At 64.9% G+C, this 109,607-nt stretch carries 114 protein-coding genes (2 of these 114 cut by a window edge); 59 read left to right on the top strand and 55 right to left on the bottom strand.

The window, feature by feature from the left end:
* From IB235_RS02855 to IB235_RS02845, 3 genes are all read left to right on the top strand, one after another.
* A protein-coding gene (locus IB235_RS02855; protein WP_192335911.1) for a bifunctional sulfate adenylyltransferase/adenylylsulfate kinase crosses the window boundary here: on the top strand, positions 1 to 949 show its 3' portion. The gene continues 761 nt to the left of window position 1, outside the view; the window shows 949 of its 1,710 coding nt (coding positions 762-1,710); its start codon lies off the left edge, out of view; its stop codon occupies positions 947 to 949.
* Between the two features lie 64 nt (positions 950 to 1,013).
* Positions 1,014 to 1,793 carry a hypothetical protein gene (locus IB235_RS02850; protein WP_192335425.1) on the top strand — a complete coding sequence of 260 codons (780 nt, stop codon included), beginning with the start codon at positions 1,014 to 1,016 and terminating at the stop codon, positions 1,791 to 1,793.
* Positions 1,790 to 2,599, top strand: coding sequence for a glycosyltransferase family 2 protein (locus IB235_RS02845; protein WP_192335423.1), 810 nt, complete (start codon positions 1,790 to 1,792; stop codon positions 2,597 to 2,599). The genes IB235_RS02850 and IB235_RS02845 overlap by 4 nt, the downstream gene beginning before the upstream one ends.
* A gap of 2 nt (positions 2,600 to 2,601) precedes the next feature.
* Here the strand turns inward: IB235_RS02845 and IB235_RS02840 are convergent, their stop codons facing one another.
* A complete protein-coding gene (locus tag IB235_RS02840) occupies positions 2,602 to 2,808 on the bottom strand; it encodes a molybdopterin-binding protein (protein ID WP_155038094.1) in 207 nt (68 codons plus the stop codon).
* A 156-nt stretch (positions 2,809 to 2,964) separates the two neighbouring features.
* Here IB235_RS02840 and IB235_RS02835 point away from each other — a divergent pair, with 156 nt between their 5' ends.
* Positions 2,965 to 3,447 carry a hypothetical protein gene (locus IB235_RS02835; protein WP_192335421.1) on the top strand — a complete coding sequence of 161 codons (483 nt, stop codon included), beginning with the start codon at positions 2,965 to 2,967 and terminating at the stop codon, positions 3,445 to 3,447.
* A 57-nt stretch (positions 3,448 to 3,504) separates the two neighbouring features.
* On the opposite strand, the gene IB235_RS02830 is transcribed toward IB235_RS02835, so the two are convergent.
* Together IB235_RS02830 and IB235_RS02825 are read right to left on the bottom strand one after the other, a co-directional pair.
* Positions 3,505 to 3,732: a DUF1150 family protein gene (locus IB235_RS02830; protein WP_192335419.1), complete on the bottom strand. Its 228-nt coding sequence runs from the start codon at positions 3,730 to 3,732 to the stop codon at positions 3,505 to 3,507.
* A gap of 13 nt (positions 3,733 to 3,745) precedes the next feature.
* The gene (locus IB235_RS02825) at positions 3,746 to 4,156 is read right to left on the bottom strand and encodes an Hsp20 family protein (RefSeq protein WP_155038091.1); all 411 of its coding nucleotides are present in this window, start codon (positions 4,154 to 4,156) and stop codon (positions 3,746 to 3,748) included.
* A 168-nt stretch (positions 4,157 to 4,324) separates the two neighbouring features.
* Here IB235_RS02825 and IB235_RS02820 point away from each other — a divergent pair, with 168 nt between their 5' ends.
* From IB235_RS02820 to IB235_RS02785, 8 genes are all read left to right on the top strand, one after another.
* Positions 4,325 to 4,543, top strand: a complete 219-nt coding sequence (locus IB235_RS02820) for a YdcH family protein (protein WP_155038090.1) — start codon at positions 4,325 to 4,327, stop codon at positions 4,541 to 4,543.
* 73 nt (positions 4,544 to 4,616) lie between these two features.
* The gene (gene purE, locus IB235_RS02815; RefSeq protein WP_155038089.1) at positions 4,617 to 5,102 is read left to right on the top strand and encodes a 5-(carboxyamino)imidazole ribonucleotide mutase; all 486 of its coding nucleotides are present in this window, start codon (positions 4,617 to 4,619) and stop codon (positions 5,100 to 5,102) included.
* Entirely contained in the window at positions 5,095 to 6,138 is a 1,044-nt protein-coding gene (locus IB235_RS02810) for a 5-(carboxyamino)imidazole ribonucleotide synthase (RefSeq protein ID WP_192335416.1), read from the top strand. Before purE ends, IB235_RS02810 begins: the two co-directional genes overlap by 8 nt.
* A gap of 242 nt (positions 6,139 to 6,380) precedes the next feature.
* A complete protein-coding gene (locus IB235_RS02805; protein ID WP_155038087.1) occupies positions 6,381 to 6,881 on the top strand; it encodes a YbjN domain-containing protein in 501 nt (166 codons plus the stop codon).
* A gap of 46 nt (positions 6,882 to 6,927) precedes the next feature.
* Complete coding sequence (gene proC, locus IB235_RS02800; protein ID WP_192335414.1) at positions 6,928 to 7,734, top strand: pyrroline-5-carboxylate reductase; 807 nt, start codon at positions 6,928 to 6,930, stop codon at positions 7,732 to 7,734.
* Positions 7,731 to 8,084: a tRNA-binding protein gene (locus IB235_RS02795; RefSeq protein WP_155038085.1), complete on the top strand. Its 354-nt coding sequence runs from the start codon at positions 7,731 to 7,733 to the stop codon at positions 8,082 to 8,084. Before proC ends, IB235_RS02795 begins: the two co-directional genes overlap by 4 nt.
* Entirely contained in the window at positions 8,084 to 9,034 is a 951-nt protein-coding gene (locus IB235_RS02790; RefSeq protein WP_192335412.1) for a D-glycerate dehydrogenase, read from the top strand. Before IB235_RS02795 ends, IB235_RS02790 begins: the two co-directional genes overlap by 1 nt.
* Positions 9,035 to 9,054: 20 nt before the next feature.
* Positions 9,055 to 10,260: a glycerate kinase gene (locus tag IB235_RS02785; RefSeq protein ID WP_370576815.1), complete on the top strand. Its 1,206-nt coding sequence runs from the start codon at positions 9,055 to 9,057 to the stop codon at positions 10,258 to 10,260.
* 3 nt (positions 10,261 to 10,263) lie between these two features.
* Here IB235_RS02785 and IB235_RS02780 read toward each other — a convergent pair whose 3' ends face one another.
* Positions 10,264 to 11,376: an alkylphosphonate utilization protein gene (locus tag IB235_RS02780; RefSeq protein WP_192335408.1), complete on the bottom strand. Its 1,113-nt coding sequence runs from the start codon at positions 11,374 to 11,376 to the stop codon at positions 10,264 to 10,266.
* 66 nt (positions 11,377 to 11,442) lie between these two features.
* The gene (locus IB235_RS02775; protein WP_192335406.1) at positions 11,443 to 12,123 is read right to left on the bottom strand and encodes a DUF1045 domain-containing protein; all 681 of its coding nucleotides are present in this window, start codon (positions 12,121 to 12,123) and stop codon (positions 11,443 to 11,445) included.
* Between the two features lie 99 nt (positions 12,124 to 12,222).
* Between IB235_RS02775 and IB235_RS02770 the strand changes: the two genes are divergently transcribed.
* Positions 12,223 to 13,302, top strand: a complete 1,080-nt coding sequence (locus IB235_RS02770; protein WP_155038080.1) for a DUF475 domain-containing protein — start codon at positions 12,223 to 12,225, stop codon at positions 13,300 to 13,302.
* A 98-nt stretch (positions 13,303 to 13,400) separates the two neighbouring features.
* Here IB235_RS02770 and IB235_RS02765 read toward each other — a convergent pair whose 3' ends face one another.
* The 4 genes from IB235_RS02765 to cobS all read right to left on the bottom strand — a co-directional run bounded on the left by IB235_RS02765 (position 13,401) and on the right by cobS (position 19,510).
* Positions 13,401 to 15,215 (bottom strand): aminopeptidase P family protein, encoded by a 1,815-nt coding sequence (locus tag IB235_RS02765; RefSeq protein ID WP_192335404.1) that lies wholly within the window; start codon positions 15,213 to 15,215, stop codon positions 13,401 to 13,403.
* Between the two features lie 21 nt (positions 15,216 to 15,236).
* Positions 15,237 to 16,505 (bottom strand): exopolysaccharide biosynthesis GT4 family glycosyltransferase EpsE, encoded by a 1,269-nt coding sequence (gene epsE / locus IB235_RS02760; protein WP_192335402.1) that lies wholly within the window; start codon positions 16,503 to 16,505, stop codon positions 15,237 to 15,239.
* Between the two features lie 88 nt (positions 16,506 to 16,593).
* A complete protein-coding gene (gene cobT, locus IB235_RS02755) occupies positions 16,594 to 18,462 on the bottom strand; it encodes a cobaltochelatase subunit CobT (RefSeq protein WP_155038077.1) in 1,869 nt (622 codons plus the stop codon).
* A gap of 73 nt (positions 18,463 to 18,535) precedes the next feature.
* Positions 18,536 to 19,510 (bottom strand): cobaltochelatase subunit CobS, encoded by a 975-nt coding sequence (gene cobS / locus IB235_RS02750; RefSeq protein WP_155038076.1) that lies wholly within the window; start codon positions 19,508 to 19,510, stop codon positions 18,536 to 18,538.
* A 149-nt stretch (positions 19,511 to 19,659) separates the two neighbouring features.
* Here cobS and IB235_RS02745 point away from each other — a divergent pair, with 149 nt between their 5' ends.
* The 3 genes from IB235_RS02745 to IB235_RS02735 all read left to right on the top strand — a co-directional run bounded on the left by IB235_RS02745 (position 19,660) and on the right by IB235_RS02735 (position 21,631).
* Positions 19,660 to 20,190 (top strand): sigma-70 family RNA polymerase sigma factor, encoded by a 531-nt coding sequence (locus tag IB235_RS02745; protein WP_155038075.1) that lies wholly within the window; start codon positions 19,660 to 19,662, stop codon positions 20,188 to 20,190.
* The gene (locus IB235_RS02740; protein WP_192335400.1) at positions 20,187 to 20,549 is read left to right on the top strand and encodes a hypothetical protein; all 363 of its coding nucleotides are present in this window, start codon (positions 20,187 to 20,189) and stop codon (positions 20,547 to 20,549) included. Before IB235_RS02745 ends, IB235_RS02740 begins: the two co-directional genes overlap by 4 nt.
* A gap of 116 nt (positions 20,550 to 20,665) precedes the next feature.
* The gene (locus tag IB235_RS02735; RefSeq protein ID WP_192335398.1) at positions 20,666 to 21,631 is read left to right on the top strand and encodes a DUF808 domain-containing protein; all 966 of its coding nucleotides are present in this window, start codon (positions 20,666 to 20,668) and stop codon (positions 21,629 to 21,631) included.
* Here the strand turns inward: IB235_RS02735 and IB235_RS02730 are convergent.
* Positions 21,628 to 23,322 carry a chloride channel protein gene (locus IB235_RS02730; RefSeq protein WP_225612024.1) on the bottom strand — a complete coding sequence of 565 codons (1,695 nt, stop codon included), beginning with the start codon at positions 23,320 to 23,322 and terminating at the stop codon, positions 21,628 to 21,630. The two genes, IB235_RS02735 and IB235_RS02730, sit on opposite strands and share 4 nt — an antisense overlap.
* 132 nt (positions 23,323 to 23,454) lie before the next feature.
* Here IB235_RS02730 and IB235_RS02725 point away from each other — a divergent pair, with 132 nt between their 5' ends.
* From IB235_RS02725 to IB235_RS02695, 7 genes are all read left to right on the top strand, one after another.
* Positions 23,455 to 24,834, top strand: a complete 1,380-nt coding sequence (locus IB235_RS02725; protein WP_192335396.1) for an FAD-binding oxidoreductase — start codon at positions 23,455 to 23,457, stop codon at positions 24,832 to 24,834.
* Positions 24,835 to 24,946: 112 nt separating this feature from the next.
* Positions 24,947 to 25,735, top strand: a complete 789-nt coding sequence (locus IB235_RS02720; RefSeq protein ID WP_155038071.1) for a GH25 family lysozyme — start codon at positions 24,947 to 24,949, stop codon at positions 25,733 to 25,735.
* Complete coding sequence (locus IB235_RS02715) at positions 25,702 to 26,367, top strand: type II CAAX prenyl endopeptidase Rce1 family protein (protein WP_192335394.1); 666 nt, start codon at positions 25,702 to 25,704, stop codon at positions 26,365 to 26,367. The genes IB235_RS02720 and IB235_RS02715 overlap by 34 nt, the downstream gene beginning before the upstream one ends.
* Before the next feature lie 60 nt (positions 26,368 to 26,427).
* A complete protein-coding gene (gene aspS, locus IB235_RS02710; RefSeq protein ID WP_192335392.1) occupies positions 26,428 to 28,203 on the top strand; it encodes an aspartate--tRNA ligase in 1,776 nt (591 codons plus the stop codon).
* A 158-nt stretch (positions 28,204 to 28,361) separates the two neighbouring features.
* Positions 28,362 to 29,729 carry a DUF1800 family protein gene (locus tag IB235_RS02705; RefSeq protein ID WP_192335391.1) on the top strand — a complete coding sequence of 456 codons (1,368 nt, stop codon included), beginning with the start codon at positions 28,362 to 28,364 and terminating at the stop codon, positions 29,727 to 29,729.
* An 8-nt stretch (positions 29,730 to 29,737) separates the two neighbouring features.
* Positions 29,738 to 30,919: a DUF1501 domain-containing protein gene (locus IB235_RS02700; RefSeq protein ID WP_192335390.1), complete on the top strand. Its 1,182-nt coding sequence runs from the start codon at positions 29,738 to 29,740 to the stop codon at positions 30,917 to 30,919.
* Positions 30,920 to 30,941: 22 nt separating this feature from the next.
* On the top strand, positions 30,942 to 31,637 hold the full coding sequence (locus IB235_RS02695) for a GNAT family N-acetyltransferase (RefSeq protein ID WP_192335389.1): 696 nt from the start codon (positions 30,942 to 30,944) through the stop codon (positions 31,635 to 31,637).
* On the opposite strand, the gene IB235_RS02690 is transcribed toward IB235_RS02695, so the two are convergent.
* A complete protein-coding gene (locus tag IB235_RS02690) occupies positions 31,625 to 32,356 on the bottom strand; it encodes a response regulator (protein ID WP_192335388.1) in 732 nt (243 codons plus the stop codon). The genes IB235_RS02695 and IB235_RS02690 overlap by 13 nt on opposite strands.
* A gap of 196 nt (positions 32,357 to 32,552) precedes the next feature.
* Here IB235_RS02690 and IB235_RS02685 point away from each other — a divergent pair, with 196 nt between their 5' ends.
* The gene (locus IB235_RS02685) at positions 32,553 to 32,813 is read left to right on the top strand and encodes a DUF1467 family protein (RefSeq protein WP_155038064.1); all 261 of its coding nucleotides are present in this window, start codon (positions 32,553 to 32,555) and stop codon (positions 32,811 to 32,813) included.
* Here IB235_RS02685 and IB235_RS02680 read toward each other — a convergent pair.
* Both IB235_RS02680 and IB235_RS02675 read right to left on the bottom strand, forming a co-directional pair.
* Complete coding sequence (locus tag IB235_RS02680; RefSeq protein ID WP_155038063.1) at positions 32,810 to 33,493, bottom strand: EI24 domain-containing protein; 684 nt, start codon at positions 33,491 to 33,493, stop codon at positions 32,810 to 32,812. The two genes, IB235_RS02685 and IB235_RS02680, sit on opposite strands and share 4 nt — an antisense overlap.
* Positions 33,493 to 34,059: a nitroreductase gene (locus IB235_RS02675; protein ID WP_192335387.1), complete on the bottom strand. Its 567-nt coding sequence runs from the start codon at positions 34,057 to 34,059 to the stop codon at positions 33,493 to 33,495. The genes IB235_RS02680 and IB235_RS02675 overlap by 1 nt, the downstream gene beginning before the upstream one ends.
* Positions 34,060 to 34,181: 122 nt before the next feature.
* Here IB235_RS02675 and IB235_RS02670 point away from each other — a divergent pair, with 122 nt between their 5' ends.
* Positions 34,182 to 34,430, top strand: coding sequence for a DUF167 domain-containing protein (locus IB235_RS02670; protein ID WP_192335909.1), 249 nt, complete (start codon positions 34,182 to 34,184; stop codon positions 34,428 to 34,430).
* Here the strand turns inward: IB235_RS02670 and IB235_RS02665 are convergent.
* Entirely contained in the window at positions 34,427 to 34,681 is a 255-nt protein-coding gene (locus tag IB235_RS02665; RefSeq protein WP_155038061.1) for a hypothetical protein, read from the bottom strand. The two genes, IB235_RS02670 and IB235_RS02665, sit on opposite strands and share 4 nt — an antisense overlap.
* A gap of 147 nt (positions 34,682 to 34,828) precedes the next feature.
* On the opposite strand from IB235_RS02665, the gene IB235_RS02660 reads away from it, so the two are divergent.
* Together IB235_RS02660 and IB235_RS02655 are read left to right on the top strand one after the other, a co-directional pair.
* On the top strand, positions 34,829 to 35,566 hold the full coding sequence (locus IB235_RS02660) for a M48 family metalloprotease (protein WP_192335386.1): 738 nt from the start codon (positions 34,829 to 34,831) through the stop codon (positions 35,564 to 35,566).
* Between the two features lie 253 nt (positions 35,567 to 35,819).
* Positions 35,820 to 36,149: a hypothetical protein gene (locus tag IB235_RS02655; RefSeq protein ID WP_192335384.1), complete on the top strand. Its 330-nt coding sequence runs from the start codon at positions 35,820 to 35,822 to the stop codon at positions 36,147 to 36,149.
* A 3-nt stretch (positions 36,150 to 36,152) separates the two neighbouring features.
* Here IB235_RS02655 and ilvN read toward each other — a convergent pair whose 3' ends face one another.
* From ilvN to IB235_RS02640, 3 genes are all read right to left on the bottom strand, one after another.
* Positions 36,153 to 36,713 carry an acetolactate synthase small subunit gene (ilvN, locus tag IB235_RS02650; RefSeq protein WP_155038058.1) on the bottom strand — a complete coding sequence of 187 codons (561 nt, stop codon included), beginning with the start codon at positions 36,711 to 36,713 and terminating at the stop codon, positions 36,153 to 36,155.
* 25 nt (positions 36,714 to 36,738) lie between these two features.
* Entirely contained in the window at positions 36,739 to 38,496 is a 1,758-nt protein-coding gene (locus IB235_RS02645; RefSeq protein ID WP_192335382.1) for an acetolactate synthase 3 large subunit, read from the bottom strand.
* 160 nt (positions 38,497 to 38,656) lie between these two features.
* Positions 38,657 to 39,490, bottom strand: coding sequence for an arginyltransferase (locus IB235_RS02640; protein ID WP_155038056.1), 834 nt, complete (start codon positions 39,488 to 39,490; stop codon positions 38,657 to 38,659).
* 273 nt (positions 39,491 to 39,763) lie between these two features.
* Here IB235_RS02640 and IB235_RS02635 point away from each other — a divergent pair, with 273 nt between their 5' ends.
* Positions 39,764 to 42,577, top strand: coding sequence for a glutamine-synthetase adenylyltransferase (locus IB235_RS02635; protein ID WP_192335380.1), 2,814 nt, complete (start codon positions 39,764 to 39,766; stop codon positions 42,575 to 42,577).
* On the opposite strand, the gene IB235_RS02630 is transcribed toward IB235_RS02635, so the two are convergent.
* Both IB235_RS02630 and carA read right to left on the bottom strand, forming a co-directional pair.
* A complete protein-coding gene (locus IB235_RS02630) occupies positions 42,574 to 44,610 on the bottom strand; it encodes a glycosyltransferase (protein WP_192335378.1) in 2,037 nt (678 codons plus the stop codon). The genes IB235_RS02635 and IB235_RS02630 overlap by 4 nt on opposite strands.
* A gap of 78 nt (positions 44,611 to 44,688) precedes the next feature.
* Positions 44,689 to 45,834, bottom strand: coding sequence for a glutamine-hydrolyzing carbamoyl-phosphate synthase small subunit (carA, locus tag IB235_RS02625; protein WP_192335376.1), 1,146 nt, complete (start codon positions 45,832 to 45,834; stop codon positions 44,689 to 44,691).
* 162 nt (positions 45,835 to 45,996) lie between these two features.
* On the opposite strand from carA, the gene IB235_RS02620 reads away from it, so the two are divergent.
* Positions 45,997 to 46,461 carry a GatB/YqeY domain-containing protein gene (locus IB235_RS02620; protein WP_155038052.1) on the top strand — a complete coding sequence of 155 codons (465 nt, stop codon included), beginning with the start codon at positions 45,997 to 45,999 and terminating at the stop codon, positions 46,459 to 46,461.
* Between the two features lie 184 nt (positions 46,462 to 46,645).
* On the opposite strand, the gene IB235_RS02615 is transcribed toward IB235_RS02620, so the two are convergent.
* From IB235_RS02615 to IB235_RS02600, 4 genes are all read right to left on the bottom strand, one after another.
* A complete protein-coding gene (locus IB235_RS02615; protein ID WP_192335374.1) occupies positions 46,646 to 47,788 on the bottom strand; it encodes an alpha-D-ribose 1-methylphosphonate 5-triphosphate diphosphatase in 1,143 nt (380 codons plus the stop codon).
* An 80-nt stretch (positions 47,789 to 47,868) separates the two neighbouring features.
* Entirely contained in the window at positions 47,869 to 48,549 is a 681-nt protein-coding gene (locus IB235_RS02610) for an NAD-dependent deacylase (RefSeq protein ID WP_155038050.1), read from the bottom strand.
* A 7-nt stretch (positions 48,550 to 48,556) separates the two neighbouring features.
* Positions 48,557 to 48,862: a hypothetical protein gene (locus IB235_RS02605; protein WP_155038049.1), complete on the bottom strand. Its 306-nt coding sequence runs from the start codon at positions 48,860 to 48,862 to the stop codon at positions 48,557 to 48,559.
* Positions 48,863 to 49,018: 156 nt separating this feature from the next.
* On the bottom strand, positions 49,019 to 49,252 hold the full coding sequence (locus IB235_RS02600; RefSeq protein ID WP_225612023.1) for a heavy-metal-associated domain-containing protein: 234 nt from the start codon (positions 49,250 to 49,252) through the stop codon (positions 49,019 to 49,021).
* Between the two features lie 33 nt (positions 49,253 to 49,285).
* On the opposite strand from IB235_RS02600, the gene IB235_RS02595 reads away from it, so the two are divergent.
* Complete coding sequence (locus IB235_RS02595; protein ID WP_155038048.1) at positions 49,286 to 50,194, top strand: DMT family transporter; 909 nt, start codon at positions 49,286 to 49,288, stop codon at positions 50,192 to 50,194.
* Positions 50,195 to 50,245: 51 nt separating this feature from the next.
* Positions 50,246 to 52,045, top strand: coding sequence for a translation elongation factor 4 (gene lepA, locus IB235_RS02590; RefSeq protein WP_155038047.1), 1,800 nt, complete (start codon positions 50,246 to 50,248; stop codon positions 52,043 to 52,045).
* 121 nt (positions 52,046 to 52,166) lie between these two features.
* Here lepA and IB235_RS02585 read toward each other — a convergent pair whose 3' ends face one another.
* A complete protein-coding gene (locus tag IB235_RS02585) occupies positions 52,167 to 52,535 on the bottom strand; it encodes a hypothetical protein (protein WP_192335372.1) in 369 nt (122 codons plus the stop codon).
* 130 nt (positions 52,536 to 52,665) lie between these two features.
* The gene (locus IB235_RS02580; protein ID WP_155038045.1) at positions 52,666 to 52,842 is read right to left on the bottom strand and encodes an entericidin A/B family lipoprotein; all 177 of its coding nucleotides are present in this window, start codon (positions 52,840 to 52,842) and stop codon (positions 52,666 to 52,668) included.
* 232 nt (positions 52,843 to 53,074) lie between these two features.
* Between IB235_RS02580 and IB235_RS02575 the strand changes: the two genes are divergently transcribed.
* Positions 53,075 to 53,374: a hypothetical protein gene (locus IB235_RS02575; protein ID WP_155038044.1), complete on the top strand. Its 300-nt coding sequence runs from the start codon at positions 53,075 to 53,077 to the stop codon at positions 53,372 to 53,374.
* On the opposite strand, the gene IB235_RS02570 is transcribed toward IB235_RS02575, so the two are convergent.
* Positions 53,371 to 54,138 (bottom strand): alpha/beta fold hydrolase, encoded by a 768-nt coding sequence (locus tag IB235_RS02570; RefSeq protein WP_192335908.1) that lies wholly within the window; start codon positions 54,136 to 54,138, stop codon positions 53,371 to 53,373. The genes IB235_RS02575 and IB235_RS02570 overlap by 4 nt on opposite strands.
* A 75-nt stretch (positions 54,139 to 54,213) precedes the next feature.
* Here IB235_RS02570 and IB235_RS02565 point away from each other — a divergent pair, with 75 nt between their 5' ends.
* On the top strand, positions 54,214 to 54,594 hold the full coding sequence (locus IB235_RS02565; protein ID WP_155038042.1) for a hypothetical protein: 381 nt from the start codon (positions 54,214 to 54,216) through the stop codon (positions 54,592 to 54,594).
* Between the two features lie 18 nt (positions 54,595 to 54,612).
* Here the strand turns inward: IB235_RS02565 and glyA are convergent, their stop codons facing one another.
* Positions 54,613 to 55,896 carry a serine hydroxymethyltransferase gene (glyA, locus tag IB235_RS02560; protein ID WP_192335370.1) on the bottom strand — a complete coding sequence of 428 codons (1,284 nt, stop codon included), beginning with the start codon at positions 55,894 to 55,896 and terminating at the stop codon, positions 54,613 to 54,615.
* A gap of 143 nt (positions 55,897 to 56,039) precedes the next feature.
* Between glyA and IB235_RS02555 the strand changes: the two genes are divergently transcribed.
* The gene (locus IB235_RS02555; protein ID WP_192335368.1) at positions 56,040 to 56,789 is read left to right on the top strand and encodes an NAD kinase; all 750 of its coding nucleotides are present in this window, start codon (positions 56,040 to 56,042) and stop codon (positions 56,787 to 56,789) included.
* Positions 56,790 to 56,821: 32 nt separating this feature from the next.
* Positions 56,822 to 58,417 (top strand): peptide chain release factor 3, encoded by a 1,596-nt coding sequence (locus IB235_RS02550; protein WP_192335366.1) that lies wholly within the window; start codon positions 56,822 to 56,824, stop codon positions 58,415 to 58,417.
* 333 nt (positions 58,418 to 58,750) lie between these two features.
* Here IB235_RS02550 and IB235_RS02545 read toward each other — a convergent pair whose 3' ends face one another.
* Positions 58,751 to 59,173 (bottom strand): OsmC family protein, encoded by a 423-nt coding sequence (locus tag IB235_RS02545; RefSeq protein ID WP_155038038.1) that lies wholly within the window; start codon positions 59,171 to 59,173, stop codon positions 58,751 to 58,753.
* Positions 59,174 to 59,335: 162 nt separating this feature from the next.
* Here IB235_RS02545 and IB235_RS02540 point away from each other — a divergent pair, with 162 nt between their 5' ends.
* On the top strand, positions 59,336 to 59,704 hold the full coding sequence (locus tag IB235_RS02540; protein ID WP_155038037.1) for a DUF305 domain-containing protein: 369 nt from the start codon (positions 59,336 to 59,338) through the stop codon (positions 59,702 to 59,704).
* A gap of 55 nt (positions 59,705 to 59,759) precedes the next feature.
* On the opposite strand, the gene IB235_RS02535 is transcribed toward IB235_RS02540, so the two are convergent.
* On the bottom strand, positions 59,760 to 60,896 hold the full coding sequence (locus IB235_RS02535) for a deoxyguanosinetriphosphate triphosphohydrolase (protein ID WP_155038036.1): 1,137 nt from the start codon (positions 60,894 to 60,896) through the stop codon (positions 59,760 to 59,762).
* 75 nt (positions 60,897 to 60,971) lie between these two features.
* Between IB235_RS02535 and IB235_RS02530 the strand changes: the two genes are divergently transcribed.
* The gene (locus IB235_RS02530) at positions 60,972 to 61,307 is read left to right on the top strand and encodes an iron-sulfur cluster assembly accessory protein (RefSeq protein ID WP_155038035.1); all 336 of its coding nucleotides are present in this window, start codon (positions 60,972 to 60,974) and stop codon (positions 61,305 to 61,307) included.
* Between the two features lie 38 nt (positions 61,308 to 61,345).
* Complete coding sequence (gene xth / locus IB235_RS02525) at positions 61,346 to 62,131, top strand: exodeoxyribonuclease III (RefSeq protein WP_192335364.1); 786 nt, start codon at positions 61,346 to 61,348, stop codon at positions 62,129 to 62,131.
* A 3-nt stretch (positions 62,132 to 62,134) separates the two neighbouring features.
* Here xth and IB235_RS02520 read toward each other — a convergent pair whose 3' ends face one another.
* Genes IB235_RS02520 through IB235_RS02515 form a run of 3 tightly spaced genes read right to left on the bottom strand, consistent with a single transcriptional unit; the run spans position 62,135 to position 64,475 of the window.
* On the bottom strand, positions 62,135 to 62,488 hold the full coding sequence (locus tag IB235_RS02520; protein WP_155038033.1) for a hypothetical protein: 354 nt from the start codon (positions 62,486 to 62,488) through the stop codon (positions 62,135 to 62,137).
* Complete coding sequence (locus tag IB235_RS25520) at positions 62,488 to 62,616, bottom strand: hypothetical protein (RefSeq protein ID WP_255524281.1); 129 nt, start codon at positions 62,614 to 62,616, stop codon at positions 62,488 to 62,490. Before IB235_RS25520 ends, IB235_RS02520 begins: the two co-directional genes overlap by 1 nt.
* 2 nt (positions 62,617 to 62,618) lie before the next feature.
* Positions 62,619 to 64,475: an extracellular solute-binding protein gene (locus tag IB235_RS02515; RefSeq protein ID WP_155038032.1), complete on the bottom strand. Its 1,857-nt coding sequence runs from the start codon at positions 64,473 to 64,475 to the stop codon at positions 62,619 to 62,621.
* A gap of 280 nt (positions 64,476 to 64,755) precedes the next feature.
* Here IB235_RS02515 and IB235_RS02510 point away from each other — a divergent pair, with 280 nt between their 5' ends.
* Complete coding sequence (locus IB235_RS02510) at positions 64,756 to 65,538, top strand: 3-hydroxybutyrate dehydrogenase (RefSeq protein ID WP_192335363.1); 783 nt, start codon at positions 64,756 to 64,758, stop codon at positions 65,536 to 65,538.
* On the opposite strand, the gene IB235_RS02505 is transcribed toward IB235_RS02510, so the two are convergent.
* Positions 65,535 to 66,014: a dihydrofolate reductase gene (locus IB235_RS02505; protein ID WP_192335361.1), complete on the bottom strand. Its 480-nt coding sequence runs from the start codon at positions 66,012 to 66,014 to the stop codon at positions 65,535 to 65,537. The genes IB235_RS02510 and IB235_RS02505 overlap by 4 nt on opposite strands.
* Positions 66,014 to 66,829 (bottom strand): thymidylate synthase, encoded by an 816-nt coding sequence (locus IB235_RS02500; protein WP_192335359.1) that lies wholly within the window; start codon positions 66,827 to 66,829, stop codon positions 66,014 to 66,016. The genes IB235_RS02505 and IB235_RS02500 overlap by 1 nt, the downstream gene beginning before the upstream one ends.
* 131 nt (positions 66,830 to 66,960) lie before the next feature.
* Here IB235_RS02500 and IB235_RS02495 point away from each other — a divergent pair, with 131 nt between their 5' ends.
* Complete coding sequence (locus IB235_RS02495; protein WP_155038028.1) at positions 66,961 to 67,317, top strand: hypothetical protein; 357 nt, start codon at positions 66,961 to 66,963, stop codon at positions 67,315 to 67,317.
* 2 nt (positions 67,318 to 67,319) lie between these two features.
* On the opposite strand, the gene IB235_RS02490 is transcribed toward IB235_RS02495, so the two are convergent.
* From IB235_RS02490 to IB235_RS02465, 6 genes are all read right to left on the bottom strand, one after another.
* Positions 67,320 to 68,225 carry an SMP-30/gluconolactonase/LRE family protein gene (locus IB235_RS02490; RefSeq protein WP_192335357.1) on the bottom strand — a complete coding sequence of 302 codons (906 nt, stop codon included), beginning with the start codon at positions 68,223 to 68,225 and terminating at the stop codon, positions 67,320 to 67,322.
* The gene (locus IB235_RS02485) at positions 68,222 to 69,172 is read right to left on the bottom strand and encodes an ABC transporter permease (protein ID WP_192335355.1); all 951 of its coding nucleotides are present in this window, start codon (positions 69,170 to 69,172) and stop codon (positions 68,222 to 68,224) included. Before IB235_RS02485 ends, IB235_RS02490 begins: the two co-directional genes overlap by 4 nt.
* Positions 69,169 to 70,095: an ABC transporter permease gene (locus IB235_RS02480; RefSeq protein WP_370576813.1), complete on the bottom strand. Its 927-nt coding sequence runs from the start codon at positions 70,093 to 70,095 to the stop codon at positions 69,169 to 69,171. The genes IB235_RS02485 and IB235_RS02480 overlap by 4 nt, the downstream gene beginning before the upstream one ends.
* Positions 70,092 to 71,540: a sugar ABC transporter ATP-binding protein gene (locus tag IB235_RS02475; protein WP_192335353.1), complete on the bottom strand. Its 1,449-nt coding sequence runs from the start codon at positions 71,538 to 71,540 to the stop codon at positions 70,092 to 70,094. The genes IB235_RS02480 and IB235_RS02475 overlap by 4 nt, the downstream gene beginning before the upstream one ends.
* Complete coding sequence (locus IB235_RS02470; protein ID WP_192335351.1) at positions 71,540 to 72,553, bottom strand: ABC transporter substrate-binding protein; 1,014 nt, start codon at positions 72,551 to 72,553, stop codon at positions 71,540 to 71,542. Before IB235_RS02470 ends, IB235_RS02475 begins: the two co-directional genes overlap by 1 nt.
* 99 nt (positions 72,554 to 72,652) lie before the next feature.
* On the bottom strand, positions 72,653 to 73,636 hold the full coding sequence (locus tag IB235_RS02465) for a GntR family transcriptional regulator (protein WP_192335349.1): 984 nt from the start codon (positions 73,634 to 73,636) through the stop codon (positions 72,653 to 72,655).
* 56 nt (positions 73,637 to 73,692) lie between these two features.
* On the opposite strand from IB235_RS02465, the gene IB235_RS02460 reads away from it, so the two are divergent.
* From IB235_RS02460 to IB235_RS02410, 11 genes are all read left to right on the top strand, one after another.
* Complete coding sequence (locus IB235_RS02460) at positions 73,693 to 74,748, top strand: Ldh family oxidoreductase (protein WP_192335348.1); 1,056 nt, start codon at positions 73,693 to 73,695, stop codon at positions 74,746 to 74,748.
* 130 nt (positions 74,749 to 74,878) lie between these two features.
* On the top strand, positions 74,879 to 75,589 hold the full coding sequence (locus IB235_RS02455; RefSeq protein ID WP_192335346.1) for a FadR/GntR family transcriptional regulator: 711 nt from the start codon (positions 74,879 to 74,881) through the stop codon (positions 75,587 to 75,589).
* Positions 75,590 to 75,631: 42 nt separating this feature from the next.
* Complete coding sequence (locus IB235_RS02450; RefSeq protein WP_155038020.1) at positions 75,632 to 76,606, top strand: sialic acid TRAP transporter substrate-binding protein SiaP; 975 nt, start codon at positions 75,632 to 75,634, stop codon at positions 76,604 to 76,606.
* A 69-nt stretch (positions 76,607 to 76,675) separates the two neighbouring features.
* The gene (locus IB235_RS02445; RefSeq protein WP_192335344.1) at positions 76,676 to 77,248 is read left to right on the top strand and encodes a TRAP transporter small permease; all 573 of its coding nucleotides are present in this window, start codon (positions 76,676 to 76,678) and stop codon (positions 77,246 to 77,248) included.
* 3 nt (positions 77,249 to 77,251) lie between these two features.
* Positions 77,252 to 78,658, top strand: a complete 1,407-nt coding sequence (locus tag IB235_RS02440; protein ID WP_155038018.1) for a TRAP transporter large permease — start codon at positions 77,252 to 77,254, stop codon at positions 78,656 to 78,658.
* 10 nt (positions 78,659 to 78,668) lie between these two features.
* Positions 78,669 to 79,736 carry an L-idonate 5-dehydrogenase gene (locus IB235_RS02435; RefSeq protein WP_192335342.1) on the top strand — a complete coding sequence of 356 codons (1,068 nt, stop codon included), beginning with the start codon at positions 78,669 to 78,671 and terminating at the stop codon, positions 79,734 to 79,736.
* A complete protein-coding gene (gene uxuA / locus IB235_RS02430; RefSeq protein WP_192335340.1) occupies positions 79,733 to 80,932 on the top strand; it encodes a mannonate dehydratase in 1,200 nt (399 codons plus the stop codon). The genes IB235_RS02435 and uxuA overlap by 4 nt, the downstream gene beginning before the upstream one ends.
* Positions 80,929 to 82,350 carry a mannitol dehydrogenase family protein gene (locus IB235_RS02425; protein WP_192335338.1) on the top strand — a complete coding sequence of 474 codons (1,422 nt, stop codon included), beginning with the start codon at positions 80,929 to 80,931 and terminating at the stop codon, positions 82,348 to 82,350. Before uxuA ends, IB235_RS02425 begins: the two co-directional genes overlap by 4 nt.
* Positions 82,350 to 83,360 (top strand): zinc-binding alcohol dehydrogenase family protein, encoded by a 1,011-nt coding sequence (locus IB235_RS02420; RefSeq protein WP_192335336.1) that lies wholly within the window; start codon positions 82,350 to 82,352, stop codon positions 83,358 to 83,360. The genes IB235_RS02425 and IB235_RS02420 overlap by 1 nt, the downstream gene beginning before the upstream one ends.
* Before the next feature lie 12 nt (positions 83,361 to 83,372).
* Entirely contained in the window at positions 83,373 to 84,902 is a 1,530-nt protein-coding gene (locus tag IB235_RS02415; RefSeq protein WP_192335334.1) for a UxaA family hydrolase, read from the top strand.
* Between the two features lie 91 nt (positions 84,903 to 84,993).
* The gene (locus tag IB235_RS02410) at positions 84,994 to 85,392 is read left to right on the top strand and encodes an energy transducer TonB (protein ID WP_192335332.1); all 399 of its coding nucleotides are present in this window, start codon (positions 84,994 to 84,996) and stop codon (positions 85,390 to 85,392) included.
* 59 nt (positions 85,393 to 85,451) lie between these two features.
* Here IB235_RS02410 and IB235_RS02405 read toward each other — a convergent pair whose 3' ends face one another.
* Positions 85,452 to 86,816, bottom strand: a complete 1,365-nt coding sequence (locus IB235_RS02405) for a dicarboxylate/amino acid:cation symporter (protein ID WP_192335330.1) — start codon at positions 86,814 to 86,816, stop codon at positions 85,452 to 85,454.
* Positions 86,817 to 87,023: 207 nt separating this feature from the next.
* Between IB235_RS02405 and IB235_RS02400 the strand changes: the two genes are divergently transcribed.
* The 3 genes from IB235_RS02400 (at position 87,024) to IB235_RS02390 (ending at position 92,436) form a co-directional block, all read left to right on the top strand.
* A complete protein-coding gene (locus IB235_RS02400; RefSeq protein WP_225612022.1) occupies positions 87,024 to 88,715 on the top strand; it encodes a sensor histidine kinase in 1,692 nt (563 codons plus the stop codon).
* Complete coding sequence (locus tag IB235_RS02395; protein ID WP_192335328.1) at positions 88,712 to 90,049, top strand: sigma-54 dependent transcriptional regulator; 1,338 nt, start codon at positions 88,712 to 88,714, stop codon at positions 90,047 to 90,049. The genes IB235_RS02400 and IB235_RS02395 overlap by 4 nt, the downstream gene beginning before the upstream one ends.
* Positions 90,050 to 90,132: 83 nt before the next feature.
* The gene (locus IB235_RS02390; RefSeq protein WP_192335326.1) at positions 90,133 to 92,436 is read left to right on the top strand and encodes a Tex family protein; all 2,304 of its coding nucleotides are present in this window, start codon (positions 90,133 to 90,135) and stop codon (positions 92,434 to 92,436) included.
* Here IB235_RS02390 and pdxY read toward each other — a convergent pair.
* The 8 genes from pdxY to otnK form a co-directional block, all read right to left on the bottom strand.
* Complete coding sequence (pdxY, locus tag IB235_RS02385) at positions 92,433 to 93,269, bottom strand: pyridoxal kinase (protein WP_192335324.1); 837 nt, start codon at positions 93,267 to 93,269, stop codon at positions 92,433 to 92,435. The genes IB235_RS02390 and pdxY overlap by 4 nt on opposite strands.
* Positions 93,266 to 93,946, bottom strand: coding sequence for an MOSC domain-containing protein (locus IB235_RS02380; RefSeq protein ID WP_192335322.1), 681 nt, complete (start codon positions 93,944 to 93,946; stop codon positions 93,266 to 93,268). Before IB235_RS02380 ends, pdxY begins: the two co-directional genes overlap by 4 nt.
* 75 nt (positions 93,947 to 94,021) lie before the next feature.
* Positions 94,022 to 94,993: a class 1b ribonucleoside-diphosphate reductase subunit beta gene (gene nrdF / locus IB235_RS02375; protein ID WP_155038006.1), complete on the bottom strand. Its 972-nt coding sequence runs from the start codon at positions 94,991 to 94,993 to the stop codon at positions 94,022 to 94,024.
* A 76-nt stretch (positions 94,994 to 95,069) separates the two neighbouring features.
* Positions 95,070 to 97,196 carry a class 1b ribonucleoside-diphosphate reductase subunit alpha gene (gene nrdE, locus IB235_RS02370; protein ID WP_192335320.1) on the bottom strand — a complete coding sequence of 709 codons (2,127 nt, stop codon included), beginning with the start codon at positions 97,194 to 97,196 and terminating at the stop codon, positions 95,070 to 95,072.
* A complete protein-coding gene (gene nrdI, locus IB235_RS02365) occupies positions 97,178 to 97,594 on the bottom strand; it encodes a class Ib ribonucleoside-diphosphate reductase assembly flavoprotein NrdI (protein WP_192335318.1) in 417 nt (138 codons plus the stop codon). The genes nrdE and nrdI overlap by 19 nt, the downstream gene beginning before the upstream one ends.
* Before the next feature lie 6 nt (positions 97,595 to 97,600).
* Entirely contained in the window at positions 97,601 to 97,822 is a 222-nt protein-coding gene (nrdH, locus tag IB235_RS02360) for a glutaredoxin-like protein NrdH (RefSeq protein ID WP_155038003.1), read from the bottom strand.
* Between the two features lie 381 nt (positions 97,823 to 98,203).
* Positions 98,204 to 98,842: a 3-oxo-tetronate 4-phosphate decarboxylase gene (gene otnC / locus IB235_RS02355; protein ID WP_155038002.1), complete on the bottom strand. Its 639-nt coding sequence runs from the start codon at positions 98,840 to 98,842 to the stop codon at positions 98,204 to 98,206.
* Positions 98,835 to 100,100, bottom strand: a complete 1,266-nt coding sequence (gene otnK / locus IB235_RS02350; protein WP_192335316.1) for a 3-oxo-tetronate kinase — start codon at positions 100,098 to 100,100, stop codon at positions 98,835 to 98,837. Before otnK ends, otnC begins: the two co-directional genes overlap by 8 nt.
* Before the next feature lie 241 nt (positions 100,101 to 100,341).
* Between otnK and IB235_RS02345 the strand changes: the two genes are divergently transcribed.
* Positions 100,342 to 100,767: a VOC family protein gene (locus IB235_RS02345; RefSeq protein WP_155038000.1), complete on the top strand. Its 426-nt coding sequence runs from the start codon at positions 100,342 to 100,344 to the stop codon at positions 100,765 to 100,767.
* Between the two features lie 45 nt (positions 100,768 to 100,812).
* On the opposite strand, the gene IB235_RS02340 is transcribed toward IB235_RS02345, so the two are convergent.
* Together IB235_RS02340 and IB235_RS02335 are read right to left on the bottom strand one after the other, a co-directional pair.
* A complete protein-coding gene (locus IB235_RS02340) occupies positions 100,813 to 101,334 on the bottom strand; it encodes a MarR family winged helix-turn-helix transcriptional regulator (protein ID WP_192335314.1) in 522 nt (173 codons plus the stop codon).
* 99 nt (positions 101,335 to 101,433) lie between these two features.
* On the bottom strand, positions 101,434 to 101,682 hold the full coding sequence (locus IB235_RS02335; protein ID WP_370576830.1) for a succinate dehydrogenase assembly factor 2: 249 nt from the start codon (positions 101,680 to 101,682) through the stop codon (positions 101,434 to 101,436).
* A gap of 104 nt (positions 101,683 to 101,786) precedes the next feature.
* Between IB235_RS02335 and IB235_RS02330 the strand changes: the two genes are divergently transcribed.
* Entirely contained in the window at positions 101,787 to 102,989 is a 1,203-nt protein-coding gene (locus IB235_RS02330; protein WP_192335312.1) for a pyridoxal phosphate-dependent aminotransferase, read from the top strand.
* A gap of 4 nt (positions 102,990 to 102,993) precedes the next feature.
* On the opposite strand, the gene IB235_RS02325 is transcribed toward IB235_RS02330, so the two are convergent.
* The gene (locus tag IB235_RS02325; protein ID WP_192335310.1) at positions 102,994 to 103,254 is read right to left on the bottom strand and encodes a hypothetical protein; all 261 of its coding nucleotides are present in this window, start codon (positions 103,252 to 103,254) and stop codon (positions 102,994 to 102,996) included.
* 102 nt (positions 103,255 to 103,356) lie between these two features.
* Here IB235_RS02325 and IB235_RS02320 point away from each other — a divergent pair, with 102 nt between their 5' ends.
* Positions 103,357 to 104,241, top strand: coding sequence for a LysR substrate-binding domain-containing protein (locus IB235_RS02320; RefSeq protein ID WP_155037996.1), 885 nt, complete (start codon positions 103,357 to 103,359; stop codon positions 104,239 to 104,241).
* 39 nt (positions 104,242 to 104,280) lie between these two features.
* On the opposite strand, the gene aspA is transcribed toward IB235_RS02320, so the two are convergent.
* Positions 104,281 to 105,687 (bottom strand): aspartate ammonia-lyase, encoded by a 1,407-nt coding sequence (gene aspA / locus IB235_RS02315; protein WP_155037995.1) that lies wholly within the window; start codon positions 105,685 to 105,687, stop codon positions 104,281 to 104,283.
* Between the two features lie 163 nt (positions 105,688 to 105,850).
* Positions 105,851 to 106,747, bottom strand: a complete 897-nt coding sequence (locus tag IB235_RS02310; protein WP_155037994.1) for a LysR family transcriptional regulator — start codon at positions 106,745 to 106,747, stop codon at positions 105,851 to 105,853.
* 111 nt (positions 106,748 to 106,858) lie between these two features.
* On the opposite strand from IB235_RS02310, the gene IB235_RS02305 reads away from it, so the two are divergent.
* On the top strand, positions 106,859 to 107,863 hold the full coding sequence (locus IB235_RS02305) for an Ldh family oxidoreductase (protein WP_192335308.1): 1,005 nt from the start codon (positions 106,859 to 106,861) through the stop codon (positions 107,861 to 107,863).
* Here IB235_RS02305 and IB235_RS02300 read toward each other — a convergent pair.
* Positions 107,860 to 108,324, bottom strand: a complete 465-nt coding sequence (locus IB235_RS02300; protein WP_155037992.1) for an Lrp/AsnC family transcriptional regulator — start codon at positions 108,322 to 108,324, stop codon at positions 107,860 to 107,862. The two genes, IB235_RS02305 and IB235_RS02300, sit on opposite strands and share 4 nt — an antisense overlap.
* Positions 108,325 to 108,434: 110 nt before the next feature.
* Here IB235_RS02300 and putA point away from each other — a divergent pair, with 110 nt between their 5' ends.
* A protein-coding gene (gene putA / locus IB235_RS02295; protein WP_192335306.1) for a bifunctional proline dehydrogenase/L-glutamate gamma-semialdehyde dehydrogenase PutA crosses the window boundary here: on the top strand, positions 108,435 to 109,607 show its 5' end (the start). It continues 2,181 nt past the right edge of the window; only the first 1,173 of its 3,354 coding nucleotides appear in the window; the start codon lies at positions 108,435 to 108,437; its stop codon lies off the right edge, out of view.

Genomic DNA, 109,607 nt, shown 5'->3' with positions numbered 1-109,607 from the left:
GAGCCTGCTGAACCTTGCCATGCGCATGGCCGGCCCGCGCGAGGCGGTCTGGCACGGCATCATCCGGCGCAATCACGGGCTGACGCACATGATCGTCGGACGCGACCATGCCGGGCCGGGCAAGAACAGCAAGGGGCAGGATTTCTATGGCCCCTATGCGGCGCAGGAATTGTTCCGCCAGCATCAGGATGAGATCGGCGTCGAGATGGTCGATTTCCAGCACATGGTCTATGTGCAGGAACGCGCCCAGTATCATCCCGAATCCGAGGTCTCGGCGGCTGAGACGGTGTTGACCATTTCCGGCACCGAGTTGCGCCGCCGCCTGCGCGAGGGGTTGGACATTCCCGAATGGTTCAGCTTTCCCGAGGTGGTCGAACAGCTGCGCCGCACCTCTCCGGCCCGCTCGCGGCAGGGCTTTACGGTGTTCTTCACCGGGCTGTCGGGGTCGGGAAAGTCGACCATCGCCAATGCGCTGCTGGTCAAGCTGATGGAACTGGGCGGGCGGCCGGTCACGCTGCTGGACGGTGATGTGGTGCGCAAGCACCTGTCGAGCGAGCTGGGCTTTTCCAAGGAACATCGCGACATCAACATCAAGCGCATCGGCTATGTCGCGTCCGAGATCACCAAGAATGGTGGCATCGCCATCTGCGCCCCGATCGCGCCCTATGCCGCCACCCGCCGCGCCGTGCGCGACATGATCGAGGATCACGGAGCCTTTATCGAGGTGCATGTGGCGACCTCGGTCGAGGAATGCGAAAGGCGGGACCGCAAGGGGCTGTATGCCTTGGCGCGGGCGGGCAAGATCGCGGAATTCACCGGGATCTCGGACCCTTACGAAGTGCCCGAAGCCCCGGAATTGCGCATCCAGACCGAAGGCTATGATGTCGATTACGCCGCCCAGCAGGTGCTGCTGAAGCTGGAACAGATGGGGCTGATCGGGGCTGATTAGGGTGCCGACGTTGACCGGGGCACGGGCTTCGCCTATCGCGGGGGAAAGAGCCAAAGGTGTGCAGATGACCGAACCCGTCCTGATCCTGACCATGAAATGGGGCACGATCTATGGCGCCGAGGATGTGAACCGCCTGTACCGGCAGGTGAAGCGTCATCTGGCCCGACCGCATCGCTTCATCTGCTTCACCGACGACGCCAAAGGCATCGATCCGGGGGTCGAGGCGCTGGCCTTGCCCGAACTGGGCCTGCCGCCGGGGCATGGCGATACCCGCTGGAGGAAGCTCGCGCTGTTCCGCCATGATCTGGGCGGCTTCACCGGGATGACGGCGCTGTTTCTGGATCTGGATCTGGTGGTTGTCGATGACCTGCAGCCCTTCTTCGACCTGCCGGGCGAGTTTTTCATCATCCGCGACGACGACCTGTTCCGCTCGAAGCCGCTGCGCAAGATCAACCCCGAACGCGACCGCTTCCTGAACTCGGTCGGCAATTCCTCGGTCTTCCGCTACGAAGTCGGGGCGCATCGCTATATTCTGGATACCTATCTGGACGATCCCAAGGCCGCGACCAGCAATTATGAGATCAGCCAACAGTTCCAATCCGCGCAACTGGCCGAGCAGGAGAACCTGCATTACTGGCCCCGCGGCTGGTGCGTCAGCTTCAAGAACGATTGCGTGCCGTGGAACGTGCTAAGCTATTTCAGCGATCCGACCCTGCCCGAAGGGGCCAAGATCGTGCTGTTCGCGGGCGCGCCCAAGATGGAGGACGTCTTTGCCGGGCGCGGCCATAAATGGTACCGCCGCATCGGCAAGATCGACTGGCTGCGCAAGGCCTGGCAGGGATGATCGCCGACGCGTTCCGGCGCTGGAAGCAATCCCGCCGCATTCGTGCCGCCGAGGCCGAGATCGCCGCCCGCCAGATCACGCCACGCCCGCATGGGCTGGGGGCGGAGCTGGTGGTCAGCCTGACCAGCTATCATGCGCGTTTCGCCAGCCTGCATCTGGTGCTGCAATCGCTGATGCGCCAGACGGTGCGCCCCGACCGGGTGATCCTGTGGCTTGATGAGGGCGATCAGCACCGCCTGACCCCGGAAATCCGTGCCTCGGGCGTCGAATGGCAGATTTGCCCGAACTGGCGCAGCTACAAGAAGATCGTGCCTGCGCTGCTGGAGGCACCGGGGGCCTATATCGTCACCGCCGATGACGATGTCTATTATCCCGCCGACTGGCTGGAAAAGCTGGTCGCTCATGCGGATGCGGGCGTCGTCTGCCATCGCGCGCATCGGGTGATGCTGGGGTCGGACGGCATGCCGCGCAGCTATGGCGACTGGCAAAGGAATATCGCCGCACCGGATGCATCCGCGCTGATCTTTCCGACCGGTGTTGGGGGCGTGCTCTATGCGCCGGGTGTGTTCCACCCAGATGTGACGAATGCGGCGCTGTTTCAGCAGCTCGCGCCCTCGGCCGATGATGTCTGGCTGTATTTCATGCACCGTCTGGCGGGATCGCAGCCCGCCAAGATCGGCGGGCGCTTCCGCATCACCGAATGGCCGGGCACGCAGGCGCAGAACCTGCGTGGCGGCAATCTGGTGGGCGATGGCAATGACCGGGCCGTGCAGGCGATGGTCGCCCGCTACGGTTTTCCCGGCTAGGTTTACTTCACCCCGATCATCACGTCCGAGGCCTTGATCACCGCCGAGGCCTTGCCGCCAACCTCCAGCCCCAGTTCGGCGGCGGATTCGTTGGTGATCGAGGCGGTGACGGTCTTGCCGCCGATATCCAGCTTGATGTGGCTGGTGACGGCGCCCTTGGTGATCTCGACGATGGTGCCGTCAAGGATATTGCGCGCGCTGATTTTCATGGGGTCCTCCGGGTACAACTTTGCGCAGTCTGGACGGGCGAATTGGTCGAAGCAAACGGATTTCCTCTGTTTTGTTCACGCAATTGTCAACGTCACGGGAACCGCTTTCCCCTGCTGTCGTTGTCACGCAGCAACGTCATCGTCTGGGGGATGAAAATGCCGACCAAGATCTTCGATGGAATTGTTTCTTGCCGCAGAATTTCGGCGCTGGGCGGGATTGTCGCCATCGCGCTGCTGGCGGGCTGCGCCTCGACCGAGGAAAAGACCGTCGCAAATCCTGACCACCTGACCGTGAACATCGCCGATGGCAACCTGACCGGCGTCTACAACCCGGCCAGCTTCAACGCCGAGACCGTCAAGCAGTCGCTGGGCCTGAATTGCAACGGGGGCAAGGTCGCGACCTATAGCGAGGCACCGGGAGATGACGGGCTTATGGCCTTTACCGCGACCTGCGACGGCGGGACCAAGCAGGCGACCGGGACCGTCACCTATCAGCGCAAGGCGACCACGCCTGCGACGCCGACCGAGGCGGCCTCGGCCGAAGTCGCTGCGGCTGCGGCGGCGACGGATCGGGCCGGGACCACGCCGATGACGCTGCTGGAAATGCGCCGCCCGGAAGGCGGTCGCTCGCTGCCGTAAAGCGAAACGCGCCGCCCTTCGGTCGGAAGGACGGCGCGCTATTGCTGGGGCGGGGGGTCAGTGGACGCTGACCGGCTCCAACTCATTCTGGCGGGCCAGCATGAAGGCCATGCTGCGGTCCTTGACCAGTGCCAGACGTTCCCCGTCGACGCCATGGACAGCGTAAAGCGCCTCGGCGCCCTCAACCTGTTCGCGCACCTCGTCGGGCAGGGAGGCCAGCTCGACACGGCGGATATAGACGGTGTTGCCCGAACTATCCGGGCCGAAATCGAATTTTTCGTTCATTGGCGATCCCCTTTCATTTGCGGCTGATCGGAATGCTTTGCACGATGCTGTCGGGAACCGAGCGGCGCAGGTCGATGTTCAGAAGGCCGTTTTCCAGACCCGCAGACATCACCTCGACCCCGTCGGCCAGCACGAAGCTGCGCTGGAAGGCACGGGCGGCGATGCCGCGATGCAGGAAGACGCGGCCCTCGTCGGGTTCGGCCTGTCGTCCGCGAATCACCAGCTGGCGATCTTCAAGCGTGATGGCCAGATCGTCGTCCGAAAACCCAGCCACGGCCAGAGTGATACGAAAGCCGTTCGGGCCCTGATGTTCGATATTATAGGGCGGATAGCCTTCGGCACCCTTGGCGGCACGCTCGGCCAGACGTTCAAGCTGATCGAATCCCAGCAGGAACGGATGAGCGGCCAGACTGATCTTGGTCATGTTCCCAAGCCCTTTGCATCAAAGCGACTGTCGGCCGGACCCCAGGATGGCGATCCGGCAAGCCTCAATATGTGGGTCGGGTTGCGGCTGTGCAAGGGCGGCCCGCTTGCCCATTAACACTGCGGTTGCGCTGGGTTATAACGGGCGCAGTCCAGCCCGAGGCCCGAAATGAACGCCCAGCACGAGATGTCCCACGAAGAAATCGCCCGCACGCGGCTGGCCGTGCTGAAGCGCGAGCATAGGGACCTGGACGAGGCGATTGCGGCGCTGTCGGATCAGGTGCTGACCCATTCGCTGACGCTCCAGCGGCTGAAAAAGCAGAAGCTGTCGCTGAAGGATCGGATCGCCCGGCTGGAAGATGAGCTGCTGCCCGACATCATCGCCTGACATCATCGTCTGATTGCATCCGGGCCGCGCCCGCATTAGGGCGTGGGAAACGCGCGCGAAAGGGGGCAAGCCTATGGAAAAACCCGTCGGAATCATCATGGGCAGCCAGTCCGACTGGCCCACCATGCGCGAGGCCGCGACCATTCTGGATGAGCTGGGGATTGGCTACGAGACCAAGATCGTCAGCGCCCACCGCACGCCGGACCGGCTGTGGGATTATGGCAAGACCGCCGTGTCGCGGGGCCTTCAGGTCATCATCGCGGGGGCGGGGGGCGCGGCCCATCTGCCCGGCATGATGGCGTCAAAGACCCGCGTGCCGGTGATCGGCGTGCCGGTCCAGACCAAGGCGCTGTCGGGCGTCGATTCGCTGTATTCGATCCTGCAGATGCCCAAGGGCTATCCGGTCGCCACCATGGCCATCGGCGCTGCCGGTGCCGCCAATGCCGGGCTGATGGCCGCGGGCATTCTGGCCATCAACGATCCCGAACTGGCCGCGCGTCTGGATGCGTGGCGCGAGGCGCTGTCGGCCTCGATCCCCGAGGAGCCGAAGGATGACTGAGCTGAAACCGGGTTCCACCATCGGCATTCTTGGCGGTGGGCAGTTGGGCCGGATGCTGTCCGTGGCCGCCAGCCGTCTGGGCTATCGCTGCCATGTCTATGAGCCGGGTGCCGCACCTGCCGCCGATGTCGCCCATGCCGTGACCAATGCCCCTTACGAGGATGAGGCCGCCCTGCGCGCCTTTGCCGAGTCGGTCGATGTCATCACGTATGAGTTTGAAAACGTGCCGACGGCGGCCTTGGACCTGCTGGAATCGATCCGTCCGATCCGTCCGAACCGCCGGACGCTGGCCGTGTCGCAGGACCGGCTGACGGAAAAGGATTTCCTGTCGGGAATCGGGCTGCGCACCGCGCCCTATCGCAATGTGGAAACCGAAGCCGACCTGCCCGCCGCGCTGCAGGATCTGGGCGTGCCCGCGATCCTGAAGACCCGGCGCATGGGCTATGACGGCAAGGGCCAGATCCGCTTCAAGGATCAGGACCAGCGGGAATGGACCGGCGCGCCTTCGGTTCTGGAAGGCTTTGTCGAGTTTTCCGCCGAGGTCAGCGTCATCGTCGCACGCGGCGCGGATGGTCAGGTCTCGGCCTTTGACCCCGGCCTGAACGTCCATCGCGAAGGCATCCTGCGCACCACGACCGTACCTTGCGGTCTGTCGCAATCGCTGCTGACCGATGCGGTGCTGATCGCCGCCCGCATCGTCAATGCGCTGGATTATATCGGCGTCATGGGGGTCGAGCTGTTCGTCACGCGCGAGGGGTTGATCGTCAACGAAATCGCGCCTCGGGTCCATAATTCGGGCCATTGGACGCAGGCGGGCTGCGCCGTCGACCAGTTCGAGCAGCATATCCGCGCCGTGGTCGGCCTGCCGCTGGGCGACGGTCAGCGCTATGCCGATGTCGAGATGGAGAACCTGATCGGCGACGACATGGACCGTCTGCCCGCGCTGCTGTCGCAGGCCCGCACGCAGGTGCATCTGTACGGCAAGGGTGAGGCCCGGCCCGGTCGCAAGATGGGCCATGTGAACCGCATCCTGTAACCGGGGGCGGGCATCTGGATTTTCTGGACGGCGCGGGGGAAACCTCGCGCCGTTTTTGCATCTGCACGGTGATTTTGCGCGACGATGCAGATGCAGCAAAACCGGGGCGGTAACCGAATTTTCGCTTTACACCCTCGTGGATTGGCAACACGATATCTGGTAGGCAGACCTTAGGGAAACGCCGGGTGTAGTTGCGGTCTCCAAAGGCTGGGGATTGGCCACTCTGGAAAGGCAGGGGGAAGATGGCGCAGGTAGACTTCATCCATAGTGACGAGATCCACCCGATCGACATCGTCGAATGTGTCGCCGCCCATCACGAATGGGATTTCGACCGGCTCGCCGAAGATCAGATCGCGATGTCCGTCGAGGGGTTGTGGCGCAATTATTCGGTGACGCTGGCTTGGTCGCCCCGCGAAGAAGTGCTGCGCCTGATCTGCACCTTCGACATGGACCCTCCGGTGGACAAGCTGCCCTCGCTTTATGAGGTGCTGAACCTGACCAATGATCAGGTCTGGGATGGCGGCTTCACCTTCTGGGGGCCGCAGAAGCTGATGGTCTGGCGCTACGGTCTGGTGCTGTCGGGTGATGCCATCGCGGCGCCTGAGCAGATCGACCAGATGATCCGCAACGCCATCGAATCCTGCGAGCGTTTCTATCCCTGCTTCCAGCTGGCCTGCTGGGGCGATGCCACGCCCGAAGCGGCTCTGGACATCGCCATGTCCGAGGCCTACGGACGGGCCTGAGAGCCGCCCCTGAAACCGGTTCGGGCGGCGAAGCAGGGGGAATGCAATGGATATCTCGGCGTTGAACGCCCGCGGGCTGGTGCTGATCGGTTGTGGCCGCATGGGCGGTGCGCTTCTGGACGGTTGGCTGAAGAACGGGCTGCTGGCCAGCGCAGTGCATGTGGTCGATCCCAATCCGCGTGCGGAACTGTCGGATCTGGGTATTTCAGTAAACGGTGAATTGCCGAAGTCGCCGGCGGTGCTGGTCATTGCCGTGAAGCCTCAGATGATGGCGGGCGTGCTGCCGCAACTGGCGGGTTTCGGGGCGGATACGCTGGTGCTGTCGGTGGCCGCGGGCGTGACCATTGCCGCCTATGAGGCCGCCTTCCCGCAATCGCCGATCGTGCGGTCCATGCCCAATACGCCCGCCGCGATCGCGCAGGGGATTTCCGCGATCATCGGCAATTCCCGCGCAGGTGAGGCCGAGATGGGTCTGGCCGAGGCGCTGCTGTCTGCCGTCGGTCGCGTCGTGCGGCTGGACTCCGAGGATCAGATGGATGCGGTGACGGCGCTGTCCGGCTCGGGCCCGGCCTATGTGTTCCACATGATCGAGGCGATGACGGCGGCGGGCGTGGCCGAAGGGCTGGCGCCGGAACTGTCGCTGGCCTTGGCGCGGGCGACTGTCGCCGGGGCCGGGGCCTTGGCCGTGTACGAGGATGCCGATCCGGCCGTATTGCGCGAAAACGTCACCTCTCCCGGCGGGACGACGGCGGCGGGCCTGCGCGAGTTGATGGACGGGGAAACCGGGCTGCCGCCCTTGATGCGGCGCACCATCGCGGCGGCTGCGGCGCGGGGACGGGAGTTGGGCAAATGAGCAAGGCAGCAAGCACCGAGATTGCATGGGATGATTTCGCCGCCGTGGACATCCGCACCGGGCGGATCATCCGCGCCGAGCCTTTCCCCGAGGCGAAGAAGCCCGCGATCAAGCTGTGGCTGGATTTCGGCCCCGAGATCGGCGAGCGCAAATCCTCGGCCCAGATCACCCGGCATTACGACCCCGAGACTCTGATCGGCAAGCAGGTGCTGGCGGTGGTGAATTTCCCGCCGCGCCAGATCGGGCCGTTCCGGTCCGAAGTGCTGGTGCTGGGCCTGCCCGACGAGACCGGCGAGGTCGTCCTGATCACGCCGGACAAGCCGGTGCCGATCGGGGGAAGGATGTATTGATGCGGCTTCTGGTGACGCGCCGCATGACCGATGCGGCGGAACGTGCGCTAAGCGAGCGTTTCGAGGTGGTGTTCCTTGACCGCGAGCAGGGGCTGACCCCGGATGAGGCCGGGCAAGCCATGCGCGATTTCGATGCGGTGATGCCCACCCTGGGCGACCGCTTTGCGGCCTCGGCCTTTGGTGCGGGCCTGCGCTGCAAGCTGATCGCGAATTTCGGCGCGGGCTACAATCATATCGACGTGGCCGCGGCGGCGGATGCCGGGATCGCGGTGTCGAACACCCCCGATGCGGTGACCGAGGCCACGGCAGATATTGCCCTGACCCTGATCCTGATGACCGCGCGGCGCGCGGGCGAGGGGGAACGTCTGCTGCGCCGGGGCGAATGGCGCGGCTGGCAGCCGACGCAATTGCTGGGCCGCCACGTGACCGGCGCGACGGTCGGCATCATCGGCATGGGCCGGATCGGCAAGGCCATCGCCCGGCGCTGCCATTTCGGCTTTGGCATGGAGGTGCTGTTCCACAACCGCTCGCTGGTCTCGGCGCTGGATTTTCCGGCCCGGCAGGTCGAGGGGCTGGACGAGCTGCTGCGCGGCAGCGATTTCGTGGTGATCGCCGTGCCGGGCGGGGCGGGCACCCGCCACCTGATCGGGGCGCGGGAACTGGCGCTGATGGGGCCGGGCGCGACCCTGATCAATATCGCGCGCGGCGATGTCGTCGATGAGGCGGCACTGGTTGCTGCGCTTCAGCGCGGCAGCATCGCGGGCGCGGGTCTGGACGTCTATGAGCGCGAACCGCAGGTCTCGCCTGAGCTTTGCGCGATGGAGAACGTGACCCTGCTGCCGCATCTGGGCACTGCCGCCGAGGAAGTGCGCACCGCCATGGCCATGCGGGCGCTGAACAATCTGGTCGCCCATGCCGAGGGGCGGCCCTTGCCCGACCGGGTCGGCTGATGCGACCCGCTGAGCGGGCCATGGCACTGATCCAAGCGGGGATCAACGCCGCCGATCCTGCCGAGGCCGTGCGCCGCGGCATGGCCGAGGTGCTGGCCGATCCGCCGGAGCAGGGCGGGCGCTGGCAGATCATCGCCTTGGGTAAGGCGGCGCGTGCGATGGCCAAGGCGGCCTTGCAGGCGCTGCCGGGGGGCGATGCGCTGGTCGTCACCAATGCGGGCAATGACGCCGCCCTGCCGGGCGCGCGGGTCATGCGGGCAGGCCATCCCCAGCCCGATGCCCAAGGCGCTGCCGCCGCCGATGAGGTCGAGCGGCTGTTGCAGTCAATGGGTCCGAATGAGCGGGTGCTGGCCCTGATCTCGGGTGGCGGCTCGGCCATGCTGCCCGCGCCCGCTGAGGGGATGACCTTGGCCGACAAGCAGGCGGTCAATGCGCTGCTGCTGGCCTCGGGCGCGGATATTGCGCAGGTGAACCTGATCCGTCAGGGCCTGTCACGGCTAAAGGGCGGCGGCTGGCTGCGGCTGTCGGCGGCACCAGTGGTGGCGCTGATCCTGTCGGATGTGCCGGGGGATGACCTGCGGGTGATCGCCTCGGGTCCGACGGTCGCGCCGGTCGGCACGCGGGCCGATGCGGTGGCCCTGGCCAAGCGGCTGGGCATCTGGGACCGGATGCCGGAGGCTGCGCGGGTGGCCCTGTCGCGCCCGGACGATCCGCGCCCGTTGCTGCAGGCGCGCAATATCCTCGTCGGGTCAAATGCGATTTCCGTGGCGGCGATGGTGACGGCGGGGGCCGATGCGGCAGCGCTTCCGCTGGAGGGCGACGTGCAGGATTGCGCGCAAGCCATCTGGGCACTGGCCCGCGACCTTGCCCCCGGTCAGGCGCTGGCATTCGGTGGTGAAACCACGGTGCGGCTGGTCGGTGATGGCATGGGCGGGCGCAATCAGGAACTGGCCCTGCGCCTTGCCCTGCTGGCCGAGGGCGATCCCGTGCCCTTCGACTGGGCCTTTGCCTCGGTCGGCAGCGACGGGCGCGACGGGCCGGGTGAGGCAGCGGGCGGGCTGGTCGGACCGGATACGGTGGCGAAGGTCCGCACGGCGGGTGTCGATCCGGTTGCGGCGCTTTCCCGCAACGATTCGACCCCCGCATTGCTGGCGGGTGATGCGCTGGTGGTCACCGGGGCGACCGGCACCAATGTCGCCGATCTGGCGGTGCTGGTCCGGGCCTAGCGCCTATTCGGCGGCGATGGCCGGGCCTTCGCTGCCCGGCACGATCCCGGCATCGGCAAAGCGTTGCCTCGCCTCGCCCGAGAGATAGGCAAGGCGACCGGCGCAGATCGTCGCCTCGACCCGGCATGACCGGCGCGAGACCACGGCGACATCCGCGCGGCAGCCGTGATCCAACCGCCCACGGTCGGCCAGCCGCATGATCTCGGCGGGGCGCGAGGAGAGCATGGCCCAGATGCGCGGCAACTCGGCCAGATCCGGCCCGGCCAGCGACAGGGCCAGCGGCACCAGCCGGTCCGGTGCGCCGTCCGAGACGATCACATCGCCCAAGCCCCCGCGCAGCAGGTCGCGCAATCGATCCTCATCGGCGGCGGAAAGCAGCACCGGATCGCCCATGGCGCGGGCGGCGGCGGCGGCGGAATGGGCGGCGGGGCAGGCGGCCAGCCCAGCCCCGATCATGGAATGGGTCTCTCGCATGGCGCCGCCGGTATCGCCGACGCTGCCATAGCGCAGGGCCATGTCGTCAAAGGCTTCTGCCAACCGGCACAGGTGGCGCGGCACCTCGCGCCGCCGCCCGGCGGCATCGTCCAGCATCCGCGACAGATCGGCATGGTCCATGCCCAGCCGCAGCGCCTCATGCGCATAGGTCGGGGCGTCGTGCTGGCGCAGGTCCTGCAATCGGGCAAAGCTGCTTTCGAACCAGGCCAGCTCCACCTTCAGGGTCCGGCACAGCTCGATCAGTTCCGCGGTGCTGTCGGTGCGGTGGCTTTCGATGCTGATCGCCGGATGCAGGTCGGGCAGTCCCGGCCCGATGGCGTCGCGCAGTGTCGCCTGATCCCGCCACGGCGCGTCATGCCCGGCCTGCCAGGACCAGCCGGGGGTCAGCCATGCGGTGGTGATGCCCGCGCTGACGGCGCGGCGGGCGGTCTCGGCCCGGACGGGCTGCGGTCGCAGAAGCAGGTCGATGATCCCCGGCAGGATCAGGTAGCCATCCAGATCGACCGCCGGCAACGGACCCTTGCTGATCCTGCCCCGCGCGATCGCGACCGAGCGCTGCCGCAACTCGCCATCGCGCAGGATGGTCGCACCGACAAGGCGTAGAGAAGGCAGAAGCGGCATGGCATGTCCCGGCCAGTTGGTCCTGCAAATCATGCCCTTTGGTTGTGAAATCCGCGTGACATGCGACTATCCGCGCAGCGGAAACTCGCGGATCATGCGCATCCGGCCGTCGCCTTCCTCGGCCAGCAGCGCCACCGAATGCACCGGCATCGGCTGTGCGATCAGCGGCGCAAAGGTCGGGGCCAGCGCGTCCCGCAGCGCCTCGGCCTCGGGTTTGGGCAGGCCGTTCGACAGGGTCAGGTGGTAGTTGAACTGGTCCAGAACAAAGGGATATCCCCAATGGTCCAGATGCGCGCGGGCGCGTTCCGGCAGCAGCTCGGGCTGCCTGCGGGCATATTCCGCCGGGGTAAGGGGCGCGCGCAGATCGTCCAGACGGGTGACCAGCGCCTGCTCCAGCGCCTGCAGGGCGGGGGTCTGGACGCACGGGCGCAGCATCACGAAGCCCCAGTCGCAGCGCAGCTCCAGTTCCAGCGCAAAGGGCGCAAGCTGATCGCAGACCAGCGCGGTGCGCCGGGCCAGATCTTGGACGTCATGGCCTTCGCGCAGGCGGAACGGAGCCTTCAGCGTCGCGTGAAATCCATAGCGCATCGGAACCGAGGTCAGCGCCTCGGCATCACCCGCCACTTCGACGACATCGGGCCGCGGCGGTGCCATCCCCTGACGCGCGTCCCAGCCCAGCCAGGCGCTTCCCAGATCGCCCAGGGGGCCGTCGGGCAGGTGATAGATCGCAAATCGGGCATGGCTCATCGGGGTTTTTCCTGCGCGGGCTCAGATACGGGACGGGGTTGATCGCTTTCGCCGGCAAGCTTATGGCTGCAAGGGCATGTCCACAATCGAGGACGCCGTATGAAATCCACGATCCGCTACATGACCTGGCCCTTCGTCGTGACGGCCATCGGACTGGCGCTTGCTGCATTGATCGGCTGGCAATATTCGGGCACCGGGACGGGAACGCTGTCCTTCTTCCTGATCGCGGCGGTGCTGGCGGTGCTGGAAATCTCGCTCAGCTTCGACAATGCGATCGTCAACGCCAACAAGCTCAAGCAGATGACGCCGAAATGGCAGCGCCGGTTCCTGACTTGGGGCATCATCATAGCGGTCTTTGGGATGCGGGTGATCTTTCCGCTGCTGGTCGTGGTCATCGCCGCCCGGCTGAACCCGTTCGAGGCGGTGCGCCTTGCCGCCACCCAGCCCGCCGAATATGCCCGCATCATCCACGAGGCGCATCTGCCCATCGCGGGCTTCGGCGGTGCCTTCCTGATGCTGGTGGCGCTGAACTACTTCTTTGACCAAAGCAAGGATGTGGACTGGATCGCCGGGGTGGAAGCCGGCCTGCGCAAGATCGGTGAGATCCGCGGCATGGAGGTCGGCCTCGTCCTCGTCTCGATGATGGTGGTTCTGCATTTCCTGCCGGCGGAAAAGGAACATACCTTCGTCATCGCGGCCATCTGGGGCGTCATCACCTATCTGCTGGTCGATGCGCTGGGGCATATCCTTGACCGTTGGGGTGGCGGCTCGATCGGCACGGGCGACATGGCGCGCGGCGGCTTCGGCGCCTTCCTCTATCTTGAAGTGCTCGATGCCTCATTCAGCTTCGACGGGGTGATCGGGGCCTTTGCCCTGACCCAGAACCTGTTCCTGATCGCCATCGGTCTGGGGATCGGGGCGATGTATGTGCGCTCGATGACGGTGATGCTGGTCGAAAAGGGCACGCTGGCCCAGTTCCGCTACCTTGAACACGGGGCCTTCTGGTCGATCTTCGTGCTGTCGATCATCATGTTCGTCCAGACCCTGCGCCAGATCCCGGAACTCATCACCGGGCTGCTGGGGGCCTGCTTCATCGCGGTGGCCTTCGTGAACTCGCTGTCCTGGCGCCGCCGCCATCCCGACCGCTTCGAGGCCGAGGGCGAAGCCCGGACCGAATGACCAAGGCGCGGCCCTTTCGCGCCGCGCCTTCTCGGTTTCTTCGTTTCTCAAATACCCAGTCAGCAAGGGCCGCCACCGTCGCGGCGGCCCCGATCCGGTCAGGCCCGTGTCAGGGGCTGGGTGGCCGCTTCCAGCCAGCCCAGCACCTCGGGTGCAACCAGCGGCCCGATCAGCTCGCGCACCTGTGCGTGATAGGCGTCCAGCCAGTCGATCTCGGCGGGTGACATCAGTGCCACGTCGATCATCCGCCGGTCGATCGGGCAGAAGGTCAGCGTCTCGAAGCCCAGCATGTCGCGCCCGTCCGGGCTCTCGGCCGGTTCGACCACGATCAGGTTCTCGATGCGGATGCCGTATTCGCCCTCGCGGTAATAGCCGGGCTCGTTCGACAGGATCATGCCGGGCCGCAGCGGAATGTCCGACACGCGAGAGATCCTGACCGGTCCCTCATGCACGGACAGGCCCGCACCGACGCCATGGCCGGTGCCGTGGTCGTAATCCATGCCCTCGGCCCAAAGCGGCGCGCGTGCCAGCGCGTCGATATGCGCACCGGCCAGCCCACGCGGGAAGCGCGCACGGGAAATCGCGATCATGCCTTGCAGCACGCGGGTATAGGGACGGCGGATCGCCGGGTCGAAATCGCCCATCGGCAGCGTGCGGGTGATGTCGGTCGTGCCGTCATTATACTGCCCGCCCGAATCGATCAGCACGACCTCTCCGGGAAGGATGCGGCGGTTGCTGTCCTCGCTCACATGGTAGTGGTTGATCGCGCCATTCGGCCCCGAGCCAAGGATGGTGTCGAAGCTGATATCGATGATGCCGCGCGGCATCCGCAATGCCTCAAGCTTGCGGCAGACGTCGATCTCGGTCAGCGGGTCGCTGTCCAGCGTCGCGGCGCGCCCGTCCAGCCAGCACAGCAGCTCGGCCACGGCGGCACCGTCGCGCAGATGGGCGGCGCGCATGCCCGCGATCTCGGCGTCGTTCTTGCAGGCCTTGGGCAGGATCACCGGATCGGCGGCCTCAAGGATGTCGGTCCCCATGCTCTCGATCAGGCGGAAGACCTGATCGGGTGCGCTGCCCGGATCGACGATGACCGGCCCGCCGATATTGGTCAGCGCCGGCGTCAGCGAGACCAGCGGCAGCACCGTCACCTCATTGCCAAGCGCGGCACGGATTTCCGAGGGGAACTTGGCCGGATCGGTAAAGATCGCGACATGCCCGTCATCCTCGATGATGGCAAAAGACAGCACCACTGGGTTCTTGGGCACATCCGCGCCACGGACGTTCAGCAGCCACGAGATCGAGTCGGGCAGGGTCAGCACAGCGGCCTGCGCCTTGACCTCGCGCAGATGGGCGCTGATCCGTTCGCGCTTCGCCGCGGCCGTTTCGCCGGCAATGTCGTCGGGCCACAGCCGCACCACACCGACCGGAGGCGCAGGCTGATCCTTCCAGATCGCGTCAAGCGGGTTCGTCTCCAGCGGATGCAGCGCGATGCCCGAGCCAGCCAGCCCCTTTTCGATCTCGCGGATCTCGCGGCGGCTTTGCAACCAGGGATCATAGCCGATGCGGCCACCCTCGGGCAGGGCCTCGCGCAGCCATTGCGCCGCCTTGATCTCGGGCCAGTGGACGGGGGTGAAATGCGCCAGATCGATCTCGGACTTGACCTGCACGCGGTAGCGCCCGTCGATGAAGACGCCCGCCTTTTCGGGCGTGACGATGGCGAAACCGGCACTGCCGGTAAAGCCGGTCAGCCAGCCAAGACGTGCGTCATGCGCGCTGACATATTCGCTTTGATGCGCGTCCGTGCGCGGAACAATGAAACCATCAAGCCCGCGCGCGGCCAGCTCGGCCCGCAGGGCGGCCAGTCGCGGCACATGCTGTGCGGGATTGGAATGGCTTTCGAAACTCTGGAACATGGGCACCTCTTGTTCTTGTTCTCAGGTGGTTTTCACCGGCAGCCGCAGTTTCGATGCGGCACCGGGAAGAGTATCGGCAAGGCCAAGCGCCACGGCCTCGGCGCTGCGGCGATGGTGGAAATCGGCGGCGACCCTTGCGCGCGAGGTATGGGCCAGTTCCAGCGCATGGGCGGGATCGCCCAACAGGTCCGCAATCGCGTCGGCCATCAGGTCGGGGCGTTCGGGCGGGACCAGCACCGCATCGCGCCCCGAGGTGATCAATTCGTGATTGCCGCCGACATCGGTGACGACAACCGGCATTTCCATCGCCATCGCCTCCATGATCGCGACGGAAATTCCCTCGTTCAGGCTGGCCAAGGCAAAAACATGGGCATTTTCCAGCCCCTCGCGCACCCGGTCCTCGCTGACCGCGCCCAGCAGGGTGACGGATTCGGCCAGCCCCTTGGCGTCGATCAGGGCCTGCAACTCACGGCGATAGCCGCTGCCGCCCTGTTCGTCCTCGCCCGCGATTTCCAGCTTTGCGTCGATGCCACGGGCATGCAGCAGGGCCACTGTCTCGATCAGCCGGTCATGGCCCTTGACCGCATTCAGGCGACCGCAACTGAAGATGCGCAGCGCCTGACCCGGGGCGGGGGGCTGCCAGGGCGCGCTGCGGCGGATCTGCGACAGATCCACGCCCATCGGCGCGACCCGGATCACCGGCGGAAAGTCGTCCCCGATCTCGCGGCGGGCGACGCCTTCCAGAAGTCTTGAGATGATGGTGGCGAAGCGTGCATGCCGCCATTTCTGGCGCTGGTTCGGGCCATAGCCGTCCAGCGTCGGGCCATGCAGGGTCAGGCTGTAGCTGGGGCCGCCCAGACGTTCGGCCAGCATGGCGACATTGGCGCTGTCGGCGCAGGAATGGACATGAATATGGTCCCAGCCCTGATCGCGCGCCATGCGCTTCAACCGTGCGCCCATCGCCAGCAGGCCCAGCATCCGCAAGCGCTGCTTCGCGCCGCCCTTGGTCTCGGCGCTCAGCGCCGCGCCGATCCCGCGGGCCAGCCCGGCGGGATTGCGCAGTGCCTCAAATCCCGCGCCCAGCATGTCGCGCGGCGGCAGCGGCGTCAGGTAAAGCGTCTCGCGCTGTGCGCCCGCCGCCCAGGAATGCGAGGCGATGGCGCGCGGCGGCGGTCGGGTCGAAATCAGCTCGGCCTGAACGCCAAGCTCGGCCAGCGCCTGCCGCTCTCGCCACAGGAAGATATGGGTCTGGCCCGGAAATTCGGGAATGAAGAAACCAATTCGCAGCAAATCATGCCTCCACCGGCCCGGAATGCGCCGCCCGCCAGCCTTGGTCGCATGAGGCGCGCGCGCAAATCAAGCCGGTCGCGGCACGCCCTCAGGCGCGACGCGCGGCGCTCATGCCAAGGACGCGGGCGCGCTTGCGCGGATCGGCCTCGAACAAAGCGGCCAGTTGCTCGGTGATCGCGCCCGCCAGTTGCTCGGCATCGGTGATGGTGACGGCGCGCTGGTAATAGCGGGTCACGTCATGGCCGATGCCGATGGCCAGCAGTTCGACCTGACGGCGCTTCTCGATCATGGCGATCACGTCGCGCAGGTGCTTTTCCAGATAGTTGGCCGGGTTCACCGACAGCGTGCTGTCATCGACCGGCGCCCCATCCGAGATCACCATCAGGATGCGCCGGGCCTCGGGGCGGCGGGCCAGACGCCGATGCGCCCATTCCAGCGCCTCGCCGTCGATGTTTTCCTTGAGCAGACCTTCCTTCATCATCAGCCCAAGGTTCGGGCGCACCCGCCGCCACGGCGCGTCGGCGGATTTGTAGATGATGTGGCGCAGATCGTTCAGCCGCCCCGGATGGGCCGGGCGGCCATTGCTCAGCCATTGCTCGCGGCTTTGGCCGCCCTTCCACGCGCGGGTGGTGAAGCCAAGGATTTCCACCTTGACCTGCGACCGCTCCAGCGTGCGGGCCAGCACATCGGCACAGATCGCGGCAATGCTGATCGGGCGACCGCGCATCGAGCCGGAATTGTCCAGAAGCAGCGTCACCACGGTATCGCGGAATTCGGTGTCCTTCTCGACCTTGAAGGACAGCGGCATGGTCGGGTTGGCGACGACGCGGGCAAGGCGGCCAGCATCCAGCACGCCCTCTTCCTTGTCGAACTCCCAGCTGCGGCTTTGCTGGGCCTGAAGCCGACGCTGCAGCTTGTTGGCAAGGCGGCTGACAGCCCCGCGCAGGGGCTCCAGCTGCTTGTCCAGATAGGCGCGCAGCCGTTCCAGTTCCTGCGGGTCGGCCAGATCCTCGGCGCGGATTTCCTCATCGAATTCCTGCGCATAGACGCGGTATTCGGGATTGGCGTCGCTGACCGGAGGCGGCAGGTCGGGCGGGCTGTCGGCCTCGGTCATCTCGGCCTCATCGGCCATTTCCTCGTCGGACTGGTCGTCCATGCTGACCTGAGCCTGACGTTCGTCCTGCTGCTGTTCCTGACTGCGTTCGGGGCTGGCCTCGGCCTCATCATCCTCGGACTGGTCGCGCGACTGGTTGTCGCCCGATTCCTCGTCCTGTTCGGCATTGTCCTCGGCTTCGTCCTCTTGCGGCTCGTCGGGGTCCTCGCCCAACTGGTCGCCATAGCCCAGATCGGCGATGACCTTGCGCGCCAGCCGCGCGAAACCGGCCTGATCGGCAAGGGCGGCGGACAGGTCCTGCAAGTCGCCACCGGCCTGTTGTTCGACAAAGGGCCGCCACAGGTCGGCGACATGCTGGGCCGAGGCGGGCAGGGGACGTCCGGTCGCCAACTGGCGCAGGATATAGCCCGCCGCGACCGACAAGGGCGCATCCGCGGGGGATTTGATCTGGCCATAGCCCTTGCGGTCGGCTTCCTGACCCAGCTTGGCGTCGATATTCGACAAGGCGCCGGGCATGTCGCGGGCACCAAGCGCCTCGCAGCGGGCGGTTTCCATGGCCTCATACAGATCGCGGGCCATGGGACCAGCGGGCACGTATTTCGCGTGGGTCGCCGGGTTGTGGTGGCGCAGCTTCATCGCCAGAGCATCCGCCGTGCCCCGCGCCAGCAGCACCTCGTCGCGGGTCAGGCGACGGCTGACCTGCGGCAGGCGCATGGTGTCGCCCGACACGCCCGAAGGATCGGCGCTGAAGGTGACGTTCAGCTCATGCTCTTCGGCCAAGGCGCGGGTCGCCTCGGTCAGAGCCTTCTTGAACGGATCGGCGGGGTTGTCGGATTTTTTCATGTCGTCCCACCAAAAGTGTGCAGACTGTTCGTGAAGAGGCGGGCGGACCCGCCTCTGATCTCGCGTAAGGGGATCAGCCCGCCTTGACCGCTGCGCTTTCCGGCAGTTCCTCGTCGAACAGGCGCTGGTAGAACTCGGCCACGGTCTGGCGTTCGAGTTCGTCGCATTTGTTCAGGAAGGTCAGGCGGAAGGCATAGCCGACATTGTCGCCAAAGATGCGGGCGTTCTGGGCCCACGAAATCACCGTGCGCGGCGACATCACCGTGGACAGATCGCCCTGCATGAAGGCGGTACGGGTCAGGTCGGCCAGCGTCACCATCTGGCTGACGACCTTGCGGCCCTTGTCGGTGTTATAGGCCGGGTTCTTGGCCAGCACGATCGCGGCTTCGGCGTCATGCGACAGGTAGTTCAGCGTCGAGACCAGCGACCAGCGGTCCATCTGGCCTTGGTTGATCTGCTGGGTGCCGTGGTACAGACCGGTCGTATCGCCCAGACCCACGGTGTTCGCGGTGGCGAACAGGCGGAAATAGGGGTTCGGCGTGATGACCTCGTTTTGGTCCAGCAGGGTCAGCTTGCCGTCGGCCTCCAGCACGCGCTGGATCACGAACATCACGTCGGCGCGGCCGGCATCGTATTCGTCGAAGACGATGGCGGTCGGGTTGCGCAGCGCCCAAGGCAGGATGCCTTCATGGAACACGGTCACCTGCTTGCCATCGACCAGCTTGATCGCGTCCTTGCCGATCAGGTCGATCCGGCTGACATGGCTGTCAAGGTTGACGCGGACGCAGGGCCAGTTCAGGCGCGCGGCGACTTGTTCGATATGCGTCGATTTCCCGGTGCCGTGATAGCCTTGGATCATGACGCGGCGGTTATAGGCAAAGCCCGCCAGAATCGCCATGGTGGTGTCGGGATCGAACTTGTAGGTCGGGTCGATCTCGGGGACGCGGCCTGTTCGTTCGGCAAAGCCCTTGACCTTCATGTCGCTGTCGAGGCCGAACACCTCGCGCAGGTCGATTTCTTCGGTGGGTTTCGCGTTCACGTCCAGCATCGGTCAGGCCCTTTTGTCGCAACGGGGACTTGATCGCGCATTCGGCGGTGACGTGCAAGCTCTCGCGCATGGGCGGATCTTCGCCCAGTGGCTTCGTTGACGCAGGCCGGGCAGGTTCCTAAGTTCGCCGCAGCCGGCAATGAAAGGACGTGACCGCCTTGACGGAGCAGCAACGATCCGCACTTCAGGACCTTCTCGGGCGCGTGGCGCAGGGCGACAAGACCGCCTTCGGTGCGCTGTACGATTCCACCTCGGCGCGGCTGCATGCGCTGTGCCTGTCGCTGCTGAAGGACCGCCCCGAGGCCGAGGATGTGTTGCAGCGCGTCTATGTCTCGGTCTGGCGTGAGGCCGGGCAGGGCGCGGCCAAGGGTCCGGTCATGGAATGGCTGGTGACGATGACGCGGGACATGGCGCTGGAGCGGCTGCGGAACCGCGCAGCCCGTGGCCAGATGCGGGCCAATCATCGCCCCGAGATTGCCGCCGTCCACGTCCCGGAACGCAAGGCCACCGCGCCCTGTCTGGCTAAACTGGACGCCGAGCAGGCCGATGCCCTGCGGATGATCTATTTCGAGGGGCTGAGCTATGCCGATCTGGCCTCGGCCATGTCGGTCAGCGTCGAGGAATTGCGGGACTGGCTGCGGCCGGGACTGCTGAACCTGCGCGGGGAGACCGCCGCATGAGCGACGAAAAACCTCCGCTATCGCCCGAGGAACAGGACGAGCTACTGGCCGCGGAACTGGCCCTTGGCCTGATCGAGGGCGATGAGGCGCAAGCGCTGATGGCCCGGCTGGCTACGGATGCGGGCTTTGCCGAGCGTCTGCGCGACTGGCAGAGCCGCACCGCCGGCATTGCCGAGGAACTGACCCCGGTCATGCCTCCGGCCCGCGCCCGTCAGCGCATTCGCGAGGAACTGGGCCTTGCCACCGCACCGCTTAGCGAAACCCTCGACAGCCGCATCCATTGGTGGCAGCGGCCCGGGGCGCTGCTGGCGGTTCTGGTCGCAGTCATCGCCATTCTGGCCGCGATCTGGCTGCTGTAGCGGCTTTCTGCGGCGGGGCGGGTGAACCCGACTTGCGGCAGCGGCGTTCGTGACCCAGAACTGCGCGTCAAAAGGGATCACGGACCCGTGACCCGATCAGGAAGAATGAGGGACATATGACCGGATTGCTGGCGCTGCTGGATGACGTGGCGGGGATTGCCAAGATCGCGGCCGCCTCGGTCGATGATGTGGCGGGGCAGGCGGTCAAGGCCGGGGCCAAGGCTGCGGGCGCGGTGATCGACGATGCGGCGGTGACGCCGAAATATGTCCACGGTTTCGATGCCCGGCGCGAACTGCCGATCGTCATGAAGATCGCGCGAGGGTCACTGTTCAACAAGCTGGTGATCCTCTTGCCGGTGGCGCTGCTGCTGTCGGCCTTTGCGCCATGGCTGATCTCGCCTTTGCTGATGCTGGGCGGAGCCTATCTGTGCTTCGAGGGCGCCGAAAAGGTCCTGCATGCGCTGTCCCATCATCAGGTCAATGAGCCGCATCTGAAGGCCACGCCCGATGGCGCAGGCCTTGAGGAGGAGCGCGTCAAGGGCGCGATCAAGACCGATTTCATCCTGTCGGCGGAAATCATGACCATCGCGCTGGCCGCGATCCCCGATGGCGACCCGATCTGGAAAGAGGCGCTGATTCTGGCCATCGTCGCCGTCGGCATCACCGTCGCCGTTTACGGCTTTGTCGCGCTGATCGTGAAGGCCGACGATTTCGGCCTGCATCTGCATGAACGCGGCGGAGTGCTGGCGCCCTTGGGGCGTGGCATCGTGCGTGTCATGCCGGGCTTCATGAAGGTTCTGACCGTCGTCGGCACTGCCGCGATGATCTGGGTCGGTGGTCAGATCGTCGTCCACGGCCTGCACGAACTGGGCCAGCATCAGCCCTATGAATGGGTCCATCACATGTCCGAGGCCGCGGCCCATGCTTTGCCTGCCGCGCCGGGTCTGGCCGCTTGGGCGACCACGGCATTTTTCGACGGCATCTTTGGGCTGGTTCTGGGCTTCATCGTGATTCCGGTGGCGAGCTACCTGATCTCTCCGGCGATCGGGGCGGTGAAGGGGCTGTTCGGGGCCAACGCCTAACCGTGCTGCTCGGCGGCGACCGCGCCAAGCGCCGCATTCAGCGCCCGCAGGGCATCGACGTGATAGACCGCGCCAAGGATCTCGGGGTCGGGGCCTTCGCCCCGGACCACCGGGCAGAAGGCCGCGCCCGAGTCGTCGAACTGGCGCAGGGCCTGTCCCAGCGTCATCTGATCCGACATCGCCTGCCCTGCCACCACCATGTTGCGCAGCAGGTCGGGCGAGGGGGTCTCTTTGCCGCCCAAGGGCCGCATCACCGCCGTCACCCGCATCTTGCGCGGCAACCAGACCTGCGGCCCCTCGGCGATATGTACCCCGCGCCGCTTCAGCTGGGTCAGGAAGAACGACCGGTCCACCATGCGCGAGGCCAGCGCCGAGGACAGCGATACCGAGGTCATCACCGCGATTCCGGTCTGCCAGTCCCCGGTCATCTCGAAGACGATCATCGCGGTCGAGATCGGCGCGCCCAGCACCGCCGCGCCGACCGCGCCCATGCCCGCCAGCGCATATAGCGTCTCATTCCCCGAGTAATGCGGAAAGATCCCGGTGGCGAGGATGCCAAAGGCCAGTCCCGTCAGTGCCCCCATCACCAGCGCCGGTGAAAACACCCCGCCGCCCATGCGCCCGCCCAAGGTGATCGCCACGGCCAGCGCCTTGACCACGGCAAAGATGATGGCGGTCCAGACATCCAGCCTGCCGGTCAGCGCCGCGGATGTCGCCTCGTAGCCGACGCCGATGATATGGGGATAGGGGATGGCGATCAGGCCCAAAAGCAGCCCGGCGATGGTCGGGCGCAGCCAGCGCGGCCAGCCGGTGTGGGCCATGACGCGATTTGCGATGATCTCGGCGCGAAAGATCGCAGCCATCAGCCCCGCCGCGACCAAGGCGCAGATCAGGCCAAGGATCATGAAGGCGGGCAGTTCGACGTAAAATCCAAGGCCCCCGGCCTCGGGCAGATGGAATTCGGTCACGCCGCCATAGCGCAGGCGATTGATGACCGTCCCCGCCACCGCGGAAATCGCGATCGGGGCAAAGGCGCGGATGGCGAAATTGCGCAGCACCACCTCATGCGCGAACAGCGCCCCGGCGATGGGCGCGTTGAAGCTGGCCGCGACCGCACCGGCGACGGCGCAGCCTAGCAGCTCGCGCCCGGTGACCGGGCTGGCCTTGATCCGGTCGGCCACCAGTGTCGAGATGACGCCCGCCAGATGCACCACCGGCCCCTCACGCCCCGATGACCCGCCGGTGCCCAGCGTGATGACCGAGGCCGCGGCCGAGGCCAGCCCCTCGCGGATCTCGACCCTTCCGCCTTGCAGCGCCGCGCCCTCGATCACGTCGGCCACGGTGCGGACCCGTCCGTCCGGGGTGTAGCGGTCAAGGATCAGGCCGACCACCAGCCCGCCCACGACCGGCACGACCATCACCCACCACCACGGCAGATGCCCCGCGACCGAGGCCATGGTCAGGTCATCCGTGCCATAGACCAGCCGCTGAAGCGCCCCGATCGCCAGCCGGAAGGTCAGCGCCGCCAGCCCGGCGCAGATGCCGATCAGCAGCGCGATCACCCAGAATTCGACCTGACCCGGCCCGCGCGTGACCAGCACCTGCCAGCCACGCGTCAGATGTTGGCGCAGATGCCGCAGGCCTTGCCGACCCCAGCCCTTCGGTTGATCCTTGGCGTCGTGCTTCATCATCCCCGACCCTGATCTTGCCGAATGGAAACACGGGCCGCGGGCCCCGGTCCATTGTCGTGGCGACATTTTCCGGCCTCGCTTGCCCTTTGCGCAACAGCGCGATTAATTCGGCCCGACCGTAGGAGGACACCCATGCAGATCGATATTCAGGCCGCCGAGTCACTGAGCCAGCTTCTGGGCGCGCGCTTTTCCCAATCGCAAGCCGACCGCGAGTTGCATGGCGCATCCGAGACGTTTCACCGCGCGCCGCCGCCCGATGCGGTGGTCTGGCCGATCTCGACCGAGGAAGTCTCGGCGATCATGCGCATCTGCCACGAACACCGCGTACCGGTGATCGGCTGGGGCACGGGCACCTCGCTTGAGGGGCATGCTTTGGCGACCCAAGGCGGCATCGTCATGGACCTGATGAAGATGGACCGCGTGCTGGAGGTGCGGGCGGGCGATCTGCAGGCCTCCGTTCAGCCCGGCGTCACCCGCGAGGCACTGAATACCGAATTGCGCGCGACCGGCCTGTTCTTCCCGGTCGATCCGGGCGCGAACGCGAGCCTTGGCGGCATGGCCGCGACGCGGGCCAGCGGCACGGCGGCGGTGCGCTACGGCACCATGCGCGACAACGTGCTGGCGCTGGAAGTGGTCCTGGCCGATGGCACGGTGATCCGCACCGGCACGCGGGCGGCGAAATCCAGTGCGGGCTATGACCTGACCGCGCTGTTCGTCGGCAGCGAGGGCACGCTTGGCATCATTACCGAACTGACCCTGCGCCTGCATGGCCAGCCCGAGGAGGTCGCGAGCGCCGTCTGCGCCTTTGCCACGCTGGAGGAAGCCGTCGAATGCGTGACCGCGACGATCCAGTCGGGCATCCCGATGGCGCGGATCGAGTTCGTCGATGGCGATGCGGCGCGGGCCTTCAACCAGTTTTCCGGCGGTCATCTGCGCGATCAGCCGCATCTGATGGTGGAATTCCACGGCTCGCCGGCCTCGGTGCAGGACGATGCCCGGAAATTTGGTGAGCTTGCCGCCGATTTCGGCGGGCAGGGTTTCGACTGGGCGACGACGCCCGAGGACCGCGCCGCCCTGTGGAAAATGCGCCACGGTGCCTATCGCGCCTGTCTTGCGCTGCGCCCCGGCGCGACGGCAGTAGTGACTGATGTCTGCGTGCCGATGTCCTATCTGGCCGAGGCCGTGGCCGCCGCCGCTGCCGACATCAAGGCCGAAGGTTTGATCGGTCCGATGGTCGGCCATGTCGGTGACGGCAATTTCCACTCGCAATTGCTGGTGATGCCGGGGGATGAGGCGGAACTGGCCGCCGCCAAGCGTGTCGCCACCCGCATGGCCGAACGCGCCATCGCGGTCGGCGGCACCATCACCGGCGAGCATGGCGTGGGCATCGGCAAGCGCCCCCTGATGCGCGCCCAGCATGGCGAGGCGATCGGGGCCATGGCCGCGATCAAGGCGGCGCTTGATCCGCTGAACATCATGAACCCCGGCAAGCTGATCCCTGATGCAAATTGACCTAAATTCAACCCTGACGTTTTCGTGACTGTCACGCCATCGTGACAGAAACCTGCACCTTTGCGATAAAGGCCCGAAGCGCCGGACACACGGGCATGGGCAAGGGGCAGTCATGAAACTTCTGGGCAGAATACTGGGCATCTTATTGGTCGTCTCATTGGCGGCCTGTGGCGGCGGTGGGCGGCGGGCGCCGCATGCCGTCGTCTCGGGCGCGGGGGCGGGGCCGCAATTCGGGGATTCCGCGCCGCATGCATGGGTCGGGGGCCATCCCTATGACCACATGGTGCATGGCATCGACATCTCGCGCTATCAGGGCGACATCAACTGGGCGGCGGTGCGCGGCTCGGGGATCAGCTTTGCCTTTATCAAGGCGACCGAGGGCGGCGACCATGCCGACCCGAATTTCCGCCGCTACTGGTATGAGGCCGGACAGGCCCGCATTCCGCGCGGCGCGTATCACTATTTCTACTTCTGCCGCTCTGGCGCGCAGCAGGCGGCGTGGTTCATCGCCAATGTCCCGCGCGAACGTGGCGCGATGCCGCCGGTCATCGATCTGGAATGGACGGCATCCAAGACCTGTCCGCGCCGTCCGCCAAGCGGCGAAGTGCTGCGCGAGGCCAAGATCTTCAAGGACATCCTGCATCGCCATTACGGGCAGCGGCCGATCATCTACACCACGGTCGATTTCTACCGCGACAACAACCTTGGCAGCTGGCCCGAGGAATTCTGGCTGCGCTCGGTCGCGGGCCATCCCCGCATCGTCTATCCCGGCCAGCGCTACAGCTTCTGGCAATATACCGGGACGGGCCGGGTGCCGGGCATCGGCGGCAATGTCGATTTGAACGTCTTTGACGGCAGCCCGGCGCAATGGCGCGTCTGGCTGGGCCGGAGGCTGCAATAAACCGCCGCCTGCTATGGCTTGAATTCGTGGCGCTCTATATCGGGGCGCCACTTGTCATTGCGCTGTTCATGCCCGGCCACATGCTGTTCGAGGCGCTGGGCGTCTTCTGCCTTGCGGGGCTGGCGCTGCTGTGGCGGACCGGGGGCTTTGACTGGCGCGGCCTGATCCGCGGCTGGTCGCGCCTGCCATGGGCCGAGATCGCCGGCATGGCGGTCGTGACCTTTGGCCTTGGCGTCGCTATCCTGTGGTTCTCGCGCCCCGGCGCGCTGTTCAACATGCTGCTGAACCGGCCCGGTTTCCTGCCGGTGGTCTGGGTCTTTTACCCGTTCCTGTCGGCACTGCCGCAAGAGCTGATCTTTCGTCCGCTGTTCTTTCACCGCTACGGCGCGCTGCTGCCGCATGGCCGGGGGGCGCTGGCGCTGAACGCGACGATCTTTTCATTCGCCCATCTGATGTACTGGTCGTGGATCGTCGCCATCCTGACCTTTGTCGGCGGCTGGTTCTTTGCCCGCGCCTATCTGCGCCACGGCTTTCCGGCGGCATGGTTGCTGCACGCGGTAGCCGGAAACGTGCTGTTCACGGTGGGAATGGGGGCCTATTTCTACTCGGGCAATGTCGTGCGACCCTTCTAGAACTTGACTTCCCCGGCCTGTCGCGCTTGATGCGTGCGCTGAAACCAAGGGGAAAACAAGATGAGCGTCTATCGCAGCCATACCTGCGGCGAGCTGACCGCCGCGAATGCCGGGTCCGAAATCCGTCTGTCCGGCTGGGTCCACAGGGTCCGGGATCACGGCGGCGTGCTGTTCATCGACCTGCGCGACCATTACGGCATCACTCAGGTCATCGCCGACAGCGACAGCCCGGCCTTTGCCGCGCTGGAAAAGCTGCGCGCCGAGACCGTGATCCGCATCGACGGCCGCGTGAAGCTGCGTGACGCCTCGCTGATCAACCCGAAGCTTCCCACCGGCGAAATCGAGGTCTATGCGACCGCGACCGAGGTGCTGGGCCCGTCCGACGACCTGCCGCTGCCGGTCTTTGGCGATCAGGACTACCCCGAGGAAACCCGTCTGGCGTACCGCTTCCTCGATCTGCGCCGCGACAGCCTGCACAACAACATCATGCTGCGCTCGAAGGTCATCCGCTCGATCCGCAACCGCATGTGGGATCAGGACTTCACCGAGTTCCAGACCCCGATCATCACCGCGTCCAGCCCCGAAGGCGCGCGCGACTTCCTCGTGCCGTCGCGCCTGCATCCGGGCAAGTTCTACGCGCTGCCGCAGGCCCCCCAGCAGTTCAAGCAGCTGATCATGGTCGCGGGTTTCGACAAGTACTTCCAGATCGCGCCCTGCTTCCGTGACGAAGACCCGCGCGCCGACCGCTCGCCGACGGATTTCTACCAGCTTGACCTTGAGATGTCCTTCATCGAGCAGGAGGATGTCTTCAACACCGTCCAGCCGGTCATTCAGGGCCTGTTCGAGGAATTCGGCAAGGGCCGCCCGGTCGATGCCGAATGGCCGCGCATTCCTTACGCGGAATCGCTGCTGAAATACGGCAGCGACAAGCCCGACCTGCGCAACCCGATCGAGATGCAGATCGTGTCCGAGCATTTCCGCGATTCCGGCTTCGCGATCTTTGCGAAACTGCTGGAGCAGGACGGGACCGAGGTTCGCGCCATTCCCGCGCCGACCGGCGGTAGCCGCAAATTCGCCGACCGCATGAACGCGTTTGCCCAGCAACAGGGCCTGCCGGGCATGGGCTATATCTTCTGGCGCAAGGCCGAGGATGGCTCGACCGAGGCTGCCGGTCCCATCGCCAAGGCGCTGGGTGCGGAAAAGACCGAAGCGATCCGTGTGCAGCTGGGCCTGGGCGAGGGCGACGCCGCCTTCTTCCTGGGCGGCAAGCCCGAGAACTTCGAGGCGGTCGCCGGTCGTGCCCGCAACGAGATCGGTCGCGAGCTGGGCCTGACGCAGGAAAACCAGTTCAAATTCGCCTGGATCGTCGATTTCCCGATGTATGAGAAATCCGACGACGGCAAGATCGACTTCAGCCACAACCCCTTCTCGATGCCGCAAGGCGGGATGGAGGCGCTGAATGGCGACCCGCTGCAGGTGCTGGGCTACCAGTATGACCTCGCCTGCAACGGTTATGAGCTGATCTCGGGCGCGATCCGCAACCACAAGCCGGAAATCATGTTCAAGGCCTTCGAGCTGGCCGGCTACGGCCATGACGAGGTCGAGAAGCGTTTCGGCGGCATGGTCAAGGCGTTCCGGTATGGCGCACCGCCCCACGGTGGCTGTGCGGCTGGCATCGACCGGATCGTGATGCTGCTGGCGGATGAACAGAACATCCGCGAGGTCATCATGTTCCCGATGAACCAGCGCGCCGAAGACCTGATGATGGGCGCGCCGTCCGAGCCCACCAACGAACAAATGCGCGAATTGCGCCTGCGCAGCCTGCCGAAAGAGTAAATTCCGGCAACTGCCTGAAAACCTGTCGAAAGCCTTCGGGCTTTCGGCGATTTCCCGCGCCATTGCGCCGGCCTGCCAAAAGCGTGAACTGACCTTTCCGCCCCACCGTGGCATAAGCTTGAGGGAATTGAGCTTATCTTGAAGTGACGGTCGCCCGCATGAATGTCGATTTTCCCCAGCTTGCAGCCATCCGGCTGGGCTTCGGCCTGTCACCGCTGATGCCGCCGCCACAGGATCCGGCCGAACTTTTGGCGGGTCTTGGTCTGGCCGCGCCTGAACCGGGTTCGATGACCAGCGAGCAGGCGCGCGAAATGACCAAGCTTCGCACTCGTCTGCGCAGGGCGAGGTATGATAGCGAAGCTGCTGAAAAGGAATACAGCGTCCAGAATAAGCTGATGGGCCGCCAACTGGCGCGCGACCTGCAGGGCCGCATCGCACGGGCCGTCGATGACCCTTTCGGCTTCGGTGAGCGATTGGTGCAGTTCTGGTCAGATCACTTCACTGCAGTGCCGACCGGTCTGGCCAATAACCCGCTTGGCTCTGCCTATGTCAACGAGGCGATCCGCCCGCATATCGGTGGCCGCTTCGAGGATATGTTCTTTGCCGCCGACACGCATCCGATGATGCTGGTCTACCTGAACCAGAATACCAGCCGCGGGCCGAATTCCATGGCGGCGCAGCGCCAGCCCGACAAGGCGCTTGGCCTGAATGAGAACCTTGCCCGCGAGGCGATGGAACTGCACTCGCTGGGCGTTGGTGCGCCCTATACGCAGGCCGATGTACGCCAGCTGGCCGAGTTGCTGACCGGCCTCAGCTACAACCTGCAGAAGGGCTTCGAATACCTGCCCCAGATCGCAGAGCCGGGCGCCGAGACGGTGTTGGGCGTCAGCTATGGCGGCGAGAATAAGGCGACCCTGCGCGACATTCGTCTGGCCTTGCGCGACATCGCTCGCCGCCCCGAGACGGCGCAGCATGTCTCGCGCAAGCTGGCGATACATTTCGTTTCGGACAGCCCCTCGGCCGATCTGGTCGATCAGATGGCCGCGAAATGGCGCGAGACCGACGGCCATCTGCCACAGGTTTACCGCGTCATGATGACCCATCCTGAACTGGAGGCCACCTTCCGCCAGAAGGTGCGACAGCCCTTCGACTATATGGTCGCCGCGCTGCGCGCGCTTGGCGTCACCGGCAAGCAGGTGATGGCGCTGGATTTTCCTCAGCTTCCAGCGATACTGTTCCAGCCGCTGGCCGGGATGGGGCAGCGCTGGATGCGTCCTGTCGGTCCCGATGGCTGGCCCGAGGCCCCCGAGGCCTGGATCGCGCCACAGTTGCTGGCGGCAAGGATCTCTTGGGCGCTGCAGACCCCGCGCAAATTCGTCAAGCCGCTGCCTGATCCGCGCGACATGCTGCAAACCGCACTTGGCGGCACGCAGTCGCCCGAGCTGGACTGGGCCGTGCCCAAGGCCGAGAACCGCGCCGAGGGCGTGGCGCTGATCCTCGCCTCCAGCGATTTCAACCGCCGATAGGAGCAACCATGACCCTTCTGAACCGGCGCCTGTTCCTGAAATCCGCGGCTCTGATCGGCTGTTCGGCGGCGGCGCATCCGCTGACCAGCACCATCACCTTTGCGGCGCTGCCAGCCGACAGCCGGCTGGTCGTCATCATCCTGCGCGGCGCCATGGACGGGCTGGACGCGATCCAGCCTTACGGCGACCCGATGTTGGCGAAATTGCGCAGCAAGATCTCGACCGGGCCGGACAATGGCGCGATGGATCTGGACGGGTTCTATGCGCTGCACCCGCGACTGGCCCCGCTGATGCCCTTGTGGCAAAAGGGCGAGCTGGCCTTTGCCCATGCCGTTTCGACGCCCTACCGCGACAAGCGCAGCCATTTCGACGGGCAGGACCTGCTTGAGGCCGGGTCGGGCAACGACCTGCCGATCGACTGGCGCGCGGGTGGCTGGCTGAACCGGCTGCTGCAGGCGATGCCAGGGGCGCGGGCCGAAACCGCCTATGCCGTCGGCGTCGAGCCGATGCGCATCCTCAGTGGCGAGGCCGCGCATCTGGGCTGGGCGCCGCGCGCCGCGCTGACCATGTCGCCGCAAGCGCAATCGCTGCTGGACCATGTCTATCATGAGGACGCGCTGTTTCGCGAATCGGCCCGCGATGCCTTCCGCATCGCGTCCGAGACCTCGCAATCCGAGATGGGCAAGGGACCGACAGCGGATGCAGCGGCTCTGGGGGCCTTTGCCGCCTCGCGGCTGAATGCGGAATCGCGGATCGCAGCGTTTTCGCTGGCAGGCTGGGACAGCCATGCCAACCAGACCGCGGTGCTGGGTCGGGCGCTGGACAATCTGGCGGCTGCCATCCTTGCGCTGCGCGACGGTCTGGGCGCGAACTGGGGCAGCACCACCGTGCTGGCCATGACCGAGTTCGGTCGCACCGTGCGCGAAAATGGCTCGGGCGGGACCGATCACGGCACCGGCGGTGCGCTGCTGATGGCGGGCGGTGCGATCAAGGGGCGGCGCGCTTATGGCGACTGGCCCGGACTGGGCGAGGGGCAGCTTTACGCCGATCGCGACCTGATGCCGACGCGCGACATCCGCGCTTATGCCGCTTGGGCGCTGCGCGGCCAGTTCGGTATCGAACAGGACATGCTGGAGCGGGTCATCTTTCCGGGCCTTGATCTTGGCCGCGATCCGGGGATTCTGGCCTGACCTCAAGCTGTCAGGAACTGGAATGACCGAGCGACCGACCGGCCCAATTGTTCAGGGTTTCACCACGCCACCCGCACCGGGCCCGGCCCTGCCGGGGCGCTATGTCACGCTGGAGCCGCTGGACCCCGCGCTTCATGCCGAGGACCTGTTCCTGGCCAATCAGGGGCAGGACTGGGTATGGGATTACCTGCCCTACGGCCCCTTCGCGGATCTGACCACCTATCGCGACTGGCAGGCCGAGGTTGCGGGCAAGCCTGATCCCTATTTCTTTGCCCTGCGCGATAACGCGACCGGCAAGATCGGCGGCGTCGCCTCGTACCTGCGCATCGACCGTGGCAATGGCGTGATCGAGATCGGGCATATCCAGATTGCCCCCGTCCTGCAGCGCAGCGCTGCCGCCAGCGAGGCGATCCTGCTGATGATCCGCTGGGCGTTCGAGGCGGGCTATCGCCGGGTCGAATGGAAATGCAATGCGCTGAACGCCCCCTCGATGGTCGCGGCAAGGCGCTACGGTTTCACCTATGAGGGCACGTTCCGCCAGCACCTGATCGTCAAGGGGCAGAACCGCGACAGTGCGTGGTTCTCGATCCTCGACCGGGAATGGCCGGCGCTGCGGGATGCCTATGATCAATGGCTGGCGCCCGAGAATTTCGCGCCGGATGGCGGCCAGATCACGCGGCTGTCGGAATTGACCGGGGCGGCGCTTCAGCAGCGCTGAACGGCGGTCAGGCGGTCCTGCACCATGCTGCTGATCCGGGCCATGTCCATTGCCAGTGCCGTGCCGCCGTCGCGATTGCGCGCCAGGGCCGTCGCCGCATCCTCAAGCGGCCGGTCATGGGCCGAGCGCGCCACCCCGGCCAGAAACCGGGCGATATATTCGATGGCGGCGATGTCATCGGCCAGATCCAGCACCTCGGCGACATGGGCCAGATCGTCGCGCAGCGCGGCCTGATCGGGAATGATCACGTCATCGGGGACGGCACGCAGCCCGGTGGGACGCGCCTCGGGTGGCAGGGCGGCAAGGATCGCGTGCTGGAACTGGCCAAGGCTTTCGATCGGCTTGGCCAGAAAGCCGTCCGCCCCGGCAGCCAGCGCCGCATCGCGGTTTTCGGGATTGCCGGAAATTCCAAGGATCACCGGCACGCGTGGCCAGGCCCGAGAAATGGTGCGGATCACCTCGGCCCCGTCGCCATCGGGCAGGCCCATGTCGATGATGATCGCGCCGGGTCGATAGGTCTGCAGATGCCGCAGCGCTGCGCGGATGGTATCGGCGCGGCGGATGCGCGCCCCGGATCGCAGGCACAACAGCCGCACCGCTTCGGACGCGAAACGGGAATCCTCGACCACCAGCACGGTCAGTCCGGCCAAGGGGCGCTGGGGCAGGGTGGCGCGCCACGCGGGATATTCGTCAAGATTCCTCGTCAGATCGTCTGTCATCATCAGAATCCTTCAAATGAATGGCTTCGTTGAATCAAATTCGCCCGATTCCCCTAAGAACCGGTTAACGGCGATATGTCTGAGGCCGATTCCGCTTTTCCGTGTGCGGTCCGCAGCCTAAAACTGCGGCAGCAGGACGGGAGGGGAAGATGCAGGCAGTCATTCACGGAACAGAACGCGAGCGGGGGCAGGCTCAATGAACCTGACCGGAGGCATCGTCCTTTATGCCGTGCTGTGGTTTCTGGTGCTGTTCGTGCTGCTGCCGATCGGCCAGCAAAGTCAGGCCGATGTCGGTCGGGTGACCCCCGGCACGCCCGCAGGCGCCCCGCATGAGCCGAAGCTGAAGAAGAAGATGATCTGGGCCACGTTGATCGCGGCCCTGATCTGGGCGGGGATTGCCTGGGTCATCCTTGGCGGCGTCATCACCCGTTCGGATATCGAGGGCTGGACCAGCTAGCGCCGCGTGCTGAGGTGATAAAGGTGGGTGAAGCCCGCCGCCGCCAGCACCGGGACCAGCACGTTCACGAAGGGGATCGTCACCAGCAGCGTCAGCAACACGCCCAGCGTGGTTGACTGGCGCAGCATCCGCTGGCGCAGCGCATTGGCTTGCGGGGCGTGCAGGTGGCGACGCGCCGCCATCTGAAAGAACTCGCGCCCCAGCAGCCAACCGTTCGCCAGATAGAACAGGATGCTGGCAAAGGGACCGATAAAGGGCGTCAGCACCAGCGTCAGCAAGGTGACCCCGATCACCGCGCCCATCACCGCCAGCGATTCCCACAGCCCGTCCATGAAATTGACGGGCAGGCCCTTGATGCCGGGGTAATGGGTTTCCTCGACCGCGTCGGCGACGCGCTCGGCGAACAGCCCGGCAAAGCCTGCGGTCACCGGGGCCATCAGAAAGATCGACATGATCGGGAACAGCAGCAGCGTGCCCCATGAAAGGGCTGGGCCAAGCGTGACTTCCCCGATCCAGGGCAGGCTGAGGGTCTCGGGTGCAAAGAGGCGAACCGCCCAGAAGGCGGCGGCCTGCAGCGCCACGAACAGGACCAGCGTCAGCGCAACGCCCAGCACCACGACGCCAAAGATGCGCGGGCGCAGCAGATCGCCCCATGCGCGGGTCAGGGCCGTCAGGACCATCACAGGAACACCGTCTTGGACGCGATGTCGGGGCGGGGACGATCCGGGGGCGGATTGCCGCGCTGACCGATATGGATCAGGCCGACGATACGCTCACCGGGGGCAATGCCCAGATGCGTTTGAGCAAATTCCGGTTGGGTCGCCGGGCCAGTCAGCCAGGCCGCGCCGTAGCCTGCCGCCAGTGCCGCGTTCAGCAGCTCAAGACAGACTGCGCCCGCAGACAGGAACTGTTCCCATTCCGGGATCTTGGGGCTGTCCACGGGGGTCGAGATCACGGCGACGATCACCGGCGAGGCAAAGGCCGAACGCGCCTTTTCCACCGCCGTCTCATCGCCGCCGTTTGCGGCCACGAAATCGGCCAGAACCGGGGCCAGTCGGTCCAGCGTCGCCCGCTCCAGCACGGCAAAGCGCCACGGCTCCAGCTTGCCATGATCGGGGACGCGCGCGGCCAGCTCCAGCAGGTCCATCAGTTCGGCGCGGGCGGGCGGCGGGCCGCTGAGCAGTTTCGGGGGATGCGAGCGGCGGTGGCGCAGGAAAGACAGCGTCGCGGGATCGGTATGTTGCAAGGCGGGCCTCGAAGGTCGTGGCACCTGACGGGCAGGCGCGGGTTTCCGGCGTGGTGACGCGCGGTGGCGGGATGGGCGCAGATGGCCATATAAGGCGGAAAATGACCAGAGCAACGGACGCCATGACCGACCTCAGCCACCTTGCCATCCCCGGTACCGAGATCGCGGTGCGGGTGACGCCCAAGGCCTCGCGCAATGCTGTGACCGTGGACGGCGACACCATCCGCGTCCATGTCACCACCGTCCCCGAGGACGGCAAGGCCAATGCCGCCGTGGTCAAGCTGTTGGCCAAGGCACTGGGCGTGGCCAAGTCGCGGCTGGTCCTGACGCGCGGGGCGACCTCGCGCGACAAGGTGTTCCGGGTCGATTAGCGCCGTTCCAGCCGGTAGTTGCCTTCGGGCAGGTTCAGGGCGGCGCGCAGCTCTTCGAGCTGCTCGATGGTGAAGACGATCTGGGCCAGCTCGCCGGTGTCGGGATCGTATTGCTCGACGATGATGCGGTCGTCGAAGCTTTGGATCACGACATCCTCGTTCAAGGGCCGTGCCCCCAGAGGCGAACCTTCGGGCAGCTCGTCGACAAGCGTGATGACCGTGGCGTCGAATTCATGTTCGATGGTGAACATTGCGGGCCTTTCTGGGCGGTTACACTGCAACATTCGCGTGAGTTTCGCGTCTCGGCAAGGGCGGGGGTTGGCGCGGATGCGCAAGGCCGGATAAGGTGGCGCGACGTGCGGACGGCTCCGCCGGAATAGAAGGCGGGAGACAGCGACATGAAGGCTTGGCAGGCAGCGGTGGTGTCGGCATTGGCATTGGCGGGTTGCGCCATCCAGCCGGTGTCGCAGCCCCAGGTCCAACCAGCGCCGCAGATCGCACCCTCGCCTGATCTGCCGATGGGCGCGCGCGCCTCGGCCCGGTCCTTTATCAGCGTGATCAACCGGATGGAGCCGGCGGTCGAACGCGAATGCGTGCAGCGCCGCACCCAGCCGATCAACTGCGATTTCCAGTTCGTCGTCGACGACCGCTCGGGGCTGGAGCCGAATGCCTTCCAGACCATCGACGACAAGGGCCGCCCGGTGATCGGCTTCACCCTGTCCCTGATCGGAGAGGCGCGCAATGCCGATGAGCTGGCTTTCGTCGTCGGCCATGAGGCCAGCCACCATATCCTTGGCCATATCGACCGCAAATCCACCGCTGCCAGCATGGGCGCGGTGATCCTGGGCGGGCTGGCCAGCGCCTATGGCGGCACCGATGAGGCGATCCAGAACGCCCAGCAGATGGGGGCGCAGTTCGGCGCGCGCTACTATTCCAAGGACTGGGAGCTGGAGGCCGACTATCTGGGCGCGATCATCACCTTGAACGCGGGATTTGACCCGGAACATGGCGCCCAGTTCTTTGCCCGCATCCCAGATCCGGGTGATCGAATTCTGGGCACCCATCCATCGAACGCTGCGCGGATGCAGCAGGTCAGCAGGGCTGTCGCAGATTATCGTGCTGGAAGGGTGCGATAATTTCTGACCCTGTGGCACAGATGCAGCAGATTCGAATCCGCTGATTGGTCTGTTAACCCATTTATATCCAAGAATTTTAGCAGATCCTTAACAATGGTTGAGGAAGCGCTGTGCAAGGGGTTCCACTTGCCTGAAAGCATCGGCAAGCCCTTGCCGATGGTTCTTCTTCCATAGGCGATAGTTCGCCAATACGTTCGCCTACAGATTGAGTCCGGGTCCCGCCATATGTCGGGGAATGCTTGGGGGGATTTTGATGATCGGTGTCGTTCTGTGGAGCGATCCGCCCAGAGAAAAGGCGATCATCTGGTGCGAGGATCACGCCGCGTTGGCCTATTTGCAGGGCCGCGACAACCTGCTGGCCGAGAAATGGCCCGAAGCAGGCGATCTTGTCGAACTTGACTGCGAGGATGTGGGCCAGCATCGCTTGGCGCGGCGGGTCAGTCTGCTGTCAGCGCCGGGAAAGTCGCAGCTGCCGGGCATCCTGCGCAAGATGGCCGACACATCGCCGCCGCCGCTGCGCGTGATCTCGAATGACGATTACGATGCCGCGCCGCGATCCTGCCGGATCGCGGCGGCGGGCTAGACTTCAGGCGCCGCGCGCCAGCGCAGCGACCCCGGTGCGGGCCAGATCCGACAGGCCCAGCGGGCGCATCAGTTCGGCAAAGGCGTCCAGTTTTTCGGGCGTGCCGGTCATCTCGAAGACAAAGCTTTCCAGCGTCGAGTCGACCACGTTGGCGCGGAAGATTTCCGCGATGCGCAGCGCCTCGACGCGCTTGTCACCCTTGCCCGAAACCTTGAACAGGCCCAGTTCGCGTTCCACGCTGGGTCCCTCGACGGTCAGGTCGTGGACCTCGTGGACCGGGATGATGCGGCCCAGCTGCGCCTTGATCTGCTCGATCACCGCGGGCGTGCCGCGGGTCACGATGGTGATGCGCGAGCGGTGGCCCAGATGGTCCACCTCGGCCACGGTCAGGCTGTCGATGTTGAATCCACGCCCCGAGAACAGGCCGATGACGCGGGCCAGCACGCCCGCCTCGTTATCGACCAGCACCGCAAGGGTGTGGCTTTCGATGGTCTGGGCGTTGGGGTCGCGCAGGTCATAAGCCGAATGGCTCGACGCGCCCTTTTCGATCTTCAGTGCCGCCATGTTCTTGTCTTCCCTGTAATGATGATCAGACCAGCGCCCCGCCGACGCCGGTAATGGCGTCTTCGGTCGAGGCTTCGCCCAGAATCATCTCATTATGCGGCTTGCCCGAGGGGATCATCGGGAAGCAGTTCTCGTGCTTCTCGACCATCACGTCGAGGATGAAGGGCCCGTCGTAATCCAGCATTTCCTGAATCGCGTCGTCCAGTTCCGCCGGATCGCTGACCAGACGGCCCTTGCAACCAAAGGCTTCGGCCAGCTTCACGAAATCGGGCAGGCTTTCCGACCAGCTTTGGCTGTAACGCTCTCCATGCAGCAATTGCTGCCACTGGCGAACCATGCCCAGCCGTTCATTGTTCAGGATGAACTGCTTGACCGGGGCGCGGAACTGCACGGCCGTGCCCATTTCCTGCATGTTCATCAGCCAGCTGGCTTCGCCCGCGACGTTGACGACCAGCGCCTCGGGATGGGCGACTTGCACGCCGATGGACGCAGGCAGGCCGTAACCCATCGTCCCCAGACCGCCCGAGGTCATCCAGCGGTTCGGGTCCTCGAAATGCAGGAACTGCGCGGCCCACATCTGGTGCTGGCCGACCTCGGTGGTGATGTAGCGATCCTTGCGATGCGCGGTCAGGCCCTGCAAACGCTCCAACGCGTGCTGCGGTTTGATGACCTTGTCCGAGTTGCGATAGGTCAGGCATTTCACCGCCTTCCACTGCTCGATCTGGGTCCACCATTTGCGGACGCCTTCGGCATTGGTCTTGCGGCCGCGGGCCTTCCAGATCTTCAGCATGTCTTCCAGCACATGGCCGACATCGCCGACGATCGGCAGGTCGACATGGATGACCTTGTTGATCGAGCTGGAATCGATGTCGATCTGCACCTTGACCGAGCCGGGGCTGAAATCCTTGACCCGACCGGTGATGCGGTCGTCGAAACGTGCGCCGACCGCGATCATCAGGTCGCAATCATGCATGGCCATGTTGGCTTCATACAGCCCGTGCATGCCCAGCATGCCGATCCAGTTCTTGCCCGAGGCCGGATAGGCGCCCAGCCCCATCAGGGTCGAGGTCAGCGGGAAACCGGTCGCATCAGCCAGTTCGCGCAGCAATTGCGCCGCAGCAGGCCCCGAGTTGATGACGCCGCCGCCGGTGTAGAGGATCGGGCGCTCGGCCTTTTCCATCAGCTCGACCAGACGGGTGATCGCCTCCAGATCGCCCTTTTTCGCGGGCTGGTAGCTGGGCGTGTCGATCTGCTTGGGGCCGACATATTCGCCGGTGGCGAATTGCACATCCTTGGGGATATCGACCAGAACCGGGCCCGGACGGCCCGAGGTCGCCACATGGAACGCCTTGTGGATGGTCGCGGACAGGTCGTCCGTTTCCTTGACCAGCCAGTTATGCTTGGTGCAGGGGCGGGTGATGCCGACGGTATCGGCCTCTTGGAAGCCATCCGTGCCGATCAGGAAGGTCGGGACCTGACCCGACAGCACGACCAGCGGAATCGAATCCAGCAGCGCATCGGTCAGGCCGGTGACCGCATTGGTCGCGCCCGGACCCGAGGTCACCAGAACGACGCCCGGCTTGCCGGTGGAACGCGCATAGCCCTCGGCCATGTGGACCGCACCCTGTTCGTGACGAACCAGGATGTGCTTGATATCATTCTGCTGAAAGATCTCGTCGTAGATGGGTAGTACCGCACCACCCGGATAGCCGAATACGGTGTCGACGCCCTGATCGCGCAGAGCTTCGATAACCATCCTTGCACCCGTCATGGTTCGGGACATGCCCATTCTCCTTATGTGTTCCTCGCGGGCGGCTCATTCGTGGTCCTCCGCCGTCGCGCCGCCGGAACCTATGGGGGCGGCACGGCAGGGTCAATGGGCCAAATCCAAGAAAATGACCGCAAATGGCTGCTAATTGTAATTTTATTGCCGAAATCAGCGCCTAGCGGGCGCGTTGCGGCAGATCGATCCGTGCGACCTGCTCGACAATCGGATCGACGGAAAGGGGATGGATGTCGGAACTGTGCTGCGCCGGATCGCCGATCGGCTGCCAGACTCCGCCCTTGTAGATCTCCAGCGCGGCGAAGCGGGCCTTGTAATCCATCTTGCGGCTGCCGGGGACCCAGTAGCCCAGATAGATGAAGGGCAGGCCCGCGCTGCGCGCCAGTTCTATATGATCGAGGATCACATAGGTGCCAAGGCTCGCCGCCTCATAGCGTGGATCGTAGAAGCTGTAGACAAGGCTCAGCCCGTCATCCAGCACATCCGTCAGGCAGACCGCGATCAGCGGATCGTCCTGCGAGGGGGCGCAGCCCGGCTGGGTCAGGCGGTATTCGATGACGCGCGTGCGGACCGGGGTTTCCTCGATCATCGCGGCGAATTCAAAGATATCCATATCGGCCATGCCGCCATCGGCATGGCGCTGGTCCAGATAGCGGCGGAACAGTTCATACTGTTCCTCGGTGGCCCAGGCGCTGGTGGCCATGCGGCGCAGGGATTCGTTGCGCTTCTGCACCCGGCGCTGGGTGCGCGAGGGCGAAAACTCGGAAATGCGGATGCGCGCCGACATGCAGGCCACGCAGCTTTCGCAGCTGGGGCGGTAAAGCACGTTCTGCGACCGCCGGAAGCCCTGCCGCGACAGCGCATTGTTCAGCTCATTGGCGGAATCCCCGGCCAGTGCCGTGAACAGCTTCCGCTCGGCCCGGCCATGCAGATAGGGGCAAGGTTGCGGAGCGGTGACATAGAACTGGGGGGCATGGGGCAGGGTGTGCCGCATCAGCCGTGCCCTGCCTTAGCCGGGCCGGGGCCGCGTGCGCGCCGGGGCAATTGCAACCTGATCAGATCTGCGCATCTCGACAAGGGACGGCCAACCAGCTTTTTCGGGTCAAGGAATGGCGGAAGCGTAGCAACAGATCCGCCCGAGTCCAAGCGCCGAAAAGGCCATCTGCGCCGATCCGCCGCGGCGGCCGTGACATTTTCGTGTCGAGGATCGGGCAACTGCCTGCGCCGGTGACATTGACCTTGGCTTGGCCCCGGATAGGGTCGGGCCATGACATTCCATGACCGCATCTCCCGCCTTCCGATTCCCCATGACCCCGCGCGGGGGCAGGTCGCTGTCGACCTGCTGGGGCCGCTTGATGACCGCCTTGCCGAGCTGATCCGCGGCGCGGCGGGGTGCAGCCCCTATCTGTCGGGGCTGATCCAGCTTGAGGCGGGGTGGCTGACGGCCATGCTGACCCAGCCGGATGCCGAGGGCGTGGATATTGTCCAACGCGAAACCGAAGGCTTCGACGCGCTGTCCGCCGAGGCGCTGGGACCGGCCTTGCGCCGTGCCAAACGGCGGGTGGCGCTGTGGACGGGGCTGGCCGACTTGGGCGGGGTCTGGTCGCTTGAGCAGGTGACCGGTGCGCTGACCCGGCTGGCCGACCGGGCCACCGATCTGGCGCTGCGCGTCCATGTCGCGCATGAGCAGGCGCGAGGCAAGCTGCCCGCGACCCAGAGCGATGCGGGCGGCATCACCGCGCTGGCCATGGGCAAGATGGGCGCGGGGGAGCTGAACTATTCCTCGGATATCGACCTGATCGTGCTTTACGACGACAGCGCCTATGCCCGCGACGACCAGTTCGAGGCCCGCGCCGCCCTGATCCGCGCCACCCGCAAGGCGGCGGCGACCATCTCGGACAATACCGATCAGGGCTATGTCTTCCGCACCGACCTGCGCCTGCGGCCCGATGCAGCGGTGACGCCGGTCTGCATGTCGGTCTCGGCGGCGCTGGCCTATTATGAGGCCGAGGGCCGCACATGGGAACGCGGCGCCTATATCAAGGCGCGGCCCTGTGGCGGCAATCTTGATGTGGGCGAACGCTTCCTGCGCGAATTGCGCCCCTTTGTCTGGCGCAGGCATCTGGATTTCGCGACCATTCAGGACACCGACGACATGCGCCGCCGCATCCGCGATCATAAGGGGTTGCATGGCCGCATCGGCGTGCCGGGCCACAATATGAAGCTGGGTCAGGGCGGCATCCGCGAGATCGAGTTCTTCACCCAGACCCGTCAATTGATCGCCGGAGGCCGCGACCCCGACCTGCGCGTGCGCGGCACCGTTGAAGGGCTGGCGCGGCTGGCCGATAAGGGCTGGATTCCGCCCGAAGTCGCCGCCGAACTGACCGATCATTACCGCGAACACCGCGAGATCGAGCATCGCATCCAGATGGTCAATGACGCCCAGACCCATCTGGTCCCGACCTCGCCCGAGGGCATTGCCACCATCGCCCAGATGATGGGCGAGGGCGACAGCGCGGTCTGGTCAGCACGTCTGACCGGGCGGCTGCAGCGGGTCGAGACGCTGACCGCCAGCTTCTTCACCCCCGCCGAGAAACGCGAACGGCCCCGGCTTTCGCCCGAGGCACAGGCCATGGTCGATGGCTGGCGCGCCTATCCGGCGCTGCGCACCGAACGTGCCCGGCAGGTCTTTGTGCGGATCGAGCCCGAGTTGCTGGCGCGACTGACCGGCAGCGATCACGGGCAGGATGCGCTGGCTCGTTTCGACGCCTTTCTGGCCGGGCTGCCCTCGGGCGTGCAGCTTTTCTCGTTGTTCGAGGCCAACCCCCAGCTGATCGACCTGATCGCCGATATCTGCGGCACCGCGCCGGGGTTGGCCGCCTATCTGGCCCGTCACCCCGAGGTGCTGGACGCGGTGCTGGGCGGCAGCTTCTTTGCCGAATGGCCCGGCGTTGCGGGTCTGCATCGTCAGATCGAAAGCGTGCTGGAACAGGGGCTTGCAGCGCGGGATGGCGGTTATGAGCGGGCGCTGGACGATGCGCGGCGTTGGGCGCATGAATGGCAGTTCCGCACCGGCGTCCATCACCTGCGCGCCCTGATCGGGGCCGAGGAGGCGGGCGGCCAATATGCCGATATCGCCGATGCGACGGTGGCCGCGCTGTTCCCCGTCGTCACCGCCGAGTTCGCCCGCCGCCATGGCCCGCCGCCCGGACGCGGCGCCGTGGTGCTGGGTATGGGCTCGCTGGGGGCACGGCAGTTGAACGCGGCCTCGGATCTGGACCTGATCGTGATCTATGACGCCGGTGGGCAGGACAGTTCGGACGGCCCGAAGCCGCTGGCGCCGCGCGCCTATTACGCGCGACTGACTCAGGCGATGATTACTGCTTTGTCCGCGCCGACCTCGGCCGGGCGCCTCTATGAGGTGGACATGCGGCTGCGCCCCTCGGGGCGGCAGGGGCCGGTCGCGACCTCGGTGCAAAGTTTCCGCGATTACCAGATGACCGAGGCCTGGACATGGGAGCATCTGGCCCTGACCCGAGCCCGCGTCATCGGGTCCTGCGGCCCGTCCGGCCACGATCTGGGCCATGAGGTCGAGGCGCTGCGGCAGGAAGTCCTGCATACGCAGGGCCAGAATCCGCGCGTCCTGCCCGATCTGGCAGAGATGCGGGCCCGGATCTTTGCCGCCAAGGCCCCGGATGGCGCATGGGAGGCCAAGATCGGTCGCGGTCGCTTGCAGGATATCGAGTTGCTGGCCCAGTCTTTCGCGCTGCGTGCGGGCATTCCTGCGCGGGCGGTGGCGGCGCAATTGCGGGCCGGTCCGCGCGCCGGTCTGATCGCGCGAGCCGATGCCGAGACGCTGGCCACGGCCCGGCGTTTCCTGTGGGCGCTGCAAGGTTCGGGGCGGCTGCTGACCGATCGACCGCTGGACATGGAGGCCTTGGGCGATGGCGGTCAGGCCTTCCTGCTGCGCGAGACCGGCATGGGAAGCCTTGCCGAGCTTTCGCAGCGGCTGGAAGAAACCGTTGACGCCGCAGGCGGGATCATCGACGCGGCGCTGTCCGAACAGCCCGCGACCGCCTAGCCGATCGATCCGATCAGCGGCACCTGCCGGGGGGCAGGTGCCGTCGCGTCTTGCTGCTGCGGCGGCGCGGCGGGTGCGTCATCAGGCACCGTATCGTATAGCCCGTGCTGGGTCTTGTCCCAGTAGAAGGGGCGGCGGACGACCTCGTAGATTGCCTTCCACGCGGCAAGGCAGCCCAGCGGAAAGTAAAGATGCATGGTCGGAACCCATGGCCACAGATGACGGTGGTCCGACCCACGTGTTGCCCAGGCGGCGACAGCCATGTTCAGCAGTTCCGAGGCCACGAACAGCCCGAACAGCGCCGGGACGGCATGCCCACCCAGCCTTCCTTCCAGCAAGTCACGCATCGGATGCGGCAGACCAAGGCTGAGCAGCCAGAAGCTCCACAGCACCGGCGCCAGCAGATATTGCGAGACCGAGGCCGCCAGCTGCACCTGCAACCCGATAAAGCGGCGCGGTCCCAGATCGCGCCACAGCGCCCGCGGGTCGCGCATATGCACGCCCCAGGTCATCGCGAAACCCTTGAGCCAGCGCGAGCGCTGCTTGACCCAAGGGATCAGGCGGCAATTGGCTTCTTCGTGGGTGACGGTGTCCAGCATCTCGGTCCGGTAGCCGTGGCGTGCCAGCCGCACGCCCAGATCGGCATCCTCCGTCACGTTCCAGGCGTCCCAGCCACCCGCATTCTCAAGTAGCTCACGACGGAAAAACAGTGTCGTGCCCCCCAGCGGCACCACCAGTCCCAGCGCCGCAGCACCCGCCAGAGTGCCCCGGAACCATGCCGCATATTCAATGGTAAAGGCGCGGGCGAGCCAGTTGGTCCGGGGGTTGTAGTAGTCCAGCACGCCTTGCAGGCAGGCCACGTCAGGGGCGGCGAAATGAAAACCGCGCGCGACCTTGTGCAGTTGATCGGGCTCGGGGCGGTCCTCGGCGTCCCAGACGCCAACGATCTGGCCGCGGCAGAAATTCAGCGCATAGTTCAGGGCACGGGGCTTGGTCTGCACCGGGCCATCGGGAACCTTGATGACCCGCATCCAGCGCGGCAGTGCGACGCCCTCAAGCGCCTCGCAGGTGACGCGGTCAGTTTCCTCGACCACGATCAGGATGTCCATCAACTCGCGCGGGTAGTCCAGCCGCGCCAGCCGTCCGATCAGGCGGTCGGCAATGTCGGCCTCGGCGAACAGGGGCACCATGACCGAAATCAGGGGCAGGGGGGCCTTCATTTCCGAAGGAATCGCCCGGCCCGAGGCGATGGCCAGTTCCAGCCCGCGCGCCTCGGCCCGATCGCGCAGGATGGCGTGGAAGGAGAGCGCTTTCAGCACCATCGAGGCCAGCAGCGTCAGCACCGCCCAGAAGGTCAGGACCGCGATGACCGCGATCGGCGCCAGCAGCAGGGCAGCGGCACCGGCCCCGCCGATCCCAAGGGCGATGCGGCCCACGCGGCGTTCGTCGCGAGTGCGGCAGCTGAGCCGCGCCGGGACGCGCAGTTCGGCATGGCGGATCAGCGCGATGCGCCGGGTCGACAGCAGCGCCTCGCGCACCGCGTTTTCCGAACACAGCAGCATGCGCAGATCGCCCAGCCCCTGCGGCAGGCGCGCGCGCAGGGCGTCGAACGCATCGGGGCGGGCGGTCGCGACAAAGGTGACGCCGCCGATCTGCCGCCAGGGCACGATCCCTTCGGCAAGGCAAAGCCCGGCCCCCACCATATCGATCAGGCGGGTATCGGGGGGCGTGGCGACAAGATCGATGGTGGTCGTGCGCCATTGTCGGCACAGCGCGCGGATCAGCGCGCGTTCGTCGACCCAGCCATTCGAGAGCAGGATTTCGCCCAGCCGGGCGCTTTGGCGCTGACGCATGACCAGCGCCCTGAGCAGGTTCGCGGGGTCGACCGCGTCATCCTCGATCAGGATCTGGCCCAAGGGGCGCAAGTCACGTGGCGGGACCAGCGACGGGGCGGAATCGAATGCGGCAATCGCGGGTGATTCCGCGATTGCCGAAAACTTCAGGTTGGTCGCAAGCGCAGAGTTGCCGGCCATGGGTGATTCCCGTCCTGTTCACCCCTCTTTGCAGCAAAGATGGTTAAGGACGGGTTAAGCATAAGTCCGGCAGTCGGATCAGCGGCGGGTGCGCATCGCCTCGGCAAAGCGGTCGAACAGATAGGCGCTGTCCTGCGGGCCGGGGCTGGCCTCGGGGTGATATTGCACCGAGAAGACCGGGCGATCAGTCATGCGCAAGCCGCAGTTCGAGCCGTCGAACAGGCTGACATGGGTCTCGATCACGCCTTCCGGCAGGGTCTGCGCGTCAACCGCGAAACCGTGGTTCATCGAGGTGATCTCGACCTTGCCGGTTTCGACGTCGCGCACCGGATGGTTCGCGCCGTGATGGCCGTGGCCCATCTTGACGGTCTTTGCACCCAGCGCCAGCGCCAGCATCTGGTGGCCAAGGCAGATGCCAAAGATCGGCAGGTCCTTTTTCAGCAGTTCCTGGATCATCGGCACGGCATAGGCGCCGGTCGCGGCCGGGTCACCCGGACCGTTCGACAGGAACACGCCCTCGGGGTCATGGGCCAGAACGTCCTCGGCGGTGGCGGTGGCGGGCAGAACCGTCACTTCGGCACCGCTTTGTGCCAGCGAGCGCAGGATGTTGCGTTTCGCGCCGTAATCCAGTGCGACGACGCGGAAGGGCTTCTGCTCTTCCGACTTGCCGAACTCGCCCGGCCAGGCCCACAGGCCCTCATCCCAGCGATAGCTTTGGGTGCAGCTGACTTCCTTGGCCAGATCCAGACCGACAAGGCCCTTCCAGTCGCGCGCCTTGGCGACCATCTTGGCGATGTCGAAGTTGCCCTCGGGGTCGTGGCTCAGCACGACATGCGGCGAGCCCTGCTGACGGATGGCGCGGGTCAGGCGGCGGGTATCGATGCCGCCGATGCCGATGCGGCCGCGCTTTTCCATCCACTCGACCAGATTGCTATTCGCGCGCCAGTTCGAGGGCTCGGTCGGGTCCCATTTCACCACGATGCCGGATGCAACCGGTTCAGGCGCTTCGTCGTCCTGCTCGGTCACGCCGGTGTTTCCGACATGCGGGAAGGTGAAGGTCACGATCTGGCTTGCATAGGAGGGATCGGTCATGATTTCCTGATAGCCGGTCATCGCGGTGTTGAAGACCAGCTCGGCAACCACTTCTCCGGTCGCGCCGAAGCCCTGTCCGTAGAAAACGGTTCCGTCGGCAAGCGCAAGACATGCAGTCGGTTTATGGGCCATCGTCATCTCTCCGGGTAAATCGGCGGGAACCTAGAGTTAGCGTCCCGTCGCGTCAAGGCAGGAAAGGCTCGTTTTGTCCGGGAACCGCGACAGCGCAGGGCGGGTTGACGCCGGACGCGAAGCCTAGGACAAGCGCCGGTCAATTCATTGAGCGAGGATCACATGGGATTGCGCGAACGTATCTCGGCAGACACCAAAGAGGCGATGAAGGCCAAGGAAACGGCCCGGCTGTCGACCCTGCGGCTGATCTCGGCCGCGATCAAGGACCGCGAAATCGCCGCGCGCGGTGAGGGCGGGGATGAAAACGGCCTGTCTGACGCCGATCTGACCGCCATCCTGTCCAAGATGGTCAAGCAGCGTCAGGAATCGGCGAAGGCCTACGAAGAGGGCGGTCGTCTGGAACTGGCCGAGCGCGAGCAGGACGAGATCAAGGTGATCCAGTCCTACCTGCCGCGCCAGCTGACGGATGAAGAGGCCCGCGCTGCTATCGACAAGGTCATCACCGATCTGGGCGCGGCCTCGATCCGCGACATGGGCCGGGTCATGGCCGAACTGCGTGCCCGCCATGCCGGGCAGATGGATTTCGGTGCCGTCGGCCCGATCATCAAGGACCGGCTGATGGCCTGACCTGCGGGTCGGCTGATTGCTGGGAAAATGCCGGGGGCGGGGTTTGGACCCCGCCCCCCTGTCGTCAGACCCCCTCAGATCTGCGACCGGCCGGGTGAATAATGTTCACCAGTTTGCGGCATGAGGGCTTTTTGCCCGGAAATGCGGGTGATTCCCTTGATTCAGATCAAATCCGGGCCGGTTTTCAGACGCGGCTGCCGCGCACCCATGTTTCACGTATGACAGGCCGGTCGGCGACCATGCGAAACCGCATCAGGTCAGCGCGCAGACCCGGCTGCAGCCTTCCGCGATCCGCCAGTCCGGCGGCAGTGGCGGGATTGGCGGTGACGGTGGCGATGGCGCGGGGCAGGTCGTTCCACAGATCGGCCAAGATCATTGCGCCGCCGATCAGCCCGGCGGGCACGTAATCCGACGACAGAATATCCAGATGCCCCGCGCGCGCCAGTTCGGCGGCCGAGACATTGCCTGAATGCGAGCCGCCCCGGATCAGGTTCGGCGCGCCCATCATCACCATGATCCCGTGATCGTGGCAGGCCGAGGCCGCCTCGGGCGTGGTCGGAAACTCGGCCAGCCGCACGCCGTAGCCTGCGGAACGGGCGACGTGTTCCGGGGTGGTGTCGTCATGGCTGGCCAGCACCGCGCCCAGACGGTGGGCGACCTCGACCGCCGCCGCCTCATGCGCGTCGCCGTAGCGGTCGCGCAGCGCCTTCATCCGCGAGACATGTTCGTCGAATGCGGCATCGTCCAGCTTGTACTTGCCCTGCACATATTGCGCGAGTTTCGAGAGGTCGCGGAACTGCCGCTGGCCGGGGGTGTGGTCCATCAGGCTGATGATGCCGACGCGGTCGTCCGGACCGAACTCGTCCATCTCTGCGATCAGGGTTTCGGAGCAGACTTCAGCCCGCAAATGCAACAGGTGACTGATCCGCAACGCGCCCTCGTTGCGCAGATCAATCAACTCATGTGCCAGTTCTCGCGCGTATTTTTCGTAGTCCTGATCCGGCCCATCGCTGACCACGGAACCCACGCGCATGGCGTCGAAAACGGTGGTGATGCCGCAACCGGCCAGTTCCGCGTCATGGGCGATGATCGCCGCCGCATGGGGCCAGTCCACGCCGGGGCGTGGGCGCATGTGGCGTTCCAGATTGTCGGTATGCAATTCGACCATGCCGGGGGCAAGGAAGTCGCCCGCCATGTCCAGCGCACCCTGAGGGACATCCGCACCGGCGCGGATATCGGCGATCGCCCCGTCCTCGATGACCAGCGATCCGGTCAGGACATTATCGGGCAGGATCAGGCGGGCATTGGCAAGAATGGTCTGGGGCATGGACGGCTTTCCGTTCGGGAAGGCAAGGGGTGGAGGATTGCGGCTGCCTCGTCAAGCACGGGCAGCGCCGCGCCGCAGGGTCAGGGGCAAAGTTCCGCCACCCATTCCGGCACCACCTGCGAGGCCGGGCCGGAGCGCTTTTCGTGGAAATCTCGGCCAATGACCGTGTTGGCCATATTCATCTCGATGGTGCGCACGCCGGCGCGGCGCGCATGCCGGGCCAGTCCCGCCGCCGGATAGACCTGTCCCGAGGTGCCGATGGCGGCAAAAAGCTGCGCTTGCTCGACGGCGTTGAAGATCCGCTCCAGATGATGGGGCACCTCTCCGAACCAGACGATATCGGGGCGGGTCTGCGGCTTGCCGCAATTCGGGCACAGGTCCAGCGAGCGCATGGCCAGCGGCGCGGGCCAGCGATGGCCGCATTCCGCGCAAAGCGCGCCCAGCAGGCTGCCATGCATGTGGATGACATCATCCGAGCCGCCGCGTTCATGCAGGTCGTCGACATTCTGGGTGATCAGGGTCAATTCGTGATGCTGGGCCAGCCGGGCCAGCGCCTTATGCGCGGCATTGGGCTGGGCGCGGGCGGCGTCGGCGCGGCGCATGTTGTAGAAACGATGGACCAGCACCGGGTCACGCATGAACCCCTCGACCGAGGCCACGTCTTCGATGCAATGATCCTCCCACAGACCATTGCTGGCGCGGAAGGTCCTGATTCCACTTTCCGCCGAGATACCGGCCCCGGTCAGGACAGCGATGCGCATTCTGGTCTTAGCGTGAGCAATAGGCCTCGGCGGTCGAGGCAAAGCGTTCGTAGCGCCGCCAGAAGGCGTTGTCGGCGTCGGTCTTGGACATGCGCACCGATTGCGCCTCGTCCGCATCGCTGAAGAAGCGGGCGGCACGGCGCTGGTCGGAACGCGACAAGGTCTGGTCCGCAACCTGCTGGATGCAGCCGCAAAGGCCGCGGTCGGTCGAGCGGCGGGGGGATTTGGCACATGCGGAATCTATGGGGCCGGCTACGGCAAGCGGCGTCGTCAAAGCCACCGCCGCCGCGGCGATGATCAGGCGGTTCAACATCACTGTCTCCTCGGATCGGGCAAGGCGCGGCGGGGCTGAACACCCTCACAAGGCCGCAAATTATCCACAGAGATTAACAGAAACCGCCTCATCGCTCAATCGCACTGGTCCGACCAGTTCTGGAGGACTGGCGGAAAATGGCCGCAAGATATGCGCTCAGGCGGCTTTGGGCGTGTATCCGGCCTGACGAATCACCGCCTCGGCGCGGGTGGCATCCAGCCCCTCGACCTCGACGATATGGGTGGTCAGATCGGTGCGGGCATGGCCACCCGCATCGGCCACCGCCTTTTCGATGGTGGCGGTGCAATGGCCGCAGCTCATATCTTCGACATGGAAGCGCATCTGGGTCCCTTTCCGGCTGGACCCCCCGATCATCGCGGCATATGCCATGGCCTGCAATTCCTACAATTGAGGTCCTGGGCCATGGGCGGCGAGAATTTTCGTGCGGCGATGCTGATGCTCGTCTCGATGGTGCTGTTCGCCGTCGAGGACATGTTCATCAAGCTTCTGTCCCAGGAGCTGCCCTTTGCCGAGGTTCTGGGCATGATCGGCCTGCTTGGCTGGCTGTGCTTCTGGGGCATGCTCAAGCTGCAGGGCGGGCATATGTGGACGCGCGATCTGGCGCGCCCGCTGGTGGTGCTGCGCAACCTGGCCGAGGCGGTGGGCTCGATCGGTATCGTCGTCGCCCTGGCGCTGACCGAACTTTCCTCGACCTCGGCGATCATGCAGGCGTTGCCGCTGGCCATCGTGCTGGGGGCGGCGGTTTTCCTGGGCGAGCCGGTTGGCTGGCGGCGCTGGACGGCCATCGGTGTCGGTTTCCTTGGCGTGCTGCTGGTGTTGCGCCCCGGTCTTGGGGATTTCCAGCCCGCCTCGCTGATGGCGCTGGTCGCGGTGATCGGCCTTGCCGCACGCGACATCGCCACCCGCCGCATTCCCGCGCAGATCCATTCGCTGCAACTGGCGGCCTCGGCCTTTTTCGCGATCCTGCTGGCCTCGATCGCGATGGGCGTGGTGCTGGGGCAGGAATTCGTCATGCCCAGCCTGCGGCAGTGGCTGCTGTTTGCCGGCTGCATGGCGGTCGGCGTCGCCGGCTATTCGCTGCTGGTCACCGCCACCCGTCTGGGCGAGGCCGCGGCGCTTGCCCCCTTCCGCTACGCCCGGCTGGTTTTTGCCCTGACGCTGGCCGTCATCGTCTTTGGCGAGCGCCCCGATGCGCTGACGCTGAGCGGTGCCGGATTGATCGTCGCCTCGGGCTGTTACGCCATGTGGCGCGAGGCGATCCTGCGCCGCCGCCAGCTTCGTGCCGCAGGGTTTGAGCCGCTGCGTGGCTAGGCCATCGCGTTCCCCCTTCCCGCAAACCCATTTCCCCAGTATAGCCGCGCCATGACCGACCTTGACCTCATCCGCAATTTCTCGATCGTGGCGCATATCGACCACGGTAAATCCACTCTGGCCGACCGCCTGATCCAGATGACGGGCACGGTCGCCGAACGGGACATGAAAGCCCAGCTGCTCGACAGCATGGATATCGAACGCGAACGCGGGATCACCATCAAGGCGAACACCGTGCGCATCGAATATCCGGCCAAGGACGGGCGCAGATACGTGTTGAACCTGATCGACACCCCCGGCCACGTCGACTTCGCCTATGAGGTCAGCCGCTCGATGCGCGCGGTCGAGGGCTCGTTGCTGGTCGTCGATGCCAGCCAAGGCGTTGAGGCGCAGACGCTGGCCAACGTCTATCAGGCGATCGACGCAGGTCACGACATCGTGCCGGTGCTGAACAAGATCGACTTGCCCGCTGCCGAACCCGAGCGGGTCAAGGAAAACATCGAGGACGTGATCGGCATCGACGCCCATGACGCCATCGAAATCTCGGCCAAGACCGGCCTTGGCATCCCGGACGTTCTGGAAGCCATCGTGACGCGCCTGCCCGCGCCGAAAGGCGACCGCAACGCGCCCCTGAAGGCCATGCTGGTCGACAGCTGGTATGACGCCTATCTGGGCGTCGTCGTCATGATCCGCGTCATGGACGGCGTGGTTCGCAAAGGCGACCGCATCAAGATGATGCAGACCGGCGCGCTTTACGGCATCGACAAGCTGGCCGTGCTGAAGCCGGCGATGGTCGATATCGCAGAATTGGGTCCGGGCGAAATCGGCGTGCTGACGGCATCCATCAAGCAGGTCCGCGACACCCGCGTCGGCGACACCATCACGCATGAGAAGAAGGGCACTGACACGCCGCTGCCGGGCTTCAAACCTGCCCAGCCGGTGGTGTTCTGCGGCCTGTTCCCGGTAGATGCCAATGACTTCGAGGCGCTTCGCGACGCCATCGAGAAACTGGCCCTGAACGACGCTTCCTTCAGCTACGAGATGGAGACCTCGGCCGCGCTCGGCTTCGGCTTCCGTTGCGGCTTCCTTGGTTTGCTGCACCTTGAGGTGATCCGCGACCGTCTGGAACGCGAATACGATCTGGACCTGATCACCACCGCGCCTTCGGTGGTCTTCAAGCTGCACATGAAGGACGGCGAAGTGCGCGATCTGCACAACCCCGCCGACATGCCCGACCTGACCTATGTCGACCATATCCAGGAACCGCGGATCAAGGCCACGATCATGGTCCCGGACGAATATCTGGGCGACGTGCTGAAGCTGTGCCAAGATCGCCGCGGCATCCAGATGGACCTGACCTATGCCGGCAACCGCGCCATGGTGGTCTATGACCTGCCGCTGGCCGAGGTGGTCTTCGACTTCTATGACCGCCTGAAATCGGTGACCAAGGGCTATGCGTCCTTCGACTATCAGATCAGCGAATACCGCGAGGATTTCCTGGTCAAGATGTCGATCCTGGTGAACGATGAGCCGGTCGATGCGCTGTCGATCATGGTCCACCGCGACCGTGCTGAAAGCCGTGGCCGTGTGATGGTGGAAAAGCTGAAAGAGCTTATCCCCCGCCACATGTTCAAGATCCCGATTCAGGCTGCCATCGGCTCGCGCGTGATCGCCCGCGAGACGCTGTCGGCGATGCGCAAGGACGTGACCGCGAAATGCTATGGCGGCGACGCTACGCGTAAGAAGAAGCTGCTGGAAAAGCAGAAGGCCGGTAAGAAGAAGATGCGGCAGTTCGGCAAGGTCGAAATCCCGCAGACGGCCTTCATCCAAGCGCTCAAGATGGACAGCTGAGGTCTTAGTCCGAGCTGCAGAATCGAAACGCCCGCCGTCACCCGGCGGGCGTTCTCATTTATCGCATTTCCGCGGTTTCGAACCGTGCTGCCTGACGTCGGTCCGACACTGCATCCAGCGATCAGGCCCTGTCGCCGCCGATAACCTGCCGCCACGCCCCCTCATCCACCTTTCGCAGCCGCTCCAATGCGTCGACGGCTTCGGCGCGGATGGCTTCCTTGCTGTTCTTTTTCACCTCTGCGACCTCGGCGTTGATCTTTTCGATTTCGTCCAGCTTTATGCCGGCCTCGTGCGACAGCACCAGCAGCGCCTCGATGATCTTGCCAAGCTGCTTGCCGAAGCTTGCGACCTCGGTCTGGATGCGGTCCTCGATCTCGGGGATGCCCTTGAGATCGGAGGACCAGAAGCGCGGCTGGATTTCCTGATTGACCTGAACGTCGCCGGAAAATGGCGCTTTCAGAATTGCGGCCCACAAATCGAACGGCGTCATGGCAGGTTCCCCGGTTGTGACGCGCTGGATTCTGGGTGGCATCGGGGCAAACCGTCAACGCAGCAATGATCGGACGCGATCGGCCTGCCCTGAAACGGGCAGGGGAACGCGGGCTGGCCTTTGTTTGGCCTCAATACGGGGCAGGGGCCGTGTAGGGCTGTTGCCCCATCTGGGTCTGGCTGGTCGCGGCCTGATCGGTCAGCAGCGCGCCCGCTGTCTGCATGTCGCGGCCCGCGCCCTGCATGGTTTCGCAGGCCGAGACCGCCATGACGGCCAAAATCGGGGCAAGGTGAAGGATACGGCGCATTGGTTGCTCCTTGTCGTTGACTGCTCGTTTTGGCCAAGACTAGGGCAGGATTTATGCCACCACCGCTCACACAAGCGCGAGATGAGCGGCGCAGGCGGGTTGTCGGCGGAAAGTCACGCGCGGGACGAAGGGATTGCGCGGAAGCTTGCCGATGCTGTGGCGTGGTGAGAAATCATGGAGCCTGCCCAAGCCGTTAGCGTTTTCTTAATTCGTTTCGGCGCAGGCTTCGGTCATGCGTCTTATGATCCTGTCTCTGTTGATTCTCGCCTCATGCGCGTCGCCCGCGCCGGAATATTTCGGCGCAACGCGGCATGATCTGGAAATCGACGGCATCCGCTTTGCCGTCTTCGTCAAGGAGAGCGAGGCCGAGGTGATCCGACTGGGCTATCTGTCCCGCAAGGACCGCGCGCGCGTTCCCGAATTGATGATGCAGGCCGCCAGTCAGGCCAGTGGCTGCGAAGCGATCGCGAACAGCCTGACCTCACGCATCCCCGGCGATACCGGAGAGGGCAAGGTCAGCCTGCGCTGCTAGTCGAAGAAGGTGGCGACGGTCTCGGCGACCTCGACTGGGCGGTCGGCATGCAGCCAATGGCCAGCCCCGGCAAAATAGCGCAGCTTTGCCTGCGGGAAATGGGCGCGGATCGCCTCGACCTGCGGTTCACGGCAATAATCGGATTCGGCCCCGGCAAGGAACAGCGCCGGACCGGAGTAGCTGCCCTTGGGGGCATCTGCGGGCCAGCCGACCAGATTGGGCATCTGTGCGCGCAAGGCGGGCAGGTTGAACTTCCAGCGCGGCGGCTCGGATTTCAGGTCCAGCGATTGCAGCAAGAACGCCCGCACGCCCGGTTCCGGCACGAACTCGGCCAGCCGCGCATCGGCGGCCGAGCGAAGCTTCAACCCGGTCAGGTCGGTGCCCTCCATGGCGTCGATCAGCGGGGTCTGGGTATGGGCATAGGCATAGGGGGCGATGTCCAGAACGGCCAGTTTGCGCACCGTTTCGGGATGGGTCAGCGCCAGCATCATCGCGGATTTACCGCCCATCGAATGGCCCAGCACATCCGCCTGTCCACCGACCGAGCGGATGATCTCGGCCAGATCGCCGGCCAGCGCGGGATAGCTATGGTCGGCGTCGTGGAAACTGTCGCCATGATTGCGCATGTCGACAAGGATCACCCGTCGCGTCTGTGCCAGCCTGCGGGCCAACCCGCCCAGATTCTTGCCCGATCCGAACAGCCCATGCGCCAGAAGCACGGGCAGCTGCGTCGAATCCTCACCGGTAATCGTCATGTTCAGCATCATGGCGGCAGCCTAGCGGTACTGGCGAAAAACCGCCAGAGGCGGTAGCCTTGGCGGAAAGGCAAGGGGGCGGGAATGATCGACACGATCAGGCCGATGGCGGATGAGGTGGCAAGCCTGATGGCGGCGCGTTTCGGCGGTGTCCGGCGCGGTCATACGGCGGATCTGGCGCAGATGCTGAAGCGGCGCGGTGGGGCATTGCCACGCAAATTGCGGCGCGAGGCCATGCTGCTGGCCCATGCCGACAGTCTTGCGGGTCATCCGAAACTGGCGCGGCAGGTGGATTTCCAGAAGCTCGATCACGCGCATAGGGCGCTGACGGCCTATCTGCGCCCCTTGGGGCAGGCCGGACGGATCGGAGGCGGGGTGCTGAGCGTGGCCGCAAGCGTCATCTTCGGCCTGATGATCCTTGGCGCGTTCGCCCTTTGGATCATGACGATGCGCGGGCTTGTGTAAGCCCGCGCAGTTTTTCGATCACATGCCCTGATACAGCGGGAACTTGGCGCAAAGCGCCTCGACCTCGGCCTTCACTTTGGCCTCGACCTCGGCATTGCCCTCATCGCCATTGGCGGCAAGGCCGTCGACGACCTCGACGATCCAGCGCGCGATCTGGCGGAACTCTTCTTCCTTGAAACCGCGGGTGGTGCCCGCCGGCGCGCCCAGACGGATGCCCGAGGTCACGAAGGGTTTTTCCGGATCGAACGGCACGCCGTTCTTGTTGCAGGTGATGTGCGCACGGCCCAAGGCCGCCTCGGTCGCCTTGCCGGTCACGCCTTTCGGGCGCAGGTCGGCCAGACACAGGTGGTTGTCGGTGCCGCCCGAGACGATGTCGATCCCGCCCTTCATCAGCTCATCGGCCATCGCCTGCGCGTTTTTGACGATCTGCGCTGCATAGTCCTTGAAGCTGGGGTCCAGCGCCTCTTTGAAGGCGACGGCCTTGGCGGCGATGACATGCATCAGCGGGCCGCCCTGCAGGCCGGGGAACACCGCCGAGTTGATCTTTTTCGCGATGTCGGCGTCGTTGGTCAGCACCATGCCGCCGCGCGGGCCGCGCAGCGACTTGTGCGTGGTGGTGGTCACGACATGGGCGTGCGGCAGCGGCGAGGGATGCTGGCCACCGGCAACCAGACCCGCGATATGGGCCATGTCGACCATCAGATAGGCGCTGACCTCATCCGCGATCTTGCGGAATTCGGCCCAGTCCCAGATGCGGCTGTAAGCGGTGCCGCCGGCGACGATCAGCTTGGGCTTGCTTTCCAGCGCCTTCCTGCGGATCTCTTCCATGTCCAGCAACTGGTCCTGCTGGCGCACGCCATAGCTGACGACGTTGAACCATTTCCCCGACATGTTGACCGGCGAGCCATGGGTCAGGTGGCCGCCCGAATTCAGGTCAAGGCCCATGAACGTGTCGCCCGGCTGCAGCAGCGCCAGGAACACGGCCTGGTTCATCTGGCTTCCCGAGTTCGGCTGGACGTTGGCGAATTCGCAGCCGAACAGCTGTTTCGCGCGCTCGATCGCCAGCGTCTCGGCGATATCGACATATTGGCAGCCGCCATAGTAGCGCTTGCCCGGATAGCCTTCGGCATATTTGTTGGTCAGGACCGAGCCCTGCGCCTCAAGCACCGCCTTGGAGACGATGTTTTCCGACGCGATCAACTCGATCTCGTCGCGCTGGCGGCCCAGTTCCTTGCGGATTGCGCCAAAAATTTCGGGATCGCGGCTGTCCAGCGTCTCAGTGAAGAATCCGGTATCGGGCATCTGGTCCTCATACAAAAGCGGCTTGCGGCCTCATAGACCGAAATCTCACGGCCCGCTAGGGACGGATGCGACGCCTGTGCGGTAGATATTCCTGTATCCATCGGGGGCTTGCGCCGCGCCGATCCCGCGCCATGATGGCGGGCATGAAGATTCATTTCATTTCAAGCAGCACCGAGGCCGCCGCCAGCGCCGCCGAGACCCTGTCCGAGCGCTACGGCCACGTGCCCGTCCGCGAGGCCGAGGTGATCGTCGCCCTTGGCGGTGACGGCTTGATGCTGAACGTCATGCATCAGAACCGCGGACTGCCGGTTTACGGCATGAATCGCGGCACGGTCGGCTTTCTGATGAACGCCTATTCCGCCGAAAACCTGCCCGAGCGCATCGCGGCGGCCGAGGAAACCGCGACCAATCCGCTGGCGATGACCGCAGGCACGACCGACGGGCATGAGCATTGCGCGCTGGCCATCAACGAGGTCAGCCTGCTGCGCGCCGGACCCCAAGCCGCGCGGCTGCGCCTGTCCGTCAATGGCCGCGTCCGGATGGAGGAGCTGGTCTGCGACGGCGCGCTGCTGTCCACGCCCGCTGGGTCGACCGCCTATAACTACTCGGCCAATGGTCCGATCCTGCCGCTTGGTTCGGACGTGCTGGCGCTGACGGCGATTGCCGCCTTCCGCCCCCGGCGCTGGCGCGGTGCGATCCTGCCCAAATCCGCGACCCTGCGCTTTGACGTGCTGGAGCCCGACAAGCGCCCGGTCATGGCCGATGCCGATTCGCGCGGCGTCGATTCCGTGTTGTGGGTCGAGATCCGCTCCGAGACCTCGATCAGCCACCGTCTGCTGTTTGATCCCGGCCATGGGCTGGAGGAAAGGCTGATGCGCGAACAATTCGTTTGAGGCTGCTTGCGGGGCAGGGTAAAGGGCCGGGCATGAGCAACCGTCCCGATCTTCCGCCCGAAATCGCCCGCCGCCGGACCTTTGCGATCATCTCGCACCCGGACGCCGGCAAGACCACCCTGACCGAAAAGTTCCTGCTGTTCGGCGGGGCGATCCAGATGGCCGGTCAGGTCCGCGCCAAGGGCGAGGCGCGGCGCACGCGCTCGGACTTCATGAAGATGGAGCAGGACCGCGGCATTTCCGTGTCCGCATCCGCCATGTCCTTCGAATTCGGGAAGTATCGCTTCAATCTGGTCGACACCCCCGGCCACAGCGATTTCTCGGAAGATACCTACCGCACGCTGACGGCGGTGGATGCGGCGATCATGGTGATCGACGGCGCCAAGGGCGTCGAATCCCAGACCCGCAAGCTGTTCGAGGTCTGCCGTCTGCGCGACCTGCCTATCCTGACCTTCTGTAACAAGATGGACCGCGAATCGCGCGACACGTTCGAGATCATTGACGAGATTCAGGAAAACCTTGCCATCGACGTGGCCCCGGTGTCCTGGCCGATCGGCATGGGCCGCGATTTTATCGGCGCTTACGACCTGCTGCATGACCGGCTGGAGATCATGGACCGCGCCGACCGCAACAAGGTCGCGGAAACCGTGCAGATCACCGGCCTCGACGATCCGAAACTGGCCGATCACGTTCCCGCCGAGCAGCTTGCGAAGCTGCGCGAAGAGTTGGAGATGGCGCGCGAGTTGCTGCCCAAATTCGACCGCCAGTCCTTCCTTGAAGGGCACATGACTCCGATCTGGTTCGGCTCGGCGATCAACAGCTTTGGCGTCAAGGAACTGATGACCGGCATCGGCGAATTCGGCCCCGAGCCGCAGCCGCAGCATTCCGCAGAACGCGAGATTTCGCCGGACGAAAACCCGGTCACCGGCTTCGTCTTCAAGGTGCAGGCCAATATGGACCCCAAGCACCGCGACCGCGTGGCCTTCGTGCGTCTGGCGTCCGGCCATTTCGAGCGCGGGATGAAACTGCTGCATGTTCGGTCCAAGAAACCGATGGCGGTGTCGAACCCGGTCCTGTTCCTTGCCGCCGACCGCGAGCTGGCCGAGGAAGCGTGGGCAGGCGACATCATCGGCATTCCGAACCACGGCCAGCTTCGCATCGGCGACGCGCTGACCGAGGGCGAGGGCCTGCGCTTCACCGGCATCCCCAGCTTTGCCCCGGAACTGCTGCAGACCGTCCGCGCGGGCGATCCGATGAAGGCCAAGCATCTGGAAAAGGCGCTGATGCAGTTTGCCGAGGAAGGTGCGGCGAAAGTCTTCAAGCCGATGATCGGCTCGGGCTTTATCGTCGGCGTCGTCGGTGCCCTGCAATTCGAGGTTCTGGCCAGCCGGATCGAGATCGAATACGGCCTGCCGGTGCGGTTTGAGTCCTCGCAATTCACCAGCGCGCGCTGGGTCGCGGGTCCGAAGGACAAGGTCGAGACCTTTGCCCAGTCCAACAAGGGCCATATGGCGCAGGACCATGACGGCGATCTGGTCTACCTGACCCGCCTGCAATGGGACATCGACCGGGTGCAGCGCGACCACCCCGAACTGAAGCTGACCGCGACCAAGGAAATGATGGTGTAAAGACCGGCGGGGGCTTGGGATGATCTAAGCCCCTCGCAGTCGGATGAAGCCTTTTCCGGCTTCATCGGCATGGGGCTATTGGATGATGCACATTTTGCAGGTGTGGCAGCTACAAATGCTGTCGCATCCACCAAGCAGCAATGTCGGGGCAAGAAACAGCAAGATGGTCAAGGTTTTCATAATCTAACACGACCTGAGAGCCGGGTGTGGGAAATACACTTCCTGCCAGAGCATGACATATCTGACCGGCTGTTTCTCTAATCGGGTCTTTTCCCCATACAGAACGACCCACATGCGGCGCGGTGCAAGAACGCGCCGCATTGGACTTCCGCCTTACACGACGGTCACATCCAGCGTGACCTCGGCATTCAGCACCTTGCTGACCGGGCAGCCTTTCTCGGCCTGGCGTGCGCAATCCTCGATCACCGCCGGATCGCCATTGCCCGAGATTTTCGTGGTCAGATGCGCTGTCTTGATGGCAAAGCCCTCGCCATCCTTGTCCAACCCGATCTCGGATTTGGTCTCGATGGTGACATCGGTGACGCCCGCGCCTTGCAGGATCATCGACAGCGCCATGCTGAAACAGGCGGCATGGGCGGCGCCGATCAGTTCTTCGGGATTGGTGCCGGGCTTGCCCTCGAAGCGGGTGTTGAAGCCATAGGGCTGGTCCGACAGCACGCCCGAGCGCGTCGAAATCAGCCCCTTTCCGTCCTTGAGCCCGCCTTCCCATTTCGCAGAGCCGGAATTGACGATCATCGGTCAGTCTCCTTCATGGCTGAGGTTCGCGCCCCAACGCGCGACGATGCGCGCGGGTTCATCCGCGGCGTGAGGTCAGGAAACCGCAAGCTGACGGCTTTGTCATTTCCTCTTTTCGTCCGCCAGAGGCCTGATGCGGCAAGAAAACTCAGGAGGGAACCGATGCACCGTTCTTTTGCCAGCGCCGCAATCGCCGCCATGCTTGCCATGCCCGCCGTGGCGCAAGACCATTCGAACCATGCAATGGCGGGTCATGCCGATCCGACGGCCTCGGCTTCGACCCAAGCCTATCAGCAGGCCATGGACAAAATGCACAAGGACATGGCGATCGAGTACTCCGGTAATGCCGATATCGACTTCATGCGTGGCATGATTCCACACCATCAGGGCGCGATCGACATGGCCAAGGTGGTCTTGGAGCACGGCAAGGACGCGCAGGTCCGCAAACTGGCCGAGGAGGTCATCCGCGCCCAAGAGGCCGAAATCGCCCAGATGCAGGAGTGGCTGAAGGTTCACGACAAGGCCGAGTGACCTTCTTCGTTTCAGAAATACCCTCGGGGGGTGTGGGGGGCAGACAGCCCCCCACCTACTTCAGCAGCCGCTCGGCCTCGGCAATGGCAAAGCGGTCGGTCATCCCGGCGACGTAATCAAGGATGACCCGCGCCCGGCCCGTCTCATCGCCCGCCGCCTTGGCCGCGTCGAACCAGTGCTCGGGCATCTTGGACGGATCGTTTAGGTATAGCGGGAACAACCCGTTCAGCATCTCGGTCACGCGCTGGCGTTCGACGACGACCGTGGGCGCGCGGTACATGCGCTGGAACAGGAACAGCTTGATCGCCTTGAGGTTCTGATAAAGCGGCTTGGAAAACCGGATGATCGGGCCGTCCATGTCGCGGATGTCCTGCGCGCTTTGCGGCTGCAGGCTGGTCAACCGATTCTGGGCCACCGCGATCACATCCTCGACCATGACGCCAAAGACCCGGCGCAGGGCCTCGTGTCGGCGGCGCATCGGGTCCAGACCGGGATGCAGGGCATCGACCTCGGCAAAGGCCTCGCCGACGACGGGCAATTGGGACAGGTCTTCCTCGGTGAACAGCCCGGCGCGCAGCCCGTCATGCAGGTCGTGGTGGTTATAGGCCACGTCATCGGCAACGGCGGCGACCTGCGCCTCGGCGCTGGCATTGGTATGCAGCTCAAGGTCCCATTCGGCGTTCACATCGGCCAGCGCATAGGGCAGGGGTCCGGTGACCGGGCCGTTATGCTTGGCAATGCCTTCCAGACTTTCCCATGTCAGGTTCAGCCCGTCGAAATCCGCGTAATGGCGTTCCAGCTTGGTCACGATGCGCAAGGCCTGCGCGTTGTGGTCAAAGCCGCCATAGGGCTCCATCAGCGCGGCAAGGGCGTCCTCGCCGGTATGGCCGAAGGGCGGGTGGCCAAGGTCATGGGCCAAGGCCACCGTCTCGGCCAGATCGGCGTTCAGGCCAAGCACGCCGGCGATGGTGCGGGCGACCTGAGCGACCTCGATCGTGTGGGTCAGGCGGGTGCGGTAGTAATCGCCCTCGTGCTCGACAAAGACCTGTGTCTTGTGCTTCAGCCGCCGGAAGGCGCTGGAATGGATGATCCGGTCGCGGTCGCGCTGCCACGGGCTGCGAAAGGTTGACATGCGTTCCGGCCAGTGGCGGCCGCGGCTTTCTTCGGGTTGGCAGGCATAGGGTGCAGTCATGTCGTCTGGCATTCCTTGCGGGGTCTTCACCTCAAGCCTATATACCGGAATAACCGACGGAAACGGGAACACCCCATGAACGCCCAGCTCAGCCTGCCCCCCAAGGTCACCGCCCGCGCCTTTGCGCGGCTGGCCGAGATCAATGCGGACGGTCCGGTCCGCCCCCTGCGGGTCGCGGTCTCGGGCGGCGGCTGCTCGGGGTTTCAATATGACATCCGCTTCGACGAGACCGCCGATGACGACCTGATCCTGAACGGAGAAGGCCAAAGCGTCGTCGTCGATCCGGTGTCGCTGCCCTTCCTTGCCGGGGCGACCATCGACTTCACCGATGAGCTGATCGGCGCGCGTTTCGTGATCGAGAACCCCAATGCCAGCTCGTCCTGCGGCTGCGGCACGTCCTTCTCGATCTGATCTGGCCTTGAGGGCGGCGCGCGGCTAATCTCGCGCGCATGAAAATCGCGACATTCAATATCAACGGCGTCCGCGCCCGGATCGAAACCCTGACCGGCTGGCTTTCCGAGGCCCAGCCCGATGTCGTGGTGCTGCAGGAAATCAAGACTCAGGATGAGGGCTTCCCAGCGGAACCCATCGCCGATCTGGGCTACAATATCGAGACCCACGGCCAGAAGGGCTTCAACGGCGTCGCGATCCTGTCGAAGCTGCCGCTTGAGGATGTGATGCGCGGCTTGCCCGGCGACGATGCCGACGAACAGTCGCGCTATATCGAGGCCACCGTGATCGGCCAGCGCGCCGTGCGCATTGCCGGGCTGTACCTGCCCAATGGCAATCCGCAGCCGGGGCCGAAATTCGACTACAAGCTGGCCTGGATGGAACGCCTGCGCGCCCGCGCCCGCGAATTGCGCGGGGCCGAGATCCCGACGGTCATGCTGGGCGATTACAACGTCATTCCCGAACCCCGCGACGCCGCCAACCCGGAAAAATGGGTCGATGACGCGCTGTTCCAACCCGAAAGCCGCGCGGCCTTGCGCCGTATCCTGAATGATGGCTGGGCGGATGCGGTGCGGCTGCGCGATCCCGACAATGCGCGCGGCCCGTTCACCTTCTGGGATTATCAGGCCGGCGCCTGGCAGAAGGACAATGGCATCCGCATCGACCATATCCTGCTGTCGCCGCAGGCCGAGGACCTGCTGATCGACATCGGCATCGACCGGGACGAGCGCGCCAAGGACAAGCCCAGCGACCACGTCCCCGTCTGGGTCGATCTGGACGCCTGAGCCCTAATCCCGCCCGGTCCGGTCGCCGTCATCGGCGACCTCGTCGTCATCACCGAAACGCGCGTCGTCGTCATATTCGTCCTCGCCTTCGCCGACGAATTTCGACGACAGCGCGATCGAGTGATTGTCATGCGACGGGTCCATCACGATGTCTGACGGGATTTCTCCGGCCAGCCATTCGCGGATCTCGTCCTTGGTCTCGTCGATTTCCTGACCGGTGACCTCGGCGATGTATTTCACGAAGGCGCGCTGGTCGCCGTCGATCTCGGTCAGGTCTGCCTCATCCGCCTCGGGCCATTTTTCCAGAATGGCGTCCGAGAAGGCTGGCCAGTTGTCACGGACATGTACCCATTTCATCAGTAACCCGAACCTCCCATGTTCCCCTGCGCCCATTGCGCGGTGCCGGTAATGTCCTGACCGACTCCGGCGACGGTGTTACATCCGGCCAACGCCAGAAGTGCGATGAGGGTTGCGATGCGCGTCAATTTCAATTCCTTTCCTCGTACCACCAGGTTTCAGGCATGAATCCGGGCCAGTCCCCGTAAATGGGTGTATTTTCAGGATAATGCAGTTCAGCTTTATGCGCCAAACGAGAAATTCGTGAATAGCTGACCGGGATGACATAGCGCCCCGCAGTCAGGATGCGGTCCAGGGCGCGCACCGCGGCACGGTAGTCGTCCTGTGTTTCGGCATGGCCCATCTCGGCGATCATCGCCTCGGCGGCGGGGGAATTCATGCCCATCCAGTTGCGGGTTCCGGTCTTTTTCACCCCGGCACTGCCCCAATACAGCATCTGTTCATTGCCCGGCGACAGCGACAGCCCGCGTTCGTACCAGGTCATGTCGAACTGGTAGTTGTTGGTGCGTTGGACATATTGCGCGGAATCCAGCAGCGTGACCTGAGGCTTGATCCCCAGATTGCGCAGGGATTCGATGAAGATATCGACGATCTGCCGGGTTTCGGAGGCCGAACGCATGGCGCTGCCCGACTGGTTCAGCAGGATTTCGAAGGCAAAGGGCCGTCCCTGCGCATCGCGTAACTCCCCCTCCTGCACGGTCCAGCCAGCCTGCGCCAGCAGGTCCAGCGCGGCGCGGATACCCTTGCGGTCAATATGGCGGTCACCGCCTTCGGGCAGGGTATAGCCCTCGATGGTGCCGGGGGGCAGGTCGGCGGCAAAGGGGGCCAGCAATTCGGCCTCACGGCCCGTGGCCGGACCGGGCTGCATCGCCAGTTCGGAATTGGCGAAATAGCTGGTGATCCGCGGGTCCTTGCCGCCGCTGAGGGTCATGTTGATGAAGCGATAGTTGAAAGCGTCGATCAGCGCCTGCCGCACGCGCCAATCGGCAAAGACCGGATTGCGGGTGTTCATCACCAGCCCCATGATCCCCGAGGGGCGTTCATGCGGGATCTCTGCCTTGATCACCCGGCCCTCGCGCACGGCGGGGAAGGTGAAGTCGCGGTCCCAACGCGCCGCGACCAGCTCGCGCCAGACATCGGTCTCGCCGGCCTTGAAAGCCTCGAACATGGCATTGGCATCGCCGAAATAGTCGAAGCGAATCTGGTCGAAATTATGCAGGCCCTTGTTCACCGGCAGGTCGCGGCCCCAATAGTCGGGATTGCGGCGGAAGCTGATGGCGCGGCCCGGATCGACCTTGTCGATGACATAGGGGCCAGTGCCGATCGGCGGCATCAGGCCCGACTGGCTGAAATCCTTGCCCTCCCATTGCGCCTTTTTCAGGATCGGGCGCATGCCCATCAGCAGCGCCAATTCGCGGTCGGGGGTGTTGAAGGTGAAGCGGATCTTGCCGGGGCCGGTCTGCTCCATCTTGGCGACCTTGGACCAGACGGCAGTATAGCGCGGATGGCCCTTGGTCCCCAGCGTCTCATAGGACCACATCACGTCCTCGACCGTGACCGGGCTGCCATCCGAGAATTTTGCCTGCGGTCGCAGGGTGAATTCGACCCATGTGCGCCCCGGATCGGTCTCGACGCTTTCGGCCAGCAGCCCATAAAGCGAGAAAGGCTCGTCGATCGACCGCATCATCAGGCTTTCGGTCAAAAGCCCCGGCTGGGTGAAGATCGGGAAGACCGGATTGCCCATCAGGATCCACGGATTGAGCGAATCAAAGGTTCCCGACTCGGCCAGTCGAATCGTGCCGCCCTTGGGCGCGTCCGGGTTGGTATAGGGCAGGTGGGTGAAGCCCGGTTTGAGGGCGGGTTCTCCATACATTGCAATGGCATGCATGGGATCGGCGGCACTTGCCAGCGGCATAGCTGCAACACACACGCCAAAGGCGAGCGCCCGCCAGATCGCGGATTCGTTAGAAATATTGAAGAATCGCATGCTCGATCGCCCTGTTTTCCGGGTCGGTTGTCTTGTCGTCGCCCAGATTAGCGATCCGTTCCGGCTGTGGCAAACTTACCCATTGGACTCAAGTGCCGAAAAGCGTATAGATAAATCACTGCTCGATAGGTTTCTTGCCTGTATGAAACCTGCCTCATGACTAGCGCCCGCCTTGTGCGGGCGTTTTTTTATGCCCTCGGCGGGTTCTTGCCCGGTTGTGCCTTTGCGGGATTTTCAACATCCTGCCGCCTGAATGATCCGGTCAGACAAGGGGGCAGGGATGTTTGCAAGGTTTCTCGAGGGCAAGACGGCGGTGGTGACCGGATCGAATTCCGGCATCGGTCTGGGCATCGCGGTCGAGCTTGCGCGGGCAGGCGCCGATCTGGTCCTGAACAGCTTTACCGACAATGACGACGACCACGCGCTGGCCGCAAGCCTTGCCGCCGAGCATGGCGTCACGGCCCGCTACATCCGCGCCGACATGTCCAAGGGCGACGATTGCCGGGCACTGATTCTGGCGGCGGGGCGCTGTGACATCCTCGTGAACAATGCCGGCATCCAGCATGTCGCGCCGATCCCGGAATTCCCGGCCGAGAAATGGGATGCGATCATTGCGATCAACCTGTCATCGGCCTTCCACACCACCGCGGTGGCGCTGCCGATGATGCGGGCCGCGGGCTGGGGGCGGGTGATCAACGTGGCCTCGGCCCACGGCCTGACGGCAAGCCCATTCAAATCGGCCTATGTCGCGGCCAAGCACGGTATCGTGGGCTTCACCAAGGTCACCGGGCTGGAAACCGCCACCGATCCGATCACCTGCAACGCGATCTGCCCCGGCTATGTGCTGACGCCCATCATCGAAAAGCAGATCCCCGACCAGATGAAGACCCATAACATGAGCCGCGAAGAGGTCATCGCCAAGGTCATGCTGCAGCGCCAACCCTCGGGGCAATTCGCCACGGTCGAGCAGGTCGGCGGCACGGTGGTCTATCTATGCTCGCCCGCAGCCGATCAGGTGACCGGCACGACGATTTCCGTGGATGGCGGCTGGACCGCGCTTTAACGGCGGCGGACCAGCTCGCGCAGGGTGAATTCAGGCCCGTCGCCCGGCAGGGTGCGGCGGGTCAGCTGGGTCCAGTGGCCCTCGTCAAAGGTGGGGAAGAAGGCGTCGGCCTCGGCGATCTCCAGATCGACCTCGGTCAGCATCAGCCGGTCGGCCAAAGGCAGCATCTCGCGATAGATCGCCTCGCCGCCGATGCCATAGATGCGGTTGTAACCCGCCTCATGGGCCATCGCGATGGCCTCAGGGACCGAGGAAGCGACATGCTCGGCCAGCGAGGCGTCGCGCGACACCACGATGTTCAGCCGGTTCTTCAGCGGCTTGAAGGGCAGGCTGTCCCAGGTCCGGCGGCCCATGATGACGGCGCCGCCGGTGGTCTCGCGCTGGAACATCTTCAGATCCTCGGGCGAGTGCCACGGGATCTGGTTGTCCTTGCCGATGGCGGAATTGCGGGCGCGGGCGACGATCAGGGTCAGCATCAGACGGCCACCGGAGCCTTGATCGCGGGCGCCGGATCGTAATCCAGAAACTCGAAATCCTCGAAGCGGAAGTCGAAGATCGACTTGACCTCGCGCGTGATCCGCAGCCGGGGCAGGGCGCGGGGTTCGCGCGCCAGCTGGGTCTGCACCTGATCCAGATGGTTCGAATAGATATGCGCGTCGCCCATCGTATGGATGAAATCGCCCGCCTCATAGCCGGTCACATGCGCCAGCATATGGGTCAGCAGCGCGTAAGACGCGATGTTGAACGGCACGCCCAGGAACATGTCGGCGGAACGCTGGTAAAGCTGCAGATGCAGCTTGCCGCCTTGAATGCGGACCTGCCACAGCGTATGGCAGGGCGGCAGGGCCATCTGGTCCACCTCACCAGGGTTCCACGCGGATACGATCAGGCGGCGCGAATCCGGGCTTTTGCGGATGCGCTCGACCAGTTCGGCGATCTGGTCGACCTCACCCACCACAACGCGGCCATCCTCGTCACGGACGGTCGGGAAATGCCGCCACTGGTGGCCATAGACCGGACCAAGGTCGCCATTCTCATCCGCCCATTCGTCCCAGATCGAGACGCCGTTTTCCTTGAGGTAGCGGATATTGGTATCGCCCGACAGGAACCACAGCAGCTCATGCACGATGGATTTCAGATGCAGCTTCTTGGTCGTGACCAGCGGAAAGCCCTGATCCAGCGGATAGCGGCACTGCATCCCGAAATGCGAAATTGTCCCCGTCCCGGTCCGGTCGGTCGAGGGCTGGCCCTGTTCCAGAACGGTGCGCAGCGCATCCAGATATTGCCGCATGGGGGCCTCCTTCTCGGGTCGGAACTTTGGGCAAGGGCTAGCGCAAATGGCCCCGCAATGCAAAGCGCGGACTATTACGATTTAATCTAGTGCGTATATCGTGTATTCTATCCCCATGCGGGAGAGTGCCGATGAGTCTGTCCGAGAAATTCGTCGATCTGGTCTTTCTGGTCACCACCTGTCGTGGCGGGTCCGATCTGCACCGGCTTCAGGCGATGCATCGCAGTCCGATCTGCCCGCCGGGATGGAGCGTCCGCGCCGCGGGGCCGAGCTGGTTCCTGATCTGGTTTCAGGACCCGGCACGGCTGATCCGTCTGCGCGTGGTGCTGGTCCCGCGCCGCTGGATCGGCTTGTCGCGGGCCGAAAGCCTTGCACTGGTCGCGGATCAGATGGCGCGCATTGAAAGCGCACCGTCGCAGAAACGCTCCAGCCCCGTCCTGCGCGACGCCCAGCACCGCATCGGCAGGGTGCTGGCGCGCCACTGGTAGCGTCAGCCGGGCCAGCCTGCCGCCGCTGCATTGACCGCCACCACATACAGGCTGGTCGTTGCGGTGATGAACAGCCGGTTCCCCCTCGGCCCGCCGAAACAGATGTTCGAGACGACTTCGGGGACGTTGATCTTGCCCAGCAGCGTGCCGTCCGGGGCAAAGACATGCACCCCATCCGCCGCCGAGGACCACAGGTTGCCGTTCGTATCGCAACGGATGCCGTCCGGCAGGCCACGGTCGATCACGGCGAAGTCGCGGCCATTCGTGACCTTGTCGCCCTGCACGTCGAACACCCGGATCACCGAAGGCACGCCCGGATCGTGGCTGGAGCCCGACTCGGCCACGTAAAGCAGGGTTTCATCGGGCGAGAAGCACAGCCCGTTCGGTTGGGTGAAATCGGTGATGACCGGTTGGGGCGCGCCCCCGTCCGCCGGAATGCGCCAGACATAGCTGCCAGCCTGCTCGGGATCGGCCCGGTAGCCCTCCAGATCAGAGAGGATTCCATAGGTCGGATCGGTGAACCAGACGCTGCCATCCGAGCGCACCACCACATCATTGGGCGAATTCAGCCGCTTGCCCTGATAGCTGTCGGCCAGCACGGTGCGGCTGCCGTCATGCTCGGTCCGGCAGACGGCGCGCAACCCGTGATGGCAGGTCACCAGCCGTCCCTGCGGGTCGCGGGTATTGCCGTTCGAGTAATCGGAATCCTCGCGAAAGATCGTGCAGCCACTCTCGGCGGTCCAGCGCATCATGCGATGGGCGGGGATGTCGGAAAACAGCAGCATCTGCGACAGGGGAAACCAGACCGGCCCCTCGGCCCATTCAAAGCCGCTGCCGATCTGGCGCAGCTGGGCATTGCGATGGATCAGCCCGGCAAAACGCGGGTCGCGAAGGTCGTAAAGGGTCATGGCTTGGCCTTTCTGCCGCTGGCAACGGCGACGATGGCGATGATGATCACCCCGGTCGACAGCAGGCGCACGCCCGCCCCCAGACCATAGGAATTCAGCATCGAGACAATCAGATACATGAACAGCGCCCCGGCCCAGATGCCCGGCACGTTGGAATTTCCGCCCGCGATGGATGAACCGCCGATCACGGTGACGGCAATGGACATCAAAAGGAACTCGGCCCCCATGTTCAGCGCCGCCCCGCCGGAAAAGCAGGCCAGCAGGAAACCGGTCAGCGCCGCCATCATCGCGCAGATCACATAGGTCGCGGCACTGACGCGGGCGACGGGGACGCCCGCCAGCCGCGCCGCCCGCGCATTCTGCCCGATGGCGGAAACGCGGCGGCCAAAGCCCGACAGGTTCAGAAGCACCCAGAAGCCGGCGCTGATCGCCAGCGCGACCCATGCAAGGTTTGGCACGCCCAGAAGATCGCGCCCGGTGGTGAAATCGGCCAAGGCGGGCGGCGGCTTGATCCGCAAGCCCCGGTTCGACCAGATTGCCAGCGATTGGTAGAGGAAGCTGGCCGAAAGCGTGGCGATGATCGGCGGAATACGCAGCAGCCGGATCAGCGCGAAATTGGCGATCCCCACGCCCGCGCCGATCAGCAGGGCGGAAAGCAGCCCGGCCAGCACCGTCGCAGGCCCGCCATCCATCCCGCCCATCAGCTTCAGCGACAGTGTGCCCGCCAGCGTCATCGTGGCCGGGATCGACAGGTCGGTATTGCCCGGACCCATGGTGATGACCAGCATCTGCCCCAGTCCCGTCAGGACCGAGAAACTGCCGAATGTCAGGGCGGCGACGGCGAGGGCCGCGCCTCCGCCGCCGCCGGCACTCATCGACCATGTGGCAAGGAAGGCCGCGAAGGCCGCGACCCAGGCCCAGAACCATGGCGCGCGATGCAGGGTCATGTCCGCTTCTCCGCCTGACGCACCAATAGCCGCGCGGCCAGCACAAGGATCAGGATCGCGCCCTGCGCCCCGATCTGCCAATCGGGCGACAGGCGCAGGAAGGACAGGAAACTGCCCGCCAGCGTCAGGGTCAGCGCCCCGATCACCGCGCCAATGGGCGAGACGCGCCCGCCAGTGAACTCTCCCCCGCCAAGGATCACGCCTGCGATTGACAGCAGCGTGTAGCGCAGCGCGATATTGGCATCCCCCGAGGTTGTCAGCCCGACCAGCGCCATTCCGGCCAAGACGGCAAAGCATCCCGCGACCGCATAGGCCATCGCCCGCAGCCGCACGGTCGAGCGTCCCGCCCGCGACACCGCCCGCGCATTCCCCCCCAAGGCACGCAGCCTGACGCCAAAGGCGGATCGCATGATCAGCAGATGCGCCACGCCCGCAATCAGCAGGCTCGCGATGATCGCCATCGGGACCAGCGGCGGTTTTGCCTTCATGATCGCGGTCAGCCAGACAGGCGAGGTCCCACCGGGCGAGGGCAGGATCAGCACCGCCGCCCCGCCCCAGACAAAGGACATGCCCAAGGTCACCACGATGGCGGGCAGTTGCCGCGCCTCGATCAGCGCGCCAAGGGCGGCATAGGCCAGCACGCAGCCCAGCAGCATCAGGGCCCCCAAGGCCGGATTGCCGGGCAGGATGGCGGCGGTGATGCAGGCGACAAGGCTGACGAAGGCCCCCATCGACAGGTCGATGTCATTCACCATGATGATGATCATCTGCGCCACCGTCGCCAGCGCGATCGGCACCGCCAGATTGAACAGCAGGTTGATCCCCACATAGCTCATGGCGCGGGGTTGCAGCCAGAAGACAGCGACGATCAGGATCGCCAGCGACAGGATCGGCAGGGCCAGACGCGGATTGATCAGCCTCACGCGGCATCCCCGAATTCGAAACTGGCGGCGAGGATGTTTTCCTCGGTGATGCGGGGGCCTTCCAGCTCGGCCGAGATCGCGCCGTCGCGAAAGACAAAGACGCGGTCGCAATTCAGGATCTCGTCCATCTCGGTCGAATACCACAGGAAGGTGCGGCCCTGCGCGGCCTCATGGCGGATCATGTCATAGACCTCGGTCTTGGTGCCGATATCGACGCCGCGCATCGGGTCGTCCATGACCACGACGGGCGCGCTGGTCGCAAGCGCACGGGCAAACAGCACCTTCTGCTGGTTGCCGCCCGACAGCGACAGGATGGGATTGCCCATATCGGGGGTACGGATGCCGATGCGCTTCTGCCAATCCGTGCCGATCGCGGTTTCCGCCGCGCGGTCGATCAGGCCATGGCGGGTCAGCGTCTCAAGCGCGGCCAGCGTCAGATTGCGGCGGATAGACCAGACCGGCATCACCCCGTCGCGCCGCCGGTCGCCCGCGACAAAGACCGCGCTGGGCCGGGCGGTGCTGCGCCAGTCCGAACCTTGCGACAGGTAGAACCGTGCCAAGGCCTCGGCCTGGCCGTGGCCCGCCAGACCGGCAAGGCCGACTATCTCGCCCCGGCGGGCCTCGATCCCCTCGGGGGTGCGCAGGACGGTATCGCCCAGATTGCGGGCCTGCGCGGCGGGGCCGGGCTGGTTTCTGTCATCGGTGACATGGCCCATCGCATCGACCAGCCCCTGACGGCTAAAGCCCGAGGTGGGCCGGTCCGCGATGATCCGCCCGTCGCGCATGACCACAATGCGGTCGGCGACGGCAAAGACCTCGCCCAGCATGTGGGAAATGAAGATCGCAGCGCCGCCATCTGCACAGAAGCGCCGGATATGGGCCAGAAGCTGCGCCGAGACCTGCGCATCCAGCGATGAGGTCGGCTCATCCAGCACCACCAGCCGGGCCGGGATCGGGCCTTCGGCGAAACCTATGGCGATCTCGACCATCTGGCTTTCGGCCAGCGACATCTCGGCGACCAGCATGTCGGGGCGGATGCGATGGCCGGGAAAGACCGCGTCCAGCGCCGTCCGGATGCGCCGCGCGGCAAGCCGGCGCCAACCCCAGCCGTTCAGGTCGCGCTGCACCACCTGCAGGTTTTCCAGCACCGTCAGGTTCGGGCAAAGCGTGCCTTCCTGCGAAATCGCGCGGATGCCGGCCATCCTATGGTCGCTTGTGCCGGGATAGCTGACCCGTCCGGCGCTGGGCGCGAATAGCCCGGTGATCAGGTTCACCAGCGTCGATTTTCCGGCGCCGTTATGCCCGACCAGCCCCAGCGATTCGCCGGGGCTGACCTGCAGGTCGACGTGATCCATCGCCTTGAGCGCGCCGAAACTTTTCGACGCGCCCTCCAGCATCACGACCGGGGCGGCGCGCGCCCCGGCTTCGGTATCGCCTGACACCATCACTTGGACTCGGAGATCACTTTCTTGGCGTCGTCCTGGCTGTAATCGACATTCGTCACGCCACCTTCGGGCGTCTCCTTCAGCGATTGGTCCAGCGTGTCCTGCGTCACCGACAGGAACGGCACGGTCAGGTCTTTGGGAACTTCCTGCCCGTCAAGGATCTGCTGGGCCACCCAGAAAGCCAGCGTGGACACCCCCGGCGCGATCGAGGTCGAGACGGTCTCGTACTTGTTCGCGTCGCGCTGTTCGGCCCACCATTTCAGCTCATCCTGACGGTTGCCCATGATGATGATCGGCGTGGGCCGACCCGCTGCGGCAAAGGCCTGCGCCGCGCCATAGCCGTCACCGCCCTGCGTCACCACGGCGGCGATTTCCGGCAATGAGGGCAGGATGCCCGCCACCGCCTTTTGCGCCACATCCTGCGCCCAGTCGCCATTGACCGAACCCACGATCTTGAAGTTCGGATGCGCCTTCACGCCCTCATCAATGCCCTGATGGATTTCGTCATCGACCGAGACCCCGGCAAGACCGCGGATTTCCAGCAGGTTGCCGCCCTCGGGCAGGCGCGTGGCCAGATATTCGAGCTCATCGCGGCCCATCTTGACGAAATCGACCTTGACCCGCCAGGCGCAGGGCTCGGTCACGATGCCGTCGAAGGACACGACCGTGATCCCGGCATCGCAGGCTTCCTTGATCGCGCCGTTCAGCGCGGTCGGAGAGGCGGCGTTCACCACGATCGCGTCATAGCCCTGCAGGATCATGTTCTGGATCTGCGCGGCCTGCTCGGTCGCCTGATTTTCAGCGGTGGTGAAGGCGTCGGCGCTGGCGACGACGCCATCGGCCACGGCCTTGTCGGTGACGCGTTTCCAGCTTTCCAGCATGGCCTGACGCCAGCTGTTGCCGGCGTAGTTGTTGGACAATGCGATCTTTTTCTGGGCCGTGTCGGCCATTGCCGGCGCACCAAGCGCCAGCGCCAGAGTGGTGGCAGTCAGCAGCAATCCCTTGCGGGTCATCTCCGTCTCTCCTCCCTGATCGGGCCCGGTCCGGGCCTCTCCCCAAGGCGCAGGATAGGCAAGATATCGCTTCTGCCTAGTAGGCTTTTCGGCGGACGTTCACGGGGTGATCCGCTCCAGATAGGACAGGGGTTCGGGCTGGATCATGTCCTGCACCGCCTCGATCCGCAGCATTGCCCGGCGGCGCGAGATGCGCAGATGCGCGACCAGTGCCGCCTTGGCGCTGTCGATGTCGCCGGTGCGCAACCGGGTGACGATTTCCAGATGCTCGGCAAGGAAGGGCTCGGTCCCGAACAGTTCCAGCGTCAGCTGATACAGCAGGTGATGGGCGATCAGCAGCGATTGCGGCAGGCGGATGGCGCGCAGCAGCGCGTCATTGCCGCAATAGGACAGCAGCTCGACATGCAGCCGGTGTTCCAGATGGTCCAGCAGGGCTGCGTCGCGATGCGCTTCCGGGGCCATCGCGGATTGCAGTTCGGCCTGCATGGCGTCCAGCAGGCCCGGCGGCAGATGCGGCAGGGCCTTTTCCATCGCCACCGGCTCAAGCAGCCAGCGCAGTTCGAACAGCTCGTCGATATGGCGCGGGGTCAGGCCGGGGGCGATCCAGCGGCCGCTGTCATCCTTGGTGATGACGCCGCGATTTTGCAGCCGACCAACCACATCGCGGGCAATGGTGCGGCTGACGCCATGATGACGGGCCAGTTCGGCCTCGTTCAGCCGCCAGCCGCCCAGCGACGTGCGCGAGACGACCTCCATCTCGATCCGGGGATACAGCATCTCCCATCCCATGCGGGGGATCAGGCGGCGCGGGCCTTCGGCGGCGGGGGGCGAGGCGGGGGCGGGGCCGGTCGCCACCACCCGGTAACGCCCGGATTGCTGCCGCTCCAGCAATCCCATCCCGGTCAGCGCTTCCAGCGCGCGGCGGGCCGGGGCGCGGCTGATGCCGAAGCGCTCTGCAATGCCCATCTGGGTCAGCGCCAGCCCGTCCGGCAAGCGGCCCTCGACGATGTCGCGCTGAAGCATCTGGGTCGCCTGCTGGTACAGGCGCGGGGCAAGTCGGGTCGGATCGGTGCTTTCAGGCATTGTGCGATCATCCGCGCTGTGGCTACTGTGTGCAAGGGACATTTAGGGGAGGAAACATGACCGACCAGCACCGCACCAGCCTGCACGAACTGGATCGCTTTTGTCGCGCGGCATTTCTGGCCGTGGGCGCGGATCAGGCAACCGCCGATGCCGCGACCCGCGCCATGCTGCATGGCACCCGCTTTGGCGTCGACAGCCACGGCGTCCGCCTGCTGCCGCATTATATCCGGGCGCTTGAGGGTGGGCGGCTGAACCGCAATCCCGCGCTCAAGACCGTCGGAGGCTTTGGCGCGGTCGAGGTGCTGGATGCCGACAATGCCCAAGGCGCATTGGGGGCCTATCGCGGGATGGAGCGCGCGGTGGTGCTGGCTGGGCAATTCGGTCTGGGTGCGGTGGCGATCCGCAACAATTCGCATTTCGGCCCGGCTGGGGCCTATGCACTGGCCGCCGCCGAGGCTGGGTTCATCGGCATAACCTTCTGTAACTCTGACAGTTTCGTGCGTCTTCATGATGGCGCGTCGCGATTCCACGGCACCAATCCGATCGCGGTGGCGGTGCCCTGCGCCGGGGGAGATCCGTGGTTTCTGGACATGGCGACCAGCTCGATCCCCTACAACCGGGTGCTGCTTTATCGCAGCCTTGGGCAGGAATTGCCCGATGCGGTCGCCTCGGATTCGGCGGGGCAGGACGTCACCGATCCCCATATCGTCGACATGCTCGCGCCACTTGGCGGTGCCTTTGGCTTCAAGGGCGCGGCATTGGGGGGCGTGGCCGAGATTTTCAGTGCGGTCCTGACCGGGATGAAGCTCAGCTTCGATATCCTCAACATGGACGGGCCGGATTTCGAAACCCCGCGTCAGATGGGGGCCTTTGTGCTGGCGCTGAACCCGGAAGCGTTTCTGGAACGCAGCGCCTTTGATGCTGGAATGCGCCGCTATGTCGACACCTTGCGCAATTCCCCGGCCCGCGAAGGGGCCAAAGTCATGGCTCCGGGCGACCGGGAATGGGATGTGGCCCGCGGGCGTGCCGAATCCGGGGTGGTTCTGGACCCAATCACGGCGCAGGAATTCGCGGCCTTGGCCGACAGGCTGGGGATCGCTACGGTGGCCTGACCAGTTAATGGGGATTTTCCTGCGGAATCCCCCGAAAAAATCCTTGACCGAGTCGGCAAACCGTCCCTAACCTGCAATTGGTCAAACCAGTTTGACCCCAGCTGCGTGGAGGCGGCTGACCGGAGGGAATATGCTCAACGATACCCGCCCCCGCCGGCAATACCGGCAGGTGGCCGATCAGATCATGGCGCTTGTCGCCACTCAGGCGCTTGCGCCGGGTGAGCGGCTGCCGTCCGAACGTGATCTGGCCGAGCTGCTCAGCGTCTCGCGCCCGTCGCTGCGCGAGGCCCTGATCGCCTTGGAGGTCGAGGGGCATGTGGAAATCCGCATGGGCTCGGGCATCTATGTCGGCACCCATCCCGCCCCGGAGGGCCCGAGGATCGGCATGGATGCCGAAGGCCCGCTGGAGATCCTGCAGGCGCGCGCGATCATCGAAAGCGCCATCGCCGAGGAGGCCGCGCGCCATGTCACCCATGACCTGATCGCCCGGCTGGACGACAATCTGCAGTCCATGGGGCAGGCGCTGAACGACCGCTCGCGGATGGTCGCGCTGGACGGCCAGTTCCATATCGCCATTGCCGCGGGCGTGGGGAATTCGGTTCTGGCGAACTTTACCCAGCAGATCTACGAAAAGCGGCTCTCACCGTTTTTCATGCAATTCTCGACCCGGTTCGAGGGGCCGCGCACCTGGCGTCTGGCGCTGTCCGAACATGGGGCGATCCGCGACGCCATTGCCGACGGCGATGCCAGCGCCGCGCGCGAGGCGATGCGCCACCATCTGAGCGAGTCGCAGCGAAGATTTACCGAAAGCTTTCTGGTGGAACGACACCAGCAAGCCTGACTGCCAACAAAGACTGAACTCAACGCTACTGGGAGGATACGCATGAAGTTCACGATCAAGGGTCTGTTCGGGGCCGCCGCCATGCTGATGGCCAGCACTATCGCCGCGCAGGCGCAGACCGCGCTGAAATGGGCCCATGTCTATGAGACATCCGAGCCGTTCCACACCGAATCCGTCTGGGCCGCCGAGGAAATCGGCAAGCGCACCGAAGGCCGCTACAAGATCGACGTCTTTCCCGCCTCGCAGCTTGGCAAGGAAGCCGACCTCAATCAGGGCCTGAAGCTGGGCACGGTCGATATCATCATTTCGGGCTCCAGCTTCGCCTCGCGCGAATACAAGCCGATCGGCGTGACCTATTACCCCTATATCTTCCGCGATCCGTCGCACCTGATCGCCTATACCAAAAGCGACGTCTTCAAGAAGCTGGCAGCGGGCTATGAGGAGGCCTCGGGCAACCACATCACCGCCGTGACCTATTACGGCACCCGCCAGACCACGGCGAACAAGGACATCAAGTCCTGCGCCGACATGAACGGGCTGAAGATCCGCGTGCCGGACGTGCCCGCCTATCTGGCGATGCCGCGCGCCTGCGGGGCCAACACCACCCCCATCGCCTTTGCCGAGGTCTATCTGGCGCTGCAGAACGGCACGGTCGAGGCGCAGGAAAACCCGCTGACCACCATCGAGGCCAAGAAGTTCTTCGAGGTTCAGAAGAACATCGCCCTGACCGGCCATATCGTCGACCACCTGAACACGGTCGTGTCCAAACAGCTGTGGGCCAACCTGTCGGATGCCGACAAGCAGATCTTCTCGGACGTGATGATGGAGGCCGCCGTGCGCGCCACCAAGATCGTCGAGGAGCGTGAAGCGGCGCTGGTCGACAAGTTCAAGGCTGACGGCATCAACGTCGTCGAGGTCGACAAGTCCGACTTCGAAAAGACCGTGCTGGAAAACGTCGCGCTGGAAGATTTCGGCTACAACAAGGAAGACTGGGAAGCCATCCGGGCTGTCCAGTAACCATCTTGGCCCCGGTGAACGGCCCGCCGGCGCCGGGGCATCCCCCTTTCCATTTCCGGAGCCTATGACATGGCAGACCAGGATCACACGCCCATCAGCGTGGAAGAGATGGCGCATGCCTTCGAGGATGACGCCGGCCCCGTCGACCTGACCCCTTATTCCATCGAGGATTGGGTCACGCTTGCGCTGTTCTGGGGCATGGCGCTGTGCGTCTTCCTGCAATTCTTCACCCGCTACGCGCTGAACAACAGCCTGGCCTGGACCGAGGAAATCGCCGCGAACTGTCTGGTGGTGATCGTGTTCCTTGGCTCGGTCATGTGTGTGCGGATGGGCCGTCACATCATCGTCGACCTGCTTTACAACATCCTGCCCCGCCCGGTCGTGCGCGCGCTGGAAGTGGTCGTGGATCTGATCTCGATCGGCTTCTTCGCCTACATGTCATGGCTGATGTGGCGCTATATCGCCGTCGTGGGCAACGAGCGCATGGTCACCGTCGACCTGCCGCGCGGCATCGTCTTCTACACCGTGTTCGCGTCCTTCGTGATGATGGCTCTGCGCGCGTTGCAGAACTTCGCCCGTGACCTGACCAACAAGAAAACCGTCCGTCAGCAGGCGGCTGAAACCGGCGTGACAGGGATCTGAACCATGCTTCTTCTGATCGGATCATTCCTACTTCTGATGATCATCGGCGTACCGGTCGCGGTCGCCATGGCCGTGGCATCGCTGGCCTATATCGGGGTCTATAACGTCGCCCCCGACATCATCGCGGCGCAGCGCATGATTGCGGGCGTCGAGAGCTTTCCGCTGATCGCGGTCCCCTTCTTTATCCTTGCCGGCAACCTGATGAACATCGCGGGTGTGACCGGGCGCATCTATCACTTTGCCCTGTCGCTGGTCGGCTGGATGAAGGGCGGCCTTGCGCAGGTCAATATCATCGGCTCGGTGGTCTTCTCGGGCATGTCGGGCACCGCTCTGGCCGACGCCGCCGGCATCGGCACCATCGAGATCAAGGCGATGAAGGACCACGGCTACCCGGTCGAGGCCGCGGTGGGCGTCACTGCCGCCTCCGCCACGCTGGGGCCGATCTTTCCGCCCTCGCTGCCTTTCGTCATCTACGGGATGATGGCCAATGCCTCGATCGGGGCGCTGTTCATGGCCGGTATCCTGCCGGGCATCGTGATGACCGTGCTGATGATGCTGACGGTCTATATCTTTGCCCGCCGCAAGGGCTGGGGTTCCGACACCCCGTTTCAGCTGAAGCAGCTTCTGGGTGCCTCGCTTGAGGTGGTGATCGTCCTCAGCTTCCCGCTGGCGATCTATCTGCTGGTGATGGCGGGTCTGTCGGTCAACGTGGCCGTGCTGATCGGGCTTTCGGCGCTGATCGCGCTGGACTGGTATTTCGACTGGCATGCGGTCATGGCGCTGATGGCCCCGGTGCTGCTGATCGGCGGCATGACCATGGGTTGGTTCACGCCGACCGAGGCCGCCGTTGCCGCCGTGATCTGGTCGCTGTTCCTTGGGCTGGTGCGCTACCGGACCATGACCTTCCGCAGCCTTGCGAAAGCCAGCTTCGACACCATCGAGACCACGGCCTCGGTCCTGTTCATCGTCACTGCTGCATCAATCTTTGCGTGGCTGCTGACGGTCAGCCAGGCTGCGGCGATGTTTGCGGACTTCATGTTCTCGCTGACCGACAACTGGTGGACCTTCCTGATCATCGTCAACATCCTGCTGCTGGTGGTGGGGGCGTTCCTGGACACGATCGCCGCGATCTCGATCCTGGTGCCGATCCTGATGCCGGTCGCCGCGCGCTATGGCATCGATCCGGTGCATCTGGGCCTGATCGTGACGCTGAACCTGATGATCGGGTTGCTGACTCCGCCGGTGGGCATGGTGCTGTTCGTGCTGTCGCGGATTTCCAAGATGTCGGTGGAACGCACCGCGCTGGCCATCCTGCCCTGGATGATCCCGCTGTTCGTGGCGCTGCTGCTGATCACCTTCATCCCGCAACTGACGCTGTGGCTGCCGACGCAGCTTGGCCTGATCCGCTAAGGGGATAGTCATGCGCACACGTGTCGCGCGTCTTTACGGCGCCCATGATCTGCGGGTCGAGGAACAGGAGGTTTCTCGTCCCGGTCCCGGAGAGGTTCTGCTGCGCATGGCGGCGGGCGGGATCTGCGGTTCGGACCTGCATTACTACCATGACGGCGGCTTCGGCCCCGTCAGGGTGCGAGAGCCGATCATCTCGGGGCACGAAGCCTCGGGCCGGGTACTTGAGGCGGGCGAGGGGGTGGACCTCGCCCCCGGTACGCTGGTCGCAGTCAGCCCGTCCCAGCCCTGCGGCATTTGCGAATATTGCCAGCGCGGCCTGCCGGTGCATTGTCTGGACATGCATTTCATCGGCAGCGCCATGCGGCTGCCGCATGAACAGGGGATGTTCCGCGACCTGTTCACCGTCCCCGCCCGTCAGGCCCACGCCTTCCCTCCCGGCGTGACCGAGGGCGAGGCCGCCTGCGCCGAGCCGCTGGCCGTTTGCCTGCATGCGGTCGCGCAGGCGCAGGAGCTGCTGGGCGATCTGGCAGGGCTGCGCGTCATGATCACGGGTGCCGGGCCGATCGGGCTGCTGGTTCTGGCGGCCCTGCGCCATGCGGGCGCGGATGGGGTCATCGTCACCGACCTGACCGATGCCGCGTTGGAACGTGCCCGTGCCATGGGCGCGGCCACCACGATCAATGTCGCAACCGACGCCACCGCCCTTGAGCCTTTGCAAAAGGACAAGGGGCAGGTGGACCTGATCTTTGACTGCTCGGCTGCCGGACCCGCCCTGCGCACCGCATTCGCGGCCATCCGCCCGCGCGGGGTGATCGTTCAGGTCGGCGTCACCGGCGACATCACCATCCCGCTGAATGCGCTGGTCGGCAAAGAGATCACCTGGCGCGGCTCGCAGCGGTTTCATGACGAATTTGCACTGGCGGTGTCGCTGATCGGCTCGCGTGCCATCGACCTTCGGCCTATCATCAGCCACAGTCTGCCGCTGGAACGCGCGCGTGAGGCATTTGACCTCGCCTCGGACCGCAGCATCGCCTGCAAGGTGCAGTTGACCTTCGCCCATGAGGAGCAACCCCAATGAAATACACATGGCGCTGGTTCGGTCCCGTCGACAAGGTGACGGTGCGCGATGCCCTGCAGGCTGGCGCGCATGGCATTGTCAGCGCGCTGCACCATGTTCCCACCGGTGAAGTCTGGACCGTCGATGGCATCCGCCAGCGTCAGGACGAAATCCGCGCGGGCGGGCTGACCTGGGATGTGGTCGAAAGCGTCCCGGTTTCCGAGGATATCAAGACCCAGACCGGCGACTGGCGTACCCATGTCGCGAATTGGCAGGAAACGCTGCGCCGGTTGTCGCAATGTGGCATCCGCACGGTCTGCTACAATTTCATGCCGGTGCTGGACTGGACCCGCACCGACCTGCGCTGGGAGACGCATCAGCAAGCCCGCGCCATGCGTTTCGACCTGCCCGATTTCGTGGCTTTCGATCTGCATATCCTGAAGCGTCCGGGCGCAGCGGATGATTACCCCGAGGCCCTGCAAGCCGAGGCAGCACGCCGCTTTGCCGCCATGTCCGATGCCCGCATCGCGGAACTGGGCCGCAATGTCGGGGCGGGGCTGCCCGGCTCGGCCGACGGCTATACGCTGGATCAGCTTCTGGCCAAGCTGCGGACCTATCAGGGCATCGACGCCGCGCGGCTGCGCGCGAACCTTGTCGATTTCCTCAGCCTCGTGGTTCCGGTCGCCGAGGAAGTCGGCATCAACATCTGCGCCCATCCCGACGATCCGCCATGGCCGCTGCTGGGCCTGCCGCGCATTCTGTCCACCCGCGATGATTACGCCCATATGCTGGGGCAGGTGGACAGCCGCGCCAATGGCATGACGCTGTGCAGCGGTTCCTTGGGGGCGCGCCCCGACAATGACCTGCCGCAGATCACCCGCGAGTTTGCGGACCGCATCCATTTCGTCCACCTGCGCAATGTCACGCGCGAGGCCGACACCACCCCCTGTTCCTTCTATGAGGATGAGCATCTGGAAGGCGGCACCGATATGGTCGAGGTCATTGCCGCCCTTCTGGCCGAAGAAAAGCGCCGCCGCGCCGAGGGGCGCGAGGATCACCAGATCCCGATCCGCCCCGATCACGGGCAGGAAATCCTTGACGACCTGACCCGAGGCGCGCAGCCCGGCTACCCCGCCATAGGTCGCCTGAAGGGTCTCGCCGAGCTGCGCGGGATCGAGCGCGCCTTGTCCCATCCGCGACTGGGGGCCTGCGCATGACACGGCTCACCTCTCAGGCGCTGCTTTCGGATGGCGTCACGCTGCCCGATTTCGACCGCGCCACCCTGCTGCCGGGCATCGTCCATCTGGGCTTCGGCGCGTTTCACCGCGCGCATCAGGCGGTGTTTACCCAGCGCGCGCTGAATATCGACCCCGACGCATGGGGCATCGTTGCGGTCAATCTGCGCTCGCCGGGGCCGATCCGCGACCTTGAGGCGCAGGACGGGCTTTACACGGTCGTCACCCGTGGTGCGGGTGGCGACAGCGCAGAGGTCATCGGCGTGACCGAGGATTGGCTTTGCGCCGCCGAGGATCTGCCCGAACTGCTCGACCACCTTGCCGATCCCGCGATCCGCATCGTCACCCTGACCGTGACCGAAAAGGCTTACGGCATCGACCCGGCGACGGGTGGCCTTGACCGGGCGCATCCCTCGATCGCAGCCGATCTGGCTTTGCCGGATCGGCCGAGCAGCGCGGTCGGGCTGCTGGTCGCGGGCCTCTCGCGCCGTCGGGCCGAGGGGATCGCGCCTTTCACCGTGCTGACCTGCGACAACCTGCCCTCGAACGGGCGGGTGCTGCGACGGCTGGTGACCGAGTTCGCTGCCGTCACCGACCCCGAGCTGTCCGACTGGATCGCGACCGAGGTCTCATTTCCCTGCTCGATGGTGGACCGCATCGTGCCCGCCGCCACCGACGCCACCCGCGCCCTTGCGGCGACTCTGACCGGGGCCGAAGACGCGCTTGCCATCGAGACCGAGCCCTTCATCCAATGGGTGATCGAGGACGATTTCCCGCAGGGCCGCCCGGCCTGGGACAAGGCGGGCGCGGTCATGGTCGCCAATGTCGAGCCCTATGAGAACATGAAGCTGCGTATGCTCAACGGCGCGCATACGCTGATCGCGCATCTGGGCATCCTGAACGGGTTGGAGCATGTCCGCGACGTGATGGCCGTGCCCAAACTGGCGGCGCAGGCCCGCGCCCATATGCTGGCAGCGCAGGCGACATTGGCCCCGGTGCCGGGGATCGATCTGGACCGCTACCGCGACGATCTGCTGGCGCGCTTTGCCAATCCGGCCATTGCGCATCGCAATATCCAGATCGCCATGGATTCGACCCAGAAACTGCCGCAGCGCATCCTGATGCCCGCTGTCGACGCGCTGGAAGCCGGGCAGGACATCACGCCCTTTGCGCGCGTCACCGGCGCATGGATCGCGGCGACGGCCAAGCGCCGCGATGCCGATGATCCGCGCCGTGCGGAACTGCTGGCGGCTGTCGCGGCCATGACCGATGGTGATCCGGCGGGGCCGTTTCTTGACTTGCCGGGGCTGTTCCCGCCCGTGCTAGCCGACAGCGCCACATGGCGCGCGGCGGTGAATGCCGCCGTCACCGAATTCGCCTCTGCGGAAAGGAACGCCTGATGAAAGCCCTGATCTGCCCCGAACCGGGGCAACTGGCCCTGATCGAGCGTCCTGATCCCCAGCGGGCGACGGGCGAAGTTCTGGTCCGCATCCGCCATGTCGGCATCTGCGGCACGGATTTCCACATCTTCGGCGGCAAGCACCCCTTCCTTGAGTATCCGCGCGTCATGGGCCACGAGCTTTCCGGCACGGTCGAGGAAGCGCCCGAGGGCAGCGCGCTGAAAGCGGGCGATGCCGTCTATATCGTGCCCTACCTGTCCTGCGGGACCTGTCAGGCCTGCCGGATCGGGCTGACCAATGCCTGCTGCAATATCAAGGTGCTGGGCGTCCATACCGATGGCGGCATGGCGGAACTGATCTCGGTCCCTGCGCAAAACGTGATCCCGGTGGGGGGCATCGCGCTGGAAGACGCGGCGATGATCGAGTTTCTGGCCATCGCCGCGCATGGGGTCAAGCGCGGCGGCATCACCGCCCGCGACCGCGTGTTGGTGACCGGCGCAGGCCCCATCGGCATGTCCGCGATCATCTTTGCCAAGGCGCGCGGCGCGCATGTCACCGTCATGGATACGCGCGAGGATCGTCTGGGTTTCGCGCAATCCGATCTAGGCGCGGATGCCGTCCTGTTCGCTGATGCTGACGCCGAAACCAACGCCGCCCGTCTGACCGGCAATGACTGGTTCGATGTGGTCATCGACGCGACCGGGGCCGCCCCGCCTATCGAACGCGGCTTCGGCTTCCTTGCTCATGGCGCGCGCTATGTGCTGTTGTCGGTGGTGCGCCAGGACATCCGCTTCTCGGACCCCGAGTTCCACAAGCGCGAGGCCACGCTGATCGCCAGCCGCAATGCCCAACCCGACGACTTCGCCGAGGTGGTGGCCCAGATGCAGGCGGGACGGGTGCCGACCCGCGCGCTGAACACCCATCGCGGCTCCCTGTCGGACGGGGTGCAATTGTTTCAGGACTGGTCGCGCCCCGAGGCGGGCGTGATCAAGGCCATTCTCGATCTTTGAAGGAGCGAAGCCATGCCAGCGCCACGCATTATTCGTTTGCGACCCGAGGACGACGTGGTCATCGCCACGCAACCGATCCCGGCAGGCACCGAGCTGACCGAGGAAAAGGTGACGACCCGGCAGGACATTCCCCCCGGCCATAAGATCGCCACCCGCGACATTGCGACTGGCGAAGCGGTGCGGCGCTATAACCAGATCATCGGGCTGGCATCCGCGCCGATTCCGGCGGGCAGCCATATCCATGTCCACAATCTGGCCATGACCGATGTGCAGATGGACCATGCCATTGGCGTCGATGCGCGACCCACGGTCCCGGCGACGGAAGCCCTGACCTTCATGGGCATCCGCCGCCCCGACGGGCGCATCGCCACGCGCAATTACATTGGTATCATTTCATCGGTGAACTGCTCGGCCCGTGTGGTGCGCTCGATCGCTGACCATTTCCGCCGTGACATCCGCCCCGAGGCGCTGGCCGATTTCCCGAATGTCGATGGCGTCGTGGCGCTGACCCATGGCATCGGTTGCGCGGTGGACAGCAAAAGCGAATCCATGCGCATCGTGCGGCGCACCATGTCGGGCTTTGCCACCCATCCGAACTTCGCCGCCGTGCTGTTCATCGGCCTTGGCTGCGAGACGAACCAGATCGCCGAGATCATGGCGCAGGGCGGGCTTCAGGAAGGGGCCAAGCTGAAGACCTTCACCATTCAGGATCAGGGCGGAACCACCAAGACCATCGAACATGGCGTGGCCCAGATCAGGGCGATGCTGGCACAGGCCAATGCCGTCACGCGCGAACCGGTGCCGGTCTCGGAACTGGTGGTGGGGCTGCAATGCGGCGGCTCGGACGGCTATTCGGGTATCACCGCCAATCCGGCCTTGGGTCATGCGGTGGACATTCTGGTCAGCCATGGCGGTACCGCGATCCTGTCGGAAACGCCCGAGATCTATGGCGCGGAACATCTGCTGACCCGCCGCGCCGAAACCCGCGAAGTCGGCGAAAAGCTGGTCGCCCGCATCGACTGGTGGAAAGAGCACACCGCGAAAAACGGGGCCGAGATGAACAACAACCCCTCGGCTGGGAACAAGGTCGGCGGGCTGACCACCATCCTTGAGAAATCATTGGGCGCGGTCGCCAAGGCGGGCACGACCAATCTGCGCGGCGTCTATGAATATGCGGAGCCGGTGACCGAGCATGGCATGGTCTTCATGGACAGCCCCGGCTACGACCCGGTTTCGGCGACGGGGCAGGTGGCGTCCGGGGCGAACCTGATCTGCTTCACCACCGGTCGGGGTTCTGCCTTTGGCTGCGTGCCCGCGCCCTCGCTGAAGTTTTCCACGAATACGGCGACGTGGAAGCGGCAAGAGGACGACATGGACCTGAATTGCGGCACCATCATCGAGGGCGAAGCCACCATTGAGGAATTGGGTGAGGTCATTTTCCAGATGATGATCGACTGCGCCTCGGGGGTCAGGTCGAAAAGCGAATTGCTGGGCTATGGTCAGGATGAATTCGTGCCGTGGCAAATTGGCGTCGTGACCTGATCCGCAGAAGTTAACGTAACTTCAGACGCTTGCGCGGAATCAAATGAACCCTGATGGTGCGGTGACCATTGCCGCTCATAAGGGATTCTTGATGCTGCGTACCGTTCTGTCGTCACTTTGCGTCGTTTTGGCGCTGTCGACCCCGTGTCTTGCCGAACAGGCCGGAGGATCGGGCCTGCCGCCGCCAGCAACTCAGGCACAATGGAAAAAAGCGGTGAAACTGCGGTTGAGTGCCAATGGCATTCATCGGCTGATGGCGCAGGGGATGTTGGAGCCGGGAATCAAGGGTCAGTCAGCCACGATCGCCTTTCAGATCAATCCGGACGGTCGCATCACAAACGTCAAGATCGTCAATGCTAGTGAGGGCCTGTCCCCGAGGATGCAGAAGCACCTCGTGAAGGCGTTCGAAGCGATGCCGAAGATGCCGCCTTTTTCACCCGACATGGGGTCGATGCCCGATTTGGTGACCGTGCCTGTGAATTTCGATTGAGACAACGAAAGGCCGTGACCCTTGGGGCCACGGCTTTCCTTTTGGACGATGCGCCGGGATCAGTCGGCGCTGGCCTCGCCCAGGCGCAGACCGGCGGGGGCATTGATCTGGGTGACCGGGCGGACATCATCGGCCAGTTCACCCGACAGGGCGCGGTTCAGCTTCTCGCGGTCCAGCGCGCCTTCCCAGCGGCTGACGACGATGGTGGCCACCGCATTGCCGATGAAGTTGGTGATCGAGCGGCATTCCGACATGAAGCGGTCGACGCCAAGGATCAGCGCCATGCCCGCGACCGGGATGGTCGGGACCACCGACAGCGTTGCCGCCAGCGTGATGAAGCCCGCGCCGGTAACGCCCGCCGCACCCTTGGATGACAGCATCGCGACCAGCAGCAGCAGCACCTGCTGTTGCAGGGTGAGGTCGGTATTCGTGGCCTGCGCGATGAACAGCGCCGCCAAGGTCATGTAGATGTTGGTGCCATCAAGGTTGAAGGAATAGCCGGTCGGCACGACCAGACCGACGACGGGGCGGGCGCAGCCGGCCTTCTCCATCTTCTCCATCAGCGCCGGCAGGGCCGATTCCGACGAGGACGTGCCCAGCACCAGCAGCAGTTCGGCCTTGAGATACGAGATCAGGCGGAAGATCGAGAAGCCGTTGGCCATGCAGACCGCGCCAAGGATCACGATGATGAACAGTGCCGAGGTCAGGTAGAAGGTGCCGACCAGCGTCGCCAGATTCACCACCGAGGCGATGCCGTATTTGCCGATGGTGAAGGCGAAGGCCCCGAAGGCCCCGATGGGCGCGGCCTTCATCAGGATGTCGACCACGCGGAAGACGACATGGCTGAGGGTCTCGAACAGCGCGACCACGGGCTTCGCCTTGTCGCCGACAAGGATCAGGCCGATGCCGAACAGGATGGCGACGAACAGCACCTGCAGGATGTTGCCCTCGACAAAGGCGGAAACCAGCGTCGTCGGGATGATGTCCATGACAAAGCCGGTCAGCGAGGTCTCATGCGCCTTTTCGGCGTAGCCGCTGACCTTGCTGGCATCCAGCGTCGCCGGGTCGATATTCATGCCCGCGCCGGGCTGGATGACATTCGCGGTGACCAGTCCGACGATCAGCGCCAGCGTCGAGAAGGTCAGGAAATAGGCGAATGCCTTGCCCACGACCGAGCCCACGCCCTTCAGCGTGCCCATCCCGGCCAGACCGGTGACGATGGTCAGAAAGATCACCGGCGCGATGATCATCTTGACCAGCTTGATGAAGGCGTCGCCCAAGGGCTTCAGCGCCTCGCCGGTCTGGGGAAAGAAATGCCCGATCAGCGCGCCAACGATGATGGCGCACAGCACCTGGAAATAAAGATGGCGATAGATCGGACGGGGTTCGTGCGCGGTAGGCTGCGCCGACATGTCGAGTTGCATTGGGGGCCTCCTCCAGCCAACCGATGACGGTATTGTGTCACTGCATGTTACAGGCTGCGGCAGGGCGGCCCAATTTCAGGGCGCATGACAGCAATGCGCTGAAATCATGGGAGTTTGGGCGATTTCCGTCCGATTGTGTGTGTGGTTTCCCACACGGTCGCGACGTGCTAGTGTGGAATTCGAAACAGTCCCGCGAAAGGACCGCAATTGCCGCAGCAGGCCGAGTCGCGCCGCTTTCCGTCCCGGGCCCTGTGGCTGCTCGGGGTGCTGGCGCTGGCTGCGCTGGTACTGGCGGGCACGTTCGATCTGACCCGGCGCGCGGCGCTGGCCGAATTGCGCCAGTCGCAGGAAACCGAGATGCGCGCCCGGGTGCAGGCGCTGGAAAGCGTGCTGCTGCGCCAGCGGGCGGTGGCGACGGTGCTGGCCGATGATGCGGTGATGCTGCAGGCGCTGCGCGATCCCTCGGCCCTGAACCGCGAGCGGGTGTCGCTGAAGCTGGACCGGCTGCGCAATCAGACCGACAGCGCGGTGATCTATCTGCTGGACAGTCAGGGCGTGGCGATCGCGGCCTCGAACTGGGACGAGGCCACCAGCTTCATCGGCGAGAATTACAGCTTTCGCGACTATTTCAGCGAGGCCCTGCTGAAGGGCGAGGCCACGCAATTCGCGATGGGAACGGTCAGCTATCGCCCGGGCCTGTATCTGTCCCACGACCTGCGCGAAACGCCGGTCCTTGCCGAAGGGCAGGGGGCGGCTTTGGGCGTGATCGTGGTCAAGGTCGAATTCGACCCGCTTGAGCGGAACTGGCGCAGCGCCCATGCCCGGACCGAGGTGCAGGACGCCTTGGGGCAGGTGATCCTGTCCAGCGACCCCGCGCTGCGCTTTCAGCCCGCGCCTGTGCCAGGCGCCGCCGAAATCGTGACCGAGGCTGCCGTGCCGGGAACCGACTGGGTGCTGCGGGTCAGCGGCTCGACCCGACCGGCGCTGGTCGCGGGGCTGATGGCCACGGGCACGGCAGGCTTTGGCCTGACGCTGCTGGGGATCGGCGCGGGCTTTGCCCTGCGCGCCCGCCGCCGCGCCGCCCGCAAGGCCGAGGCCGAGCGCCGCTACCGCATCGATCTGCAACGCGCCGTCGATGACCGCACCCGCGCTTTGTCCGATGAAATGCGCGAACGTCGCGCGCTGGAAAAGCGGCTGGACCGGCTGCGCGCCGAGATGGTGCAGGCCAACAAGCTGGCTGCTTTGGGGCAGATCACGGCGGGCGTGGCGCATGAGGTCAACCAGCCCTTGGCCACCATCCGCCTTCTGGCCGAGAATGGCGAGGCGCTGCTGGCCGCCGGCGAGACGCCCGACGTGGCCGGGAACCTTGGCAACATCCGCCGCATGGCCGACCGGATCGCGCGCATCACCGACCAACTGCGCGGCTTTGCCCGCAAGGCCAATGGGCAGGTCGGTCCGGTGGCGCTGCGCGAGGCCTTTGAGGTGGCGCTGCTGCTGACCGCCGCCCCGCGCGAGGCGCAGGGGATTGCGCTGGACATGCCCGACATCCCTCCGGACCTGCGTGTCCGGGCCGAGACGGTGGCGCTGGAGCAGATCCTGGTGAACCTGCTGCAAAACGCGCAGGAGGCGCTGGCGGGCACACCCGATCCGCGCATCACCGTCAGCATCCAGCCCGGCGCGCCGCTGCGCATCACCGTCAGCGACAATGGGCCAGGCCTGACGACCGAGATGTATGAGCAGCTTTTCACGCCCTTCCTGACCAGCAAGCCCCGTGGCATGGGGCTGGGGCTGGTGATCTCGCAGGATCTGGCGCGGAGTTTCGGCGGCAACCTGCATGCGCTGCCGCCCCAACCGCGGCAGGGCGCCACCTTTATCCTTGAGCTGCCGAGTGCCGAATGAGTGATCCGATCCACCTAGTCCGTCTTGTCGATGACGATCCCGATTTGCTGGCCGCGCAGGTGCAGTCGCTGAAGCTGGCGGGCTTTGCGGTCGAGCCCTTTGCCTCGGCAGTGGAGGCGCTGGCCGGGCTGGGGCCGGATTATCCGGGCGTCATCCTCAGCGATGTGCGGATGCCGGGCATGGACGGTTTCGCCCTGTTCGAGCATCTGCAGGCGCTGGACCCGGAATTGCCGGTGATCCTGCTGACCGGCCATGCCGATGTGGCGATGGCGGTCGCGGCACTGAAGCGCGGGGCCTATGATTTCCTGTCCAAGCCCGTCGGTGCCGATACGCTGGCCGCGGCGCTGAACCGCGCCTGCCATTCCCGCGCGCTGGTGATCGAGAACCGCGCCCTGCGTCAGCAGCAGCACGAAGGCTTGGCGCGCGAGACCCGGTTGGTCGGGCAAAGCACCGTCATGCAGCACCTGCGCGAGACGGTTGAGCGGCTGGCCGGGACCGGGGGCGATCTGTTGATCAGCGGCCCGCAGGGATCGGGCAAGGAAACCGTCGCACGGGCGATCCATCGGCAGGGTCCGCGCCGTGCCCGCGCCTTTGTGCAACTGCCTTGCGCCGCGCTGGACGAGGCGCGCTTTGATGCCGAGGTTCTGGGACTGGAACCGGGCGGGCGTCAGGCCCGCAGCCCCGGCAGGCTTGAACGCGCCCATCGCGGGACGCTTTATCTGGACGGTGTCGATAGCCTGTCGCCCGCTTTGCAGGCCCGGTTGCTGGCGCTGATCGAGGCGGGAGAGTTCTGGCCGCCCGGAGCATCGTCGCCGCGTCCGCTGGACCTGCGGGTGATCGCCTCGACCGAAGGCGACGCCCAGCGGCTGATGCGCGAGGGGCGGCTGCGCTCGGACCTGTATTTCCGGCTGTCGGGGGTGGTGCTGTCCCTGCCGCCGCTGTCTGCCCGGCGCGAGGACATCCCCGAGCTTTTCCGGCATTTCCTGCTGTCGGCCTGCGACCGGCTGGGCGTGGCCGTGCCACCGCTGACGCCGCTGGTCCGGGCGCGGCTTTCGGGCCATGACTGGCCGGGCAACCTGCGCGAGCTGCGCCAATTCGCCGAAAGCCATGCGCTGGGCCTGTCGCCCTTCGAGGCGGGCGCGGGCGAGGGGCCGGGGCGCGGCCTGTCCGATCTGATGGCCGAATACGAATCCGCCCTGATCCGCGAGGCGCTGCGCCGCGCCGAAGGCAATGCCACCCGCGCCATGGAAAGCCTGCGCCTGCCGCGCAAGACCTTCTATGACAAGCTGACCCGGCACGGCATCCGCCCGGCCGATTTCCGCGCCTCGGACTAGCGGTGCGCTCGCGCGACGCGCGAAAGGCTTGGCCCTCGCAGGCGTCCGCGATATGACTGCAGCCTGAACAGACGGAGCCTGCCATGGACACGACCGAACGTATCGCGCGCAAGATTGCCAGTGAAATCAACGCGTCGCCGGGGCAGGTCAGTGCCGCGACCGGGCTTCTGGATGGCGGCGCCACCGTGCCCTTCGTCGCCCGCTACCGCAAGGAAGTCACCGGCGGTCTGGACGACACGCAGTTGCGCACGCTGGCCGAACGTCTGGCCTATCTGCGCGAGCTGGAAGCCCGCCGCGCCGCGATCCTTGAGCAGATCAAGGGGCAGGGCAAGCTGACCGAGGATCTGGCCCGCAGCATCGCCGGGGCCGAAACCAAGGCCACGCTTGAGGATATCTATCTGCCGTATAAGCCCAAGCGCCGCACCAAGGCGATGATCGCGCGGGAAAACGGGCTGGAGCCCTTGCTGCGCGCGATTCAGGACAATCGCGGTGCCGATCCGGTGGCGCTGGCGCAATCCTACCTGTCCGAGAATGTCGCCGATCAGAAAGCCGCGCTGGACGGCGCGCGCGATATTCTGGTCGAGGAGCTGTCTGAAAACGCCCCGATGCTGGGCCGCCTGCGCGAGTTCATGCAGACCGAAGGTCGCATTGCCGCCAAGGTCGTCCCCGGCAAGGAAACCGAGGGCGCAAAGTTCAGCGACTATTTCGACCATGCCGAGAAATGGTCCGTCATTCCCGGCCACCGCGCTTTGGCCATCCTTCGCGCCGCCAAGGAAGAGATCCTGACCATCGAGATCGCCCCCGAACCCGAGACCGGCGATGCCCGCGCCGAAGGGATCGTCGCCGCGACCCTGGGCCGTCTGGGCGACGGTCCGGGCGATCAATGGCTGCGCAAGGTCGCGGGCTGGGCATGGCGGGTGCGGCTGTCGAACACCATGTATATCGACCTGCTGACCGAGCTGCGGACCCGCGCCCATGCCGAGGCGATCCGGGTCTTTGCCCGCAACCTGAAAGACCTGCTGCTGGCCTCGCCCGCCGGGCCGCGCGCGACCATCGGGCTTGATCCGGGCATCCGCACCGGGGTCAAGCTGGCCGCCGTCGATGCGACCGGCAAGGTGATCGAGACCGCGACCCTGTACCCGTTCCAGCCCAAGAACGACCTGCGCGGAGCCGAGGCGGCGCTGGCCGCCGCGATTGTCCGCCACAAGATCGAACTGATCGCCATCGGCAACGGCACCGCCAGCCGCGAGACCGAGCGCATGGTGGCCGATGTCCTCAAGCGCCTGCCCGCGGGGATGAAGGTGCCGGTCAAGGTCATCGTCAGCGAAGCCGGTGCCTCGGTCTATTCGGCCTCGGAACTGGCGGCCAAGGAATTTCCCGATCTGGACGTGTCGCTGCGGGGCGCGGTCTCGATCGCGCGGCGCTTGCAGGACCCGCTGGCCGAACTGGTCAAGGTGCCGCCAGAGGCAATCGGCGTTGGCCAGTATCAGCATGACGTCGATCAGCGCCAATTGATGAAGACACTGGAGGCCGTGGTCGAGGATGCGGTGAACGCCGTCGGCGTCGATCTGAACACGGCATCCGCGCCGCTTCTGGCGCATGTCGCAGGCCTTGGCCCGTCGCTGGCGCAAAACATCGTCGCGCATCGTGACAGCGAAGGGGCCTTCGCCTCGCGTACGGCGCTGAAAAAGGTGGCGGGCCTTGGTCCGCGCGCGTTCGAGCAATGCGCGGGTTTCCTGCGCATCCGCGACGGCAAGGAGCCGCTTGATGCCTCATCCGTCCATCCCGAGGCTTACGGCGTCGCGCGCAAGATCGTCGCCGCCTGCGGGCGCGACATTCGCCAGATCATGGGCGACGGCGCGGCGCTGAAGGGCATCCGGGCCGAACAGTTCGTCGATGACAGTTTCGGCCTGCCCACCATTCGCGACATCCTGTCCGAACTGGAAAAGCCCGGACGCGACCCGCGCCCCAGCTTTGTCACCGCCAGCTTTGCCGAGGGGGTCGAGGACATCAAGGACCTGAAACCCGGCATGTCGCTGGAAGGCACGGTGACCAATGTCGCGGCCTTTGGTGCCTTCGTCGATATCGGCGTCCATCAGGACGGGCTGGTCCATATCAGCCAGTTGGCCGACCGTTTCGTGAAGGACCCAAATGAGGTGGTGAAGGTCGGCGACGTGGTCCGCGTCCGCGTGACCGAGGTGGACGTGCCCCGCAAGCGCATCGGCCTGACCATGCGCAAGGATGGCGGAACCTCGGCCCGCGATGCCCAAGCCGAACGCAGCCCGAAATCCGCCCCTGCACGCGGTGCGGCATCAGCGAAACCCGCACCCAAGGATGAACCCGGTGCCTTCGGCGCGGCGCTGCTGAACGCGCTGCGAAAGAACTAAAGCGTCAGCAGCGCGGCGCGGAAGTCGGGGTCGGACAGGACCACCTCTTTCGCGCCGAGGCTCGCGGCACGGGCCAATGCGCGCGAGGTCTGGGCTTGCGCGAACTCGACCGCTTGGGCCAGATCGCGGCCCCGACCCAGCGCCGCCGTGATCAGCCCGGCGAACAGATCGCCAGTCCCGGCCATCGCCACCGGCAGGCGCGGGACCGGATGGCGCGACAAGCCGTCCGGCCCCAGCACCACGCTTTCCAGCATCCCCTCGGGCGTATCCTGCAACTGGCAGCCCGTCGCGATCAACCGCGCGCCCGGCGCCATGCGCAGATCGGCAAAGGCGCGGGGCAGGTCATCCAGCACCGCGATCTGACGCCCGGTCAGGTAGCCGATTTCGAACGGATTGGGCGAGGCGATGTCGGCCAGCGGCAACAGCCCATCCTTGAGCACCGCCGCGATCGCCTCGGGGACGTAAAGCCCCGGCGCATCATCCCCCATCACCGGGTCGCACAGATAGATCAGCGCCCGATTTTCCGCCTTGGCGCGGGCAACGAATTCCGCGACCAGCCCCGCCACCTCGATTGAGCCGATATAGCCGGTGACAATATAGGCCGCGCGTTGCGGCAGGCCACGTTCCCACGCGCCACGCAGCAGATCGGCAAAGAAATCGGCAGGCATCGCGCGCCCGCGCAGGGTCGGGTAATCGGGTGTGTTCGAGAAAATGACGGTGGGGATCTGCGCGACCTCCAGCCCCGCTGCTTGCATCGGAAAAACGGCAGCCGAGTTCCCGACATGGCCCAGCACCACCTGACTTTGGATCGAGATCACCAAGGGCGGGGTCATGCGCTGCCCTCCAGCCGCTTGGTCCAATCCTCGACCAGCCCGCTTTCCAGCCGACGCAGGGCGTGGCGCCGCCAGCCTTCGGCCAGAACCTCCAGCGCGGCGATGCCCCGCAACTCCTCGGGATTCAGACGGTCGATGTAGAATGCATGCCAGATCCGGCGCAGCGTCCATTCCGGGGCGATCCGGTCGATCCGCAGAGTCCGGTCCCCCGGTGCAACCAACCCCGGTTCAAGCACCCGGTAATACCAGCCGGTGCGCCCGGTACCCTGCACGCGCCGCGCCATGTCTGCGATGCCAAGCCGCTGGGTCAGCTTCCAGCAGGGCTGCCGTCCCTGACTGACCTGAACCAGCGCGCCGCCCAGCCGGAAAATATCGCCCACCGCGACATCCGCCTCGGTCAGGCCAAGGGTCGAGACATTCTCGCCAAAGGCCCCCGGCGCATCCAGCAGCGGCAGCGGCCCCAGATCGGTGCGCCATGCCGCGTAATGGTCGAAGGGATAGTGATGCACGGCCTTTTCTACCCCGCCATGCACGCGCAGATCGGCCTGCTCATCGCCCTGAAGCCCCTGATGGCCCAGCATCAGCGGGCGGTCGACCGGGCGCTTGTCGATGCCACTTAGCCGGTCCGATCCGGGCAAGGGCGCAACGCGGCCTGCAAGCAGGGTGATCTGGGTCATGGCGGCTCCTTTCGCTGCGGCAGCTTAACCCGGCCCGCGGAAAAGGAAACGCCCGCCGGGTGGCGGGCGTCAGGATCAGAAGTCCCAGTCTTCGTCTTCGGTCGCGACGGCTTTACCAATCACATAGGACGAGCCCGAGCCGCTGAAGAAGTCGTGGTTTTCGCTGTCGGGGGACAAAGCCGCCATGATCGCCGGGTTGACCTCGCAGGCCGCAGGCGGGAACAGCGCCTCATAGCCCAGATTCTGCAGCGCCTTGTTGGCGTTGTAATGCAGGAAGGCTTTCACGTCCTCGGTCAGTCCGATCCCGTCATAAAGTTCGGCGGTGTATTTCTGCTCGATGTCGTACAGATCGAAGATCAGCGAGAAGGCGAAATCCTTCAGCTCCTGCTGCTTCTCGGCGCTCAGCTTCTCGGCGGCGCGCTGGAACTTGTAGCCGATGTAATAGCCATGCACCGCCTCGTCGCGAATGATCAGGCGGATCAGGTCGGCGGTATTGGTCAGTTTCGCACGCGAAGACCAGTACATCGGCAGGTAGAAGCCCGAATAGAACAGGAAGCTTTCCAGGAAAACCGACGCAATCTTGCGCTTCAGCGGATCGGAATCCGCCTTGTATTCGTCAAGGATCAGCCGCGCCTTGGCCTGCAGATGCGGGTTTTCCTCGGACCAGCGGAAGGCCTCATCGACCTCTTTGGTCAGGCACAAGGTCGAGAAGATCGACGAGTAGCTGCGCGCATGGACGGCTTCCATGAACGAGATATTCGACAGCACCGCCTCTTCGTGCGGGGTCTGCGCGTCGGGCATCAACGAGGGCGCGCCGATGGTGTTCTGGATCGTGTCCAGCAGCGTCAGCCCGGTGAAAACCCGAATGGTCAGCTCGCGCTCTTCGGGGCGCAGGGTGGCCCAGCTTTGCACGTCGTTCGACAGCGGCACCTTCTCGGGCAGCCAGAAGTTGACGGTCAGCCGGTTCCAGACCTCAAGGTCCTTCTCGTCATCCAGCCGGTTCCAGTTGATGGCGCGCAAGGGCGTCCGCGTCACATGATCCTTCATCCGAAGAACCTTTCTTTCTTGTTCAAATATCCTCGGGGGGTGCGGGGGGCAGACAGCCCCCCGCCAACGACGCGGGTTACAGGCTGCAGGAGACGCAGCCCTGCACTTCGGTTCCCTCCAGCGCGGTCTGGCGCAGGCGGATGTAGTAGATCGTCTTGATGCCCTTCTTCCAGGCATAGATCTGGGCGCGGTTGATGTCGCGGGTGGTGGCCTCGGCCGGGAAGAACAGCGTGAGGCTCAGGCCCTGATCGACATGCTCGGTCGCCGCCGCATAGGTGTCGATGATCGCGTCGGGGCCGATCTCATAGGCGTCGCGGTAATATTCCAGGTTCTCGTTCGACATGAACGCAGCCGGGTAATAGACGCGACCGATCTTGCCTTCCTTGCGGATCTCGATCTTGGCGACGATCGGATGGATCGAGCTGGTCGAGTTGTTGATATAGCTGATCGAGCCGGTCGGCGGCACCGCTTGCAGGTTCCGGTTATACAACCCGTGCTTCATCACCTGAACCTTCAGCGCCTCCCAATCCGCGCGGGTCGGCAGGGTCACGCCCTCAAACACCCGCACCACATCCGCCGAAACCGGCAGCCAGTCGCGTGAGATGTATTTGTCGAAGAACGACCCATCGGCATATTTCGACTTGTCGAAATCCTTGAAGGTCGAGCCATGTTCCTGCGCCAGCAGGTTCGAGGCGCGGATCGCGTGATAGGCCACGGTTGCGAAATAGACCGATGTGAACTCGACACCCTCGGGCGAGCCGTAATGGATGCGCTCGCGGGCAAGGAAGCCATGCAGGTTCATCTGACCCAGACCCACGGCATGGGCCTCGTCATTGCCGCGACGGATCGAAGGCACCGACTCGATCGAGGACATCTCGGACACGGCGGTCAGGGCGCGGATCGCGGCCTCGACGGTCGCGCCGAAATCCGGGCCGTCCATGGTGGCTGCGATGTTCAGCGAGCCGAGGTTGCAGGAAATATCCGTGCCCAGATGCGAATAGGTCAGGTCCTCGTTGAACTCGGAGGCCTCGTTCACCTGCAGGATTTCCGAGCACAGGTTCGACATGGTGATGCGACCGTGGACCGGGTTCGCCTTGTTCACCGTGTCCTCGAACATGATGTAGGGATAGCCGGATTCAAACTGGATCTCGGCGATGGTCTGGAAGAACTCGCGGGCGTTGATCTTGCGCTTCTTGATGCGCTTGTCATCGACCATCTCGGCATATTTCTCGGTGACCGAGATCTCCGAGAAGGGCACGCCATAGACCTTTTCCACGTCATGCGGCGAGAACAGGTACATGTCCTCATTTTTCTTCGCCAACTCGAAGGTCACGTCGGGAATGACGACGCCCAGTGACAGCGTCTTGATGCGGATCTTTTCATCCGCATTCTCGCGCTTGGTGTCGAGGAAGCGCAGGATATCGGGGTGGTGTGCGTTCAGATAGACCGCGCCCGCGCCTTGACGCGCGCCAAGCTGGTTGGCGTAGCTGAAGCTGTCTTCCAGCAGTTTCATCACCGGAATGACGCCCGAGGACTGGTTCTCGATGCCTTTGATCGGCGCACCGGCCTCGCGCAGGTTGGTCAGCATCAGGGCGACACCCCCGCCACGCTTGGACAGCTGCAGCGCCGAGTTGATCGAGCGCCCGATCGATTCCATGTTGTCTTCGAGACGCAGCAGGAAGCAGGAAATCAGCTCGCCGCGCGACTTCTTGCCAGCGTTCAGGAAGGTCGGCGTCGCGGGCTGGAAACGGCCCGAGAGGATCTCTTCCATGAAGCTCATCGCCAGCTTCTCGTCGCCACGGGCCAGCGCCAGCGAGACCATGACCACGCGGTCCTCATAGCGCTCAAGGTAGCGCTGACCGTCGCGGGTCTTCAGCGTGTAGCTGGTGTAATATTTGAACGCGCCCAGGAAGGTCGGGAAGCGGAACTTGCGCTTGAAGGCAGCGTCCCAGATCACGCGCTGGAAATTCTTGGAATACTGGTCCAGCACCTCGGGCTCGTAATAGCCCTCTTCGACCAGGTAATCGAGCTTCTCGTCCAGCGAGTGGAAGAAGACGGTGTTCTGGTTCACATGCTGCAGGAAATACTGATGTGCAGCCTTGCGGTCCGCGTCAAAGCGGATGCGGCCCTCACCATCGTAAAGGTTCAGCATCGCGTTCAGCGCGTGATAATCGAGCTCGGCCTTTACGCCATCGTCAAGCATTCTGTCCCCCAGAATTTGTCCAGCCCGGCCAATACGCGGGCGATGTCGGTTTCTGTCCCGGCCAGCTCGAATCGATAGAGCAGGGGGACGTTGCATTTGTCGGAAATGACCTTGCCCGCTAGGGCAAAGGTCGTGCCGAAGTTCCGGTTCCCGGCGGCGATGACGCCACGAAGCAGCTCGCGGCGGGTCGGGTCGTTCAGGAAATGGATGACCTGTTTCGGCACGGCACCCCGACCTTCGCCATCGGCATAGGTCGGGCAGATCAGTACGAACGGAGCGGCAGGCTCCGGCATCGCGTCAGCGGGCGAGACCGGGATTCTGTCCGCCTGCAGGCCCAGCCGCGCGACGAAGCGCGCGGTGTTCCCGGAAGCGGAGGAGAAATAGACCAGCCCGCCCATGGCCGATCAGGAAAGGCGGCCGATCATGTCAGGGCGGAAGCCCGCCCAATGGTCGTCGCCAGCGATGACGACGGGGGCCTGACGGTAGCCAAGCTGCGTCACCATCTGCATGGCGGCTTCGTCCTCGGTCAGGTCCACGACGTCATAGGCCAGCCCGCGGGCATCAAGCGCGCGCGTCGTCGCGGTGCACTGAACACATGCGGGTTTGGAATAGACGGTGATGCTCATTGTGGTCCCTCGTTTTGTCCTGTCACGTTCCTGCTTGCAGCGGTGATGACCGGTCATCCTGCGGGAAACCACGCGGGAACCAGTCAATCGCGAACTACTTACAGTTGCATTCGCGCCTGAAGGGCGTCCGGATTTTTGCCCGGAATCGCATCGTCTCGTCAGCGCGTTTTCCCAGTATATAGACAACGAACGTGCTTCGCTACCCATATCTTGTGGTCCAAACGCAGAACTCGACGTTAGGCAAGCTGTCGGGTGATTCCGCGCGGGGTTGTGCGGATAAGCCCATTCAAGGCCCGCAGTTGCAGGGCCTTGATTTTGACCACAGGGGTATTCAGCAGTCGCGGGGGGCGCTTCTAGCCCCGCATCCTGCGCCCGTCCACATCAAAAATCGCGCGGAAAACGCGCTTCCAGATCGCGCACCTGATCGGGGGTCAGCGGGCGGGTCTGCATGCCGCGCAGCGCCAGAAAAAGCTTTGCTGTCTCTTCAAGCTCTTCGGTGGCGTAAACCGCATCTTCCAGCGTCTTGCCTGCGACCACCGGGCCGTGGTTTGCCAGCAACACCGCGTGATGATCCGAGGCCATTTCCTCGACCGCGCGGGCCAGATCCATGTCTCCGGGCGCGAAATAGGGGATCAGCGGCAGGCGGCCGACTCGCATCACGTAATAGGCGGTCAGGGGTGGCAGCACGTCGCGGGGGTCAGCGCATTGCAGGCAACTGACCGCGACGGAGTGAGTCGAATGCAGATGCACGATGGCCCCGGCGCGCGGGCGCTGGCGATACATCGCCATGTGCAGGAAGCTTTCCTTGGTCGGCTTGTCCCCCGAGATCAGGTTCCCCGCCAGATCAAGCCGCGAGATCCGCGCCGGGTCGATCGCCCCCATGCTGGAGCCGGTCGGCGTCATCAGCCAGCCATCCTCGACCCGGACCGAGATATTCCCCGATGAGCCAAAGGTCAGGCCGCGCTCGAACAGCGATTTCGCCAGCCGGGCGATGTCGTCGCGTTGTTTCGTCTCAGACATCCAGCATCTCCAGCGCGTGGGGGAACATGTCGGGCCCGCCGAAATTTCCCGATTTCAGGCACAGCGCCAGATCGCGGCCCATGCCTTTTGCCCCGCACCACGGCACGCCGGGGCTGACTTCGGGACCGATGGCAAGGCGATCGACGCCCAGGGCCGAGATGACCGCGCCCGAGGTCTCGCCCCCGGCCACGACCAGACGGGCAAAGCCCCGGTCGACCAACCCACGGGCGATGGCGGCCAAGGCATGCTCCATCATCTCGCCCGCCTGCATGCGCCCGTAGCAGCGCTGGTTTTCGGCGACTTCCTCGGGGTCCGATGAGCCATAGATCAGGATCGGGCCGCTTTGGGCCTGAGCCCAGTCCAGTGCCTCGGTCGCGACATCGGTGCCGGCGGCGATCCGGTCCAGATCGACGCGGTAGCTGGGCCAGAGTTGGGCGACATGGGCGATCTGGCCGCGCGTCGCCGCCGAGCAGCTGCCCGCCAGCACCGCAGCCCGCCCCGCGACCTTGGGCAAGGCCGGGCGCGCCGCCGCCCCCAGCGCACCGCTGTCACGCAGGTTCTGCGGCAGGCCCATCGCCACTGCCGAGCCACCGGTGACTAACGCCATCCCGTCCAGCGCCCGGCCAAGCGCCAGCATGTCCTGATCCTCGACCGAATCGGGCACGCCGTAACGGAACCCCTGTTTGCGCAGATCGTCGAACCCGGCGCGGATGGCGTCCGCGCCTTGCCGGACGGTCTGCAGCGGCACCAGCCCGGCGCGGCCGCGCGATTGCGCCTGCATCAGCCGGATCAGGCTGGAATCACGCATCGGCGTCAGCGGATGATCCTTCATCGAGCTTTCCGCCAAGGGCAGGTCGCCCACGAACAGGTTGCCCTTGTAGATGGTGCGGCCATTCGCCGGGAAAGCGGGCGAGACGACGGTGAAATCCAGCCCCATCGCATCCAGCAGCGCATCCGTCACCGGTCCGATATTGCCCTCAGGCGTCGAATCGAAGGTCGAACAATATTTGAACAGCACCTGACGCACGCCAAGGGCTTGCAGCCATTCCAGCGCGGCCAGCGATTGCGACACGGCCTCATCCGCCGGGATGGTGCGGGATTTCAACGCGACCACGACGGCATCGGTATCCGGTGGCAGATCCGATGTGGCGGGCAGGCCGATCATCTGCACCACGCGCAGCCCGGCCTTGACCCATGTGCTGCACAGATCGGTCGCGCCGGTAAAATCATCCGCAATGGCACCCAGTATGACGGCCATGTTCCCCTCCTCTTTGCTCCGGGAGGATTAAGAGCCGAGCTGCAGCCGCAGGTCAACGCGGGGGCAGGGATTGATCTGGCCGGGCTGTCATTTCTGCCAAAGCGACGGTGCGGGGTATGGATTGACGTGATTGGGTGCAGCGCGCGGTCGCGCCGATGACCGCATATTTCATCGCCGCCCCGCCGTTGCCGTGCGGCGGACAAGCTGCCAAATTGCCCACTGAAAGCAAGGGAGTTCCGTTATGCCAATCCGCTACCTGCATACCATGGTGCGCGTCCTCGATCTGGAAAAGTCGATGGCCTTCTATCGGCTGCTCGGCCTTGAGGAGATTCGCCGCATCGATAATGACAAGGGCCGCTTCTCGCTGGTCTTCATGGCGCCGCCCGACCAGCCCGATTGCCCGGTCGAGCTGACCTATAACTGGGACGGGGACGAAGGCCTGCCCTCGGACAGCCGCCATTTCGGCCATCTGGCCTACCGGGTCGAGAATATCTACGACCTGTGCCAGAAGCTGATGGATGCGGGTATCACCATCAACCGCCCGCCGCGCGACGGCCACATGGCCTTTGTCCGCAGCCCCGATAACGTGTCCATCGAACTGCTGCAGGATGGGCATCTGCCGCCGCAGGAGCCTTGGGCCAGCATGCCGAATACCGGCCACTGGTAAGCGCCCGGCCTGCCGGTCCGGGGACCGGCGGGCCAACCCCGCGCGTCAATAGATGTAGCGGATCTGTTCCAGCCAGTAACGCTCGATCCGGCGCCATTGCAGGTTCACCTCCTCGATCGCCGGGTCGTCCAGCACGCCTGACATCGCCAACCCGGCGGCATGGCGGGCGAACAGCTCGGTCACGCGGTCGCGGACCTCTTGCCCCTCGCGGGTCAGGCGCACCCGGACCGCGCGGCGGTCCATGTCGCAGCGCTCATGGCTGACATAGCCCAGCTCGACCAGCTTCTTCAGGTTGTAGCTGACATTCGAGCCCTGATACATGCCGCGCGTGCGCAATTCGCCCGCCGTCACCTCGGAGCCGCCAAGGTTGTAGATCAGCAGCGCCTGAACCGGGGTCAGATCGGCGCGGCCCAGCCGCTCGAACTCGTCCTTGATGATATCCTGAAGCAGCCGGTGAAGCCGCTCAAGCAATTGCAGGCTTTCCAGATAGGCATCGGTGCGCGCCACGGCGGGCGCGGGCCGCAGGGCGGGCACCGGCCGAACCGGACTGTGCTGGGGCTGAGGCATCGGTTCATCCGTTCTAGGTCTGTTCTGTGACGACCTTGAAGGACAATTCCGAATCTCCGGTTAATCCGCGCGAAAAATCCGCCAGATTGCATAAAACTTTCAGGATTTAGGAGTCAGCCGGTCAGTGGCAAAACCCGCGATCCGGTCAATCAGCGCGACCAGCGCGTCAGGCCCCGGATGCTCGCCCGAAATCCGCGCGGTGACCCAAGGATACAGGTCCTGATCGTTTTCGTTCAGCAGGACCTCGTAAAGGTCCAGATCCTCGGGGGAAAGCTTGGTCAATTCAGTGTCCGAGAACGGGCCAAGGATCAGGTCCATCTCTTTCATGCCGCGCCGCCAGCTGCGCATCTGCAGCCTTTTCAGCCTTGCCTCGTCCATTCCGTCGCCCCCGGCTTGTCTGTCCACGGCGCCGCGCCTATGACTTCAGGCAACCCAGCCGCAGGATGAATTCGATGAGCCTTTTGTCCCAGACACTCGCCCGCGTCAAACCCTCGCCCACCATTGCCATCACGGGCCGCGCCCGCGAACTGGCCGCCGAGGGTCGCGACATCATCAGCCTTTCCGCCGGTGAGCCCGATTTCGACACGCCCGAACATATCCGCGAGGCAGGCAAGGCCGCCATCGATCAGGGCCATACCCGCTACACCGCCGTCGACGGCATCCCGGAACTGAAACGCGCGATCTGCGACAAGTTCCGGCGCGAGAACGGGCTGGACTATACCCCCGCCCAGATCACCGTCGGCACCGGCGGCAAGCAGATCCTGTACAATGCGTTGATGGCGACGCTGAACCCCGGCGACGAGGTCATCATCCCCGCGCCCTATTGGGTCAGCTACCCGGATATGGTGCTGCTGGCCGGGGGCACGCCGGTCGTGATCGAAGGCGCGATGGAGAATGGCTATCGCATCACCCCCGAGCAGCTTGAGGCCGCGATAACGCCCAAGACGAAATGGCTGATCCTGAACTCGCCCTCGAACCCGACGGGCGCGGGCTATGCTGAATCGCACATGCGCGGGCTGACCGATGTGCTGATGCGTCATCCGCATGTCTGGGTGCTGACCGACGACATCTATGAGCATCTGGTTTTCGACGATTTCAAATTCGTCACCCCGGCGCAGGTCGAGCCGGGGTTGAAGGGCCGCACCCTGACCATGAACGGGGTCAGCAAATCCTATGCGATGACCGGCTGGCGGATCGGCTATGGCGCGGGTCCGGTCGAGCTGATCAAGGCTATGGGCAAGCTGCAGTCGCAATCGACCTCGAACCCGACCTCGATCAGTCAATATGCCGCGCTGGCCGCACTTGAGGGGCCGCAGGATTATCTGGAGACCAGCCGTGCCGTGTTCCAGCGTCGCCGCGATCTGGTGGTGGCCGGGCTGAACGCCTGCCCGGGCATTACCTGTCCGGTGCCAGAAGGGGCCTTTTATGTCTATCCGTCGATCCGCGATCTGATCGGCAAGACCTCGGCTGGCGGCACGCTGATTGCTGATGATGAGGCTTTTGCCACGGCGCTGCTGGATGAAACCGGCGTGGCGGTGGTCTTTGGCGCGGCCTTCGGGCTTAGCCCGCATTACCGCATTTCCTATGCGACCTCGGATGAGGTGCTGACGGATGCGTGTGACCGCATCCGCCGTTTCTGCGAAGGGCTGAAATAAGCCCTTACCAGAGGTATTTGCGCAGGGCGTCACCCTCGACCGGCTGACCGTGATGGCCGTCGTCGGGGGTGTTGACCCCGATGTCGCGCAACAGATGGGGTGGCAGAACCGACAACGCCTTTCGCGTCGCCGGATCATCCAGCGCAGCGAAGCGGTCGGTTTCGCTGACACATAGGGTCGGTTTATCCCGCTCCCGCAGGCCGATAAGCGTCAGGAGCCGGTCGGCAAACCCTTGAGGCTGCCGGTTCGTAGCACTGGCAAACATTGCTTTTTCCTCGCAATGCAATGTGGTTGTTGGAATTCCAAGGTGCTACTGTTCGCGCGCTTTGACCAACAAAGCCTCAGCACGCATCCATAAGGCCGCCTTATGTCGATCCCGCCGCTTGCCGCATTGCGCGCCTTCGAGGCCGTCGCCCGTCACCTGAGTTTCACCCGCGCCGCGGAGGAGCTGGGCATGACGCAGGCCGCCGTCAGCTACCAGATCCGCTTGCTGGAGGAACGGCTGGGCGTCGCCCTGTTCCTGCGCAAGACGCGCGAGATCGCCATGACCGAGACCGGGGCCCTGTTCGCCCGCCCGACGATCGAGGCCTTTGACCTGCTGCGCGAAACCTATTCGGCACCCTCGGCGGATGCTGTGTCAACCCTGTCGATCTCGACCGTGCCGACGCTGGCGGGGGCGTGGCTGTCGCCGCGTCTGGGCAAGTTCCAGATGCAGCAGCCCAATCTGGCCGTGCGGCTGGAGACCAGCGACAATCTGGTCGATTTCGCGCGCGAGGATGTCAGCGTGGCGATCCGGGCCGGGGATGGCGACTGGCCGGGCCTGACGGCGCATTTCCTGATGCATGTCGAATACACGCCCATGCTGACGCCGGAACTGGCCAAGAAGCACGAATTACGCGATCCCGCCGATCTGCTGCGGATGCCGCTGCTGGATGCCAGCGACCCGAACTGGGGCGTCTGGATGCGCGAGGCCGGTCTGGATTATCCCGATTGCCCGCCGCGCGCCGGGCTGACGCTGTCGACCGACCTGCACGAGGCGCGGGCGGCGCTGGCCGGATATGGCGTCGCGCTGCTGACGCCCCGCTTTTTCCGCTATGAGCTGGCAACGGGCAGCCTGATCCAGCCTTTTCCGCAGGTCTCGCAGAACGGGCGGGGCTATTGGCTGGTCTATCCGCAGGGCCGCAAGAACCGCCCCGCGATCCGCAAGTTCCGGGCGTTTTTGCTGGATGAAATAGAAAGCGACCCCGGCTGAAAGCCGGGGCCGCTGGACCCCTGGGGGCAGGGGACGGGGTTACGCCACGAACAGGACGGGGCGGGTCAGGGTCTCGGGGCGCAGGATCTCGTCCAGGCGGTCCTTGGGCAGCAGGCCCTTTTCCAGAACCAGCTCATAGACGCCACGGCCGGTCAGGTGGGCCTCGGTCGCGACCTCGGTCGCCGCTGCATAGCCGATATAGGGGTTCAGCGCGGTGACGATGCCGATCGAACGGCGCACGGTTTCCTTCAGCACGTCGCGATTGGCGGTGATGCCGCGCACGCAATTGTGTTCCAGCGTCGCCAGACCGGCGACCAGATGGTCGACCGAACGGAACATGCTGTAGGCGATGACCGGCTCAAAGGCGTTCAGCTGCAACTGGCCACCCTCGGCTGCCATGGTGATGGTGACATCGTTGCCGATGACCTCGAAGCAGATCTGGTTCATCACCTCGGGGATGACCGGGTTGACCTTGCCCGGCATGATCGAGGAACCGGCCTGCTTGGCGGGCAGGTTGATCTCATTGAAGCCGGCGCGCGGACCCGAGGACAGCAGCCGCAGGTCGTTGCAGATCTTCGATATCTTGACCGCGACGCGCTTCAGCACGCCCGAAGTCTGCACGAATGCGCCGCAATCCTGCGTGGCTTCGACCAGATCGGGGGCGGTGACGACCGGGATCACGGTGATTTCGGCCAGACGGGCGCGGACGCGCTCGGCATATTCCGGGTGGGCGGTGATGCCGGTGCCGATGGCGGTGGCGCCAAGGTTGATCTCGCAGATCAACTGGGCGGCTTCGGCCAGACGCAGCTCATCTTCGCCGATGGTGATGGCGAAGGCGTTGAATTCCTGACCCAGGGTCATCGGAACGGCTTCCTGCAGCTGGGTGCGACCCATCTTCAGAATGTCCTGGAACTCGGCGCCCTTCACCTCGAACGCACCGCGCAGCGAGGCAAGCTGGGCGATCAGCTTCTGCAGCCCCTTCCACGAGGCCAGACGCAGCGACGTCGGATAGACGTCATTGGTCGACTGGCTCATGTTCACATGTTCGTTCGGGTGAAGGTATTTGAACTCGCCCTTCTGGTGACCCATGATTTCGAGGGCGCGGTTGGCGATCACCTCGTTGGCGTTCATGTTGGTCGACGTGCCCGCGCCGCCCTGAATCTGGTCGACGACGAACTGATCATGCAGTTTGCCCGAACGGATTTCCTCGCAGGCGGCGACGATGGCGTCGCGACGCTCAGCCGAGAGCAGGCCCAGATCGGCATTGGCCAGTGCGGCGGCCTGCTTGATCGCGGCCAGCGCGCAGACCAGTTCGGGGATCTCGCCGACCTTGCGACCCGAGATCGGGAAGTTCTCGACCGCGCGCAGCGTATGGACGCCCCAATAGGCATCGGCGGGAATCTCGCGATCGCCAAGCAGATCGTGTTCGATGCGGGTCTTTGTCATGTTTACCTCGACTGCATGCCGCATCGGCCCGCGTCATGCGGGACCCTCCGGCCAGGCAGGTTTTCAGGAATTGGATATTAACAGCTTTTTTAGGGATTTTCGCCCCTTGCGGGAGGGATCTAGGCAGCGCCGAGGGCAATATCCAATGCCAAGTTGCGCTGGGTTATTCCGTTTCGGAATAACTCTGTCCCAACCCCTCCGCCGCCTGCCATGCCTTGCCGGTGATTCCGCGCCCGCGCGAGGGGTTGCGGTAAAGCCGGATTTCCATCGGCAGTTCGGGGGCCACGACCTCAAGCCGACCCGCCGCGATCTCGGCCGAGACCAGCAGGCGGGGCAGCCAGACCACGCCATGTCCGGCGACGGCCATGCTTTTCATCGCCTCGGCCATCGAGGCCTCGTCAATATGGGCGACATAGACGCGGGGGGCGCCGGGTTGGCCCTGGGCGATCCGGGTCATCTGGTTCAGGAACGAACCGCGGGAATATTGCAGCAGGGGCATGCCCTCGGTCAGCCATTCGCGCGGCCAGCCGGGACGCGCGACGGCGACAAGGCTGTCCTGACCGACGACCAGATGCGGGTAGCATTCCGGGTCCAGCGGGATATTCACCTGCGGATGGGAATAGGTCAGGAAGAAATCGTAGCCGCCCTCGCTCAGCGCCTCGACGCAGCGGTCGAAATTCTCGGGTTTGACGCGGCTGGTCATCTGGCCGGTCACCGATTTCAGCCGCATCAGCCAGCCGGGCAGGAACGTGACGCTCAGACTGTGCAGCGACAGGAAGGATATCTCGGCCCCGCGTGCGCGGGAATGTTCGCGGAACTCGATCCGACGCGCGTTCAGCATACGCACGGCCTCTTCGGCGGTTTCGCGGAACAGCACGCCTTCGGGGGTCAGGCTGACCGGATAGCTGTCACGCGACAGCAGATCAGTCCCGATCCATTCCTCAAGCGCGCGAATGCGACGCGAAAAGGCGCTTTGCGTCACCCCGCGCAGCTCCGCCGAACGCGAAAAGCTGCGGGTTTCCGCCAGTGTCATGAAATCTTCGAGCCATTTGAAATCCATGCGGCCCCCTTTGCCCATATTTAGCGCAAAGGCGAAAGGGGGCAAAGGGTGGGCTACTTGCGCGATTTGTCGCAATCGGCTTAGGTGCCGCAACTTGTATGGGAGTTTGGAATGCCGGTGATTTCTTTTGCAGAGCTGTCGGAACGCGTCGAGGCGGTCCTGCGCAAGGCCGGTTTCGATCAGCTTCACGCCGCCGCCCTGACCCGCATCGTCTGCGCAGGTGAGCGCGACGGCGCGAAATCCCATGGCATCTATCGCATCGACGGCATCATCCGCACGCTTCAGGCGGGCAAGGTCGTGCCCGATGCGCAGCCGATCGTTGCCGATGACGGCTCGGCGGTGATCCGCGTCGATGCCAAGGGCGGCTTTTCCCCCGCCGCCTTCGAGGCCGGCTTGCCGCATCTGGCCGAGCGCGCTCGCAAGCTGGGGCTGGCGGCGATGGTCCTGAACGATTGCGTGCATTTCTCGGCCCTGTGGCCCGAAGTCGAGGCGCTGACCGAACAGGGGCTGGCGGGCCTGTCCATGTGCCCCAGCTATTCGACCGTCGCGCCCGCCGGGGGCACGCGGCCGCTGCTGGGCACGAACCCGATCGCCTTTGGCTGGCCGCGCGCCGATGGCGTCCCCTATGTCTTTGATTTCGCGACCTCGGTCGCCGCGCGCGGCGAGATCGAGTTGAAACGCCGCGCCGGTGAGACCCTGCCCGACGGTTGGGCGCTGGACGCCGAAGGCCAGCCCACCACCGATCCCGAGGCAGCATTGGGCGGCGCGATGCTGCCCTTTGGCGCGCATAAGGGCTCAGCCATCTCGACCATGATCGAGTTGCTGGCAGGGGTGATGATCGGCGACCTGACCAGTCAGGGCGCACTTGAGGCGTTGGGCACGACGACGCTGGCCCCGCGCCATGGCGAATTGGTGCTGGCGTTTTCGCCCGAGCGTTTCGCCGCCGGGCGCAGCGATCCCTTTGCGCAGGCGGAACTGCTGTTCGCGGCGATTCTGGGGCAGGGCGCACGCCTGCCGGGTCAAAGCCGCCACCGCATCCGCGCCCGGTCTTTGGCCGAAGGCATCAGCCTAAGCGACGACGAACTGGCCGGGCTGGACGCGCGGCTTTCGGCCTAAAGCTCGGTCCAGTTCTGTTCGACCACCGCTTCCATCGAGACATAACTGGTGGTCGCATGCATATGGGGCAGGGCCGAGATCTTCTCGGCCATGATCCGGCGATAGCCCGCCATGTCCTTTGAACGCACCTTCAGCAGATAGTCGAAGCCGCCCGCGATCATGTAGCATTCCTCGATCTCGGGGATGGCGCGGACGGCCTCGTTGAAGGCCTCCAGCGCCTTTTGCCGCGTGTCGGACAGGCGCACCTCGACATAGGTGACATGGGTCAGGCCCAGCTGCAGCGGCGACAGGATCGCGCGGTAGCCGGTGATCAGGCCCATCTCCTCCATCTGCTTGATGCGTAAGGCCACCGGGGTCTTGGACAGGCCGACCTTGCGGGCCAGTTCGGTGATCGGAATCCGGGCATTGGCGACGAGTTCGCGCAGGATCTTGACGTTGGTTGCGTCCAGAATGTCTTCCATGGTCTGCAATGCTGCCGAAATATGTTATGATCGGCTAGTCATGTAGCACGATTTGGTCACATCGTCCACGTCTTCGCCTGTATCCAGCCGCCAACAATCAGGAGAACACGATGCCCACCACCCAGCTTTCCGATCTTGGCCCCGACAGCAAATTCCAGCCCGAACAGGCGCTGCTGGACCGGCTGGTGGCCGAGACGGCGCTGGACCCGGCTGCCCGCGCTGCGATCACGGCCCGCGCGGCGCTTCTGGTCTCGCGCATCCGCAGCGAAGCCAAACCCACGATGATGGAGCATTTCCTGGCCGAATACGGGCTGTCCACGCGCGAAGGCGTTGCTCTGATGTGCCTGGCCGAGGCCATGCTGCGCGTGCCCGACCGCGACACCATCGACGCGCTGATCGAAGACAAGATCGCGCCGTCCGACTGGGGCAAGCATCTGGGCGAGGCGTCCTCCTCGCTGGTCAACGCCTCGACCTGGGCCTTGATGCTGACCGGCAAGGTGCTGGACGACAATCAGGGTGGTATTGCCGGTACTTTGCGCGGCGCCGTCCGCCGTCTGGGCGAGCCGGTGATCCGCGCTGCTGTCGGTCGCGCGATGAAGGAAATGGGCCGCCAGTTCGTGCTGGGCGAGACCATCGTGAAGGCGCTGGACAATGCCAAGACCCGCGAAAAGCAGGGCTTCACCTATAGCTATGACATGCTGGGCGAAGCGGCGATGACCGGCGGTGACGCTGCCCGCTATGCCCGCGACTATTCCGACGCCATCGGCGCGATTGCGAAAGCCTGCGACAAGGGCTCGGTGCAGATGAATCCGGGCATCTCGATCAAGCTCTCGGCGCTGCATCCCCGCTACGAGGTGGCGCAGGAAGCCCGCGTCATGGCCGAGCTGGTCCCGGTCGTCCTGACGCTGGCCCAGCAGGCCAAGGCCGCTGGCATGGGCATGAATATCGACGCCGAGGAACAGGACCGTCTGGCCCTGTCGATGAAGGTGATCGAAGCAGTGATGGCCGATCCTTCGCTGGCTGGCTGGGACGGGTTCGGCATCGTCGTGCAGGCCTATGGCAAGCGCGCCGGGCTGGTCATCGACTGGCTTTACGAACTGGCGACCCGTCTGGACCGCAAGATCATGGTGCGTCTGGTCAAGGGCGCCTATTGGGACAGCGAGATCAAGCGCGCTCAGGTCGAGGGGCTGCCGGGCTTCCCGCTGTTCACCTCGAAAGTGGGCACGGATGTCAGCTACATCGCCAATGCGCGCAAGCTGATCGGCTATGCCGACCGCATCTAT

The organism is Paracoccus sp. PAR01 (assembly GCF_014851995.1).
GTDB lineage: Bacteria > Pseudomonadota > Alphaproteobacteria > Rhodobacterales > Rhodobacteraceae > Paracoccus > Paracoccus litorisediminis.
This window is presented reverse-complemented; position numbering and strand designations above follow the sequence as displayed.

What these genes read in the sequence shown, in the direction of transcription:
- nrdF (WP_155038006.1), bottom strand. Translation starts at nt 94,993, where the DNA reads ATGAAGGATCATGTGACGCGGACGCCCTTGCGCGCCATCAACTGGAAC.
- IB235_RS02775 (WP_192335406.1), bottom strand. Translation starts at nt 12,123, where the DNA reads ATGAGCCATGCCCGATTTGCGATCTATCACCTGCCCGACGGCCCCCTG.
- aspS (WP_192335392.1), top strand. Translation starts at nt 26,428, where the DNA reads ATGAGCGTCTATCGCAGCCATACCTGCGGCGAGCTGACCGCCGCGAAT.
- IB235_RS02505 (WP_192335361.1), bottom strand. Translation starts at nt 66,014, where the DNA reads ATGCTGACCCTGATCGTCGCCCGCGCCCGCAATTCCGCCATCGGCAAG.
- IB235_RS02825 (WP_155038091.1), bottom strand. Translation starts at nt 4,156, where the DNA reads ATGACCAAGATCAGTCTGGCCGCTCATCCGTTCCTGCTGGGATTCGAT.
- IB235_RS02455 (WP_192335346.1), top strand. Translation starts at nt 74,879, where the DNA reads ATGCTCAACGATACCCGCCCCCGCCGGCAATACCGGCAGGTGGCCGAT.
- xth (WP_192335364.1), top strand. Translation starts at nt 61,346, where the DNA reads ATGAAAATCGCGACATTCAATATCAACGGCGTCCGCGCCCGGATCGAA.
- IB235_RS02495 (WP_155038028.1), top strand. Translation starts at nt 66,961, where the DNA reads ATGAGTCTGTCCGAGAAATTCGTCGATCTGGTCTTTCTGGTCACCACC.
- otnC (WP_155038002.1), bottom strand. Translation starts at nt 98,842, where the DNA reads ATGTCTGAGACGAAACAACGCGACGACATCGCCCGGCTGGCGAAATCG.
- IB235_RS02395 (WP_192335328.1), top strand. Translation starts at nt 88,712, where the DNA reads ATGAGTGATCCGATCCACCTAGTCCGTCTTGTCGATGACGATCCCGAT.
- otnK (WP_192335316.1), bottom strand. Translation starts at nt 100,100, where the DNA reads ATGGCCGTCATACTGGGTGCCATTGCGGATGATTTTACCGGCGCGACC.
- proC (WP_192335414.1), top strand. Translation starts at nt 6,928, where the DNA reads ATGGATATCTCGGCGTTGAACGCCCGCGGGCTGGTGCTGATCGGTTGT.
- IB235_RS02320 (WP_155037996.1), top strand. Translation starts at nt 103,357, where the DNA reads ATGTCGATCCCGCCGCTTGCCGCATTGCGCGCCTTCGAGGCCGTCGCC.
- IB235_RS02565 (WP_155038042.1), top strand. Translation starts at nt 54,214, where the DNA reads ATGATCGACACGATCAGGCCGATGGCGGATGAGGTGGCAAGCCTGATG.
- IB235_RS02420 (WP_192335336.1), top strand. Translation starts at nt 82,350, where the DNA reads ATGAAAGCCCTGATCTGCCCCGAACCGGGGCAACTGGCCCTGATCGAG.
- IB235_RS02485 (WP_192335355.1), bottom strand. Translation starts at nt 69,172, where the DNA reads ATGACCCTGCATCGCGCGCCATGGTTCTGGGCCTGGGTCGCGGCCTTC.
- aspA (WP_155037995.1), bottom strand. Translation starts at nt 105,687, where the DNA reads ATGACAAAGACCCGCATCGAACACGATCTGCTTGGCGATCGCGAGATT.
- IB235_RS02725 (WP_192335396.1), top strand. Translation starts at nt 23,455, where the DNA reads ATGCAGATCGATATTCAGGCCGCCGAGTCACTGAGCCAGCTTCTGGGC.
- IB235_RS02380 (WP_192335322.1), bottom strand. Translation starts at nt 93,946, where the DNA reads ATGACCCAGATCACCCTGCTTGCAGGCCGCGTTGCGCCCTTGCCCGGA.
- IB235_RS02330 (WP_192335312.1), top strand. Translation starts at nt 101,787, where the DNA reads ATGAGCCTTTTGTCCCAGACACTCGCCCGCGTCAAACCCTCGCCCACC.
- purE (WP_155038089.1), top strand. Translation starts at nt 4,617, where the DNA reads ATGGAAAAACCCGTCGGAATCATCATGGGCAGCCAGTCCGACTGGCCC.
- IB235_RS02635 (WP_192335380.1), top strand. Translation starts at nt 39,764, where the DNA reads ATGACATTCCATGACCGCATCTCCCGCCTTCCGATTCCCCATGACCCC.
- IB235_RS02390 (WP_192335326.1), top strand. Translation starts at nt 90,133, where the DNA reads ATGGACACGACCGAACGTATCGCGCGCAAGATTGCCAGTGAAATCAAC.
- IB235_RS02555 (WP_192335368.1), top strand. Translation starts at nt 56,040, where the DNA reads ATGAAGATTCATTTCATTTCAAGCAGCACCGAGGCCGCCGCCAGCGCC.
- IB235_RS02630 (WP_192335378.1), bottom strand. Translation starts at nt 44,610, where the DNA reads ATGGCCGGCAACTCTGCGCTTGCGACCAACCTGAAGTTTTCGGCAATC.
- IB235_RS02605 (WP_155038049.1), bottom strand. Translation starts at nt 48,862, where the DNA reads ATGTTGAACCGCCTGATCATCGCCGCGGCGGCGGTGGCTTTGACGACG.
- IB235_RS02830 (WP_192335419.1), bottom strand. Translation starts at nt 3,732, where the DNA reads ATGAACGAAAAATTCGATTTCGGCCCGGATAGTTCGGGCAACACCGTC.
- IB235_RS02735 (WP_192335398.1), top strand. Translation starts at nt 20,666, where the DNA reads ATGACCGGATTGCTGGCGCTGCTGGATGACGTGGCGGGGATTGCCAAG.
- IB235_RS02840 (WP_155038094.1), bottom strand. Translation starts at nt 2,808, where the DNA reads ATGAAAATCAGCGCGCGCAATATCCTTGACGGCACCATCGTCGAGATC.
- IB235_RS02695 (WP_192335389.1), top strand. Translation starts at nt 30,942, where the DNA reads ATGACCGAGCGACCGACCGGCCCAATTGTTCAGGGTTTCACCACGCCA.
- IB235_RS02655 (WP_192335384.1), top strand. Translation starts at nt 35,820, where the DNA reads ATGATCGGTGTCGTTCTGTGGAGCGATCCGCCCAGAGAAAAGGCGATC.
- ilvN (WP_155038058.1), bottom strand. Translation starts at nt 36,713, where the DNA reads ATGGCGGCACTGAAGATCGAAAAGGGCGCGTCGAGCCATTCGGCTTAT.
- IB235_RS02660 (WP_192335386.1), top strand. Translation starts at nt 34,829, where the DNA reads ATGAAGGCTTGGCAGGCAGCGGTGGTGTCGGCATTGGCATTGGCGGGT.
- IB235_RS02535 (WP_155038036.1), bottom strand. Translation starts at nt 60,896, where the DNA reads ATGACTGCACCCTATGCCTGCCAACCCGAAGAAAGCCGCGGCCGCCAC.
- IB235_RS02765 (WP_192335404.1), bottom strand. Translation starts at nt 15,215, where the DNA reads ATGTTCCAGAGTTTCGAAAGCCATTCCAATCCCGCACAGCATGTGCCG.
- IB235_RS02705 (WP_192335391.1), top strand. Translation starts at nt 28,362, where the DNA reads ATGAATGTCGATTTTCCCCAGCTTGCAGCCATCCGGCTGGGCTTCGGC.
- IB235_RS02720 (WP_155038071.1), top strand. Translation starts at nt 24,947, where the DNA reads ATGAAACTTCTGGGCAGAATACTGGGCATCTTATTGGTCGTCTCATTG.
- IB235_RS02620 (WP_155038052.1), top strand. Translation starts at nt 45,997, where the DNA reads ATGGGATTGCGCGAACGTATCTCGGCAGACACCAAAGAGGCGATGAAG.
- IB235_RS02810 (WP_192335416.1), top strand. Translation starts at nt 5,095, where the DNA reads ATGACTGAGCTGAAACCGGGTTCCACCATCGGCATTCTTGGCGGTGGG.
- IB235_RS02305 (WP_192335308.1), top strand. Translation starts at nt 106,859, where the DNA reads ATGCCGGTGATTTCTTTTGCAGAGCTGTCGGAACGCGTCGAGGCGGTC.
- IB235_RS02550 (WP_192335366.1), top strand. Translation starts at nt 56,822, where the DNA reads ATGAGCAACCGTCCCGATCTTCCGCCCGAAATCGCCCGCCGCCGGACC.
- IB235_RS02730 (WP_225612024.1), bottom strand. Translation starts at nt 23,322, where the DNA reads ATGATGAAGCACGACGCCAAGGATCAACCGAAGGGCTGGGGTCGGCAA.
- IB235_RS02680 (WP_155038063.1), bottom strand. Translation starts at nt 33,493, where the DNA reads ATGGTCCTGACGGCCCTGACCCGCGCATGGGGCGATCTGCTGCGCCCG.
- cobS (WP_155038076.1), bottom strand. Translation starts at nt 19,510, where the DNA reads ATGCTGGACGTGAACGCGAAACCCACCGAAGAAATCGACCTGCGCGAG.
- IB235_RS02835 (WP_192335421.1), top strand. Translation starts at nt 2,965, where the DNA reads ATGCCGACCAAGATCTTCGATGGAATTGTTTCTTGCCGCAGAATTTCG.
- IB235_RS02425 (WP_192335338.1), top strand. Translation starts at nt 80,929, where the DNA reads ATGACACGGCTCACCTCTCAGGCGCTGCTTTCGGATGGCGTCACGCTG.
- IB235_RS02715 (WP_192335394.1), top strand. Translation starts at nt 25,702, where the DNA reads ATGGCGCGTCTGGCTGGGCCGGAGGCTGCAATAAACCGCCGCCTGCTA.
- IB235_RS02410 (WP_192335332.1), top strand. Translation starts at nt 84,994, where the DNA reads ATGCTGCGTACCGTTCTGTCGTCACTTTGCGTCGTTTTGGCGCTGTCG.
- IB235_RS02610 (WP_155038050.1), bottom strand. Translation starts at nt 48,549, where the DNA reads ATGCGCATCGCTGTCCTGACCGGGGCCGGTATCTCGGCGGAAAGTGGA.
- IB235_RS02415 (WP_192335334.1), top strand. Translation starts at nt 83,373, where the DNA reads ATGCCAGCGCCACGCATTATTCGTTTGCGACCCGAGGACGACGTGGTC.
- IB235_RS02585 (WP_192335372.1), bottom strand. Translation starts at nt 52,535, where the DNA reads ATGACGCCGTTCGATTTGTGGGCCGCAATTCTGAAAGCGCCATTTTCC.
- IB235_RS02580 (WP_155038045.1), bottom strand. Translation starts at nt 52,842, where the DNA reads ATGCGCCGTATCCTTCACCTTGCCCCGATTTTGGCCGTCATGGCGGTC.
- IB235_RS02685 (WP_155038064.1), top strand. Translation starts at nt 32,553, where the DNA reads ATGAACCTGACCGGAGGCATCGTCCTTTATGCCGTGCTGTGGTTTCTG.
- IB235_RS02615 (WP_192335374.1), bottom strand. Translation starts at nt 47,788, where the DNA reads ATGCCCCAGACCATTCTTGCCAATGCCCGCCTGATCCTGCCCGATAAT.
- IB235_RS02570 (WP_192335908.1), bottom strand. Translation starts at nt 54,138, where the DNA reads ATGCTGAACATGACGATTACCGGTGAGGATTCGACGCAGCTGCCCGTG.
- nrdH (WP_155038003.1), bottom strand. Translation starts at nt 97,822, where the DNA reads ATGAGCATCACCGTCTATTCCAAACCCGCATGTGTTCAGTGCACCGCG.
- pdxY (WP_192335324.1), bottom strand. Translation starts at nt 93,269, where the DNA reads ATGACCCCGCCCTTGGTGATCTCGATCCAAAGTCAGGTGGTGCTGGGC.
- IB235_RS02795 (WP_155038085.1), top strand. Translation starts at nt 7,731, where the DNA reads ATGAGCAAGGCAGCAAGCACCGAGATTGCATGGGATGATTTCGCCGCC.
- IB235_RS02520 (WP_155038033.1), bottom strand. Translation starts at nt 62,488, where the DNA reads ATGAAATGGGTACATGTCCGTGACAACTGGCCAGCCTTCTCGGACGCC.
- IB235_RS02805 (WP_155038087.1), top strand. Translation starts at nt 6,381, where the DNA reads ATGGCGCAGGTAGACTTCATCCATAGTGACGAGATCCACCCGATCGAC.
- IB235_RS02510 (WP_192335363.1), top strand. Translation starts at nt 64,756, where the DNA reads ATGTTTGCAAGGTTTCTCGAGGGCAAGACGGCGGTGGTGACCGGATCG.
- IB235_RS02575 (WP_155038044.1), top strand. Translation starts at nt 53,075, where the DNA reads ATGCGTCTTATGATCCTGTCTCTGTTGATTCTCGCCTCATGCGCGTCG.
- IB235_RS02335 (WP_370576830.1), bottom strand. Translation starts at nt 101,682, where the DNA reads ATGCGCAGCTGGCGGCGCGGCATGAAAGAGATGGACCTGATCCTTGGC.
- IB235_RS02470 (WP_192335351.1), bottom strand. Translation starts at nt 72,553, where the DNA reads ATGACCCGCAAGGGATTGCTGCTGACTGCCACCACTCTGGCGCTGGCG.
- nrdE (WP_192335320.1), bottom strand. Translation starts at nt 97,196, where the DNA reads ATGCTTGACGATGGCGTAAAGGCCGAGCTCGATTATCACGCGCTGAAC.
- IB235_RS02460 (WP_192335348.1), top strand. Translation starts at nt 73,693, where the DNA reads ATGACCGACCAGCACCGCACCAGCCTGCACGAACTGGATCGCTTTTGT.
- IB235_RS02780 (WP_192335408.1), bottom strand. Translation starts at nt 11,376, where the DNA reads ATGCCGCTTCTGCCTTCTCTACGCCTTGTCGGTGCGACCATCCTGCGC.
- IB235_RS02845 (WP_192335423.1), top strand. Translation starts at nt 1,790, where the DNA reads ATGATCGCCGACGCGTTCCGGCGCTGGAAGCAATCCCGCCGCATTCGT.
- IB235_RS02490 (WP_192335357.1), bottom strand. Translation starts at nt 68,225, where the DNA reads ATGACCCTTTACGACCTTCGCGACCCGCGTTTTGCCGGGCTGATCCAT.
- IB235_RS02595 (WP_155038048.1), top strand. Translation starts at nt 49,286, where the DNA reads ATGGGCGGCGAGAATTTTCGTGCGGCGATGCTGATGCTCGTCTCGATG.
- IB235_RS02465 (WP_192335349.1), bottom strand. Translation starts at nt 73,636, where the DNA reads ATGCCTGAAAGCACCGATCCGACCCGACTTGCCCCGCGCCTGTACCAG.
- IB235_RS02740 (WP_192335400.1), top strand. Translation starts at nt 20,187, where the DNA reads ATGAGCGACGAAAAACCTCCGCTATCGCCCGAGGAACAGGACGAGCTA.
- IB235_RS02450 (WP_155038020.1), top strand. Translation starts at nt 75,632, where the DNA reads ATGAAGTTCACGATCAAGGGTCTGTTCGGGGCCGCCGCCATGCTGATG.
- glyA (WP_192335370.1), bottom strand. Translation starts at nt 55,896, where the DNA reads ATGCCCGATACCGGATTCTTCACTGAGACGCTGGACAGCCGCGATCCC.
- IB235_RS02310 (WP_155037994.1), bottom strand. Translation starts at nt 106,747, where the DNA reads ATGGATTTCAAATGGCTCGAAGATTTCATGACACTGGCGGAAACCCGC.
- IB235_RS02405 (WP_192335330.1), bottom strand. Translation starts at nt 86,816, where the DNA reads ATGCAACTCGACATGTCGGCGCAGCCTACCGCGCACGAACCCCGTCCG.
- IB235_RS02500 (WP_192335359.1), bottom strand. Translation starts at nt 66,829, where the DNA reads ATGCGGCAATATCTGGATGCGCTGCGCACCGTTCTGGAACAGGGCCAG.
- IB235_RS02530 (WP_155038035.1), top strand. Translation starts at nt 60,972, where the DNA reads ATGAACGCCCAGCTCAGCCTGCCCCCCAAGGTCACCGCCCGCGCCTTT.
- IB235_RS02475 (WP_192335353.1), bottom strand. Translation starts at nt 71,540, where the DNA reads ATGGTGTCAGGCGATACCGAAGCCGGGGCGCGCGCCGCCCCGGTCGTG.
- lepA (WP_155038047.1), top strand. Translation starts at nt 50,246, where the DNA reads ATGACCGACCTTGACCTCATCCGCAATTTCTCGATCGTGGCGCATATC.
- IB235_RS02300 (WP_155037992.1), bottom strand. Translation starts at nt 108,324, where the DNA reads ATGGAAGACATTCTGGACGCAACCAACGTCAAGATCCTGCGCGAACTC.
- IB235_RS02640 (WP_155038056.1), bottom strand. Translation starts at nt 39,490, where the DNA reads ATGCGGCACACCCTGCCCCATGCCCCCCAGTTCTATGTCACCGCTCCG.
- IB235_RS02600 (WP_225612023.1), bottom strand. Translation starts at nt 49,252, where the DNA reads ATGGCATATGCCGCGATGATCGGGGGGTCCAGCCGGAAAGGGACCCAG.
- IB235_RS02445 (WP_192335344.1), top strand. Translation starts at nt 76,676, where the DNA reads ATGGCAGACCAGGATCACACGCCCATCAGCGTGGAAGAGATGGCGCAT.
- IB235_RS02770 (WP_155038080.1), top strand. Translation starts at nt 12,223, where the DNA reads ATGAAATCCACGATCCGCTACATGACCTGGCCCTTCGTCGTGACGGCC.
- IB235_RS02435 (WP_192335342.1), top strand. Translation starts at nt 78,669, where the DNA reads ATGCGCACACGTGTCGCGCGTCTTTACGGCGCCCATGATCTGCGGGTC.
- IB235_RS02665 (WP_155038061.1), bottom strand. Translation starts at nt 34,681, where the DNA reads ATGTTCACCATCGAACATGAATTCGACGCCACGGTCATCACGCTTGTC.
- IB235_RS02440 (WP_155038018.1), top strand. Translation starts at nt 77,252, where the DNA reads ATGCTTCTTCTGATCGGATCATTCCTACTTCTGATGATCATCGGCGTA.
- carA (WP_192335376.1), bottom strand. Translation starts at nt 45,834, where the DNA reads ATGGCCCATAAACCGACTGCATGTCTTGCGCTTGCCGACGGAACCGTT.
- IB235_RS02820 (WP_155038090.1), top strand. Translation starts at nt 4,325, where the DNA reads ATGAACGCCCAGCACGAGATGTCCCACGAAGAAATCGCCCGCACGCGG.
- cobT (WP_155038077.1), bottom strand. Translation starts at nt 18,462, where the DNA reads ATGAAAAAATCCGACAACCCCGCCGATCCGTTCAAGAAGGCTCTGACC.
- nrdI (WP_192335318.1), bottom strand. Translation starts at nt 97,594, where the DNA reads ATGGGCGGGCTGGTCTATTTCTCCTCCGCTTCCGGGAACACCGCGCGC.
- IB235_RS02790 (WP_192335412.1), top strand. Translation starts at nt 8,084, where the DNA reads ATGCGGCTTCTGGTGACGCGCCGCATGACCGATGCGGCGGAACGTGCG.
- IB235_RS02540 (WP_155038037.1), top strand. Translation starts at nt 59,336, where the DNA reads ATGCACCGTTCTTTTGCCAGCGCCGCAATCGCCGCCATGCTTGCCATG.
- IB235_RS02850 (WP_192335425.1), top strand. Translation starts at nt 1,014, where the DNA reads ATGACCGAACCCGTCCTGATCCTGACCATGAAATGGGGCACGATCTAT.
- IB235_RS02545 (WP_155038038.1), bottom strand. Translation starts at nt 59,173, where the DNA reads ATGATCGTCAATTCCGGCTCTGCGAAATGGGAAGGCGGGCTCAAGGAC.
- IB235_RS02785 (WP_370576815.1), top strand. Translation starts at nt 9,055, where the DNA reads ATGGCACTGATCCAAGCGGGGATCAACGCCGCCGATCCTGCCGAGGCC.
- IB235_RS02345 (WP_155038000.1), top strand. Translation starts at nt 100,342, where the DNA reads ATGCCAATCCGCTACCTGCATACCATGGTGCGCGTCCTCGATCTGGAA.
- uxuA (WP_192335340.1), top strand. Translation starts at nt 79,733, where the DNA reads ATGAAATACACATGGCGCTGGTTCGGTCCCGTCGACAAGGTGACGGTG.
- IB235_RS02670 (WP_192335909.1), top strand. Translation starts at nt 34,182, where the DNA reads ATGACCGACCTCAGCCACCTTGCCATCCCCGGTACCGAGATCGCGGTG.
- IB235_RS02515 (WP_155038032.1), bottom strand. Translation starts at nt 64,475, where the DNA reads ATGCGATTCTTCAATATTTCTAACGAATCCGCGATCTGGCGGGCGCTC.
- IB235_RS02645 (WP_192335382.1), bottom strand. Translation starts at nt 38,496, where the DNA reads ATGTCCCGAACCATGACGGGTGCAAGGATGGTTATCGAAGCTCTGCGC.
- IB235_RS02700 (WP_192335390.1), top strand. Translation starts at nt 29,738, where the DNA reads ATGACCCTTCTGAACCGGCGCCTGTTCCTGAAATCCGCGGCTCTGATC.
- IB235_RS02340 (WP_192335314.1), bottom strand. Translation starts at nt 101,334, where the DNA reads ATGCCTCAGCCCCAGCACAGTCCGGTTCGGCCGGTGCCCGCCCTGCGG.
- IB235_RS02690 (WP_192335388.1), bottom strand. Translation starts at nt 32,356, where the DNA reads ATGACAGACGATCTGACGAGGAATCTTGACGAATATCCCGCGTGGCGC.
- IB235_RS02325 (WP_192335310.1), bottom strand. Translation starts at nt 103,254, where the DNA reads ATGTTTGCCAGTGCTACGAACCGGCAGCCTCAAGGGTTTGCCGACCGG.